The 112,957-nt window shown below is 67.9% G+C and carries 100 protein-coding genes and 8 pseudogenes (2 of these 108 cut by a window edge); 36 read left to right on the top strand and 72 right to left on the bottom strand.

The features are described from left to right. A protein-coding gene (locus Bsp3421_RS10855) for a calcium:proton antiporter (protein ID WP_273995952.1) crosses the window boundary here: on the top strand, nt 1–1,054 show its 3' portion. The gene continues 32 nt to the left of window position 1, outside the view; the window shows 1,054 of its 1,086 coding nt (coding positions 33–1,086); its start codon lies off the left edge, out of view; it ends in the stop codon at nt 1,052–1,054. Nucleotides 1,055–1,288: 234 nt separating this feature from the next. Here the strand turns inward: Bsp3421_RS10855 and Bsp3421_RS10850 are convergent, their stop codons facing one another. Further along, the gene (locus tag Bsp3421_RS10850) at nt 1,289–2,227 is read right to left on the bottom strand and encodes an alpha/beta hydrolase (RefSeq protein ID WP_273995950.1); all 939 of its coding nucleotides are present in this window, start codon (nt 2,225–2,227) and stop codon (nt 1,289–1,291) included. Nucleotides 2,228–2,508: 281 nt separating this feature from the next. Between Bsp3421_RS10850 and Bsp3421_RS10845 the strand changes: the two genes are divergently transcribed. Then, the gene (locus tag Bsp3421_RS10845; RefSeq protein ID WP_273995948.1) at nt 2,509–3,693 is read left to right on the top strand and encodes a helix-turn-helix transcriptional regulator; all 1,185 of its coding nucleotides are present in this window, start codon (nt 2,509–2,511) and stop codon (nt 3,691–3,693) included. A 355-nt stretch (nt 3,694–4,048) separates the two neighbouring features. On the opposite strand, the gene Bsp3421_RS10840 is transcribed toward Bsp3421_RS10845, so the two are convergent. Together Bsp3421_RS10840 and Bsp3421_RS10835 are read right to left on the bottom strand one after the other, a co-directional pair. Beyond that, entirely contained in the window at nt 4,049–4,267 is a 219-nt protein-coding gene (locus Bsp3421_RS10840; RefSeq protein ID WP_273995946.1) for a hypothetical protein, read from the bottom strand. 196 nt (nt 4,268–4,463) lie between these two features. Beyond that, on the bottom strand, nt 4,464–5,024 hold the full coding sequence (locus Bsp3421_RS10835; protein ID WP_273995944.1) for a hypothetical protein: 561 nt from the start codon (nt 5,022–5,024) through the stop codon (nt 4,464–4,466). Between the two features lie 53 nt (nt 5,025–5,077). Between Bsp3421_RS10835 and Bsp3421_RS34320 the strand changes: the two genes are divergently transcribed. From Bsp3421_RS34320 to Bsp3421_RS10815, 4 genes are all read left to right on the top strand, one after another. Further along, complete coding sequence (locus Bsp3421_RS34320; RefSeq protein WP_443111427.1) at nt 5,078–5,293, top strand: nuclear transport factor 2 family protein; 216 nt, start codon at nt 5,078–5,080, stop codon at nt 5,291–5,293. 213 nt (nt 5,294–5,506) lie between these two features. Then, nucleotides 5,507–5,905, top strand: a complete 399-nt coding sequence (locus Bsp3421_RS10825) for an SDR family oxidoreductase (protein ID WP_273995943.1) — start codon at nt 5,507–5,509, stop codon at nt 5,903–5,905. 69 nt (nt 5,906–5,974) lie between these two features. After that, on the top strand, nt 5,975–6,733 hold the full coding sequence (locus Bsp3421_RS10820) for an SDR family oxidoreductase (RefSeq protein ID WP_273995941.1): 759 nt from the start codon (nt 5,975–5,977) through the stop codon (nt 6,731–6,733). Nucleotides 6,734–6,970: 237 nt separating this feature from the next. Next, the gene (locus Bsp3421_RS10815) at nt 6,971–7,879 is read left to right on the top strand and encodes an NAD-dependent epimerase/dehydratase family protein (RefSeq protein WP_273995940.1); all 909 of its coding nucleotides are present in this window, start codon (nt 6,971–6,973) and stop codon (nt 7,877–7,879) included. Nucleotides 7,880–8,106: 227 nt separating this feature from the next. Here the strand turns inward: Bsp3421_RS10815 and Bsp3421_RS10810 are convergent, their stop codons facing one another. The 4 genes from Bsp3421_RS10810 to Bsp3421_RS10795 all read right to left on the bottom strand — a co-directional run bounded on the left by Bsp3421_RS10810 (nt 8,107) and on the right by Bsp3421_RS10795 (nt 11,819). Next, complete coding sequence (locus Bsp3421_RS10810; RefSeq protein ID WP_273995939.1) at nt 8,107–8,886, bottom strand: SDR family NAD(P)-dependent oxidoreductase; 780 nt, start codon at nt 8,884–8,886, stop codon at nt 8,107–8,109. Between the two features lie 327 nt (nt 8,887–9,213). Then, nucleotides 9,214–10,080, bottom strand: coding sequence for an SDR family NAD(P)-dependent oxidoreductase (locus Bsp3421_RS10805; RefSeq protein ID WP_273995937.1), 867 nt, complete (start codon nt 10,078–10,080; stop codon nt 9,214–9,216). Between the two features lie 53 nt (nt 10,081–10,133). Then, nucleotides 10,134–10,922 carry an SDR family NAD(P)-dependent oxidoreductase gene (locus tag Bsp3421_RS10800; protein WP_273995935.1) on the bottom strand — a complete coding sequence of 263 codons (789 nt, stop codon included), beginning with the start codon at nt 10,920–10,922 and terminating at the stop codon, nt 10,134–10,136. Nucleotides 10,923–10,982: 60 nt separating this feature from the next. After that, a complete protein-coding gene (locus Bsp3421_RS10795) occupies nt 10,983–11,819 on the bottom strand; it encodes an alpha/beta fold hydrolase (protein WP_273995933.1) in 837 nt (278 codons plus the stop codon). A 139-nt stretch (nt 11,820–11,958) separates the two neighbouring features. Here Bsp3421_RS10795 and Bsp3421_RS10790 point away from each other — a divergent pair, with 139 nt between their 5' ends. The 6 genes from Bsp3421_RS10790 (at nt 11,959) to dmpG (ending at nt 18,685) form a co-directional block, all read left to right on the top strand. Further along, nucleotides 11,959–12,780, top strand: a complete 822-nt coding sequence (locus tag Bsp3421_RS10790; protein WP_273995932.1) for an SDR family oxidoreductase — start codon at nt 11,959–11,961, stop codon at nt 12,778–12,780. 108 nt (nt 12,781–12,888) lie between these two features. Continuing rightward, entirely contained in the window at nt 12,889–14,451 is a 1,563-nt protein-coding gene (locus Bsp3421_RS10785) for a DUF1302 domain-containing protein (protein WP_273995930.1), read from the top strand. A gap of 40 nt (nt 14,452–14,491) precedes the next feature. Further along, the gene (locus Bsp3421_RS10780; protein WP_273995929.1) at nt 14,492–15,874 is read left to right on the top strand and encodes a DUF1329 domain-containing protein; all 1,383 of its coding nucleotides are present in this window, start codon (nt 14,492–14,494) and stop codon (nt 15,872–15,874) included. 81 nt (nt 15,875–15,955) lie between these two features. Then, nucleotides 15,956–16,738 (top strand): 2-oxopent-4-enoate hydratase, encoded by a 783-nt coding sequence (gene dmpE, locus Bsp3421_RS10775; protein WP_273995927.1) that lies wholly within the window; start codon nt 15,956–15,958, stop codon nt 16,736–16,738. Between the two features lie 11 nt (nt 16,739–16,749). Continuing rightward, a complete protein-coding gene (locus Bsp3421_RS10770; protein ID WP_273995926.1) occupies nt 16,750–17,649 on the top strand; it encodes an acetaldehyde dehydrogenase (acetylating) in 900 nt (299 codons plus the stop codon). 10 nt (nt 17,650–17,659) lie between these two features. Further along, nucleotides 17,660–18,685 (top strand): 4-hydroxy-2-oxovalerate aldolase, encoded by a 1,026-nt coding sequence (dmpG, locus tag Bsp3421_RS10765; protein WP_273995924.1) that lies wholly within the window; start codon nt 17,660–17,662, stop codon nt 18,683–18,685. Between the two features lie 227 nt (nt 18,686–18,912). Here dmpG and Bsp3421_RS10760 read toward each other — a convergent pair whose 3' ends face one another. The 27 genes and pseudogenes from Bsp3421_RS10760 to Bsp3421_RS10630 all read right to left on the bottom strand — a co-directional run bounded on the left by Bsp3421_RS10760 (nt 18,913) and on the right by Bsp3421_RS10630 (nt 47,435). Next, complete coding sequence (locus Bsp3421_RS10760; protein WP_273995923.1) at nt 18,913–19,989, bottom strand: Rieske 2Fe-2S domain-containing protein; 1,077 nt, start codon at nt 19,987–19,989, stop codon at nt 18,913–18,915. A 66-nt stretch (nt 19,990–20,055) separates the two neighbouring features. Further along, nucleotides 20,056–22,503 (bottom strand): efflux RND transporter permease subunit, encoded by a 2,448-nt coding sequence (locus tag Bsp3421_RS10755; RefSeq protein ID WP_273995922.1) that lies wholly within the window; start codon nt 22,501–22,503, stop codon nt 20,056–20,058. 86 nt (nt 22,504–22,589) lie between these two features. After that, entirely contained in the window at nt 22,590–23,549 is a 960-nt protein-coding gene (locus tag Bsp3421_RS10750; protein WP_273995920.1) for a WD40/YVTN/BNR-like repeat-containing protein, read from the bottom strand. 151 nt (nt 23,550–23,700) lie between these two features. Then, on the bottom strand, nt 23,701–24,921 hold the full coding sequence (locus tag Bsp3421_RS10745) for an acetyl-CoA C-acyltransferase (RefSeq protein WP_273995918.1): 1,221 nt from the start codon (nt 24,919–24,921) through the stop codon (nt 23,701–23,703). Continuing rightward, the gene (locus Bsp3421_RS10740; protein ID WP_273995917.1) at nt 24,918–25,421 is read right to left on the bottom strand and encodes a MaoC family dehydratase; all 504 of its coding nucleotides are present in this window, start codon (nt 25,419–25,421) and stop codon (nt 24,918–24,920) included. The genes Bsp3421_RS10745 and Bsp3421_RS10740 overlap by 4 nt, the downstream gene beginning before the upstream one ends. Beyond that, nucleotides 25,418–26,221, bottom strand: coding sequence for an SDR family oxidoreductase (locus Bsp3421_RS10735; protein ID WP_273995916.1), 804 nt, complete (start codon nt 26,219–26,221; stop codon nt 25,418–25,420). Before Bsp3421_RS10735 ends, Bsp3421_RS10740 begins: the two co-directional genes overlap by 4 nt. After that, nucleotides 26,218–27,411 carry an acyl-CoA dehydrogenase family protein gene (locus Bsp3421_RS10730; RefSeq protein ID WP_273995915.1) on the bottom strand — a complete coding sequence of 398 codons (1,194 nt, stop codon included), beginning with the start codon at nt 27,409–27,411 and terminating at the stop codon, nt 26,218–26,220. Before Bsp3421_RS10730 ends, Bsp3421_RS10735 begins: the two co-directional genes overlap by 4 nt. Next, complete coding sequence (locus Bsp3421_RS10725; RefSeq protein ID WP_273995913.1) at nt 27,408–28,652, bottom strand: acyl-CoA dehydrogenase family protein; 1,245 nt, start codon at nt 28,650–28,652, stop codon at nt 27,408–27,410. Before Bsp3421_RS10725 ends, Bsp3421_RS10730 begins: the two co-directional genes overlap by 4 nt. Nucleotides 28,653–28,655: 3 nt before the next feature. After that, nucleotides 28,656–29,534 (bottom strand): SDR family oxidoreductase, encoded by an 879-nt coding sequence (locus Bsp3421_RS10720; protein ID WP_273995912.1) that lies wholly within the window; start codon nt 29,532–29,534, stop codon nt 28,656–28,658. Nucleotides 29,535–29,560: 26 nt separating this feature from the next. After that, the gene (locus Bsp3421_RS10715; protein ID WP_273995910.1) at nt 29,561–30,712 is read right to left on the bottom strand and encodes an acetyl-CoA C-acetyltransferase; all 1,152 of its coding nucleotides are present in this window, start codon (nt 30,710–30,712) and stop codon (nt 29,561–29,563) included. Next, nucleotides 30,709–31,776, bottom strand: coding sequence for an acyl-CoA dehydrogenase family protein (locus Bsp3421_RS10710; RefSeq protein WP_273995908.1), 1,068 nt, complete (start codon nt 31,774–31,776; stop codon nt 30,709–30,711). The genes Bsp3421_RS10715 and Bsp3421_RS10710 overlap by 4 nt, the downstream gene beginning before the upstream one ends. 33 nt (nt 31,777–31,809) lie before the next feature. Further along, nucleotides 31,810–32,979 (bottom strand): acyl-CoA dehydrogenase family protein, encoded by a 1,170-nt coding sequence (locus Bsp3421_RS10705; RefSeq protein WP_273995907.1) that lies wholly within the window; start codon nt 32,977–32,979, stop codon nt 31,810–31,812. Continuing rightward, the gene (locus Bsp3421_RS10700; RefSeq protein WP_273995906.1) at nt 32,976–33,791 is read right to left on the bottom strand and encodes an enoyl-CoA hydratase family protein; all 816 of its coding nucleotides are present in this window, start codon (nt 33,789–33,791) and stop codon (nt 32,976–32,978) included. Before Bsp3421_RS10700 ends, Bsp3421_RS10705 begins: the two co-directional genes overlap by 4 nt. Nucleotides 33,792–33,816: 25 nt before the next feature. Then, nucleotides 33,817–34,905: an NAD(P)H-dependent flavin oxidoreductase gene (locus Bsp3421_RS10695; protein ID WP_273995905.1), complete on the bottom strand. Its 1,089-nt coding sequence runs from the start codon at nt 34,903–34,905 to the stop codon at nt 33,817–33,819. After that, nucleotides 34,902–35,822, bottom strand: coding sequence for an enoyl-CoA hydratase (locus Bsp3421_RS10690; protein ID WP_273995903.1), 921 nt, complete (start codon nt 35,820–35,822; stop codon nt 34,902–34,904). Before Bsp3421_RS10690 ends, Bsp3421_RS10695 begins: the two co-directional genes overlap by 4 nt. A gap of 8 nt (nt 35,823–35,830) precedes the next feature. Next, on the bottom strand, nt 35,831–36,628 hold the full coding sequence (locus Bsp3421_RS10685) for a CoA-transferase subunit beta (RefSeq protein ID WP_273995901.1): 798 nt from the start codon (nt 36,626–36,628) through the stop codon (nt 35,831–35,833). 10 nt (nt 36,629–36,638) lie between these two features. Continuing rightward, nucleotides 36,639–37,529 carry a CoA transferase subunit A gene (locus Bsp3421_RS10680; RefSeq protein WP_273995899.1) on the bottom strand — a complete coding sequence of 297 codons (891 nt, stop codon included), beginning with the start codon at nt 37,527–37,529 and terminating at the stop codon, nt 36,639–36,641. Nucleotides 37,530–37,534: 5 nt separating this feature from the next. Then, nucleotides 37,535–38,431, bottom strand: a complete 897-nt coding sequence (locus Bsp3421_RS10675) for a VOC family protein (protein WP_273995898.1) — start codon at nt 38,429–38,431, stop codon at nt 37,535–37,537. 225 nt (nt 38,432–38,656) lie between these two features. After that, entirely contained in the window at nt 38,657–39,010 is a 354-nt protein-coding gene (locus tag Bsp3421_RS10670; protein WP_273995897.1) for a type II toxin-antitoxin system VapC family toxin, read from the bottom strand. 56 nt (nt 39,011–39,066) lie between these two features. Next, nucleotides 39,067–39,297: pseudogene (locus tag Bsp3421_RS10665) on the bottom strand (FitA-like ribbon-helix-helix domain-containing protein); the annotation flags it as partial. A 408-nt stretch (nt 39,298–39,705) separates the two neighbouring features. Then, nucleotides 39,706–39,933 carry a hypothetical protein gene (locus Bsp3421_RS10660; RefSeq protein WP_273995895.1) on the bottom strand — a complete coding sequence of 76 codons (228 nt, stop codon included), beginning with the start codon at nt 39,931–39,933 and terminating at the stop codon, nt 39,706–39,708. A 72-nt stretch (nt 39,934–40,005) separates the two neighbouring features. Beyond that, complete coding sequence (locus Bsp3421_RS10655) at nt 40,006–41,634, bottom strand: FadD3 family acyl-CoA ligase (RefSeq protein ID WP_273995893.1); 1,629 nt, start codon at nt 41,632–41,634, stop codon at nt 40,006–40,008. Between the two features lie 52 nt (nt 41,635–41,686). Next, nucleotides 41,687–42,726: pseudogene (locus Bsp3421_RS10650) on the bottom strand (2Fe-2S iron-sulfur cluster-binding protein). A 17-nt stretch (nt 42,727–42,743) separates the two neighbouring features. Continuing rightward, nucleotides 42,744–43,264 (bottom strand): annotated as a pseudogene (locus tag Bsp3421_RS10645) (flavin reductase family protein). Then, nucleotides 43,261–45,021: an FAD-dependent oxidoreductase gene (locus tag Bsp3421_RS10640; protein WP_273995892.1), complete on the bottom strand. Its 1,761-nt coding sequence runs from the start codon at nt 45,019–45,021 to the stop codon at nt 43,261–43,263. Before Bsp3421_RS10640 ends, Bsp3421_RS10645 begins: the two are co-directional and overlap by 4 nt. 10 nt (nt 45,022–45,031) lie before the next feature. Next, complete coding sequence (locus Bsp3421_RS10635; protein ID WP_273995891.1) at nt 45,032–46,225, bottom strand: acyl-CoA dehydrogenase family protein; 1,194 nt, start codon at nt 46,223–46,225, stop codon at nt 45,032–45,034. A gap of 70 nt (nt 46,226–46,295) precedes the next feature. Further along, the gene (locus tag Bsp3421_RS10630; RefSeq protein ID WP_273995890.1) at nt 46,296–47,435 is read right to left on the bottom strand and encodes an LLM class flavin-dependent oxidoreductase; all 1,140 of its coding nucleotides are present in this window, start codon (nt 47,433–47,435) and stop codon (nt 46,296–46,298) included. Nucleotides 47,436–47,693: 258 nt separating this feature from the next. Between Bsp3421_RS10630 and Bsp3421_RS10625 the strand changes: the two genes are divergently transcribed. Next, nucleotides 47,694–48,044, top strand: a complete 351-nt coding sequence (locus tag Bsp3421_RS10625) for a VOC family protein (protein WP_273995888.1) — start codon at nt 47,694–47,696, stop codon at nt 48,042–48,044. A 258-nt stretch (nt 48,045–48,302) separates the two neighbouring features. Here the strand turns inward: Bsp3421_RS10625 and Bsp3421_RS10620 are convergent, their stop codons facing one another. Continuing rightward, complete coding sequence (locus Bsp3421_RS10620; RefSeq protein ID WP_273995886.1) at nt 48,303–49,238, bottom strand: LysR family transcriptional regulator; 936 nt, start codon at nt 49,236–49,238, stop codon at nt 48,303–48,305. 347 nt (nt 49,239–49,585) lie between these two features. Here Bsp3421_RS10620 and Bsp3421_RS10615 point away from each other — a divergent pair, with 347 nt between their 5' ends. After that, on the top strand, nt 49,586–50,728 hold the full coding sequence (locus Bsp3421_RS10615) for an HPP family protein (RefSeq protein ID WP_273995885.1): 1,143 nt from the start codon (nt 49,586–49,588) through the stop codon (nt 50,726–50,728). 90 nt (nt 50,729–50,818) lie between these two features. On the opposite strand, the gene Bsp3421_RS10610 is transcribed toward Bsp3421_RS10615, so the two are convergent. From Bsp3421_RS10610 to Bsp3421_RS10585, 6 genes are all read right to left on the bottom strand, one after another. Beyond that, nucleotides 50,819–51,829: a succinylglutamate desuccinylase/aspartoacylase domain-containing protein gene (locus Bsp3421_RS10610; protein WP_273995884.1), complete on the bottom strand. Its 1,011-nt coding sequence runs from the start codon at nt 51,827–51,829 to the stop codon at nt 50,819–50,821. A gap of 32 nt (nt 51,830–51,861) precedes the next feature. Further along, on the bottom strand, nt 51,862–53,049 hold the full coding sequence (locus Bsp3421_RS10605; protein WP_273995883.1) for a pyridoxal phosphate-dependent aminotransferase: 1,188 nt from the start codon (nt 53,047–53,049) through the stop codon (nt 51,862–51,864). Nucleotides 53,050–53,110: 61 nt separating this feature from the next. Then, nucleotides 53,111–53,806 (bottom strand): ABC transporter permease, encoded by a 696-nt coding sequence (locus Bsp3421_RS10600; RefSeq protein WP_273995882.1) that lies wholly within the window; start codon nt 53,804–53,806, stop codon nt 53,111–53,113. A gap of 37 nt (nt 53,807–53,843) precedes the next feature. After that, nucleotides 53,844–54,560, bottom strand: a complete 717-nt coding sequence (locus Bsp3421_RS10595; protein ID WP_273995881.1) for an ABC transporter permease — start codon at nt 54,558–54,560, stop codon at nt 53,844–53,846. A 31-nt stretch (nt 54,561–54,591) separates the two neighbouring features. Next, nucleotides 54,592–55,389 (bottom strand): transporter substrate-binding domain-containing protein, encoded by a 798-nt coding sequence (locus tag Bsp3421_RS10590; protein WP_273995880.1) that lies wholly within the window; start codon nt 55,387–55,389, stop codon nt 54,592–54,594. Nucleotides 55,390–55,454: 65 nt separating this feature from the next. Next, nucleotides 55,455–56,240, bottom strand: a complete 786-nt coding sequence (locus Bsp3421_RS10585; protein ID WP_443111506.1) for an ABC transporter ATP-binding protein — start codon at nt 56,238–56,240, stop codon at nt 55,455–55,457. Nucleotides 56,241–56,499: 259 nt separating this feature from the next. Between Bsp3421_RS10585 and Bsp3421_RS10580 the strand changes: the two genes are divergently transcribed. Continuing rightward, on the top strand, nt 56,500–57,156 hold the full coding sequence (locus Bsp3421_RS10580) for a TetR family transcriptional regulator C-terminal domain-containing protein (protein ID WP_273995876.1): 657 nt from the start codon (nt 56,500–56,502) through the stop codon (nt 57,154–57,156). A gap of 74 nt (nt 57,157–57,230) precedes the next feature. Here the strand turns inward: Bsp3421_RS10580 and Bsp3421_RS10575 are convergent, their stop codons facing one another. The 7 genes from Bsp3421_RS10575 to Bsp3421_RS10545 all read right to left on the bottom strand — a co-directional run bounded on the left by Bsp3421_RS10575 (nt 57,231) and on the right by Bsp3421_RS10545 (nt 64,440). After that, nucleotides 57,231–58,838 carry a 5-guanidino-2-oxopentanoate decarboxylase gene (locus Bsp3421_RS10575; RefSeq protein ID WP_273995874.1) on the bottom strand — a complete coding sequence of 536 codons (1,608 nt, stop codon included), beginning with the start codon at nt 58,836–58,838 and terminating at the stop codon, nt 57,231–57,233. 52 nt (nt 58,839–58,890) lie between these two features. Continuing rightward, a complete protein-coding gene (locus Bsp3421_RS10570; protein WP_273995873.1) occupies nt 58,891–59,529 on the bottom strand; it encodes a MarC family protein in 639 nt (212 codons plus the stop codon). A gap of 45 nt (nt 59,530–59,574) precedes the next feature. Beyond that, on the bottom strand, nt 59,575–60,294 hold the full coding sequence (locus Bsp3421_RS10565; RefSeq protein WP_273995872.1) for an NAD(P)H-dependent oxidoreductase: 720 nt from the start codon (nt 60,292–60,294) through the stop codon (nt 59,575–59,577). Nucleotides 60,295–60,340: 46 nt separating this feature from the next. Continuing rightward, a complete protein-coding gene (locus Bsp3421_RS10560; RefSeq protein WP_273995871.1) occupies nt 60,341–61,135 on the bottom strand; it encodes an ABC transporter permease in 795 nt (264 codons plus the stop codon). 20 nt (nt 61,136–61,155) lie between these two features. Next, on the bottom strand, nt 61,156–62,034 hold the full coding sequence (locus Bsp3421_RS10555; RefSeq protein WP_273995870.1) for an ABC transporter permease: 879 nt from the start codon (nt 62,032–62,034) through the stop codon (nt 61,156–61,158). 25 nt (nt 62,035–62,059) lie between these two features. Continuing rightward, the gene (locus Bsp3421_RS10550) at nt 62,060–63,169 is read right to left on the bottom strand and encodes an ABC transporter substrate-binding protein (RefSeq protein WP_273995869.1); all 1,110 of its coding nucleotides are present in this window, start codon (nt 63,167–63,169) and stop codon (nt 62,060–62,062) included. A gap of 101 nt (nt 63,170–63,270) precedes the next feature. Further along, on the bottom strand, nt 63,271–64,440 hold the full coding sequence (locus tag Bsp3421_RS10545) for an ABC transporter ATP-binding protein (RefSeq protein ID WP_273995867.1): 1,170 nt from the start codon (nt 64,438–64,440) through the stop codon (nt 63,271–63,273). Between the two features lie 145 nt (nt 64,441–64,585). Between Bsp3421_RS10545 and Bsp3421_RS10540 the strand changes: the two genes are divergently transcribed. From Bsp3421_RS10540 to Bsp3421_RS10530, 3 genes are read left to right on the top strand one after another with little or no spacing between them, the layout of a single operon-like run. Next, the gene (locus tag Bsp3421_RS10540) at nt 64,586–65,374 is read left to right on the top strand and encodes an enoyl-CoA hydratase/isomerase family protein (RefSeq protein ID WP_273995866.1); all 789 of its coding nucleotides are present in this window, start codon (nt 64,586–64,588) and stop codon (nt 65,372–65,374) included. 3 nt (nt 65,375–65,377) lie between these two features. Continuing rightward, a complete protein-coding gene (locus tag Bsp3421_RS10535; RefSeq protein WP_273995865.1) occupies nt 65,378–66,535 on the top strand; it encodes an acyl-CoA dehydrogenase family protein in 1,158 nt (385 codons plus the stop codon). Between the two features lie 51 nt (nt 66,536–66,586). Next, entirely contained in the window at nt 66,587–68,719 is a 2,133-nt protein-coding gene (locus Bsp3421_RS10530; RefSeq protein WP_273995864.1) for an acetate--CoA ligase family protein, read from the top strand. Between the two features lie 54 nt (nt 68,720–68,773). Here Bsp3421_RS10530 and Bsp3421_RS10525 read toward each other — a convergent pair whose 3' ends face one another. Then, entirely contained in the window at nt 68,774–70,174 is a 1,401-nt protein-coding gene (locus Bsp3421_RS10525) for an FAD-binding oxidoreductase (RefSeq protein WP_273995863.1), read from the bottom strand. Nucleotides 70,175–70,220: 46 nt separating this feature from the next. Continuing rightward, on the bottom strand, nt 70,221–71,351 hold the full coding sequence (locus tag Bsp3421_RS10520; RefSeq protein ID WP_273995862.1) for a porin: 1,131 nt from the start codon (nt 71,349–71,351) through the stop codon (nt 70,221–70,223). 306 nt (nt 71,352–71,657) lie between these two features. Between Bsp3421_RS10520 and Bsp3421_RS10515 the strand changes: the two genes are divergently transcribed. From Bsp3421_RS10515 to Bsp3421_RS10500, 4 genes are all read left to right on the top strand, one after another. Then, nucleotides 71,658–72,230 (top strand): thioesterase family protein, encoded by a 573-nt coding sequence (locus Bsp3421_RS10515; RefSeq protein ID WP_273995861.1) that lies wholly within the window; start codon nt 71,658–71,660, stop codon nt 72,228–72,230. A gap of 18 nt (nt 72,231–72,248) precedes the next feature. Continuing rightward, complete coding sequence (locus Bsp3421_RS10510) at nt 72,249–73,736, top strand: aldehyde dehydrogenase (protein WP_273995860.1); 1,488 nt, start codon at nt 72,249–72,251, stop codon at nt 73,734–73,736. Between the two features lie 347 nt (nt 73,737–74,083). After that, the gene (locus Bsp3421_RS10505; protein ID WP_273995859.1) at nt 74,084–74,503 is read left to right on the top strand and encodes a MarR family winged helix-turn-helix transcriptional regulator; all 420 of its coding nucleotides are present in this window, start codon (nt 74,084–74,086) and stop codon (nt 74,501–74,503) included. Nucleotides 74,504–74,510: 7 nt separating this feature from the next. After that, entirely contained in the window at nt 74,511–76,310 is a 1,800-nt protein-coding gene (locus tag Bsp3421_RS10500) for a chloride channel protein (RefSeq protein ID WP_273995858.1), read from the top strand. A gap of 80 nt (nt 76,311–76,390) precedes the next feature. Here the strand turns inward: Bsp3421_RS10500 and Bsp3421_RS10495 are convergent, their stop codons facing one another. Further along, nucleotides 76,391–76,540 carry a hypothetical protein gene (locus Bsp3421_RS10495; RefSeq protein ID WP_273995857.1) on the bottom strand — a complete coding sequence of 50 codons (150 nt, stop codon included), beginning with the start codon at nt 76,538–76,540 and terminating at the stop codon, nt 76,391–76,393. An 899-nt stretch (nt 76,541–77,439) separates the two neighbouring features. Here Bsp3421_RS10495 and Bsp3421_RS10490 point away from each other — a divergent pair. Next, complete coding sequence (locus Bsp3421_RS10490; RefSeq protein ID WP_273995856.1) at nt 77,440–77,784, top strand: hypothetical protein; 345 nt, start codon at nt 77,440–77,442, stop codon at nt 77,782–77,784. Nucleotides 77,785–77,913: 129 nt separating this feature from the next. On the opposite strand, the gene Bsp3421_RS10485 is transcribed toward Bsp3421_RS10490, so the two are convergent. Both Bsp3421_RS10485 and pepE read right to left on the bottom strand, forming a co-directional pair. Continuing rightward, nucleotides 77,914–78,207: a DUF4148 domain-containing protein gene (locus Bsp3421_RS10485; RefSeq protein ID WP_273995855.1), complete on the bottom strand. Its 294-nt coding sequence runs from the start codon at nt 78,205–78,207 to the stop codon at nt 77,914–77,916. A 134-nt stretch (nt 78,208–78,341) separates the two neighbouring features. Further along, on the bottom strand, nt 78,342–79,073 hold the full coding sequence (gene pepE, locus Bsp3421_RS10480) for a dipeptidase PepE (protein ID WP_273995853.1): 732 nt from the start codon (nt 79,071–79,073) through the stop codon (nt 78,342–78,344). A gap of 217 nt (nt 79,074–79,290) precedes the next feature. Here pepE and Bsp3421_RS10475 point away from each other — a divergent pair, with 217 nt between their 5' ends. From Bsp3421_RS10475 to Bsp3421_RS10460, 4 genes are all read left to right on the top strand, one after another. Further along, nucleotides 79,291–81,297, top strand: coding sequence for a LamG-like jellyroll fold domain-containing protein (locus Bsp3421_RS10475; RefSeq protein ID WP_273995852.1), 2,007 nt, complete (start codon nt 79,291–79,293; stop codon nt 81,295–81,297). A gap of 50 nt (nt 81,298–81,347) precedes the next feature. Beyond that, nucleotides 81,348–81,545 carry a hypothetical protein gene (locus Bsp3421_RS10470; protein WP_273995851.1) on the top strand — a complete coding sequence of 66 codons (198 nt, stop codon included), beginning with the start codon at nt 81,348–81,350 and terminating at the stop codon, nt 81,543–81,545. 33 nt (nt 81,546–81,578) lie between these two features. Continuing rightward, the gene (locus Bsp3421_RS10465) at nt 81,579–83,708 is read left to right on the top strand and encodes a phosphocholine-specific phospholipase C (RefSeq protein WP_273995850.1); all 2,130 of its coding nucleotides are present in this window, start codon (nt 81,579–81,581) and stop codon (nt 83,706–83,708) included. A gap of 79 nt (nt 83,709–83,787) precedes the next feature. Next, nucleotides 83,788–84,732: a LysR substrate-binding domain-containing protein gene (locus Bsp3421_RS10460; protein WP_273995849.1), complete on the top strand. Its 945-nt coding sequence runs from the start codon at nt 83,788–83,790 to the stop codon at nt 84,730–84,732. Here Bsp3421_RS10460 and Bsp3421_RS10455 read toward each other — a convergent pair. Further along, nucleotides 84,665–85,567: a LysR substrate-binding domain-containing protein gene (locus Bsp3421_RS10455; protein ID WP_273995848.1), complete on the bottom strand. Its 903-nt coding sequence runs from the start codon at nt 85,565–85,567 to the stop codon at nt 84,665–84,667. The two genes, Bsp3421_RS10460 and Bsp3421_RS10455, sit on opposite strands and share 68 nt — an antisense overlap. 164 nt (nt 85,568–85,731) lie before the next feature. Between Bsp3421_RS10455 and Bsp3421_RS10450 the strand changes: the two genes are divergently transcribed. Both Bsp3421_RS10450 and Bsp3421_RS10445 read left to right on the top strand, forming a co-directional pair. After that, the gene (locus tag Bsp3421_RS10450) at nt 85,732–86,910 is read left to right on the top strand and encodes a M20 aminoacylase family protein (RefSeq protein ID WP_273995847.1); all 1,179 of its coding nucleotides are present in this window, start codon (nt 85,732–85,734) and stop codon (nt 86,908–86,910) included. A gap of 142 nt (nt 86,911–87,052) precedes the next feature. Further along, entirely contained in the window at nt 87,053–88,366 is a 1,314-nt protein-coding gene (locus tag Bsp3421_RS10445; RefSeq protein WP_273995846.1) for an MFS transporter, read from the top strand. 212 nt (nt 88,367–88,578) lie between these two features. Here Bsp3421_RS10445 and Bsp3421_RS10440 read toward each other — a convergent pair whose 3' ends face one another. Next, on the bottom strand, nt 88,579–89,583 hold the full coding sequence (locus Bsp3421_RS10440) for a FecR family protein (protein ID WP_273995845.1): 1,005 nt from the start codon (nt 89,581–89,583) through the stop codon (nt 88,579–88,581). Beyond that, complete coding sequence (locus Bsp3421_RS10435) at nt 89,583–90,068, bottom strand: RNA polymerase sigma factor (RefSeq protein WP_273995844.1); 486 nt, start codon at nt 90,066–90,068, stop codon at nt 89,583–89,585. Before Bsp3421_RS10435 ends, Bsp3421_RS10440 begins: the two co-directional genes overlap by 1 nt. Before the next feature lie 586 nt (nt 90,069–90,654). On the opposite strand from Bsp3421_RS10435, the gene Bsp3421_RS10430 reads away from it, so the two are divergent. Together Bsp3421_RS10430 and Bsp3421_RS10425 are read left to right on the top strand one after the other, a co-directional pair. Next, on the top strand, nt 90,655–90,984 hold the full coding sequence (locus Bsp3421_RS10430) for an STN domain-containing protein (protein ID WP_273995843.1): 330 nt from the start codon (nt 90,655–90,657) through the stop codon (nt 90,982–90,984). Beyond that, nucleotides 90,985–91,419, top strand: a complete 435-nt coding sequence (locus tag Bsp3421_RS10425) for a Fis family transcriptional regulator (RefSeq protein WP_273995842.1) — start codon at nt 90,985–90,987, stop codon at nt 91,417–91,419. On the opposite strand, the pseudogene Bsp3421_RS10420 reads toward Bsp3421_RS10425, so the two are convergent. Continuing rightward, nucleotides 91,402–91,618: pseudogene (locus Bsp3421_RS10420) on the bottom strand (transposase domain-containing protein); the annotation flags it as partial. The gene Bsp3421_RS10425 and the pseudogene Bsp3421_RS10420 sit on opposite strands and share 18 nt — an antisense overlap. Before the next feature lie 83 nt (nt 91,619–91,701). Then, nucleotides 91,702–92,682, bottom strand: a complete 981-nt coding sequence (locus Bsp3421_RS10415; RefSeq protein WP_273995841.1) for a FecR family protein — start codon at nt 92,680–92,682, stop codon at nt 91,702–91,704. Between the two features lie 387 nt (nt 92,683–93,069). Between Bsp3421_RS10415 and Bsp3421_RS10410 the strand changes: the two genes are divergently transcribed. Together Bsp3421_RS10410 and Bsp3421_RS10405 are read left to right on the top strand one after the other, a co-directional pair. Next, a complete protein-coding gene (locus tag Bsp3421_RS10410; protein WP_273995840.1) occupies nt 93,070–93,279 on the top strand; it encodes a hypothetical protein in 210 nt (69 codons plus the stop codon). 105 nt (nt 93,280–93,384) lie between these two features. Beyond that, nucleotides 93,385–94,686, top strand: coding sequence for a UDP-N-acetylglucosamine 1-carboxyvinyltransferase (locus Bsp3421_RS10405; protein WP_273995839.1), 1,302 nt, complete (start codon nt 93,385–93,387; stop codon nt 94,684–94,686). 47 nt (nt 94,687–94,733) lie between these two features. On the opposite strand, the gene pmbA is transcribed toward Bsp3421_RS10405, so the two are convergent. From pmbA to Bsp3421_RS10375, 6 genes and pseudogenes are all read right to left on the bottom strand, one after another. After that, nucleotides 94,734–96,065, bottom strand: a complete 1,332-nt coding sequence (gene pmbA, locus Bsp3421_RS10400) for a metalloprotease PmbA (RefSeq protein ID WP_273995837.1) — start codon at nt 96,063–96,065, stop codon at nt 94,734–94,736. Between the two features lie 80 nt (nt 96,066–96,145). Beyond that, nucleotides 96,146–97,789 carry an ABC transporter ATP-binding protein/permease gene (locus tag Bsp3421_RS10395; protein ID WP_273995835.1) on the bottom strand — a complete coding sequence of 548 codons (1,644 nt, stop codon included), beginning with the start codon at nt 97,787–97,789 and terminating at the stop codon, nt 96,146–96,148. Between the two features lie 145 nt (nt 97,790–97,934). Next, a complete protein-coding gene (gene tldD, locus Bsp3421_RS10390; protein ID WP_273995833.1) occupies nt 97,935–99,401 on the bottom strand; it encodes a metalloprotease TldD in 1,467 nt (488 codons plus the stop codon). Nucleotides 99,402–99,425: 24 nt separating this feature from the next. Beyond that, the gene (locus tag Bsp3421_RS10385) at nt 99,426–100,694 is read right to left on the bottom strand and encodes a thioredoxin family protein (protein WP_273995831.1); all 1,269 of its coding nucleotides are present in this window, start codon (nt 100,692–100,694) and stop codon (nt 99,426–99,428) included. Nucleotides 100,695–100,934: 240 nt separating this feature from the next. Then, on the bottom strand, nt 100,935–103,223 hold the full coding sequence (locus Bsp3421_RS10380; protein WP_273995830.1) for a TonB-dependent siderophore receptor: 2,289 nt from the start codon (nt 103,221–103,223) through the stop codon (nt 100,935–100,937). 348 nt (nt 103,224–103,571) lie between these two features. Next, nucleotides 103,572–103,712 (bottom strand): annotated as a pseudogene (locus Bsp3421_RS10375) (IS110-like element ISCARN26 family transposase); the annotation flags it as partial. Between the two features lie 46 nt (nt 103,713–103,758). Between Bsp3421_RS10375 and Bsp3421_RS10370 the strand changes: the two are divergent. Beyond that, nucleotides 103,759–103,896 (top strand): annotated as a pseudogene (locus tag Bsp3421_RS10370) (IS6 family transposase); the annotation flags it as partial. Between the two features lie 86 nt (nt 103,897–103,982). Next, nucleotides 103,983–104,669: pseudogene (locus tag Bsp3421_RS10365) on the top strand (IS3 family transposase); the annotation flags it as partial. On the opposite strand, the pseudogene Bsp3421_RS10360 reads toward Bsp3421_RS10365, so the two are convergent. The 8 genes and pseudogenes from Bsp3421_RS10360 to Bsp3421_RS10325 form a co-directional block, all read right to left on the bottom strand. After that, nucleotides 104,664–105,401, bottom strand: a pseudogene (locus Bsp3421_RS10360) (PmbA/TldA family metallopeptidase); the annotation flags it as partial. The pseudogenes Bsp3421_RS10365 and Bsp3421_RS10360 overlap by 6 nt on opposite strands. Before the next feature lie 24 nt (nt 105,402–105,425). After that, entirely contained in the window at nt 105,426–106,691 is a 1,266-nt protein-coding gene (locus tag Bsp3421_RS10355) for a thioredoxin family protein (RefSeq protein WP_273995829.1), read from the bottom strand. A gap of 16 nt (nt 106,692–106,707) precedes the next feature. Further along, nucleotides 106,708–107,118, bottom strand: coding sequence for an ExbD/TolR family protein (locus Bsp3421_RS10350; RefSeq protein ID WP_273995828.1), 411 nt, complete (start codon nt 107,116–107,118; stop codon nt 106,708–106,710). Between the two features lies 1 nt (nt 107,119). Next, complete coding sequence (locus Bsp3421_RS10345; RefSeq protein WP_273995827.1) at nt 107,120–107,851, bottom strand: MotA/TolQ/ExbB proton channel family protein; 732 nt, start codon at nt 107,849–107,851, stop codon at nt 107,120–107,122. A 30-nt stretch (nt 107,852–107,881) separates the two neighbouring features. Continuing rightward, nucleotides 107,882–108,598, bottom strand: a complete 717-nt coding sequence (locus Bsp3421_RS10340) for an energy transducer TonB (protein WP_273995825.1) — start codon at nt 108,596–108,598, stop codon at nt 107,882–107,884. Nucleotides 108,599–108,606: 8 nt separating this feature from the next. Continuing rightward, nucleotides 108,607–109,242 carry a TonB-dependent receptor domain-containing protein gene (locus tag Bsp3421_RS10335; protein WP_273995824.1) on the bottom strand — a complete coding sequence of 212 codons (636 nt, stop codon included), beginning with the start codon at nt 109,240–109,242 and terminating at the stop codon, nt 108,607–108,609. 852 nt (nt 109,243–110,094) lie between these two features. Then, entirely contained in the window at nt 110,095–111,582 is a 1,488-nt protein-coding gene (locus tag Bsp3421_RS10330) for a sensor histidine kinase (protein ID WP_273995822.1), read from the bottom strand. Next, the gene (locus Bsp3421_RS10325; protein ID WP_273995820.1) at nt 111,582–112,307 is read right to left on the bottom strand and encodes a response regulator transcription factor; all 726 of its coding nucleotides are present in this window, start codon (nt 112,305–112,307) and stop codon (nt 111,582–111,584) included. Before Bsp3421_RS10325 ends, Bsp3421_RS10330 begins: the two co-directional genes overlap by 1 nt. A gap of 183 nt (nt 112,308–112,490) precedes the next feature. On the opposite strand from Bsp3421_RS10325, the gene msrB reads away from it, so the two are divergent. Next, a protein-coding gene (gene msrB, locus Bsp3421_RS10320; protein WP_273995819.1) for a peptide-methionine (R)-S-oxide reductase MsrB crosses the window boundary here: on the top strand, nt 112,491–112,957 show its 5' portion. It continues 40 nt past the right edge of the window; 467 of the gene's 507 nt are visible here — the first part of the coding sequence; it begins with the start codon at nt 112,491–112,493; the stop codon falls past the right edge of the window.

The following is a 112,957-nucleotide window of genomic DNA, read 5'->3' as shown; positions in this document are numbered from 1 at the left end:
GACGCTCTGGGCCCCGCTTGCCGCGTGGCTGGTGCTCGCGCTGTCGCGCGTCGCGCCGGCCGAAGGCTTCATCATTGCGTTGTTCGGCGTCGCCCTCGCCGGCGCCGTGTTCGCGGCCGTGCACCACGCGGAAGTGGTCGCGCACCGCGTCGGCGAACCGTTCGGCACGCTCGTGCTCGCGATTGCCGTGACCGTCATCGAAGTCGCGCTGATCGTCTCCGTCATGCTGTCGGCCGGCCCCGAGAAATCCGGCCTCGCGCGCGACACCGTCTACGCAGCCGTCATGATCGTCTGCAACGGGATCGTGGGGATGTGCCTGCTCGTCGGCGGCTGGAAACACGGTGAACAGGACTTTCAGGGGCGCGGCGCGAACAAGGCGCTCGCCGTGCTCGCTTCGCTGTCGGTGCTGTCGCTGGTGATGCCGAATTACCTGAGCGCCGTGCCCGGCCCGCAACTGTCGACGTCGCAACTCGCGTTCGCCGGCGTCTCCTCGCTCGTGCTGTACGGCGTATTCGTGTTCGTCCAGACGGTACGCCATCGCGATTACTTCCTGGTCGGCGCGAGCCCCGACGAGAATGTGCATGCCGTGCCGCCGAGCGTACGGGTCGCGCTCACGAGCCTCGTGCTGCTGTTCGTGTGCCTCATCGCGGTGGTGCTGCTCGCGAAGCTGCTGTCGCCAGCGGTCGAGCGCTCGATGATGAGCCTCGGCGCGCCGGAAGCCGCGGTCGGCATCGTGATCGCCGCGCTGGTGCTGCTCCCCGAAGGGCTCGCCGCGGTGGGCGCGGCACGCGCGAACCGGTTGCAGACCAGCATGAATCTCGCGCTCGGCTCCGCGCTCGCGAGCATCGGCCTCACGATCCCGACCGTGGCCGTGGTGTTCATCTGGACCGGCCGACCCCTCACGCTCGGCATCGGCGGCATGGAAACCGTGCTGCTCGCGCTGACGCTGCTCGTCAGCACGCTGACGCTGAGCACCGGGCGCACGACGGTCCTGCAAGGCACGGTGCACCTGTCGCTGTTCGCCGCCTACCTGTTCCTGTCGATTACTCATTGAGGCGCATCGCCCGCCGCTGCTCGCGCGGTCCGGCGAGAAGCGCGGCGGCGGCAATGCAACAACGGCGCGCGCGCTCCGCGCGCCGCCGACGGCCATTCGACGGCCGCTCGCCGGCTCGCCGAATCGGTTGGACGGCGCACCGCCGCACCTGTGCCTCGCCGGTCCGGCGGCCGGCTGACACACCGCCCGCTCTCCAATCGTGAATTCGGCGGACCTGGCCCGCGCCGCCGGGCGTCAACGGATCGCCGTCCGATCGAATGCATGGCGCAGCGCATCGGCGCTGAACGTGAGCACGCGGTCGGCCGCATCGAGCACGCCGAGCATGCTGGCGAAACCGTGGATCTGCCCCGGCCAGCGCACCTGCGTAACCGGCGTGCCCGCTCGGGCAAGCCGCGCGGCATACGCTTCGGCTTCGTCGCGCAGCGGGTCGAATTCGGCGCTGACGATCGTCGCCGGGGCGACGCCCTCGACATCCGGCGCGGCAAGCGGGCTCGCGAGCGGCGATGCGCGATCGGCGTCCTCGCCGAAATACTGGCGCTTGAACCAGCGCATCAGATCGGCCGTCAGGAAATACCCTTCGTCGAGCGAGGCATAAGACGGATGTTCGATCGCACAATCGACAACCGGATACAGCAACAGCTGATGCGCGATCGCAATGCCCGAGCCACGCAACCGCAGCGCCGCGACCGCGGCAAGATTGCCGCCCGCGCTGTCGCCCGCCACCGCGATCGCGCCACTGCGCGCGCCGAGATCCCGGGTGTTGGAAGCCGCCCAGCGCACGGCGTCGCACGCGTCGTGCGCGGCCGCCGGAAAACGCGCCTCGGGCGCGAGCCGGTAATCGACCGACAGCACGAGCGCGCCCGCGCGCCTGGCGAGGCTGCGGCACAGGTTCGCGTGCGAATCGAGACCGCAGGACACGAAGCCGCCGCCGTGGAAGAACACCGTCAGCGGCAACGGCCCGCCGCCCGCGGGCCGGTACAGGCGCGCGGGCAACGCACGGCCGGCCAAGGGGATGGCCCAATCCAGTTCCTCGGCGATCGCGTCGCCGGGCGCGAAGACGCCCCCCGCGGAAAGGCTTGCGCGGAAGGCCTGAACGGTCAGTTGATCGCAGTCGATCGGGGACGCCTGGGCGAACGTCGCGAGCAGCGCCTCCGCTTGAGGGTCGAGCGGCATGGAAACTCCTGTCAGGAATGGATTTGGTCCGAATCAGGAAAACCCGCATCGCGATTTCCCCTAAGCACGTGCTGAATACGTGTGGGCACGGCCTGGCAGGCATTCCAGCGCAGACGCGCGGGCGCGCCATCATCCGATCGGACGATGGTTCGCCGGTCCGGATGACCAAAGCTCCAGATGCAGGACCTCTCCCGGTAACGGCGGTGTCAGAGCGGGGATTAATCTGAGCGGCGCGGCTGGATCGAACCCGGCGCGGGCTGCATGGAGGATGGAACGTGCTGATGGAGACGAAACGGGCTCCGCAAGAGAGCCAGCCAATCGATGACCAAGCCGGCATCGGCATCGCGGATTTCAGCGAACTGATGACGCGGATCTACCAGGGGCCGTTGGAAACCACGCCGTGGGCCGGTGCGCTCGAGCTGATCCGCGGCTGGCTGCAGGCCAACTACGTGACGCTGATCCTGCGCGCGGCCGCGTGCGACCGGCGCGCGCCGCTGTCGGTGCATGCCTCGGAACTCGGGCCCATCGTGCCCGGCGAAGCGTCCTACAACAGCTATTATTATTCGCTCGATCCGTTCGTCGGCCTGCCCGCCGATCGTGTGGTCACGGTCGACGACGTATTCGGCGACACCGGCTGGCTGTCGAGCGAACTCTACAAGCAGTTCCTGAAACCGCAGGACGTCCGCTACATCCTCGGCGCCGATCTGCGCACACCGTCGGGCGTCGAGTGCCGGTTCCGCGTGTGCCGCAATCATGCGTCGAAGCAGTTCTCGGCGCGCGACAAGGCGATCTGCGCGCTGCTGCTGCCGCATCTCAAGCGCGCGGTCGAACTGCATTCCCGGCTCGATACGGTCGAGGTCGAGCGGTCGATCTATGCGAACGCCATCAACCGGATGCAGATCGGCACGATCACGCTCGACGAAAACGGCGCGATCATCGACATGAACAGCGTCGCCCACGAGATCGTCAAGCAGCACAACGGCCTGACGCTGGCGCGCGGCACGATCGAGGCGACCGACGCGCAGGAAAATCGCACGCTGCAACGGCTGATCCGTCACGCGGTGCTGGGGCATCACGGCACGGCCGCGGCCATCGTCGAGGCGATGCCGATCACGCGCAGCTTCGACAAACCGCGGCTCGGGCTGCTGGTGCGTACGGTGCTGCTGTCGGAGTGGTCGGAAGACAACAAGCGGCAGGTGGCCGTCACGCTTTTCCTGCGCGACCCCGACCGCAAGCCGCAGGGCGTGCAGGAAATCATCCGCAAGCTGTTCGACCTGACGCCGGCCGAGACGTCGCTCGCGTTGCTGCTGACCAACGGGCTCACGCTCGAGGAAGCGGCCGACGCATCGGGCATCAGCAAGAACACGGCGCGTACGCATCTGCGCGCGATCTTCTCGAAGACCGGCGTGACGCGTCAGGCGACGCTGGTGCGGATCCTGCTCGGGAGCGTGGTGCCGCTGGGGTGATGGCCGATGCGGACGCAAGGGCTCACGGCGCGCTTCGCGGCAGTGCGGTCCGCCCGCCGGTGCATCGCTGTCGTCCGTCGGACGCTATCCGCCGCCGATGCGGGGCGCGCGTGAAGCGCCGCGCGCGCCTCGACTCGCCAGCCTCGGCCATCGTCCTTCCGCGTCCCACGGTCATTGCATGCGAGCGCGCCGCGCGCCGCGCGACGCCGATGCCGATGCCGATGCCGATGCCGGCGCCCGTGTCTCAATCGCGGTCGCATGCGCGCCCGCCTGACGGAGGATAGGAAGACGCCCCGTGCGGTATGCCCTTGGAATCTCGTCGCTTGTTCTCTCTCTCGATAGCGAGACTGCGCAGCTACGCGGCGCGATACGCTGCGCGCCGCATGGCCGGCCGCTGCGCGGGCGTGCCGCCGCTGCCGCCGAGATAGATCAGCGCGCTCGTCCCGCCATAGCACGTCGCGCATTCGACGCTCAGCGTAGCGGCGCCCGCGCGCGCCGCTTCGATCGCCGCGCCGAAGCCGACGATCAGGACGTCGTGTTCGGCATCCCAACGGCCGACTTCGCGAGCATTCACGGGGCGGTTTGGAGAAATCCCGGATGACATGGGAAAGGAATCGGCAGAACGAACGATCCGACGGGCAACGACCAACCGGGCCGACGGCACAGTCGGCCGGGCTCGAGAACGCACGATGACGAAGCATCGACGCACGGATTGGCGCGCAACCGGACGGTGGCGCGCGCCGCGCGCCACCCTTCGCGATGCGGCGCCGTCACATGCCGCGCAACGCGGCGAACCCGAAGCGCGACAAGTCGATCGACACACACCCGGCCGGCAGGCCGTTCACGTCGACCGAGCGGCATTGCAGCATGCCCGGCGAATACGGCGGCGAGGGCATCCATTCGAGGCCGTAACGCGCCATCGCCACAAGGGCGAGCGTGCCTGCCGCCAATACGCTGATCTTGCGAGTCGCCAATCCCATGATCGTTGCCCCCTCCGGTAGCGCCGCCTGATGCGGTTCGTACCCGATGCGCGAGAAGCCGCACCGGATGACTGCACGGTAGCCGCACGCAGAACGCGGGCCATCATCCATTCCGACTAGGGACAAACGCCGAACGGGCGGCGCGCCGGGCGATCCGCCCCTGACCTGCCCGAATGCGAACGCCGCGGCGGCGCGCATGGTCGATGCGACGGATTGCCCTGGCCGGGTCGCCCGGGCGTCCTGCCGGACGCCGCCTTGCGCGATTCGGGTGCCGGGCCCGCGTCCGCCCTGCTCCATATGGACGATGACCCGCGCCCGCCCCGATGCAAACCTGCGGGTCGATGTCGTCATGCGGCCGTGTTCGCGCCGCCCTTTTTGGTTTCACTCATTCATGGGAGTCCGGCATGACCGAATCCAACCCCCGCCAAGCCTTGTACGACCTCGCGTGCCGGTATGCGCAGACGGTCGACCGGCGCGACTGGCCGCAGTTGTCGGCCCTCTTCACCACCGACGCCCGGCTGACCGGCCCCGGCTTTCAGCTCGATGGCCGCGACGCGATCGTCGCCGGGATGCAGATGATCGAGCGCTACGAGACGACCCAGCCTCACGTGCACAACTAGCTCGTCGCGCTCGACGGCAACGAGGCCGCGGTCGAGACGTACGGCATCGCGTGCCACGCGCACGTGCGCGACGGCGTGAGGCGCAAGCTCGACCGGGGGCTGCGCGATCGCGACCGCTGCGTGCGCGAAGCCGCCGACGGCGGCACGTGGCGTTTCGCCGCGCGCACGCTGTAAGTGGACTGGGTTCAAGACCTGCCGCTGGAGGGTTGAGCGATGCCCGCCTCTCGTCCTCTCGAAGGCCGGACCGTGCTCGTGACGGGCGGCGCCGGCGGCATCGGCGCGGCCTGCGCGCATGCGCTCGACGCGGACGGCGCAACCGTCGTCCTGATGAGTCGCCGCCGCGTCGCGCTCGAACACGCGCTGCGCCAGCTGACGAACGCCGTGCCGGGCGGCCGCGTCGAGATCCAGCCCGGCGGCGCCTGTCTCGAACAGATTCCACTCGGCACGGCCGGCGACGACCCGGCCGCGATCGCGCAAGCGGTGCGTTATCTGGCCGGCCCCGAATCGGGCTGGGTGACGGGTCAGCGTTTCGCCGTCGACGGCGGCCACGAGTTGCGCACGAACCCGCGCCTCGACGCGACGCTCGCGCATCGACCGTGCTGGACGCCGTAACCGTAGGCCGCGTACCAGGCGCCGCGTGAACGCGCCCGCCTTCCAGACCTCAGAGGAGCCTGACCAACCATGAACCGAGTCGCCAACAAAGTTGCGCTGATCACGGGCGCCGCGAACGGCGTCGGCCGCGCGGACGCGCTGCTGTTCGCCGCCGAAGGCGCGCGCGTCGTGCTGACCGACATCAACGAAGACACGGGCCGCGCGCTCGCTGACGAGATCGGCGAGGCCGCGTTGTTCGTGCATCACGACATCGCCGACGAGCACGGCTGGCAGCGCGCGATCGCCGCCACGCTCGACCGCTTCGGCCGGCTCGACGTGCTCGTCAACAACGCCGCCGTCGGCCCGGCCGGCACGATCGAGGAAACCAGCCTCGATGGCTGGCGAAGCGTGATGCGCACCAACGCCGATGGCTATTTCCTGGGCTGCAAGCATGCGATCGGCGCGATGAAAGGCAACGGTGCGCCGTCGTCGATCGTGATGATGTCGTCGGTCGCCGCGCTCGCCGGGCTGCCGATGATGTGCGCGTACACGGCCTCGAAAGGCGCGGTGACGGCGCTCACGCGCAGCGTCGCCGTGCATTGCAAGCGCAACGGCTATCCGATCCGCTGCAACTCGGTTCATCCGGACGGAATCTGGACGCCCATGACGCAGGCCTTGATGCCCGATATCGATCCGGCCACGCCCGGCGTCGGCCACGACCTGATGGCGCGCATCTGCGACCCGCGGGACGTCGCGAATCTCGTGCTGTTCCTCGCCTCGGACGAGTCGCGCTTCGTGAATGGCGCCGAACTTCGGATCGACAACGCGCAACTCGTCTCGTCGTTGTGAGGCGTAGCCCGGTTCCGTCGTCCGCGTGAGTCCCGCAAAGCGCGTCGTCCCCGAGGCACCCATGCCGAGCGCCGGCCAGCCGCGCGCGCGGCGCGGCGTACGGCTCGATCCGGACCGGCTCCGCCCCCATCCACCCGCCGACGCCAGCTGCGGGCTTCCCTTCCCGAACCGAGGCGCCCGAGCGCGCCTCGTGAACGTTCATTCATGCGGCGCGCAAGCGCCGCCAGAGGACCCATCATGAACATCCTGATCATCGGCGGCACGGGCCTGATCGGCGGTCACGCGGCGCTGCACCTGAAAGCGCAGGGCAACGACGTCACGCTCGCCGCGCGCAAGCCGCCGGCAACCGCCTGCGCACTCGCGAAATTCGACCTGCTGCGCGGCGATTATGTCGCCGACGACTTCGCGCGCGACGATCTGGCGCGCTTCGATGCGCTCGTGTTCGCGGCCGGCAACGACATTCGTCACCTCCCGCCCGGCGTGGACGAAGCCGCGCACTGGCAACGCGCGAACATCGACGCGGTGCCGCGCTTCTTCTCGCTGGCGCGCGACGCGGGCGTGAAACGCGCCGTGCTGGTCGGCAGCTTCTATCCGCGGGTCGCGCCCGCGCTCGTCGAAACGGTCCCGTACGTGCGCTCGCGCCATCTCGCCGATGAACGCGTGCGGGCACTCGCGACGACTTCGTTCGAGGTATGCAGCGTCAACGCGCCGTTTGTCGTCGGTTCCGTGCCAGGGCTGCGCAGCGACATGTTCGCCGCGTACACGCGCTATGCCCAGGGCAGGCTCATTGGCCTGCCCGTATTCGGGCCGGTCGGCGGCAGCAATTTCATGTCGACGCAATCACTGTCGGAAGCGATCTGGGGTGCGCTGCGACGCGGCGAAGCCGGCCGGGCCTATCTCGTCGGCGACGAAAACCTCAGCTTCGCCGACTATTTCGCCGCCTTCTTCCGCGCGGCCGGCAATCCGCAACCGGTGCCGTCGCTCGACCAGGCCCATCCGTTGTTGCCGGATATCGCGATCTACACGGGACGCGGCAACATCATTGCCTACGAGCCGGACTCGGGCGACCTCGCGCGACTGCGCTACCGGCGCGGCGACGTGCAGCGCGCGATCGACGAGGTCGTCGATGCGCATTCCCGCGCGTAAGCACATCGGGTCCCGCCCCGCCGCACGTCACGCGCAGGCGGGACAACAGCGGCGCGCGTTTACCTCGCAGAAATAGGGTCTCGGCCGACGACCATCCGGAGCAGTCGGGCCTCCGCGCGCCACCTCCGGCGGGCGGCAAGATCGGTGTGCCGACCTTGTCGCCCGCGCGGGAAACGACTTCGCGAGCCAGGCCCCCCTTGAGCACACGGAGGGCGGGGCCGGCCCGCTCAGCGCGGCGCGCCCGGCAACCCCGGGTAATACGCGCCCGCGACCATCCCGCCGTCGACGGCCAGTTCCGCGCCGTTGCAATACGACGCCTCGTCGCTCGCGAGAAAGAGCGTCGCGCGCGCAATCTCGTCGGGCAAGCCCACGCGCTGCAGCGGCACGTTCGCATAATGCGGGTTGATCGCTTCCAGCGGCGCGCCGGTCGGATTCGACATCACCGTGTCCACGCCGCCCGGGTGGATCGAGTTGACGCGCACGCCGTGATGGCCGAATTCGAGCGCGGCGACTTTCGTGAGACCGCGCACGCCCCATTTGCTCGATGCGTAGGCCGCCAGCGCATTGACGCCGCGCAGGCCGTCGACCGACGAGATGTTGACGATCGAGCCGCGCTTCCGCGCGATCATGTACGGCGCCACGGTGCGGAGGCCGACGAACGTACCCACGAGATTGACCGACAATTCGCGCTCGAAATCGCGTGTCGACAGTTCGGTGATGCCGCAGAACGTGAGCACGGCCGCGTTGTTGACGAGCACGTCGATACCGCCGAACCGGCTGGCCGCCGCATCGGCGACGCGGCTCCAGTTCGCTTCGTCGGCGACGTCGAGCCGCATGAAGCAGGCCGCATCGCCCAGCTCGCGCGCGAGCGCGCCGCCCTCACCATCGAGTACGTCCGCGATCACGACGGCGCGCGCCCCCGCCTCGACGAACCGCCGGCACGTCGCCGCGCCTATCCCGCGAGCGCCGCCCGTGATGATCGCCACCTTCCCTTCCAGTCGATTCATGATGTGCTCCTTTCAATGTCGATTCAGGCATGCCGCGCGGCTCGCGCCGTCGGCCGCCCTCCCTGCTCCTGCCCACGAATCGCAACGTCCCCGTCGCCGGATACGCGACGCGTGCGGCTGGGCGGTATCGGCCATGGGGCCACGCGGCGCACCACGGATTCACGTCGATTCCACGGCGCGCATGCGCGCGGATGCCGCCTGGACGTCGCTCGCGCGCGGCCGGTCGCCCGCCTTGACGCCGACACCACCGACTTGAACGCACCGCGCGGACGGCCGCCTGTAGCGGACGAGTGCGTTTTCCCGCGGCACGACGCCCACCCGCGCCCCTCAGGCAACGATTGCCGGATGAGCCGGCACGGGCCCGCCGAGCAATTCGCGATACGACGGCGGCTGTTTGCCGTCGAGATCGACGATGCCGTAGTCGAGCGCGATCTCCGCGCCGATCAGCACCTGCCCGGACAGCGTCATGCGCCTCGGGTCGTCGTGGATCGCGCGAATCACGCGGCCCGTGAACTCCGGGCTTTCCGCGGCGAGCGAGAATTCCCTGTGGAGATCGGGGTGCGCGTCCCACACGCGCGTCGTGCGCTCCGTGCGCAACACCCCCATCCAGATCGACACCGCCGCGACGTCGAACGGCTTGAGATCGACGGCCATATCCTTCGCGAACTTGTCGATACCGGCCTTCTGCGCGCCATAGGCGGCCCCGTGCATGTAGCAACCCGCGCCGAACGAGGACGTGAACGCGATCAAGCCGGTCCGCCGCTTCGTCATCAACCGCGCCGCATGCCAACTGGCCACATAGGCCGAGCGCAGCCCGACGTCGAGGATGTTCACGAGATCGAGCGACTTCTCCCAGAACGGGCCCGGCAGGATCAACTGATCGTGCAGGCTGGTCGCGTTGTTGACGAGGAGGTCGAGGCGCCCACTGTCGCGTTCGACGCGCTCGAACAGCGCCTTCACCTGTGCGTCGTCCGCGTGGTCGCACGGCACGGCGAACCCGCGCCCGCCGAGCGCATCGATCTCGCGTGCGCTGGCGTGGATCGTGCCGGGCAGCGGGCCGTCGTCTTCGTTCAGCGAGCGGCCCGTCACATAGACGATCATGCCGGCCGCGCCGAGCGCGCGCGCGATGCCCTTGCCCGCGCCGCGCGACGCGCCGGTCACGACGGCAACCGGCGTGTCGTGGTTTCGTGTCATGCTCGTCGTCTCCTGTCCATGCCGCGCGTCGGGCAAGCGGCGGCGCTGGTTTCTCAGCGCGCCGTGTACCCGCCATCGATCACGAGTTCCGCGCCCGTCATGTAGCGGCCGGCCGGCGACACGAGATACAGGATGCCGGCCGCGATATCGCGCGGGCTGCCGAGCCGGCCGAGCGGCACGTTGGCCTGCAGGTATTCGAACGCGCGGTCCGGATCCTGCCCTGCCTGCCGAAACGCTTCCTCCAGCATCGGCGTGCGGATATAGCCGGGATGCACCGAATTGGCGCGAATGTTCTTCGCCGCGTACAACATGGCGTCGACCTTCGCCATCATCCGCACCGCGGCCTTCGACGCGTGATACGCGGGCACGTCGGGCCCACCGACGATCCCGTACATCGACGACAGGTTCACGACCGAGCCGCCGCCCGCCGCCTCGATATGCGGAATCGCCGCGCGCGTGCACAGGAACACGCCGTCGACGTTCACGTCCTGCACGCGCCGCCATTGCGCGAGCGTGAGTTCGTGCGTCGGCGCGTTGTGTCCTTCGATGCCGGCGTTGTTGACGAGCACATCGAGCCGGCCGAAGCGCGCGGCGATCTCCCCGAACACGCGCGAGACGTCGGCCTCGCTCGTCACGTCGAGCCGCCAGTACGCGGCCTGGCCGCCCTGCGCGCGAATCTCCTCGACGAGCGCCTCGCCCGGCTGCGACAGCACGTCGAGGATCGCGACGGTCGCGCCAGCCGCGGCCAGCGTGCGAGCCGTCTCCGCGCCGATGCCGCGCGCCGAGCCGGTGATCGCGGCGACCTTGCCGCGCAGGTCGAACAGATCGTTGAGATATTTCATGCTGTCTCCCTATCCATCAGGTTGAGGGCGCCCGGAACTCGCCCGGACGACCGCCTCGCGTTATCGCGTCTGCAGCGTCGCGAGAAATTCAAGGCATTCCCGATTGAAGTAATCGGCGTGTTCCACCATCACCCAATGACCGCACCGGTTCATCAGAACGAAGCGCGCATTGCGGCAATGTTCCAGGAAGGTCATCGCGCCGCCGACCGGATTGAACCGGTCGTTCGTCCCCCAGAAGCCCAGCACCGGACAGCGCACGTCGCCGAGCGCGCCGGTCAGGTTCGGCACGCGCATCGTCGACAGCACCTCGACCGGCTGCTCGACGCATACCGCCATCCGCTCGTCGATGAGCGCATCGGTGACGAACCCGGGATCGTGCACGAGCAGCGTCAGCAGCTCGCGCATCGTGTCCCGATTCATCAGGCGATCTGTGAATAGCTGCACCATCCGCCGAATCCCTTCCATCCGGAAATAAGTCTCGCGCTCCTCGACGCCTCCCGGCGCCATCATGATCAACGCGTCGACGTCGTCGGGATGATCGAGCGCATATTTCAGCGCGATCGCGCCGCCGAGCGAGTTGCCGAGCAGCACGGCCGGCCCGACGCCGAGCGCATCGAGCTGCGCGTGCAGCGCACCGACGAAGAAGTCAAGCGCATACGTGATATCGGACGGCTTCGACGACTGCCCGTAGCCGGGCAGATCGACGACGATCGCGCGGTGGCCCGCGGCCGCGAACGCCGGATAGTTATGCTTGAAGTTGCTGAAGCCGCTCGCGCCGGGCCCGCTGCCGTGGATGAACACCACGGGCCGGCCCTCGCCCGCCTCGAAATGATGGAGGCGCAAACCGCCCGGCGTGGTGGTGAAGAGGCCGTCCGGCGGCGTCGTGGGAGTCGTCATCTCGGTTCGTATCCTTCGTCGCTCGATGGGTGCGTCGCCCGATGATTGCGCGCCCCGCGCGGCCACGCATCGTCCTTTCGGACTACGAATACCCGCTCGGATCTTCCTATCATCGGCTCCAACCCGGGAGGAAGCACACATGACGACATTCGATTACAGCGGCAGGACCGTGCTCGTGACGGGAGGCACCCGGGGCATCGGGCGGCGCATCGCCGAGCGGTTCCTGGCGGCGGGCGCGCGCGTGTTCGTCTGCGCGCGCCGCGCCCCCGATACGCCGCCCACGGGCGGCGGCCGCACGGCGCGCTTCGTCGCCGCCGATCTGCGCGACATCGAGCAGGTCGACATGCTGCTCGGCGCGATCCGCGACGCGACGGGCAGCCTCGACGTGCTCGTCAACAACGCGGGCGGCTCGCCGTTCGCGCTCGCGGCCGACGCGTCGCCGCGCTTCACCGAATCGATCGTGCGCCTGAACCTGATCGCGCCGCTGCAACTCGCACAACGCGTCAACGCGCTCATGCAGCCGCAGCCCGACGGCGGCGTCATGCTGTTCGTCGCGAGCGTCAGCGCGTCGCGGCCCTCGCCGGGCACGGCGGCCTATGGCGCGGCGAAAGCGGGCCTCGTCAGCGCGGTGACCTCGCTCGCGGTCGAATGGGCGCCGCGCGTGCGCGTGTGCGCTGTCAGCCCGGGCCTTGTGCAAACCGAGGCGGGCGCCGACGGCCATTACGGCGACAGCGACGCGCTCGCGGCAATCCGCGCGACGATTCCCGCCGGGCGCCTCGCGACGCCCGACGATATCGCGTCCGCCTGCCTGTTCCTCGCCTCGCCCGAGGCGGCCTACGCGTCGGGCGCGAACCTGCGGCTGGACGGCGGCGGAGAACGACCCGCGTTCCTCGCCGCCGTCCCGCCGCCGCGCGTTGACGCCGGGCCCGCGGCGATGCGGAGCGGCGAGCGCTTGTCCTAGGGAAGGCATCTAGTTCATTTCGACGATCCCTTGCCACCGCGATCTCCCTACTCTGCCTCTCACGCACCCCACCGCGTCGACGATCGTCGACACCCCCGAGGAGACGACATGCATCAACGGGACTCGCTCCGTGCCGGTCGACGGGCCGCCACCACCCTGCCGACCCTGACCGCCGCGCTGTTGTCGTGCGCGCCCGCCGCCCAGGCGGGCAGCACGATCGACCTGGGCCCCGACACGACGCTGGACTACACGTTCACGCTCCGTTACGGGATCGGCATGCGCACGCGCGCGCCGAGCGGCAGTCTGCTCACACCCGCGAACATCAACGGTGACGACGGCGACCGGAACTTCGCGAAGAACAAGCTGATCCAGAACCAGGTCAGCCTGCTCGGCGAAGTGAACCTGAAGCACGACGACTGGGGGGTGTTCGTCCGCGCGGACGCCTTCTACGATCAGGTCTACCACCACTCGAACTACAACGATGCGCCCGGCACGGTGAACCACGCCGGCGCGTACAACGGCTTCACGGGCGGCGCGCGCTACTGGTCGGGCGGACACGCGACGCTGCTCGCCGCCTATGCATACCATACGTTCAAGATCGGCGAGACGAGCCTGAACGTGAAGGTCGGCGACCAGGTCGTCGCGTGGGGCGAAAGCCTGTTCTTCGCCAACATCGCGGGCGCGCAAGGCCCGTCGGATGCGACCAAGTCATATGTCGCGGGCGCCGAGGTGAAGGACATCCTGCTGCCCGTGCCGCAGATCTCGACGCAGTGGCAGATCACGCCGCGCCTGAGCCTGATGGGCTACTACCAGTTCTCGTTCCAGGAGAACCGCCTGACCGCGCCGGGCTCCTACTGGAGCTATTCGGACGTGACGGGGCCGGGTGCGCAGTACCTCATCGGCCCGGGCGGGATGCAGATTCCGCGTGGCCCGGACGACAAGCCCAGCGCGCGCTACCAGTGGGGAGTCGGCGCGCGGCTGCGCGTGTTGGGCGACACCGAACTCGGCTTCTACTATCTCCACTACAACGACATGAGCCCGAGCGTCGTCACGTCGTACTACCCGACGCCGCAGTACCAGCAGACGTATTTCAGCAATATCAAGCTCACCGGCGCGAGCTTCTCGACCCGGATCGGCCCCGTGAACGTCGCGGGCGAAGCGTCGTACCGGCAAGGCGCGGCCGTGCTCGTCAGTACGCCGGCGGGGCCGCAGGCGACGCGCGCGAACGTCGTGCAGACCAACCTGTCCGGCATCTACCCGATCGGGCCGAGCGCGCTCGCCGCGTCGCAACAGCTGGTCGGTGAAATCACCTACGTCCACGCGAGCGGCCTCTCGGCCGTCGACGGATCGACGACGCTCGTGAACTCGCGCAATGCGCTCGCGCTGGAGCTGGCGTGGACGCTCAGCTACAAGAACGTGTTCAACGGCTGGGACCTGAACGTTCCGCTGACCTACATGCTCGACCTGGTGGGCACCTCGCCCCGGGCCGGCGCGCTCGGCGCGTTGACCGGCCAGGGGGACAACCGGGTGACGGCCGGGGTGACCTTCACGCGGCTCAGCAACCTGTCGTTGTCGCTCGTCTACGCGAAGTTCCTCGGTTCGCCGAATCCCGCCACGCGGCCGCTCGCCGATCGCGACTACGTGCTGGCCTCGGCGACCTACCACTTCTGAGCGGCCCGACCGCTCGCCACTCCGCCTGAAGAGGATGCCTATGAAGCGAATTCGCCTCCCCCTTCCGCACGCGTCGGTGCTGATCGTGTGCGCGCTCGCCGCGACCGCGTCGTTCCCGAAAGTCACGCCGGAAGACCTGAAGGCGCTCGACGGCCCGCTGACGCCGATGGGCGCCGTGCGCGCCGCCAGCCAGGACGGCGGCGTGCCCGAATGGACCGGCAAGTGGCTCGGCGCGCCGCCGGACCTGCCGTACAAGCGCGGCGACCGCTACCCGGATCCGTACGCGAGCGAGAAGCCGATCGCCACGATCACCGCGGAGAACATGGCGCAGTACGCCGAACATCTGACCGACGGCCAGAAAGCCCTGTTCAAGCGCTATCCCGCCACCTTCAAGATGCTCGTCTATCCAAGCCATCGCGATTTCCGTTTCGCCGATGCGGTGTACAAGGACATCCGCACCTATGCGCCCGACTCGACGATGACGTCCGACACGAACGGCCTCACGAACGGGCCGCCGCAAGTGCCCTATCCGATTCCGAAGAGCGCCGCCGAACTGCTGTGGAACCAGCGCTTCTCGTCGGGCGTCGGTTCCGAACAAGCCACCTACGACCAGGCGGTCGTCTACTCGGACGGCAACATCGCGTGGGGCAAGGTCCGCTACGACATCTACTCGCCGCGCCACCTCGGCAAGTACGACGTGACGAACGACCTGAACAACCGGACGTACTACCGCAACGCGATCGAGCTGCCGCTGTCGGACCGCGGCTCGTTGATCGTCGGCTTCACGAACTGGGACAAGGTCGGCGCGACCAACGCGTCGCGCACCTGGACCTACAACCCCGGCACACGGCGCGTACGCCAGTCGCCGGAATTCGGCTACGACCAGCCGCAGGGCCCGGGCGGATTCCGCACGGTGGACGACGACCGTCTCTACAACGGCCCCGGCGACCGCTACGACTGGAAGATGCTCGGCAAGCGCGAGATCTACCTTCCCTACAACAACTACAAGGTGATGGACAGATCGATCAAGTACGGCGACCTGCTGGCCAAGGGCCATGAGAATCCCGCGTATATCCGCTACGAGCTGCATCGCGTGTGGGTGATGCAGGCCACGCTGAAGAACGGCTATCGCCACCAGTACGCGAAGCGCGTGCTGTACCTCGACGAGGATACGTGGACGACGCCGCTCGCCGACAACTACGATGCGCGCGGTCAGCTCTGGCGCACCAATGTCGCGACGTCGCTCTATGCGTTCGACGCGAAGCTGTTCTACGTGAGCGCCGTGTTCTTCCATGACCTGATTTCCGGCGCGTACATGGCCGACCGCCTGTCGAACGAAGGGCCGATGCCCAAGCTCAACAACAGCCCGCAGTTCAACGAGGCCTATTTCTCGCCGGACGCGATCCGCAGCTCAGGCAACTGACGTCGAACGAACCCGTCACTCATGCGCCGGCGCGCGACGCCGCCCGTGACGGCGACCTTTTCCACTGCGAGGGCTCCTTCCATGTGTTCCTGCCTGCATACGGCGCTCGGCGACGAACTCTACACCGCCTGGCGCGCCCGCGCGCCGGTTACCCCGCTCTCGGGCCGCCCTCGGCGGCTGTCGCCGGACGACGCCTACCGGATCCAGCAGCGTTTCGTCGAGCGGCGCGTCGCGCAGGGCGAGACAGTCGTCGGCAAGAAGATCGGGGCCACGAGCCGGGCCGTGCAGGACCTGCTCGACGTGCGCCAGCCCGATTTCGGCGTGCTGCTGTCGGGCATGCATCACGCAGCGGGCGCGGCGATTCCGCGCGACTCGCTGATCGCGCCGCGCGCCGAGGGCGAAATCGCGTTTCTCCTCGCGCGGGATCTGCGCGGGCCCGGGATCGATCGCCATGCCGTGATCGCCGCGACGGCCGCGGTCGCACCGTGCTTCGAGATCGTCGATTCGCGGATCCGCGACTGGGCGATCCGGATCGAGGACACCATCGCGGACAACGCCTCGTGCGGCGTCTACGTCCTTGGCGAAGCCCGCGCCGATCCGCGCGCGCTCGATCTCGCCGCGTGCGAGATGACGATCGAGAAAAACGGCGGGCCCGTCGCGCACGGGCGCGGCGACGCGGCGCTCGGCCACCCGGCCGACGCGGTCGCGTGGCTCGCGAACGCGCTCGCCGACTACGACGTGCCGCTGCTGGCGGGCGAGATCGTGCTGTCCGGCTCGCTCGCCGCGCTGATCCCGGTCGCGGCCGGCGACTGGTTATCGATGCGGATCGCCGGCATCGGCGGCTGCGATGTCCGTTTCATCTAAAGGAGCGTCCCATGAAGAAAATCCGATGCGCGCTGATCGGTCCGGGCAACATCGGCACCGATCTGTTGTACAAGCTGCGCCGCTCGCCCGTGCTCGAACCGGTGTGGATGGTCGGCGTCGACCCGGCCTCCGACGGCCTCGCGCGCGCGCGCGAATTCGGCCTGAAGACGACCGACCAGGGCGTCGACGGGTTGCTGCCGCACGTCGAACGCGACGCTGTCCGCATCGCATTCGATGCAACCTCCGCCGCCGCGCACCGCGCGCATTCCGACGCGCTCACCGCGCTCGGCGTGCGCATGATCGACCTGACGCCCGCCGCGATCGGGCCGTACTGCGTGCCGCCCGTCAACCTCGACGCGCTTCTGGACAGCGCGCAGATGAACGTCAACCTGGTGACCTGCGGCGGACAGGCGACGATCCCGATGGTCCACGCGGTATCGCGCGTGCAGCCGGTCGTCTACGGCGAGATCGTCGCGACCGTGTCGTCGCGCTCGGTCGGCCCCGGCACGCGCCGCAACATCGACGAATTCACGCGCACCACCGCCGGCGCGATCGAGCGGATCGGCGGCGCGCGCACGGGCAAGGCGATCATCGTGATCAACCCGGCCGAACCGCCGCTCATCATGCGCGACACGATCCACTGCCTGACCGATGGGCCGCCCGACGTCGCCGCGATCACGGCGTCCGTGCGCGCGATGCTCGATGCCGTGCAACGCTACGTGCCCGGCTATACGCTGAAGAACGGCCCGGTGTTCGACGGCAATCGCGTGTCGATGTTCATGGAGGTCGAGGGGCTCGGCGACTACCTGCCGAAATACGCGGGCAACCTCGACATCATGACCGCCGCCGCGACCGCCACGGCCGAGCGCTTCGCCGAACAGATGCTGGCCGCGACGGCCGCCACCGCCTGAGGAGCACGCCATGACACTTGCAGGCAGGAAGATCACCGTCCACGACATGTCGCTGCGCGACGGCATGCACCCGAAGCGCCACCAGATCACGCTCGACCAGATGCGCGGCATCGCCCGCGGGCTCGACGCGGCCGGGGTGCCGCTGATCGAGGTCACGCACGGCGACGGGCTCGGTGGCGCCTCCGTCAACTACGGCTTTCCCGCGCATACCGACGAAGCGTACCTGGGCGCCGTGATGCCGGAACTGAAGCGGGCGAAGGTGTCGGCGCTGCTGCTGCCCGGCATCGGCACCGTCGAGCATCTGCGGATGGCGCATGCGCTCGGCGTCGCCACGATCCGCGTCGCGACGCACTGTACCGAGGCCGACGTGTCCGAGCAGCACATCGACCTCGCGCGCACGCTGGGGCTCGATGCGGTCGGCTTCCTGATGATGGCGCACATGGCGTCGCCCGGGCAGCTCGTCGCGCAGGCCGGGCTGATGGAAGCGTACGGCGCGAACTGCATTTACATCACCGATTCGGCCGGCCACATGCTGCCCGACGACGTGACCGCGCGAATCGCCCAGGTCCGCGACGCGCTGAAGCCGGAGACCGAGCTGGGCTTTCACGGGCATCACAACCTCGCGATGGGCGTCGCCAATTCGGTCGCGGCGGTCGCCGCGGGCGCGAACCGGATCGATGCGGCCGCGGCCGGGCTCGGCGCGGGCGCGGGCAACACGCCGATGGAGGTGTTCGTCGCCGTATGCGACCGGATGGGCATCGAGACCGGCGTCGACGTATTCGCAATCTCGGACGTCGCCGAGGATCTCGTCGTGCCGATCATGGACGCGCCGATCCGGATCGACCGCGATGCGCTGACGCTGGGCTATGCCGGCGTCTATTCGTCGTTCCTGCTGTTCGCGAAGCGCGCGGAAGCAAAATACAAGGTGCCGGCGCGCGACATCCTCGTCGAACTGGGCCGGCAGCGGCTGGTCGGCGGCCAGGAGGACATGATCGAGGACGCCGCGCTGACGATGGCGCGCGAAAGGATGGCGTAAGCGGGTTCGGGCAGCGTCCGGCGGTGCGCTATGGAACGGGGCGCGAGCCCTGTCGCTGCCGGCGGACGTCGACGCGCGCCGTCACTCGGCCGATGGCCGGCGCCGCGTCGCATGCGTTGGGATATCTTCGGTGCCGATCTCGTGCTCGCGGGACATCGCCCGCCTGCGGTCGCCGTGGCGCGCATCGTGCCTGAAGACGCCCGGTGGCGCTCACCGGGCGTCGCCCCTCACTGCTCGAACACGTGATGCAGCGCCGGCGTCTCGCCTTCTCCGCGAATGCGCATTTCGAATGCCTTGCGCGCGACGCTGGACGGGCGCACGTCGGCGACGTCGCGATAAAACTGCGAATACCAATCGCGCATCTGATACAGCGGCCCGTCGCCCTCGCACAGCAGCGGGTTGTCGATCCGCGTCTTGCTGTGCCAGATGTCGACATCCTCGTAGAACGCGCGTTGCGCCTCCTTCACATACGCGGCCGCGATCTCCATGTTCCGCGCGTCGCTCAAGCCCGGCACCTTCTTCACGATCACGCCATAACGCTGCTCGAAGCTGTTCATGTCGATCGGCACGTGACAGTTCAGCAGCACCGAATGGATCGGCTGACCGCCGCTTTCGCCCGTCATCCGCGTGATATGCACGGCCGGCCCGAAATACGTCGACAGCGCGGTCAGGCTGTCGCCGCCAAGCCGATCGCTGCGGCCGACCAGCAGCTGGGTCGCCTTGTGCCCCTCGAACAGGTTCGCGAAATAATCGACCGGCGCGTGGTGGACGGTCGCGAAGTGCGCGACATCCGAGATGTTGTCGACGAGTTCGCGGCAGTTCGCCTGGATCAGCATCGTATCGACGATCCAGTCCGACCATGCGTCGGAGAAGCAGGCATCGAGGCGTGGAATCGCAACCTCGGGCGGCGGCGGGCTGCCTTCGGGATCGTTCCACACGAACAGCAGCCGATTCTCCTCGCAGGTCGGCCATGCGCCGATCCGCGCCTTCGGCGGAACGCGCTTGCAGTAGGGAATCGACGCGCACCGCCCCTCGCCGTTCCAGGCCCAGCCGTGGAACGGACAGACGAGGTTGTCGCCCTGGACCGTGCCGAGACTCAGGTCCGCGCCCATGTGCGGGCAGTACGCGTCGACCACGTTCGCCTTGCCCGTCGAATCGACGAACACGGCGAGCTTGCGGCCGAACGCGTGCAATGTGTGCGGCTTGCCGTCCTTGTAGTCGCGGACGGGCCCGAGGCAATGCCAGCCGCGCGCATAGCGCGGAACGAGCGGCTGGGCTTCGATCTGATAGGGGCGTGCGGACATGGGAGCGTCTCCTTTTAGGGGCGCGCGGCAGCCTGCCGCGCGTCTGGGGGAATCGGAAGCGTGGGTTCAGCGCAGCGGCTGGCCGGATTCGACCGCGCGCGCCGGGCTCGACGTCGCGTCCGGCGCGGCGCGCGGTGCGCGGCGTTCGGCGCGCTCGACGCCGAGCCACACCGCCAGCGCGGGCAACAGGAAGACCGCGCCGAACAGATTCACGAGAAACATGAACGCGAGCAGCACGCCCATGTCGACCTGGAATTTCAGCGCGGAGAAGGCCCAGGTGCCCACGCCGATGAACATCGTGACGGCGGTGAACAACGCGGCGGTGCCGCGTTGGCGCATCGCGACGGCGAATGCGTCCGGCAGCGTTGCGCCATGCCGAAGCGCGTGCTGCAGCCGTTCGTACAGGTAGATGCCGTAGTCGACGCCGACCCCGACGCCGAGCGTGATCACGGGCAGCGTCGCGACTTTCAGCCCGATTCCGAGCTGCGCCATCAGCGCGTTGCACAGGATCGACACGAGCGTGAGCGGCACGACGATGCACAGCACCGCGCGCCACGATCGGAACGTCACCGCGCACAGCAGCGCGATCGCGCCGAAGATCGACATCAGCATGGCCACCTCCGCTTCGCCGACCGCTTCGTTGGTCGCGGCCATCACGCCGACGTTGCCGCCCGCGAGCCGGAACGCGACGTTCGGCGTCGGATTCTCGGCGGCGAAACGCTTGATTTCGTCGACGATGTGCGCGAGCGTCGCGCCTTCGTGGTTCCGCGTGTAGATCAGCACCTGGATCGCCTTGCAGTTCGCGGTGTTCATGCCGTTGTCGGGATCGAACGCCTTCGACCCCTGCGTCAGGCCGTCGCTCGAACGAGGCAGCGCCGCCCAGCGCGGATTGCCCTCGTTGAACGCGGCGATGAGCACCTTGCCCTGCGATGCCACGCTCGTCACCGACTGCACGCCCGCGACGCCGCGCATGCGCATCTCGAACGTCTCTATCGCGCTCATCACGGGGTAATGCAGGCAGGCGTCGTCGAAACCGGTCGTCTCGACGATCACCGACAACACGTCGACGCCGATGTCGTACTGGTGCGTGATCGCCGCGTTGTCGAGGTTGTAGCGCGAGTTCGCGCGCAGCTCGGGCGCGCCCGTGCCGACGTCGCCGATCTCGAGCCGGCGCGATTCGAGCGTGCCGTAGGCGAGCAGCGCAAGCGCGACCGCAAATACGCCGAGCGCGGGCAGCGGCCGCGCGAATACCGCGAAGGCCGCCCACGTCCGGCCGCCGCCCGCGCTCGCCGAACGCCGCGCGCGGGCCAGCGCGCCGCGTTCGAGGCGCGTATACGACAGCAGGATCGGCAGGAACACCTTGTTCGTGACGATCATCAGCAGCACGCCGAGGCAGGCGGTGATGCCAAGCTCGCGCACGATGTCGATCTCGATCCGCATGATCACCATGAAGCCGAGCGCGTTGGTCAGCAGCGCGACGGTGCCCGGCACGAACAGCTTGCGGAACGCATCGCGCGCGGCATCGATCGACGACTCGCCGCGCACGAGCGCCTGTTTCCACGCATTCGTCATCTGCACCGCATGCGACACGCCGATCGAGAAGATCAGGAACGGCACGAGAATCGACATCGGGTCGATCCCGAGTCCGAGCAGCGGCAGCGCGCCGAGCAGCCATACGACCGGCAGCAGCGCCACCAGCAGCGCGAGTGCGCTGGTCCTCGGCGAACGCGTATAGGCCAGCAGCAGCGCGGCCGTGATCAGGAACGCGAGCGCGAAGAACGCCATCACGCCCGCGATGCCTGCCTCGACATCGCCGACGAGCTTCGCGAAGCCGATGATGTTCACCTCGACGCCCTGCCCCGCGTAGCGGGCGCGAATCTCCTCCAGTTGGCGCGCGACCGCGCCGTAGTCGAGCCGCTTGCCGGTTATCGGATCGGTCTCGCGCAGCTCGGCGCGGATCAGCGCCGACTTCAGATCGTTGCCGACGAGCCGGCCGATCTGCCCCGAACGCGCGACATTGCGGCGCACCTTGGCGAGATCGTCGGGATCCGCGCTCGAGAACCGGCCCGGCACGACCACGTCGCCGCGAAAGCCCGCCTCGGTCACCTCGGTGTAATGGACGTTCGGCGTGAACAGCGAGAACACGCGCGAGCGGTTCACGCCGGGGATGAAGAATACGTCGTCGGTCGCATGGCGCAGCGCGTCCATGAAGAGCGGGTTGTAGATGTCGCCCGGGCCCTTCCAGCGCAGGCTCACGAGGATCGTGTTCGCGCCCGGGAACGCGCCCGCATAGCGTTCGAACATCTGCATGTACGGGTGCTGCATCGGGATCATCTTGTTGAAACCCGGATCGAGCCTGAGCCGCGTCGCCGACCAGCCGAGCGCAAGCGTGAGCGCGACGCCAAGCAGCATCAGCGCACGGCGCCGGAACATGATCGCCGCGGCGCACCGCTCGACGAACGCGGCGAGGCGGGATGCGGGAACGGAGCCGGTGGGGGGTGACGCGTCGTACATGGCATTCTCGTGTCGAAACGGGCGGGCGGAGCGGGAGCAGGCGGCGAATCGGGTTGCCGAGCGGCGAGCCGGCGGGCGCGCCCCGGTCAGGACGGCGAGGCGGCAAGCCGCGTGATGCCGGCCTCGCCGCCGAGCAACAGCGCGCCATGCCCCATGTCGAGCACGGCCGCGAGACTCTGCACGCCGCCCTGCTTGCGCACGTCGAAGCTCAGCCCGTTGTCGCGCGATGCGACGATCGCGCCGCCCTGGCCGACCAGCACCAGTTCTCCGCTCGCCCGTTGCGCCGCGCCGAAATACGACGCGGGCACGCGGCTGTCCACGTGCGCCCAGGTTTCCCCGCGATCGGTGCTGCGCAGCACGTTGCCGCGCATTCCGTAGGCGATCCAGTCGCCGTTCGCGAGCATCAGCGCGCCGAACAGCGAACCGGCATACGGCGAAGGCCGCGTGTCCCAGGTCGCGCCGTCGTCGGTCGAGCGCAGCAGCAAGCCGCTCTCGCCCACGATCAGCACATTGCCGCGCCCGTCGCCGACGACCGCGTTCAGATGACGATCCCCGGCAGGTATCGTCACGGTCCGCCAGGTCGCGCCGGCATCGCCCGAGTGCAGCAGCACGCCGAAGCTGCCGGCCGCGAACAGCGAGCCGCGCGCGCTGCCCCAGACGGACAGCAGCGGATCGGAATGCACGTGATCGACGCGCACCTCGCGCCAGTGCGCGCCCGCGTCCTCGCTGCGGAGAATCCGGCCGTCGTGGCCGACCGCGATGCCGAGCGTCGGCGAGATGAAATCCACCTGCGTCAGCGTCGCCGGACGGTCGGGCGTGATGGCCGGCTGCCGCCAGTTCCAGCCGCCGTCGTCGCTCAGCAGGATCACGCCGCGCTCGCCGACCGCGACGAGGCGCGCGCCGGCCCTTGCCAGACCGTTGATTTGCAGGCGATCCGCCTGGATCGAGGTCGCGGGAAACGCCGGCAGCGGGCGCGGCGCAAACGCGAACAGCGCGGCACCGAGGACGAGCGCCGACATCGCCAGTCCGGGCAAGGTTCGTTTCATTGCTTGTCTCCTGTCCAGCGCCTCAGCGCTCATGTCGTCCGGCGTGGGCGCTCAGGCGCGCTGCGGCACCGCGCTCCGCCGTGGATACCGTGCGCCGGTCCGGGCCGACGGTCGACGTCAGGGTTCCGGATGGCCCGGGATCGCCACCGTGTCATCCCGGCCGCGGCGATGCGCCCACCTCGAACAGCGCGGCGGCGCCCATTCCACCACCGACGCACATCGTGACGACCACGTATCGCACGCCGCGCCGCGCGCCTTCGAGCAGCGCATGCATCGTCATCCGCGCGCCGGACATCCCGAACGGGTGGCCGAGCGCGATCGCGCCGCCGTCGACGTTCAGCCGTTCGTCGGGAATGCCGAGCCGGTCGCGGCAATACAGCACCTGGCACGCGAATGCCTCGTTCAGTTCCCACAGCCCGACGTCGCGCACGGCAAGCCCGAAGCGCCCGAGCAGCGCCGGGATCGCGAACACCGGGCCGATCCCCATTTCGTCCGGTTCGCAGCCGACGACCACGATCCCGCGAAACGCGCCGAGCGGCGCGAGGCCGCGGCGCGTCGCCTCGGCGCGCGACATCACGACCACGGCGGCCGCCCCGTCCGACAGCTGGGACGCATTGCCGGCCGTGACGAACGCGCCCTGCGCGACCGTATCGCCGCCGCGCCACGACGGGCTCAGCGCCGCGAGCCGCTCGGCCGTCGTGTCCGCGCGCACGCCTTCGTCGCGCGCCGCCCGCACGTCTTCGTGCCCGGCCGGCTTGCCGTCCTTGTCGAACAGCGCGCGCCGCACGTCGAGCCCCGCGATCTCCGCCTCGAAGCGTCCCGCCGCCTGCGCCTCGGCGGTGCGCCGATGGCTGCGCAGCGCGAATTCGTCCTGGGCGGCGCGCGAGATGCCGTAGCGGCGCGACACGATCTCGGCTGTCTCCATCATCGCGATGTAGGCGGACGGCTGATGCGCGAGCACGGCCTGCGAACGGGCGCGATAGGCGTTCTTGTGCCGGTTCTGCGTGAGCGAGATCGACTCGACGCCGCCCGCGACGACGATCCGCGCATCGCCCGCGGCGACGCTGCGCGCGGCGACCGCGATCGACACCAGTCCCGACGAGCACATCCGGTCGATCGCCATGCCGGGCACCGAGGCGGGCAGGCCCGCCGCGGCAGCCGACAGCCGGCCGATGTTGTAGCCTTGCGTCCCCTGCTGGGCGGCGCACCCCATCAGCACGTCGTCGGCCTCGTGCGGCGCGACGCCGGCGCGCGCCAGCGCGGCGCGCACCACGTGACCGCCGAGCGCGGGCGCCTCGGTGTCGTTGAAGATCCCGCGAAACGCCTTGCCGATCGGCGTGCGCGCGACGGAAACAATCACGGCGTCAGTCATCTGTCCGGTGCTCCAAGGTAGTAGCGGCTGATCGTGTCGGCAACGCAGCCGGGCTTGTCGCCATCTTCGATCTCGACCGTCACGCGGATCCATGCCTGCACGCCGTCGTCGAACGGCTCGACGCGCAGCAGCTCGCCGATGCCGCGCACGCGCGCGCCGACCTTCACGGCCGCCGGAAAGCGGATCCGGTCGCAGCCGTAGTTGACGCCGAAGCGCGCGCCGTCGATGCGTACGATCTGCGGCAGGAAGGCGTTGACGAGCGCGAGCGTCAGGTAGCCGTGCGCGATGCAGGCGCCGAACGGGCCGGCTTTCGCGCGCGCGGGATCGACATGCACCCACTGGTGGTCGCCCGTCACCTCGGCAAAGCCGTCGATGCGGATTTGGTCGATCGCGAGCCATGCGCTCGCGCCGAGCGTTTCGCCCACGGCCGCCGCCAGCTCGCCGGGATGCGCGAACACGCGAGGCCGCGCGCGCGCGAAGTGGGAAATGGCGCTCGTCATGCGCGCTGGCTGCTGACCGACAGCACTTCGCCCGTCAGATACGAGGCGTAGTCACTTGCAAGAAACACCATCACGTTGGCGACCTCCCAGACTTCGGCGGCGCGCCCGAACGCCTCGCGCGCCGCCAGTTGATTCAGCAAGTCGGCCGGCGCCGACTTCTTCAGAAATTCGTGCATCGCGAGGCTCGGCGCGACCGCGTTGATGCGCACGCCATACGGCGCGGCTTCGAGCGCCGCGCAGCGCGTGAGCGCCATCACGCCGGCCTTCGCCGCCGCGTAGTGCGCCTGCTCCGCCTGCGCGCGCCAGCCGAGCACCGAGGCGTTGTTGACGATCACGCCGCGGCCGCGGGCCTGCATGTGCGGCAGCATCGCGCGCATCATCCGGAACGTCCCGGTCAGGCTAATGTCGATCACGCGCGACCATTCGGCATCGTCCATTTCGACGATCCGCCGGGTTCCCCCCAGCCCCGCGTTGTTGATCAGGACGTCGACGCCGTCGAGCTGCGCCTCGGCGGCCGCGACGAGCGCCCGCACGTCGTCCTCCACCGCGACGTTGCCGAGCCGCCCGTGGATGCGCCGCAGCCCCGTTTCGGCGCGCAGCGTGTCGACGGCCTGTTCGAGGCGCTTCTCGTGGAGGTCGGAGATGAACAGCGCGCGACAGCCCTCCTCCGCGCAGCGGCGTGCGGCGGCGTAGCCGATGCCGGCGCCCGCGGCGGCGGTGACGAGCACCGCCTTCCCGGCGAGCAGCCGGTGGCCGGGCACGTAGGGGGGCGCTTCGTTGATGCGGTCGGGTTCAGTCATGCTTGGCCTCGCGGTTCCCTCGGCATGCCGAGCCCGCGCTCGGCCATGATGTTGAGCTGGATCTCATTGGTGCCGGCGTAGATCGTGTCCGCGCGGGAGAACAGGAACAGGCGCTGCAGGCGGGTGAGCAGCTCGTCGGACGGATCGATCACGTTCGCGCGCGCGCCGAGCGCGTCCATCGCGAGCTGACCCAGGTCGCGGTGCCAGTTCGACCACTGGTACTTGTAGATCAGCGCCTCGCGGCGCAGCGGCGCGCCCGCTGCGCCGTCCGCGCCCGACAGCATGCGCAGCGCGTTGTAGCGCATCACGCGCAGCCCGGCCCAGGCGCGGCCGATCCGCTGGCGCAGCACGGGCTCGCGGTCCGCGCCCGACGCGCGCGCGGCATCGATCACCCATTCAAGCTCGCGCACGAACTGCATCTGCTGGCCGAGCGTCGACACGCCGCGCTCGAAGCCGAGCAGCGTCATCGCGATCCGCCAGCCCTCGCCCGGCGCGCCAACGAGATCGCACGCCCCGGCGCGCGCGCCGTCGAAGAACACCTCGTTGAATTCGGCGCCGCCGTTGATCTGCCGGATCGGCCGGATCTCGATGCCGGGCTGGTCGAGCGGCATCAGCAGAAACGACAGTCCCTGGCTGCCGCGCGATCCGGCGTCGCTGCGCGCGAGCACGAAGATCCAGTCGGCGTCGCGCGCGAGCGACGTCCAGGCTTTCTGGCCGCTCACCCGCCACGAGCCGTCCGCCTCCTGCGCGGCGCGCGTGCGCAGGTTCGCGAGATCGGAACCCGCGCCCGGTTCCGAATAGCCCTGGCACCAGAACTGCGTGCCGGCCAGGATGGCGGGCAGGAAGCGCGCACGCTGGTCGTCGGTGCCGCACGCCACGAGCGTGGGCCCGAGCAGCCCTTCGCCGATATGCCCCATGCGTCCCGGCCCACCCGCGCGCGCATAGGCTTCGTGGAAGATCACCTGCTCGGCCACCGTGAAGCCGCGCCCGCCCGCCTCGGCCGGCCAGCCGAGGCCGGTCCAGCCGCCGCGCGCCAGCTCCCGCTCCCAGGCCTTGCGCAGTTCGGGCCACGCCTCCTCGTCGCCCGGGCCGCCGCGGTGCCTCAGGCAGGCGAACTCGCCCGTGAGGTGCGACGCCACCCAGTCGGCGACTTCATGACTCAATTGCCGTTCCCGCGATGCGCCGTTCATGGCCGCGCTCCTGCTCGGTGCGCGGACGGGCGCGCGCGTGTCGCGACGGATGCGGCGGTCGCGCCCTCTCGCGCCGGCGCGCCGCCGTCGATCGCATGGCGCGCGATCCATTCGAGCAGTTGCGGCGTGGCGCCGAACTGCGCGCCCGAAGCCTGTGCGCGCTTGAAAAAGAGATGCGGGTCGTATTCCCACGTGAAGCCGGCGCCGCCGTGAAGCTGGATCGCTTCCTGCGCGCCGAATGCGCAAGCCTCGTTCGCGGCGACCTTCGCGGCCGCGATGTCCGCGCACAGCGCGGCGCCCGGCGTCGCGCCCGCCGCCGCATCCCACGCGCGCGCGGCGCCGAACACGGCCGAGCGCGCCGACTCGATCAGCACCATCATCTGCGCGCAGCGATGCTTGACGACCTGGAACGACGCAATCGCACGGCCGAACTGCACGCGCTGGCTCGTGTAGGCCAGCGTCAGGTCGAGGCACTGCTGCGCGCCGCCGACCTGCTCGGCCGCCAGCGCGAGCGCGGCGAACCATGCGCCGCGTTCGAGCACGCGCGCGGCATCGCGGCCGGCGGCAAGCCGCGCGTCGCGACGCACCCGGGTCGCGTCGAGCACGATACGGGCTATGGGCCGGGTCGCGTCGAGCGTGTCGAGCGGCGCGGCGGCCAGGCCCGATGCCGCAGCGGCGTCGACGGCGAACAGCGAGATCGACTGCCCTTCGCTCCCGATCCGCGACGGCACGAGCAGCAGATCGGCGCGCGCGCCGTCGATGACGTACGGAATCGTGCCGGACAACGCATAGCCGCCGCCCACGGCCGTGGCGGAGACGGGCAGCGGCCATGCGCCCACCGCGCGACCGAACGGGGGTTCGAGCGGCAACGCGAGCGTCGCGCTGCACGCGCCTTCGGCAAGCTTCGAAAGCCATGCGCTCGCCACGGGCGTGGCGCACTGCGCGAGCGCGGTCGCCGCCAGGCACGTCGTCGGAAAATACGGCACGCAAGCGAGGCGCGCGCCGAGCTGCTCCATGAGCAGCATCTGCTCGACCGCGCCGAGCCCCGTCCCGCCCACCGCCTCCGGCAGCGCGAGCGCATTCCAGCCGAGTTCGCCCGCGAGCGTCGTCCACAGCGCATCGTCGCGGCCGGCGGAGCGTGCGAGCGCGCGGCGCACCTCGGCCGACGCGCTGCGTTCGGCCAGCACGTCGGCCGCCGCGGCGCGGATCATCGTCTGTTCGTCGGTGAGCGCGAGATCCATCGCTCAGCTCCCGTAGACAGGCTGCGCCGGCCGCGCATCGCCCAGCAGCCGCGCGACGGCCGAACCGACGTCGCGCGGCGCCCAACGCGCGCCGCGATCGACGCGCGGGCCCGTGCGCCAGCCTTCCGCCAGCGCGATCACGCCACCCTCGACCTCGAACACCTGCCCCGTCACGTCGCCCGACAGCGTGCTGCCGAGCCACACGACGAGCGGCGCGACGTTGGCGGGATCGAAGTAGTCGAAGCTGCCGTCGTCAGGCTTGCGCATCCGCTCCGCGAACGCGCCTTCGGTCATCGAGGTGCGCGCGGCCGGCGCGAGCGCATTCACGCACACGCCGTAGCGCCGCAGTTCGGCCGACTGCATCAGCGTCAGCGCCGCGATGCCGGCCTTCGCCGCGCCGTAGTTCGACTGGCCGATGGAGCCTTGCAGGCCGGCGCCTGAAGTCGTGTTGACGATCCGCGCGTCGACGCGATTGCCGGCTTTCGCCGCATCGCGCCACGCGCGCGCCAGCAGGCTCGACAGGCAGAAATGACCGCGCAGATGCACCCGCATCACCTCGTCCCAGTCCTGCTCGGTCAGGCTCGTGAACATCCTGTCGCGGCAGATGCCTGCGTTGTTGACGAGCACCTGCACCTCGCCGAATGCATCGCGCGCGGCATCGAGGATACGCTGCGCGGTGGCGACGTTCGTGATGTCGTCCGAGTTCGCGAGCGCGCGTCCGCCGCGCCGCGCGATCTCGTCGCACACGGCCTGCGCGGCGTCGCGCCGGAGGTCGTTGATGACGACCGATGCGCCTTCGGCGGCGAACGCGAACGCGTATTCGCGCCCCAGCCCGCCGCCGGCACCCGTGATGACGACCGTGCGTCCGTTACAGATTCCCATGCGGTGCTCCGTTGAAGATGACGCGCTCACTGGCGCTCGATGAGCGTGACGTTCGCGAGGCCGCCGCCCTCGCACATCGCCTGCATGCCGTAGCGGCCGCCCGTGCGCTCCAGCTCGTGCAGCAGCGTCGTCATCAGCCGCGCGCCGGTCGCGCCGAGCGGATGGCCGAGCGCGATCCCGCCGCCGTTCGGATTGGTTTTCTCGTGCGGGAAGCGCGTCTCGGCCAGCCACGCCAACGCCACCGATGCGAACGCCTCGTTCATTTCGACGCTATCGATCCGCGACCACTCGAGGCCGCTCTTGCGGAGCGCCCTCTGCGTCGCCTCGATCGGGGCCGTGAGCATCCACAGCGGATCGTCGCCGTACACGCCCAGGTGATGAATGCGCGCGCGCGGCGTGAGGCCGTAGCGCTTCAGCGCCGCCTCGGACACGATCAGGAGCGCCGCGGCCGCGTCGCCGGTCTGGCTCGCGACGGCGGCCGTGAGCGAACCGCCCGGCGTCAGCGGTTCGAGCGCCGCCATCTTCGCGAGCGTCGTGTCGGGGCGTGGCGTCTCGTCGTGCGTCACGCCTTCGAGCGGCACGATCTCGCGCGCGAAATGGCCGGACTCGATCGCCGCCGTCGCGCGGCGGTGGCTTTCGAGCGCATAGCGCTCCATCGCGTCGCGCGACAGGTTCCAGCGATCGGCGATCCGCTGGGCGGCGACGAACTGCGACACGGGCGCATCGCCGAAACGCGCGCGCCAGCCCACGCTGCCGGAAAACGGGTCGGCGAAGCCGAGCGGCGCCGCGCAGGTCATCGCCGACGAGATCGGAATCTGCGTCATCGTCTGGACGCCGCCCGCGACGACGACGTCCTGCACACCGCTCATCACCGCCTGCGCGGCAAAATGCACGGCCTGCTGGGACGAGCCGCATTGACGATCGACGGTCACGCCCGGCACCTGCAGCGGCAGACCGGCCGCGAGCCAGCAGGTGCGCGCGATGTTGCCCGCCAGCGGGCCGATCGTGTCGACGCAGCCGAAGATCACGTCGTCGTAGTCGTCGGCGGGAATCGCGTTGCGCTCGACGAGCGTCTTCAGCACGAAACCGCCGAGGTCGGCCGCATGCACGTGCGCGAGCCCGCCCCCGCGGCGGCCGGTGGGCGTGCGCAGCGCATCGACGATATAGGCTTGGGTCATGCTTGCTCCTCGAAGTCGAAGGTCTGCGCGGGGCCGATCGGCAGCGCGTCGCCGACGATCGCGTCGGCCACGCGGGCCTTGTGGAAGGCGCTGTCGCCCCAGCTGCCGGCGAACGCCCAGATGCGCTTCATGAAGATCTGCAGATCGAGATCCCACGTGTAGCCGATCGCGCCGTGCACCTGCATCGCGTGGCGCGCGGCCAGCTGTGCCGCGGCCGTCGCGGCGAGCTTCGCATGCGACACCAGCATCGCGCGCTGCGGGTGGTCGGCGGCGATCGCCTGCGCGGCGCGCGCGACCACCGGTCGCGCGAACTCGTGGCGGATCGCGACGTCCGCAAGCAGATGCTTGACCGCCTGGTACGCGCCGATCGCCCTGTCGAACTGCTTGCGCTGCGCGCTGTAGTCGATCGCGACGTCGAGTACGCGCTGCGTGAGGCCGAGCAGCTGCGCGGCGGTCGCGAATGCGCCGTGATCGAGCGCCCGCGCCAGCAGCGGCGCGGCGGTGTCGGCGCGGGCGACGCGGGTGTCGGCCGACGGCGTCCAGTCGAGCGTGAACAGACGCCGCGACGGGTCGATGCTCTCGACCGCGCGCCATTCGCAGCGCGCCGGATCGATGCGATGCAACTCGCCGCGGTGCTCGCACAGCAGCGTATCCGCCACGTGCACGTCCTCCGCGTAGGGGTTCACGGGATGCACCAGCGCGACGCGCGCCCGCCCTGCCGCGAGCTTGCGCAGCAGCGCGTCCCGCCAGTCGCTCACGGGCAGCCCGCCCAGCACGCCGGCCGCGACGAGCCCGGTTTCGAGCAGCGGCTCCGGGCCGGCGAAATAGCCGTAGGTCTGGGCGAACAGCGCCCATTCGACTTCGCCCAGGCCGAGCCCGCCGTATGCCTCGGGCACCGACACGGCCGTCAGCCCCTGCGACACGAGCAACGACCACAGGGCCTCGGAGCGTCCTGTCGGCGTCGTCCACAGTTCGCGGATCAGTTCGGGCGTCATCTCGATCATCAACAGGCGCTTCACGCTTTGCGCGAGCGCTTCCTGGTCGGCATCGAATACGAAGTCCATGCGCGTTCCGTTCTATAGGATGGTGGGGCGCGGCTACGCGCGCGGCATGCCGAGCATCCGTTCGGCGATGATGTTGCGCTGGATCTCGTTGGTGCCCGCGTAGATCGGGCCGGCCTGCGCGAACAGGAAGCCGTCGAGCCAGTGGCCGAGCACCGCGTGCTGCGCGGCCGTCCGCGGGACGATCCCGCCGTGCGCGCCGAGGATGTCGAGCGCGGCCTGGTGCATGCGCAGGTCCAGTTCCGACCAGAACACCTTGTTGGTGCTCGACTCCGCGCCGATATGGCCACCCTTGCGCAGCCGGCTCGCGGTGGCGTAGGTCGACAGCGCATAGGCCTGCGCATCCATCCAGGCGGCGGCGACGCGCTCGCGCAGCGCCGGGTCGCGATCGGCGCTGCCGCGGTGCGCGAGATACAGGTCGCGCAGCGCCTGTGCGGTGCGCTGGAAGCGCGCGGGCGAGCGCAGCATCAGCCCGCGCTCGAAGCCGGCCGTCGCCATCGCGACCTGCCAGCCCGCGCCTTCCGCCGCGAGACGATGGTCGACCGGCACGCGCACGTCGTCGAAAAAGATCTCCGCGAAGCCCGTCTGTCCGTTGAGCTGGCGGATCGGCCGCACCGTGATGCCCGGCGCGGACAACGGCACCATCAGGAAACTCAGGCCGCGATGGCGCGACGAGCCGGGATCGCTGCGGAACAGCCCGAACAGCCAGTCGGCCCACACCGCGCGGGTCGACCAGATCTTCTGGCCGTTCAGCACATATTCGTCGCCGCTGCGCAGCGCCGTGGCGCGGATCGCGGCCATGTCCGAACCCGCGTTCGGCTCCGACCACCCCTGCGCCCACACGTGCTCGCCCGCCGCCATCGCGGGCAGAAAACGCGCCTTCTGCTCCGCCGTGCCGACCTCCATCAGCGTCGGGCCGAGCAGGAACAGGCCGTTCTGGTTCACGCGCATCGGCGCGTCCGCGCGCCAGTACTCCTCCTCGAAGATCAGCCACTCGATCAGGTCGCAGCCGCGCCCGCCCAGCTCGCGCGGCCAGGTGACCATGCTCCAGCGGCCCGCGTGCAGCGTGCGCTCCCAGGCGCGGTGCGCGGCGAAGCCGGCCTCGGTATCGAAGCTCGGCAGCCGTTCGCGCGGCGCGTGGGCCGCGAGCCAGTCGCGGATCTCCGCGCGCAGCGCGCGCTGCCCGGCGGTATAGGTCAGGTTCATGTACGCGCCTCCGCCACCGGTGTCGACGCCGGCTCGCCGAAGCGCGCATCGCGCTTCTCGACGAATGCCGCGCGCGCTTCGGCCGAGTCCTGCGTCAGGTACGCCTGCAACGTGAAGCCCTGCTCCCAGCGGTACTTGTCTTCGAGATCGCCGTCCTCGACGCCGTTCAACGCCTCCTTCGCGAGCCGCAACATCGCGGGGCTCTTCGCGCCGATCCTGCGGGCGAGCGCGAGCGCCGCGTCGCGCAGCGCGTCGCGCGCCACGACCTGCTCGATCGCGCCGAGCCGATACGCTTCGGCCGCATCGATCATGCCGCCCGTGAAATACAGGGCCCGCGTCTTCTGGATGCCGAACAGGCGCTGCAGGTGGGCGCCGCCGCCCATCGCGCCGCGGTCGATCTCCGGGACGCCGAAGCGCGCGCAGTCCGCCGCGACGATGATGTCGGCCGCGCCGCAGATGCCGATCCCGCCGCCGAGCACGAAGCCGTGGACGGCCGCTATCACCGGCTTCGGATTGCGGTGCAGCGCGCGGAAGGTCCGGTGGTTGCCCGCGTTGACCGCCACGATCCGGCCCGGATGCGCGGCCAGCTCCTTGATATCGACTCCCGCGCAAAACCCTCGCCCCTCGGCCCGCACGACGATCACATGCACCTCGTCGTCGGCGCCGAGCGCGTCGAGCGCCTGCGCGAGCGCGTGCCAGCCCTGCGCGTCGAGCGCGTTGACGGGCGGATGCGCGATCACGAGCTCGGCGATGCCGTCGGCGCGGTCGATCCGGAACGGCTTGGCGCCGGCCGCGTGCTTGGACTCCGTCATCTGTTCCGTCTCCCGGTCAGGTCGTTCAAGTGTCCTGTGTCGCCGCCGAACCGCGCAGCACGGCCAGCGCATCGAGCCGTGCGGCAGCGTCCGCGACGATCCTCGCGATCAGCGCATCGCACGATTCGAGCGCGCCGATCATCGCCGCCGCCTGGCCGCTCGGCAGCACGCCTTCGTCGGGCACGCCCTCGACGATGGCGCGCCGGATCAGGAACGGCGCATTCGCCGCCATCAGCGTCTGGCTCACCGTATAGTCGTGCTCGCGCAGCGCCTTGAGCGCCAGGCCGAGCATCTGGCCTGCACCCAGACCGCTCTGCCGCCTCCATGCCTGCGCCGTCCGCAGCGCGTACAGCGCGCGGCGCAGCGGGCCGAAGCGTTCGAGCGTCGACAGGCACGGGTTGTCGATCATGCGTTGCGGCAGGCCGTCGAGCGCGTCGGACACGCGGATGCGCGCCGGATCGCCGACCGCGAGGTAGCGCTCGAGCGTCGCGCGCGGCACCGGCGAATCCGCGCTCATCAGGAAACGCGTGCCCATCGCGATGCCGGCCGCACCGTACGCGAGCGCCGCCGCGAGCCCGCGCCCGTCGAAGAAGCCGCCGGCCGCGACGACGGGCACCTGCACGGCGTCGAGCACCGTCGGCAGCAGCAGCGTGGTCGGCACCGGGCCGGTGTGGCCGCCGCCTTCCGCGCCCTGCACGGTCACGATGTCCGCGCCGAGTTCGACCGCCTTCGCCGCGTGCTTCGGCGCGCCGACGGTCGGCATGCAGACGATGCCCGCGCGCTTGAAGCGGCGGATCGTGTTCGCGTCCGGGCCCCGGCCATAGCTCACCGCGCGCAGCCGGTGCTTGATCGCCAGATCGACGAGCTGCTCCGCGTTCTTCTGGAACAGGTGGAAGTTGATGCCGAACGGCTGCTCGGTCAGTGACTTGACCTTCAGGATCTCGGCCTCGACATGTTCGGGTTCGAGCGTCGCGCCGGCCAGGAAGCCGAAGCCGCCCGCGTTGCTCGTGGCCGCGACGAGCCGTGCGTCGGCAACCCAGCCCATCGCCGTCTGCACGACCGGATGGCGGCAGCCGAGCAGGTCGCAGAGCGGCGTGTGGAGCGTCAGGCTCATACGGCGGCCGGCCCGATCGCGGCCGGCGCGCGCGCCTCGCCCTCGGACGCGCCGTCCGGTTCGCGCTGCGAGCGGGCCATGCTGCGCGCGTCGTGGCCGCCGAGGCGATCGCCGCTGACCAGCTCGTTGTGCGCGTGGGCGAAGTGATGCCAGGCGAACGCGGCATCCATCGCCGCGCGCTTGCCCTGCAGTTCCTCGACGTGGTTCAACGCCTGCTTCGTCAGCGCGAGCCCGAGGCGCGGCATCGTCGCGATCCGCGCCGCAATCGCATGGGTCGCGTCGCGCAGACGCTCGCGCGGCACCACGCGATTGACCATCCCCATCTGGTAGGCGCGCTCGGCCGGCATCCGCTCGCCGAGGAACAGGAATTCCTTCGCGATGCGCGGATTCAACTCATAGGCGTGCGCGAAATACTCGACGCCCGGAATCCCCATCCGCACGACGGGATCGGCAAAGAATGCGTCTTCCGACGCGACGATCAGGTCGCACACCCACGCCAGCATCAGTCCGCCCGCGATGCATGCGCCCTGGACCATCGCGATGGTCGGCTTCGGCAGATCGCGCCAGCGGCGGCACATGCCGAGGTAGACCTCCTGTTCGCGCGCATAGAGGAACTCGCCGCCCTCCTTGCCGACGTGGTCGTACCACAGCGACGTGCGTTCGAACGATTCGTCGATGTCGCGGCCGGGCGTGCCGATGTCGTGGCCGGCCGAGAAATGCTTGCCCGCGCCCGCGAGCACGATCGCCTTCACCGCGTCGTCGTGCGCGGCGCGCCGGAACGCGGCGTCGAGCGCATAGGTCATCTTCGCGTTCTGCGCGTTGTGATACTCGGGGCGGTTCATCGTGATCGTCGCGATGCCCTCCTCGAGCGCGTAGCCGACCACACCGTCGGCGAACCGGGATTGCGCGCCTTCCATGTCGGACCTCATCCCCGGCGCGGCGCCGGATTGCCGCGCACGATCGCCGCGCGCAGGTTGTGCGGATCGAGCGCGCGGACGATGCGCAGATCCTCCGCATCCGGCGCGGCCGTCGCGCCCAGTTCCGGATGCGCGGCGAGTTCGAAGCCCGTCGCGTCCTGCACCTCGTCGAAGCTCACGCCCGGATGCAGCGAGCACACGCGGATCGCGTGGTCGGGGCCGCCGAAATCCATCACGCACAGATCGGTGACGATGCCGCGCAGGTCGACGAAGGTCCTCATGCCGGGCAGGCGGCGCGCCGGGTTGTAGCCGATCGTGCAGACCATGTCGACCTCCCCCGCCACGAACGTGCGCTTGCCATGACCGCTGACGAAGAACGAATTCGCATGGCTCGTCGAATTGCCGGGGAAGCCGCGTGCGCCGAGCAGTTGGGTGGCCGGGCGGGCGGGGTCGCCGCCGAGCCGCGAGATGTTCGCCTGGCCGAAGCGGTCGATCTGCGTCGGCATCACGAGCGCATGGCGGCGCCCGTGCCACAGGCAGTCGAACACGCGCTCGTAGGGCATCCAGCCGCTCGCCTGTACGCGGTAGCCGTCCGGGCGCGGGCCGAGCGGCACGGGAGCCTCGACCAGATACGCCTCGCCGTCGGTCAGCATCAGGCCGCCGTTGTACGCGAGGCGCGCGAGGCCGGCCGCCAGCCGGGGCCCCGTGCCGATCCCCGTCGCCAGTACTTCGCCGTCGCCGCGCCAGAGCCGCGCGGCGGCGACGATCATCAGTTCCGCGAGGGAAAGGTCGAGAGAATCGCTCACAGACGCTCCTTTACAGAATCGGCAACGGCAGCGCCGTCACGTGCGACAAGCCGCCTACACCGTCCAGGTACGCTCGTTCGTCCCGGCCCACCACGTCGCGCACATAAGCGGCGGCCCGCGCGTCGTCCTCCGCGCTCGCGCAGTACGCGCGCAGGTGCGGCAGATCCCAGCCGTAGGCCGGCCCGCACGACGTCGGATGCGCGCCGCCCGGCGCGTGAACCACGCCCGAGACGAGCGAGCGCTCGAACGGGCTGCGGCGCGCGCCGTCGAGATCGTCGCTCGCGAGCGACGCGTCGAGCACCTCGGTCGAGACGTAGCAGCGCGTCGCGGCGCGCGCCATCCAGGCATCGAAGAACGGATCGGGGCCGTCGATGCGCGTGTTGCCCATCCGGTCGGCCGCGTTCACGTGCAGCAGCGCGACGTCGAGTTCGATGGCCGGCATCGCGATGAGCGTCTCGCCGTCGTCATAGGGCGACCGTATCGTGCGCAGCCGCGGCGCGTGATCGAGCAGCGCGGTGCCAAGCCCCACGCGCGTCGGCAGGAACGGCAACCGCGCCGCCGCCGCGCGCAGGCCGAGTTGCAGCATGCCCTCGTCGAGTTCGAACACGTCGATGCGACCCTGCTCGCGGGCGCGGCGGAAATGCGGTTCGAGCGGGATCGCGTCGAGCGACACGAAGCCGAATACGACCTTGCGGATCTTGTCCGCCGCGCACAGCAGGCCGACGTCGGGCCCGCCGTAGGCAACGATCGTCAGCGCCTTCAGCCCCGAGCGCGCGATCTCGCGCACCAGCGCCATCGGCTTGCGCCGCGGCCCCCATCCGCCGATGCCGATCGTCATGCCGTCGGCAAGCTGCGCGACCACGTCGCGCGCGGACATCGTCTTGTCGAGAGGTTTCATCATGCGCGTCACCGGTATCCGATGCTGAAGTCGTGGCCCCACTGGCTCACCTTGGTCGCTTCGAACACCGAATGCCGAGGCCAGTCGACCGTCAGGCCGCCGAAGCCGTACTCGAGATCGAAGCCGCCGGGCGTCTTCATGTAGAACGAGATCATCTGGTCGTTGCAGTGCCGCCCGAGCGTCGCGGACAGCTTCACCGCGTGCGCGGCCACCCGGTCGAGCGCGCGACCGACCTCGTCCACCGAATCGACTTCTGCCATCACGTGCACGCAGCCGGACGGCACGGCCATCTCGAACAGCCCGAGGCTGTGGTGGCGTGCGTTGCGGCAGTGCATGAAATGGATGCGTTTCTCCGGTTCGGCCGGATCGGTGGTGAATTTCACACGATAGAGGTCGGACAATTCGAAGCCGAGCACGCCGCGCACGAACGCGTCGGTCGCGTCGAACTGCGGCGCGGGCAGCACCGCGTGGCCGAGCCCCATGTCGCCCGTGACGAAGCGCGACACGCCGAGCGGCGATGCGAAGCGGCGGAAATCGCAGCGCGCGCCCCAGTACAGCTCATGACGATTGCCGGACGGATCCGCGCACCACGCCATCGCCTGCACGCGGCGCAGCGCGGCTTCTGCGCGGGACGCGCGCCCGACCTCGACGCCCGCTCGCTGCAACGCCGCGCAGGCGGCGTCGAAGGCGGCGCCGTCGGGCAGTTCCCAGCCCGACGCCTGGTAGCGGTCGACCGGGCCCGGCACGATCAGATAGCGGAAATCGCGTTCGTCCATCTTCAGGTACAGCGCGCCGTCGGGTGCGTCGAGCGCCTGCATGCCCAGCACGTCTTCCGCGTAGCGCCGCCACGCGTCGACGCGCGTCGCCTCGACGACGACATAGCCGAGCGCTCGGACATCGATCATGTCTACCTCCTCCTCGTTCGGAATCCGGTGTTCGTGAAAGGATTCTGGCCGGTCGGGGAAGGCGTCACATCGTCTGTTGGGACGAGGCGCGGAGGGGGGAGCGGGACGAACCGCGTGCGTGATCCGGAAGAGCCGGGACACGGTGGGGCGAGCGGCCGGACGCCCTGGGCGGGCATGGCGCGGCATGCGCACGGCGGCGCGCCGGACAGGCGCGCCGTCGCAACGCTACGCGAACGGATTCAGCAGCCTGACGCCGGTCGCCTCGAAATCGGCGGTGTCGCGCGTGACGACGGTGAGATCGTTGATCAACGCCGTGGCGGCAATCAGCTTGTCGAGTGCGTTCTCCGGATGCCGCGAGCGCAGTTTCCCCCACAGCTGGGCAACCTCCGAATCGACCGGCAGGATGTTCGACGCGTAGTCGGCCAGCATCGCCGTCAGCCAGGTCTCGAGCGTCGAAGCCTGCCGGTGATCGCCGCGATGGCGGATCATGTCGACACCGCGCCGCAACTCGGACACCGTCACGACCGAAAGATAAAGGGCGCTCGCATCACGCTCGGCTTCCCGGAAGAATGCCCGCACGCCCGGATCGCTTCGCTTGCCCTTTCTGATTTCGCTGATGATGTTCGTGTCAAGTAAAAAACATGCCCGCCCTCGCCCGAATCCTGCACGCGCGCGAAATCCGCGTCCTCGCCAACCTTGGGCATGCTCGCCAGCACTTGCGCGAACGTCCTCCGCTTCGGCCCGCGAAGCGCATCCGCGAGAATGGCCCGATGTTCGGCTTCCGCGCTCCGGCCATTCGCCGCCGCCTGCTCACGCAGGCTCTGAACAATATCGTCGTCCACATTACGCACCAGTAGATTTGCCATAAGCCCTCCCAGCCAGATTGATATCAATGATATCGATGTGCCGATGAAATGCAAGCATTGATATCATCGGTGTCGTAACAACGCACGCGTCGGTCGGCGCACGCATCACGGCATGTCACATGCAGCGGCTGGAACCCTTCACCCCGGACACATCAGGTTGCTGTCCAATCACGAAGGTAAGCTTCGGCCACGGCCCAGGAAAGACTGCCGATCGGCCAACGCCGAGCGCAGCGCGCGGATCGGTCCCGCGCACCGGGATCGCCGACGATGAAGTCGAAACCCGACGGATGCCATGCGCGCCGCATCATGCGGCAAGTCCCGCCTTCGATGGGTGGCGCGTTCAGAAATGGCCGATGTGCAAGGGACGGCCTCGCGCCCGGGAAAGCCGCAAGCATGGGCACATCGCGATCAGGCGCGCTGCAACCCACGCCCGCCCGGCACATTCAACCGCTGCCCGCTGATGCGGGCGGCCCATGCGAGCGCATGGGCGCGGTCATGCGCCCCGATCACAGCCGCAAGCGCGGCACCAACCTGCGCGGGATCGCCCACCTCGAGGCCATGCGTGGTGACCTCGACACCTTCGCCGCGAATCCCACGGCGCCCCGGCCCCGGGTGATGACCGAGCGCGACCGTCAAGCCCGCGCCGCTGCCGCCCAAGGCCCATGCCGCGCCCGGCGCGAAGCCACCGCCGTCCGCCCGCTCCTACCCTCATCCCGTTCGATCGCGCGCCCGCGCCGCGTCTTCCGCCGGATCGCCGTCCGCCGCCGCGCCGTCCAGCGCGCGCAGCCGGTACTTGAGCACCTTCCCCGCCGCGCTCGTCGGCAGCCGCTCGACGAACGTGAAGCGGCGCGGCACCTTGTAGTTCGCCATGTTGCGCCGCGCCCAGCCGGTCAATTCGTCCGCGCTCGCCGACGAACCCGGCCGCAGCACGACGTACGCATGCCCGACCTCGCCCAGCCGCGCGTCCGGCGCGCCGACCAGCGCGACCTGCGCGATCGCCGGATGCGCGGCCAGCAGCCGCTCGATCTCCGCCGGGTAGCAGTTGAAGCCGCCGACGATGAACATGTCCTTGATCCGGTCGGTGATCTTCAGATTGCCGTTCGGATCGACGCAGCCCAGATCGCCCGTGTGCAGCCAGCCGTCGGCGTCGATCGTCTCGCGCGTGGCGGCCGGCTGGTTCTCGTAGCCGCGCATCACGTTGTAGCCGCGCAGCCAGATCTCCCCCGTCTCGCCTGCCGCGCGCACGACCCCGCCCGGCCCCGCGATGCGCAGCTCGACGCCCGGCATCGGCCGGCCCGACGTGGCGGCAACCGTCTGCACGTCGTCGTCGCGCCGGCACAGCGTCGCGAAACCGCACGATTCGGTCAGGCCGTAGCCCGTCAGCACCGTCTCGAAACCGAGTTCCGTGCGCATCCGCTCGATCAGGCTCGGCGCGATCGCCGCCGCCCCCGTCACCGCGATCCGCAGCGACGACAGATCGTGCGCATCGCGCTCGGGCGCGTCGAGCAGCGCGTAGTACAGCGTCGGCGGCCCGGGCAGCACCGATACGCGCGCCTCGGCGATCCGGCGCAGCACCTCGCCGGGCTGGAACGCGGGGTGCGGCAGCACCGTCGCGCCGCTCGCCAGCGCGGCCAGCCAGCCGGCCTTGTAGCCGAACGTGTGGAAGAACGGATTGACGATCAGGTAGCGGTCCTCGCGGCGCAGGCCCGCGATCCGCGCCCAGGCCTGCACGGCGCGCAGATTCTGGCCGTGCGCGGTCACCACGCCCTTCGGACGGCCCGTCGTGCCCGACGTGAAAATCAGGTCCATCTCGGTGTCGGGGGTCACCCTCGCTTCGCGTGCATGCACCGCCTCGGGCGGCGTGTCCGCGGCGCGCGCGATGAACGCGTCCCAGGTTTCGTCGAGCGCACCGGCCGGCGGGGCATGGTCGAACACGACGATGCGTTCGAGCGCCGCGGGCCGATACGGTTCCAGCATCTCCGGATACGATTCGCCGAGGAACATGCCGCAGCAAAACAGCAGCCGCGCGCCGCTGTCGCCCAGGATGCCGCCGACTTCCCGCCCCCTCAGCCGCGTATTGACCGGCACGAGGGTCGCGCCGACCGTATGGACAGCCAGCGCGGCGACGATCCAGCGCGGCAGATTCGGCGCCCAGATCGCGATCCGGTCGCCCGCCTCGATGCCGTGTGCGATCAGCGCGCGCGCCGCCTCGCGGCGAGCCGCGTCGAGCGCCGCGTAAGTCAGCCGGCCGTGCTCCGATTCGATCGCCGGATGCGCGCCGTGGCGCGCGGCGGCCCGCGCAATCAGCGCGGGCGTCGTCAGGATGTCGTTGTCCATCGTCTCGTGCGTCGCCGCAGGAATGCCGCGCGCGCCCTCGGCGCGCCGCGGCTCAATCGGGAAACACCACGCGCAGCACATCGCTTGCGGGCCGCGCGCAGCAGGCCAGCGTCCAGCCGCCCGCCAGCTCGTCTTCGTCGAGCACCTGATTGCCGTCGAGCGCGACCGCGCCGCGCTCGACCCGGCACATGCACGCGCCGCACTGCCCCTGGCGGCACGAATGGGGCGCCGGCACCCCCTCGCGCAACATCGCCTCGAGCAGCGTTTCGCCAGGCGCGCAGCCGAACGCGAACGACTCGCCGTCGAGCAGCGCCTCGACCGCCGCGCCCGCGCCGTCGCGCGGCGCGGCCGTCGCGCCGGTATCGGCCCGGGCCGGCGCATCGGGCAGCGACGCGAAGCGCTCGACGTGCACGCGCGCCCGCGGCAGCCCGTGTCCGAGCATCGCGGCCAGCGCGCTCTCCATGAACAGCGGGGGCCCGCAGATGAACGTCTCCTGCAGGCTGAACGGACGAACCAGCTCCTCGAGATGCCGCTGCTGCGGCACGCCCTGCACGCTGTCGAGCCAGTGGATCACGCGCAGCCGGCCCGGATGACGCTGGGCAAGCCGCTGCAGTGCGTCGCGGAAGATCACCGAGCGCTCGTCGCGGTTCGCGTAGATCAGCGTCAGCATCCCGCGCCCGTGCACGAGCGCCGCCTTCAGAATCGACAGCACGGGCGTGATGCCGCTGCCGGCCGCCAGCAGCAGCAGATCGCCGTCGAGCGCGCGCGGCGTGAACACCCCCCCGCCGGCGGCAGGACGTCGAGCCCGTCGCCCGCGCGCACGCGATCGCACAGCCAGTTCGACGCGCGCCCGCCCCGCACGCGCTTGACCGTGATCTTCAGCGCCGCGTCGACGCCCGGTGCGCTCGACAGCGAATAGCAGCGCGCGACGCCCGGCTCGCCGCACGGCACGTTCAGCGTCAGGAACTGGCCCGGCCGATAAGCGAACGCGTCGCGCGACGCGGCGGGCACCTCGAACACGAACGACCGCGCATCGTCGCTCTCGACGATCACCTCCGCGACGGTCAACCGGTGAAAACGGACCTCGCTCATGGACGGCTCGCCGCCCTTCACGCGGCCGCGCGGCTGACGGGCCCGCCGGGGGCCGTATACACACACCGTCGAGATAAACGAGCGGATCGACGTCGCCACTCATTCGCACCTCGCGGATCCGCCCGATGAACACCGTATGCGTGCCGTACACGAAGCGGCCGTCCTGCTCGCAGACGAGGCTCGCCTGCGCATCGCGCAGATACGGCACGCCATGCGACGACACCTGCCAGTCGCCGCTGCTGAAACGCGCCTCGCCCTTCAAGCGCCCGCCGCAATCGATCGCGAGGTCTTCATGGCGCGCGGACAGCACGTTCACGCAGAATGCCGCGCCCGCGTCGAGCGGCGGGTGCAGCGACGCGTCGCGATTGACGCAGATCAGCAGCGACGGCGGATCGGTCGACAGCGAATCGACCGCCGTCGCGGACATCGAGTAGCGCCGGCCGTCGTGCGCGCTGCTGATGACCGTGACGGAACGCGCGACGCGCCGCATCGCGAGCAGCATGTCCGCTCGCAGGGGATGGCTGGTGAGATCGGTCATGATCGTGCTCCGTCGAGTTCCGTTGCGGCCGGCCGCTCCGAGCGGCCGCCGGTGTCGGCCGCCTGCGCGGCCAGGTGATCGGCGGCGATCATGCCGAAGGTCATCGCCGGGCCGAGCGTCGAGCCCGCGCCGGGATAGCTCGCGCCCATCACCGATGCGCTCGTGTTGCCGATCGCGTAGAGGCCGTCGATCGGCATGCCGTCGTCGCGCAGCACGCGGGCCTGGGCGTCGGTGACGAGCCCGCCCTTCGTGCCGATGTCGCCCGCGTCGAGCCGCACCGCATAGAACGGCGCTTCATCGAGCGGCGCGAGGCACGGATTCGGCTTGACCCGCGGGTCGCCGTAATACGTGTCGAACAGGTTGTCGCCCTTGCCGAAGGCTTCGTCGATGCCGGTCGCGGCAAAGCGGGCCATGTCGCGCAGCGTCTCGCGCAAGCCGGCGGCATCGACGCCGATCCGCTCGGCGAGCGCATCGATCGTGTCGGCCTTCACGAGCACGTCGCGAAACGCATCGGGAATCCGCGCATCGGGCATCATCGAGGCCGGCATGATCGGCCCGCACGGGTACTTGCGGCGAAAGCGCGCGTCGAACACCATCCACGCGGGCACGCTCGCGCCCGTCCTCGCGTGGTCGCGATACATCGCCGGCACCAGCTCGGAATACGGCGCCGCCTCGTTGACGAAGCGCCTGCCGCGCCCGTTGACGATCACGCAGCCCGGCAGATTGCGCTCGACGAACAGCGCGCGCGGGTTTTCCTCGCCCGCGACGCCGAGCGTCGGCGCGCCCCATACATGCTCCATCAGCGCGAGCGCCCCGCCGAGCCGATGGCCCTCGGCGATCGCGTCGCCCGTGTTGGCGGGCGGCGTCGCGCTCCAATGCACGCGGGTCGGCTGCGGCAGGTAGCGCTCGCGCATCGGCTGGCTGCGCTCGAAGCCGCCCGCGGCCAGGATCACGCCGCGCCGCGCGACGATCGTCACCGGCCGGCCCGCCCGCTCGACGCGCACGCCCGTCACGCGGCCGTCGGCGTCGAGCAGGTCGCGCATCGGCGTGTCGAGCCAGATCGGCACGCGGCGGTCGAGCAGCGCGCGGCGCAGCCCGCCGATCAGCGCGTTGCCAAGCGTCAGGCGTCGATCGCGCCGCGAGCGGCGTCGCGCCCCGAGGTCGAGCCAGTAGCGGCCGAACTGGCCCAGCGCGAGCGTCATGAACCCCGAGCCGCGCGAGAACAGCACATGCGCTTCCTTCGCCGTCACCGCGACCCGTCCGCCGATCAGCGTGCCGGGCGACGGCGGCCGCAGCCGCTCGAATTCGTCGCCGAGCAGCGCGCCGTCGAACGGCAGCGGATCGAGCGAGCGGTAGCCCGGCATCGCGCCCGGCAGCTTCTGGTAATAGTCCGCATACTTCGGCATCGACTGGTAGCGGACCGGCGTTTCCGCCTCGAGGTAGCGCAGCATCTCGGGCGCGCGGTCGAGGTAGGCGTCGAGCTTGGCGGCGGGCGTCGCGCCGGTCGTGCAGGCGTCGAGATAGCGGCGCGCGGCCGCCCGCGAGTCGGTCGCGCCGAGTTCGTCGATATGGTGGTTGCACGGGATCCACACGCCGCCGCCCGATACCGCCGAGGTGCCGCCGTACAGCCCCGTCTTCTCGATCACGACGACCGAGAGGCCGCGATCGGCCGCGCGGCAGGCCGCGAGCAGCGCCCCCGCGCCGGAGCCGACGATCACGACGTCGAACAGGTTGGGTTGCGCTTGCGCATCGTTCATCGCGGCCTCGTCAGATGAAGAAATCCACGTTCTCGCGGCCGAGCGTCACCGCGCCGAGATTCTGGCCGAAGCGGTCGACGTTGTTCGCGTAGTGCGCGCGGGCCGCGTGCAGGTCGAGGAAGCGGCGCGCCAGCGGATGACGGTGATAGATGCCGTTGCCGCCTGCATAGCGCAGCAGCGCGTTGGCGGCCTGCGCGCAGCGCTCGGCGACCTGCGCGGCCTGATAGCGAAAATGCACGCGACGTTCGATCGAGACCGCCGGACCGCCGCTGACCGACGCCATCAGCTCGGCGAAGTTGCGCTGCAACAGCACCTGCATCTCGTCGATCGCGACGGCGGCATTCGCGCACGCATGCTGCGCGCCCGGATCGTCGGCCGTCTTCGCGCCGCTGTTCGCCGAGACGCGCGTCGCCGCATCGGCGACGAACGCGTCGAGCGCCCCCTGCAACGCGCCGATGCACGACGTGCCCACCGCCCGCACGAAAATCTGCGCGAACGGCAGCCGGTAAAGCGGCGCGTCGTTGACGGCGAGGCCCGGGCTCGTCGCCATCATCCCGTCGATCGCCTTGTGCGTGCGGTAGGCCGGCACGAATACATCCTCGACCACGATGTCGTGGCTGCCCGTCGCGCGCAAGCCGAGCACGTCCCAGTTCCGCTCGATCCGGTAGTCGGCCTTCGGCAGCAGGAAGGTCCGGTATTCGGGCGGCCCGCCCTCCTTCTCGGACGGCGTCAGCGCGCCGAGAAACACCCATTCGCACCACTCGCTGCCGCTCGAGAACTTCCAGTGGCCGGACAGCCTGAACCCGCCGTCAACGGGCGTCACGCGGCCGACCGGCATGTAGGTCGACGCGATCAGCGTGGCCGGAGCGTCGCCCCAGACCTCCTGTTGCGCGCGCGGATCGAACAGCGCGAGCTGCCAGTTGTGCACGCCGACGACGCCGTACACCCACGCCGTCGACATGCAGCCGCGCGCGAGCCGCATCTGGATGTCGAAGAAGACCTGCGGATCGAGTTCATGGCCGCCGTAGCGCTTCGGTTGCAGCACCTTGAAGAAGCCGGCGGCCTGCAGGTCGGCGATCGTCTCGGCGGATAAGCGCCCCTGTGCTTCGGCCTGCGCGGCGCGGCCGGCCAGCACTGGCGCGAGCACATCGGCGCGCGCGGTCAGCACGGCGGTCAGCGCGTTCGAATCGTTGTCGCGATGCACGGATGTCTCCTGTTGCGGTTGGATCGACGGTCGAGGTTCGACGCCGCCCCGCTCGGGGCGACCCGGCGCGTCACGCGTACGCGCGCTGTTCCTTGCCGGCGAAGAACGGAATCACGTGCGCGCCGATATTGCGGATCGTCTCCATCTGCGCTTCGTGCGGCACCGTGCCCATCTGGCACAGGAACAGCACCTCGTCGACGCCGGCTTCCTGGAGGCGGCCGACGTAGCCGATGCAGTCGTCCACCGTGCCGTAGGCGTGATTCGGGTTCATCAACGCGAGCGCGGGATCGGCGAAGTTCACCACCACCTCCTCCGATGCGAAGCGCGAGCGGATCACCATCTCGCCCGTGTCGGCCCGCACCAGGTCGTCACCCCAGGTCGCCGGATCGGGGCGCTCGCCGCCCGTGTACCAGTACGCGAGCGACTCCATGAAATAGCGCTGGCCGCGAATGCCGATCTTGCGCGCCTGCTGGCCGTCCGTGAGCACGATGGTCGGGCACAGCGCGGCGAGGTGCCGGGTCGGGCGGAAGCCGACCTGATCTTCCGGGCGGCGGCTCGCCCACGCTTCGCGATAGACCGCGTTCTTCTTCGCGACCTCGTCGGGGCCGCCGAAGCCGAGCACGAGCGCGCCCATGCCGCGCTGGCCCGCGCGCCGCAGCGTGTCCGTGTTGGTGCAGGCGAGATACATCGGCGGATGCGGATCCTGGAACGGCTTCGGGTGGATCGGGCGCTTCGGGATCTTGATGTACGCGCCGTCGTGTTCGATCTCGTCCTGCACGAACATCTTCGGCACGAGGTACATCGATTCGTCGATCATCGGCTGCAGTTGATCCAGCGCGTAGCCGAACGCGCCGGCCTCCTGCTGGCTGCCGCCCTTGCCGACGCCGAAATGCACGCGGCCGCCCGACAGGATGTCGAGCATCGCGACCCGCTCGGCCACCTTGATCGGATGATTCATCGCGGGCGGCAGACACACGACGCCGTGACCGAGACCGATGCGCGTCGTCCGCCCGGCCAGGTACGCGAGGAAGGTTTCCGGCGCGCTCATGTGCGCATAGTGGGTCAACGACGTGTGCTCGACGCACCAGATCGTGTCGAAGCCGACCTGCTCGGCGAGCAGCGCCTGTTCGACCGTCTCCTTGAATACACGATGGTCGCCTTCGCGCGAGGCGTCGGTCGTCTGGGCTTCGTAGATGAGGGAAAACTTCATTGCGTGCGTCTCCAGATAGGATGGGCGGGGCGCGCGGGCCGCCCGCTCGATGCGGACGAATGGGACATTCCACGGATGGGAGTGTCGGCGCGCGGCCCCGGAGCGGCATCGTCTGTTTGGAGTAAGGACGCGCATGCGGAGACAGAGGGCTTTTCCCCTCGTCCGCCTGGATCGTGCGATGGAGCGGACGGTGCGCCAGCATCGATCGGCGGCGTCCGGCGGTCCGCGTCGGACGCGTCGCGGCAATGGAGGCAACGGATGAGGATTTCGATGCTGCTGTACCCGGTCGACGACATCGACACGGCGCTTCCCCTGTTCGTCGACGGGCTGGGCCTGAGCGTGAGGCTTCGCGACGGCGGCCGCTATTGCGCGCTCGACGGCGGCCCGCTCACGATCGCGCTGGTGGCCGGCGCGGAGCGCATCGTCGAGCGCGCGGCCCTGGTGCTGCGCGTCGACGACGGAGACGATCTCGGGCTGGCCGTCGCGCGGATCGTCGAGGCCGGCGCATCGGTGCGCGTGCCCGTGCAGGCAGGGCCGCACGAAACCCGTGCGGTGCTGGAGGATCGCAATGGCGCGCTGCTCGTGATTGCGCAGAAACGCAGCGCTTGAGTGCGGAGGCGCGGCCGCCCGCGCGTCATGCCGGACTGCCTGAGACGTGCGAAGGCCGCGCAGGCGCGCCGGACGAGCGAGCCGCGCGGCCGCCCGCGCGACGCATTCGAAGCCCGGCCGCGCCGGCAAGCCCGCGCGCAAGGTTCACGGCCGCCGGCCGCGGCTCACCGCGATCGCATCGATGTGACGCCGGCGAACGCGGTTGCCGGACCGGCCCGGCCATCCCGGAAGCCGCCTCGCCACGCGTGCGGCGATGGCCTACTTGAGCCGCTCGAGTTCGCGCAGGTCGGTCTCGAGCGCGGGCGTCAAGGTCGTACGCAGGTGATCGAGGAACGTCCGGATCTTCGCATCCAGATAACGGCGCGTCGCGTACACCGCGTAGACGCTCAGCGTATGCAGCCGGTAGTTGGGCAGCACGCGGATCAGGCGACCCGCGCGAATGTCGTCGATCGCGCTGTACAACGCGATCGAACCGATGCCGCGCCCGGCGCGCACCGCGACGGCCAGCGCGTCCGGCACGTTCACCTGGAACGGCCCGTTCGGCAGCTCGTACAGCATTTCCTCGCCGTCGCTGCGTTCGAGCCGCCATTCGCCGCCCGGCGAAGCCGGCGTATCGAGACGCAGGCACACGTGCTTCGGCAGATCCTCGGGCGAGGTCGGCGTGCCGTGGCGCGCCAGATACTCGCGCGAGGCGACCAGCACGCTGCAGCTGGTGCCGCAGGTCTGCGCGACGTAGCCGGAGTCGGGCAGCTGCGACGCCGACACGATCGAGACGTCGTAGCCCTCCTCGATCAGGTTCGGCATCCGCTGCGCGAGCGTCAGCTCGACCGAGACATCGGGATTGTCTTCCTGGTAGCGCACGATCGCCGACACCACGTGGCTTTGCCCGAGCCCCGTCATCGCATGGATGCGCAGCTTCCCGCTCGGCCGCAGCAGCGCGTTGCGCGCCTCGGCATTCGCGTAGTCGATCTCGGCCAGGATCGACTTGGCCCGCTCGAAGTAGCGCTGGCCGCTCTCGGTCAAGCCGAGGTGGCGCGTGGTCCGATGCAGCAGGCGGGTCTGCACATGCGCTTCGAGGTTCGAGACCGCGCGCGACACCTGGGCGGTGGTCGCATCGATCTCCTTCGCCACCGCGGTGAAACTGCCGGCTTCGACGACGCGCACGAACAGGCGCATGTTTTCGAGCATGTCCATGAATTAAGCTGAGGAATCAAGTGGGGAAAGCGGCGCGCGCGGCGCGGCAGAGGGATGGAATCGCCGAGCGGATGCCGGGGCCGGGGCGCGGACACGGGCGGAGAATAGGCATCGGGGGCGGCAATTCATCAATTTGTAAAAATCGGTAGGCCGGAATTGTACGCCGATGCGGGCCGGAACGCTCACCGTCAGGCCCCCTCGGCCCGTTTCCTCGCACCGCTTCGGCGCCCGAACAGTGCGCGCTTGAAGGTCGACTCGAACCCGGACGCGGCGAGGTATATCACAATCGCATATAATTCGCGCTTCCTGCGGCTCGTCCGCGCTTCGTCGTCAGCCGACCGTCAGCCTTGTCTCGCTCCCCGTTCGCTCCGCATCGCCTCCCACCCTGGCTCCGCGGCTTCGCGCCGACACCGGTCACCCTCAGCGGGCGCGAACGCCTGCGCTCGTGTGTCGGCGCGTTCGCCGGCATCGCCTGTGTCGGCCTCCTGATGCGCTGGCTGCCCGGCATCCCGAGCAGCGTGCCCCTGCTCGTCGCCCCGATGGGCGCCTCCGCGGTGCTGCTGTTCGCCGTTCCCGCCAGCCCGCTCGCGCAACCCTGGTCGATCATCGGCGGCAACCTGGTCGCGGCGCTGGTGGGCGTCGCTTGCGCGCGCTGGATCGGCGATCCTGTCGCGGCGGCGGCGCTTGCGGTCGCCGTCGCGATCGGCGCGATGTTCGCATTGCGCTGCGTGCATCCGCCGTCCGGCGCGGTCGCGCTGACCGCCGTCCTGGGCGGCCCCGCGGTGCACGCGCTCGGCTTTCGCTTCGTGCTCGAACCGATCGCGTTGCAGTCGGCCGTGCTGCTGTGCGCGGCGCTCCTCTATCACGCGCTCACCGGCCATCGCTATCCTCATGCTGCGGCGGCATCCCGCCCCGCCCCGGCAGGCGCCGCGTTCACCCGGGCCGACCTCCATGCGGTCCTGCAACGCCGCACCGAGTGGATCGACGCCGCCCCAGACGATTTGGAGGCGCTGCTGCGGGACGTCGAACTGCAGGCGTATGCCCGCACGTTCAGCCAACTGTCGTGCGCCGACATCATGTCGCGCCCCGCGCTCGGCATCGCCGCCGACACGTCCGCGGCCGCCGCGCTGAAGCTGTTGAACCGGCATCGCATCAAGGCGCTGCCGGTGCTCGATGCCGCTCGCCGGGTAATCGGGATCGTGACGCGCGCCGATCTGTCGAGGTCCGCTGCGTTCGGCGCATCCGGCACGCCGCCGGGTCGGCCCCGCGCGGACAAACGGGCCGCGCCGGCCGCTCGCGACGTCATGAGCCGTCCCGTGCGAACCATGCCGCTCACCACGCCGATCGCCGAACTCGTGCCGCTGTTCGCGGATCAGGGCCACCATCACATTCCGATCGTGGACACCGAGCAGCGCCTCGCGGGCATCGTGACCCCGGCCGATCTGATTACCGGCCTGTACCGCCAGGCGCAGCTCAGGCCCGCCGCCTGAAACGCGGGCACGAAAGCGCTCGGCTGCCGGTTGGTATTTTTAATTTCCCACCGGGTATCCGGACCAACCACCGCGCTGTGATTGCGCCGCTCAGGGATCCAGCACACCGCCCGACCACCCTGCCGACACGCGTGCGCCCGTCAGCTTCGCCACGACGTCGCCCTGCGCGACCAGCCGTTCCCGGCTACGCGTGACGATGCGCCCTGCCTGAGGCGCGATCAGCACGTGCTCGCTGCCGGGCACGCCCGGATGCGCGACGATGCGCGCGATGCGCTCGCCGGCATCGACTGTCGCGCCCAGCGCGCGTTCATGGACGAGCACGCCCGAGGCGGGCGCGAGCACGGTCTCCATGTGCGCGATCGGCACTGCCTCGCCCCGCCAGTCGCCGGCGTCGGACAGCCCGGCGATCACGCCGCGCCCGCGCAGGAACGCCAGAAGGCCGTCGGCATCGCGCTCCGCGAGCGCGTCGGACACGTCGGACTGGCCGCGCAGTTCGACCGTGGCGACGAGCCGGTCGCGCATCCCGCCCTCGCGCGCCCAGTGCGCGGCGACCGCTCCTTCGAACGCGCCGTCGTCGTCCCGGTCCCACAGGATCGCGATCTCAGCCCCGAGCGACGCCGCGAGATCGCGGCCGGCCGGCCACAGGCTGCGATGCAGGTAGACGTAGGGCAACGCTTCCGAATCGGTATGGAGGTCGAGCACGATGTCTGCGTCGCACGCCGCGCCGAGCAGCACGCGCTGCCACGCGGCGAATGTCGTTGCCGGCCGCCGCGACGCGGCCGATTCGTGGAAATGCCGGTTGAAGTTGCGATGCGTCGCGTCGTGGAAGCGGCCGAGCAGGCGCCCCTGCCGGAACTGCGCGAGCCCGAGCGGGTTGGCCTGCGGCACCACCGTCACCGTACCGCGCAGCACGCCGCGATCGTGCGCCGCCCTCAGCTGCGGCAGCAGCCGGTGCAGCACGAGCATCCCCGCGATCTCATCCGCATGCACGCCGGCCTGCAAATGCACGCGCGGCCCGTCGCCGCCCCTCAGGCGCCATGCGCGGATCGCGAGCGGCTGCCCCGCATCGCCTGGCACCTGCCACGTCAACGTTTCGACCATCGTGCTTCGCGCGTCCAGTCCGGCGCCGCCGCTCAGCGCCGCGCGCGGACGTCGAGGCTCGCGACGAATGCCGCGACGCGATCGCACGCGTCGGCCAATTGCGCCTCGTCGACGACGAAACCGAACCGGACGAAGCCCGAGGCCGCTTCGCCGAACGCGCTCGCGTCGAGCAGCGCGACCTGCTTCGCGCGGAACAACTGCCACGTGAACGCGTGCGCGTCGAGCCCCGTGCCGCGCACGTCGACCATCGCGAACATCCCCGCCTCCGGCACCAGGCAGCGCAGGCCGGGCACATCGCCCAGGCGGCCGCATACGAGGTCGCGGCGGCGGCGATAGCACGCCCGCATGTCCGCGACGATCGCGGCCTTGTTGTCGAGCGCCGTGATCGCCGCCTGCTGGATGAAGCCCGGCAGCCCGTACAGCATGCACAACGCGAGCCGCTCCGCGTGATCGATCAGTTCGGTCGGCCCGATCGCCCAGCCGACCCGCCAGCCCGGCATCGCATGCGACTTCGACAGGCTGCCGATCGTCACCGTGCGCGCGGCCATGCCGGGCAGCGATGCGATGCTGATCATCTCGCGCTCGAACGTCAGCTCGCCGTACACTTCGTCCGAGACGACCCATAGATCGTGCTCGCACGCGATGCGCGCGATCCGCTGCAGGTCGTCGCGCGTCATCACGACGCCGGTCGGATTGCACGGCGTCGCGAAGAAAATCGCCTTCGTGCGCGGCGTCACGGCGGCTTCCAGCGCATCACCGTCGAGCCTGAAGCCGGCCGACGCGTCGACCGGCACCGGCACGAGCGTCGCGCCCGATGCGCGCACGCTCGCCTCGTAGGTCAGATACATCGGCTCGGGCACGATCACCTCGTCGCCGGCCTCGCACAGGCACATCGACATGGCGAACAGCGCGTTCTGCGCGCCGGCCGTCACGATCACCTGCTCCGGGCCGACCGTCTGGCCCGCCGCCTTCGCGTGCTCGCGCGCGATCGCCGCGCGCAGTTCGGCGCGGCCGCGCACTTCGCTGTAGTGCGTATCGCCGCCGCGCAGCGCGGCCACCGCGCGCTCGACGATCACGTCGGGCGTCGGGAAATCCGGGTCGCCGACGCTCAGCACGATCGCCGGCTCGCCGGCCGCCAGCGCCTTCTGCGCCGCGTAGTGGATGTCCCAGGCCGTCGTGCGCCTGCCCTGCAGGCGGTCGACCCGCTCCGAATAGTTCATGCGTCCTCCTTCGAGCGGGGCCGCCCGGCCGCCGCCTGGTTCATGTCTTCGCGTCCTTGCCTCAGCGCGGCATGCGCGCGGGCACGCGCCGCTCGAGCCGCCCGAACGCACGCTCGATCACGAATGCGAGCGCCACGTAGATCACCGCGATCGTGAGCAGCGGCTCGTAGGTCCGCAAGGTTTGCGCGCGGATGTAGTTCGCGGCGCCGAGTACGTCCATCACCGCGACGGTCGACGCGAGCGCCGTCGATTTCAGCAGCATCACGGTCTCGCCGGCCAGCGTCGGCAGCAGGATCTGGATCGCGCGCGGCAGCCACACGCGCCGCGCGATCATCGATGGCCGCATCCCCATCGCGCGCGCGGCCTCGATCTCGCCCTTCGGCACGCCGCGCAAACCCGCGCGCAGCACTTCGCCGACATACGCGCCGACGCTGATCACGAGCGCGGCCGCGACATACCAGAAGCCGTCCCGCAGGAACGGCCACAGCACGCTGTCGCGCAGCGCGGGCCAGCCCGCGAACAACGAACCGAGCCCGTAGTAGATCAGGTAGATCTGCACGAGCAGCGGCGTCCCGCGAATCAGCTCGGTGAAGCCCTTGCTGAGCCGCGCGACGACGGGATTCGGCGACAGCCGCGCGAACGCGACCGCAATCGCGAGCCCGAAGCCGAACACGGCCGAGATGACGAGCAGCTCGACGGTGGTCAGCACGCCGAGCAACAGCAGCGACGCATACGATGACACTACGCTCAGATCCATGATCTTGGCCCGAATCGATGAAGGGAAGCGGCGCGGCTCAGGACGCGGGCATCCAGCGGCCGAAGCGGCGCTCGATTTCGCGAAACAGCACGCCGGACAGCGATGTGATCACGAAGTACACGGCCGCGACCACCAGGTAGTAGTGCAGATACTCGCGCGTCGATCCGGCCGCCTGCTTCGCTGTGTAAAGCAGCTCGTTGTAGCCGACCACGCTGACCAGCGCGCTGTCCTTCACGAGGATCAGCCACAGGTTCGCGAAGCCCGCGAGCGCGTACGGCGCCATCGCCGGCAGCGTCACGCGCCGGAACACGAGGGCCGGCGGCGCGCCGAACGCGCGGCCGGCCTCGATCTGGCCGCACGGGATCGCGAGGATCGCGCCGCGGATGATCTCCGCCGCATACGCGCCCTGCACGATGCCCAGCACGATCACGGCGGCCGCGAAGCCGTTGACCGAGACGGAGCCGCCGCCGAGCGCCGTCAGCGCGAGATTGATCGCGTCGGTCCCCGCGTAATAGAGCAGCAGGATCAGCAGCAGCTCGGGCACCGCGCGGCACAGCGTCGTGTAGCCCTGCGCAATCCGTTCGAGCGCGCGCACGCCGGACAGCTTCGCCGCCGCGCCCAGCAGCCCGAGCACGATGCCGACGATGAATGCGCCGACTGAAATCTGCAGCGTCACGCCTGCGCCCCGCAACAGCGCGACGCCCCAGCCGTCCGGGTCCATGCCGAGATCGCTCACCCATCCCCAACCGTCCATGCCGCCTCCTCGTTCGTGCGCCGCGTGCGCGTCAGTGCGGCCAGAGATCGATCGGGAAGTACTTCTTCGAGATCTGCGCGTACTTCCCCGACGCATGCAACTGGTCGAGCGCCTGATCCATCTGCCGCTTGAGCGGCGCATCGGCCTTGCGCAGGCCCGCGCCCACGCCGCTGCCGAAGATCGCGGGATCCATCTTCACGCTGCCGGGGCCCTTCAGCTCGAACGCCGAGCCGTCCTTCGTCTTGAGGAAATCGAGGATGCCGAGCTGGTCGAGATACGTCGCGTCGATCCGGCCCGCCACGAGATCCGCGTTGCAGTCGTCCTGCGTGTTGTAGAGCCGCACCGCCGCGGCATTGCCGTACGCCTGCTTGATGAATTCGGCGTTCGCGGTCGAGCCCTGCACGCCGATCACCTTGCCTTTCAGGCCGTCGGGCGTCAGCGTGAGCTTCGTGCCCTTCTGCGCGACGAAGGTGCCCGGCGTCTCGTAATACGGCCGCGAGAACGCAATCACCTTCTCGCGCTCGGGCGTGATCGACATCGAGTTGAAGATCACATCGATCTTGTCGCTGAGCAGCGCCGGGATGATGCCGTCCCACGCCACCTCCTTGATCTCGCATTTGGCCTTCATCTGGTCGCACAACGCGCGGATCAGGTCGGCCTCGAAGCCGCTCCACTGACCGGTCGGGCTTTTCATCAGGAACGGCGGATAAGGTTCGGCGGCGACGCCGAAGCGCAACACGCCGGATGCCGCGTGGGCGGAACCGAGCGGGGTCAATGTCGCGAGGGCGAAACCGGCGAGGCACAGCAAACTGCGGACGACACGTTTCATGGTCGAACTCCTTCGGGGGAACAGTACGGATCGATCAGGTCGGCTGTGCGGGCCACACCCGTGGCTCAGTGGCGTTGCCGGTGCGCGTTGACGAACTGGCGACAACGTTCGCTCTGCGGCGTGTCGAAGATCTCGGCCGGCGTGCCGCTCTCCTCGACCCGGCCGTCGTGCAGAAACAGCACCTTGCTCGATACGTCGCGTGCGAACGCCATCTCATGCGTGACGAGGATCATCGTGCGACCTTCGCAGGCAAGATCGCGGATCACCTTCAGCACTTCGCCGACGCGCTCCGGATCGAGCGCGGACGTCGGTTCGTCGAACAACATGACGGTCGGGCGCATCGCGAGCGCGCGCGCGATCGCGACGCGCTGCTGCTGTCCGCCGGACAGGAAGGCCGGATAGACGTTGCGCTTGTCGGCGAGGCCGACGCGTTCGAGCAGTTGCTCGGCACGCGCGACGGCATCGGCGCGCGCTTCGCGCAGCACATGCACGGGCATCTCGATCACGTTTTCGAGCACCGTGCGGTGCGCCCACAGATTGAAGCTCTGGAAGACCATGCCGAGCCGCGTGCGGACCCGCTCGACCTGGCGGGGATCCGCGGGCGTCATGCGCCCCTTGCGATCGAGCTTCAACCCGATCTCCTCGCCGTCGACGACGATCCGCCCTTGCGTCGGCGTTTCAAGGAGGTTGATGCAGCGGAGCAGCGTGCTTTTGCCCGATCCGCTTGCGCCGATCAGCGAGATCACCTCGCCCTCCCGCGCGCTCAACGACACGCCCTTCAATATTTCCAGCTCGCCGAACCGCTTGTGCAGGCCGCTCACCTGCACGCGCGCCTCGACGGTCGACTTCACACTCTCCACCCGCGCCAACATGCTGTCTCCTGTGTCGAACTCTCGCGCCCGTTCCATATGAAATTGCGGCGTTTCATTGAATGGCCGACCAACCTCATGCGGGTTCGAGCATAGGCCCTGTTGAACAGATTTTCAACAGTTTTCAAAAAACCCGGAACGAGGGTTTTCGCGGGTCTGCCATGGGCCGACCCATTGCAATTGAACAAACGTCCGACACTCCCCTATAATCTGTGCCAGGACGATTTCGTAAGGTCACTCCATGAGAAAAACACCTGACACGGTGCCGGTTCCGACCCACAGCCGCGGCATCCGGGAAACGCCCGCGGTGCGCCAGCAGTCGATCATCGATGCAACGATGCGCTGCATCGCGCGCTACAGCTATTCCGAAACCACGATCGACCGCATCTGCGCGGAAGCGAAGGTGTCGCGCGGGCTGATCAACCATCATTTCCAGTCGAAAGACGAACTGATGGCGCAGACCTACAAGCGGCTGGCAGCCGACCTGCTCGACGTGTCCCGCGCGGCCGCCGCGAACGCGGCCGGCCCAGAGGAAAAGCTCGACGCGATCATCCGCGTATGCTTTGCCGCGCCCGTGTTCGCGCCGAAGAACGTGAAGGTCTGGCTCGGCTTCTGGAGCGTCGCGCATAGCGACCCCGTGATCCGCAAGGCGCACAAGGAGTTGTACAGCAGCTACCGGCAAGCGCTGAAGAAGCTGTTCGAGCAGATCGCCGAAGGCCGCGGCGGCAGCGTCGACAGCGATCTCGCGGCGCTGACGCTCACCGCCGTGATCGACGGCTTCTGGCTGGAACTCGCGCGCGACCCGACGTCGTTTTCCGCCGACGAAGCGCTGACGAGCTGCCTGCGCGTCGTCGATACGTTCCTGCCGCCGCCGAAAACGGCGCGCAAGCGCGCGTGACGCGCCGCGGGCGCCGGTAACGCCCGACGGCGTCACCCCGCGCATGCCCGCGCGAAGCGAGAATGTTCGCGCCATCAGGCCGCGCGGATCTCGATCAGGTACGGCGCGCCGTGACCGGCTGCTTCGCGCAGCGCATCCGCCAGCGGCGCGCCCTCGTCGATCCGTTGCGCGCCCCAGCCATACGCCCGCGCGATCGCGACGAAATCCGGCGTGTGCAGATCGACGCCGACCGGCTCGACGCCGCCGTCGACCATCGCCCGCTTGATTTCCCCATACCCGCCGTTGTTCAGCAGCACGACGATCACGCGCGCACCATGCTGCACCGCCGTACCGAGTTCCGCCAGCGTGTACTGGAAGCCGCCGTCGCCGGCCATGCAGACCACGGGCCGCGACAGGTCGCCGAGGCTCGCGCCGACGGCGGCCGGCAGCCCGTAGCCGAGCGAGCCGAACCCCACCGATGCATTGAACCAGCTGCGCGGCCGCGGCGCCGCGAAGCCGACGTTGCCCGCATAGACGATGCGGGTCGAATCGCCGACGATCGCCGCGTCGGGCAGCGCATCGCGCACGCTGTCGAGCAACACGAGGTCGCGCAGCATCTCGTCGTTCAGTTCGCGGCATGCCGCCGCGCGGCACATCGCGGCGCGCGCGGCGCCGTCTTGGAGCTCGCCGCGCGGCTGCCCGGCATCGGCCGGCCACACGCGCCGCAGCGCGCGCAGCGTCTCGCCGACATCGCCGAGCAGCGGCAGCGCCGATGTTGCGCCGCGGCACAGTTGCTGCGGATCGATGTCGATCCGAACCAGCGGCGCGGGCATCCTGAAGCTGCGCGTCGCATACAGGTCGTAATCGGTCGGCCCTAGCTCGGTGCCCAGCGCGACGATCAGATCGCTGTCGCCCATCAGCGCGCGCACGGCATCGCTCGACGCCGACCATGCAATCCCGAGCGGATGCGCGTGCGGCAATACTCCCCGGCCATTGATCGTCATCACGACCGGCGCCGCGAGCGTCTCGGCGAGCCAGCGCACGTCGGCGGCGGCATCGAGCGCGCCGCCTCCCGCAAGGATCAGCGGCGCGCGCGCCGCGACCGCGCGCGCGCGCAAGGCATCGATGCCGTCGGCCGATGCGGGGCCCGCCGCGATGCGAGGCGGCACGGCCGGTCGCGGCGGCAGCGCTTCGGCCGACGCGGCGAGCACGTCGAGCGGGATCGCGATGTGCACGGGCCGAGGCCGCCCCCCGGAAAACACCGCGAATGCGCGCGCGATCGCCTGCGGCAGCGCATCGGCGCGCGGCACCGTGTAGCTGAACGCCGCGACGTTGCCCGCGAATGCTTGCTGGTCGGGCAGCTCGTGCAGGTGGCCGTTGCCGGAACCGATGTCGCCCGATGCGTTGACGCTCGAGATCACCAGCATCGGGATCGAGTCGGCGTAGGCCTGCGCCATCGACGTCGCGATGTTCGTCATGCCCGGCCCGGTAACCACAAAGCACACGCCGGGCTTGCCGGTCGCGCGCGCGTAGCCGTCCGCCATGAAACCGAGGCCCTGCTCGTGGCGCGCGCTCACGTGACGCAGCGCGCTGCCGGCGAGGCCGCGGTACAGCTCGATCGTATGCACGCCGGGAATGCCGAACACGGTGTCGACGCCATAGGCGGCCAACAGCTCGACGAGATACATGCCTACCGTTTTCATGGGTGTCGTTCCTTCCATCAGAAAAAGTTGCCTGCGCGCCACGGCGCAGACGTCAGTGCGCGAGTCCCGGCAGCAGTTCGCGGATCCCCTGCGCGAGCATCTGGAATGCGATCGCGGTCAGCACGATGCCCGACAGCCGCTCGACGAGCGCCCTGCCGATCTCGCCGAGCCGGCGGCACCACGACGCCGAGCACGCATACGTGAGGCCGATCACGCCCGCATGCAGCACGCACGCGGCGCTCAGCACGCACAGATCGGCCAGCGTATGAAAGCGCGTCGCGGTCGTGATCACGAGCGAGATCGCCGCGCTGCCGATCGACAGCGGAAAGATCAGCGGCACCGCGACGAAGTTGCGCCATTGCGCGTATTCGAGCTTGCCCGCGCCGCCGCTGCGCTCGTCGTTGGCCGTGCCGCGCATCATCGGGATCGACCACAGGCACAGCACGAGGCCGCCCGTCAGCGTCAGCGCGCCGAGCGTCAGGCCGAGCATGCGCAGCAGGAACGGGCCGCCCCACACGGCGCCGACCATCGACACGGCGATCCACGCGAACAGCCGACGCGCGATCTGCCGCTGCGTCGCGTCCGGGAAATGTCCCGTCACCGCCGCGTACATCGGGATCGCGACGGGCGGACAGAACAGCGTCAACAGGCCCGTCAGGAACAGCAACACGTCGCTCGACGTCAAGGTCATCGCACGCACTCACATGCGGAGAGGGTCGGGAAACAGCCCGGTCGTTCATTCCTGCGCGGCGGCCTGCGCGCGCGGCCGCATGTCACCGTCGAAATCGTCGAGCGTCGGAAACGGCATCGGCGCGAGTCCGTCGAGCCCCGCCAGATAGTCGCCGTACCGCGCCAGCACGGCCGCGCGGTCGGCGTCGCCGATGTACGGCACGTGATAGCCGACGAACGACGGCAGCACGTCGAAGCCCGCGTACCCGAGCGTGCCGCGCAGGACGTGGCGCAGCATCAGATCCATTTCGCCGTGCACGCCGTCCGCGCCGAACATATGGTCGCGCCCGCCGCAGGTGTACGCGAGCAGCGCGCGCTTGCCGCGCATCCCGCCGCGATCGTAGAAACGCGCGCCGCCGTACACCTTCCCCGATACGAGCACGCGATCCATCCAGCCTTTCATGATCGCGGGCACCGAGCACCAGAACAGCGGAAAGCTCAGGATCAGCAGGTCGCACGCGACCAGTTTGTCGAGCTCCGCCGCGATGTCGGGCGCGATCGTGCGCGCCGCGACGTTCTCACGCTGCTCCAGCGCATAGACAAGGTAGTTGGGATTCCTCCGCACGTCGAAATCGGCCGCGCTCGCGACCGGGTTCCACTGCATCGCGTACAGATCGGACACCGTGACGGCGTGGCCCTGCGCTTCGAGCGTCTGCACCGCGCGGCGCAACATCGACGTCGTGAACGACTGCGGTTCGGGATGGGCGTGAACGATCAGGACATTCATGGTGCGCTTCGTCTCCACTATGAGGCATAACTGACATCGAATTGAATCAGACAGATCCGGCCGCGCGCTTGCGCAACAGCGACACACCGATCGCGGCGCAGGTCGCCGCGAGCAACAGCGTGGACACCGACGCGATCGCCGGATCGACGTTTTCACGCATCCCGTCCCACATGCGGCGCGGCATCGTGTATACGCTCCGGCTCGAAATGAACAGCGTGACGACAAGCTCGTCCCACGACAGGATGAACGCGAACACGGCGGCCGACATCACGCCCGGCCGGATCGACGGCAGGATCACGTAGCGCAGCGTCTGCGCGAGGCTCGCGCCGAGGCTGCGCGACGCCTGTTCGATCCGCAGGCCGAGCATCGCGAGCGACGCCGATACCGCGACGACCACGTAAGGCACCGACAGCACGACGTGCGACAGAATCACGGCCGGATAGCTGTCGAGCATCCCGAACTCGCCCCACAGCCGGTAGAACGCGAGCGCCGACACGATCGGCGGCACGATCAGCGGAAACAGGATGACGCCGCGCACGAGTTCGCCGCGCCGCGACGCGATCTTCCACAGACCGATCGCGCACAGCGTGCCGAGCGTCACCGAGAGCGCGGACGACACCAGCGCGATCATGCCGCTCTGCAGGAAGCTCGACGCCCAGGCGGCGTCGTCGAACAGCACGCGGTAGTGCCGGAGCGACAGCGCGCCGTCCGGCATCGACAGGTAGTCGTTCGGCGTCAGCGACACGGGCACCGACACGAGCAGCGGCAGCAGCAGGAACAGGATCACGCTCCACGCGAGCCCGATCACCAGCGCGCGCCCGGCCGTCAGTCTGGTCTTCATCCTTGTTTCCTCCATCGGGTTCAGCGCGCGCCGAACAGCTCGCGCAGGTCGACGAAACGCGCCAGCAGCGCGAGCGCGGCCAGGATCGACGCCAGCAGCAGCGATGCAAGCGCCGCCCCGCTGCCCCAGTTCATGAGTTGCAGGATCTGCGTGCTGATGTACTCGGCGATCATCACGGTGCGGCCGCCGCCGAGGATCACCGGCGTCACGTAGAAACCAAGCGAGAAGATGAACACGAGGATCGCCGCGCCGACGATGCCCGGGCGGGTCTGCGGGAAATACACCTTGCGGAACGTGACGAACGCGCCCGCGCCAAGCCCCTGCGACGCCCGCACGAGTTGCGGATCGAGGCCCTTCATGTTCGCGTACAGCGGCAGCACCGCATACGGGATCATGAAATGGATCATCCCGATCACGACGCCGACCTCGTTGCGCATCAGCGGCAGCGGCGAATCGATCAGCCCGATGCGCATCAGCAGCGTGTTGACGAGCCCCTGCTCGCCGAGCAGGAACAGCCACGAGAACGCACGCACCAGCACCGACGCCCAGAACGGCACGAGCAGCCCGAACAGCAGCGCGGTGCGCTGGCGCGGGCCGACGTGCGCCATCGCATAGGCGAGCGCATAGCCGAACCCGACCGCGCACACGGTCGTGATCGCGCAAACGCGCAGCGTGGTCCACAGCACGCGGTGCACGCCACGGTTTTCGAGCAGCCGCGCATAGTTGTGCAGCCCGGCTTCGGGCACGGCGATGCCGAGCCACAGCACGCGTACCAGCGGGTAGACATACAGCACGATCAACACCGCGAGCAGCGGTGCGACGAGCAGCCAGTAGCGGTCGGCTTTCGCTCGACCGAGCGGGAGGACGGCGCCCGCGTCGGGAGAAGTCAGGGTAGTCATGGCGTCATGCTCGCAAAGGGGCCGTTCAGGACGACATCAGGTCGGTGTACTGCGCGAGCGTCGCCTCGTAGTGCTGCGCCCACCATGCCGGATCCACCTTGCACTGCTTCGCCCAGTTCCCGGGCGTGCCGGGATTGTCGGCGCGCAGCGCCGCCGGCACCGCGGCCGTCGCGGCAGGCGTCACGGGCCCGTTGCCGAGCATCGACAGCAGGCTCACCTGCGGTTCGACGCCCTGCGCAAACTTGATGAACCGCCACACGGCATCGCCCGACGGGTTGTTCTTCGGCACGCCCCACACGTCGCACGACGCGAGCCCCTGCTCCCACGTATAACGGAACCGCCCGCCCGTTTCGCGCTGGATCACGTTCGCGCGCGTATGCCAGATGCACGCCATGCTCACTTCGCCGCTGCGCAGCAGCTGCAGGCTGTCCGCGCCCGAATCCCACAGCAGCACGTTCGAGCGCAACGCCTTCAACTGCTTCATCGCGCGCGGCACGTCGAGCGGATAAACCTTGTCCTTGTCGACGCCATCGGCCATCAGCGCGGCTTCGAGCGCGCCGCCCATCCACTTCCACAGCCCTCGCTTGCCCGGAAACCTGCCGACGTTCCAGAAGTCGGCCCAGTTCTTCGGCGGATTCGCGCCGAATTTGCGCGCGTCGTACGCGAGCACATAGCTCAGCAGGTAGGCCGGCGCGCCGAAATCCGACGCGAGCCCCGGCAGCGCGTCGCGGCCGACCACCGAATAATCGATCGGCCGCAGGAAACCCTGCCGGCCGAGCTTGATCGCCTCGAATGCGTCGAGATCCATCACGTCCCAGATCACGTTCCTGTTCTCGACCATCGCCTTGATCCTGCCGTCCTCCGGCGACGAGTCGTAACCCATCTTGATCCCGCTCGCCTTCGAGAACGGGTCCATGAACGCCGAACGGAACGCCATGCGCGCTTCCCCGCCCCACGCGCTCAGCACGATTTCCTTCGGGGCGGCCGCGTGCGCATCCTTCGCACCGAGCGACAGCAGGGTCGGCGCGATGCCCGCGGCCGCGCACAGCCGCAGGAACTCGCGGCGGCGCCGCGACGCGACGGGGCCCAGGTCGCGCGCTTGATCGATCAGGTCTTGCAGGTATCCGTTTGTCATGGTGTCTCCTCCTGGCTGGGCGGCGCCCGCATGCGTCTCATTGTTTCCGGGCGCCCGTGAATCGGCCGGCGACGACGGCGCGGGCCGCGTCGTTCAGCGCGTCAGTCGCGCGCGATCCTGCACGTCGCGTCGCGCTCCCACCGCACGAACACGTCCATCCCTGTATGCGGCGACGCGAGCCCGCGCCACGCGGGCACGTCGGCCGTCACGCAGCCGAGCGCCGCGGTGTCGATCTCAAAGCGGTACGACGAACCGAAGTAGCTCCAATGACGGATGCGGCCGGCCACTTCGTTGTGCACGCCGCCGCGCGACGTGGCGGATACCTCGACCTTCTCCGGCCGCAGCGCGAACAGCAGCGTCTCATCCGCGCGCGCGCCACATGCCGGCGCGACGAAGCGCGCGGCGCCGACGCGATAGTGCGTGGCATCCGCGTCGCCGCCGAGCGCCACGCCTTCGATGAAGTTGCTCTTGCCGAGGAAATCGGCGACGAAACGGTTCGCCGGTTGCTCATAGAGCGTGCCGGGCGAGCCGATCTGTTCGAGCCGCCCGTCGCGCATGATCGCGATCCGGTCGGACATCGACAGCGCCTCCTCCTGATCGTGCGTGACGAACAGGAAGGTTGCGCCGAGCCGTTCGTGCAGCGCCTTCAGTTCGACCTGCACTTCGCCGCGCAGCTTCCGGTCGAGCGCGCCGAGCGGCTCGTCGAGCAGCACCAGATCGGGATCGAACACCAGCGCGCGGGCGATCGCGACGCGCTGCTGCTGGCCGCCCGACAGCTGGCGCGGCAGCCGGTCGGCGAGATGACCGAGCCGCACCAGATCGAGCGCGGCCTTCACTCGCCGCACCGCGTCGGGCCCTTTCTGCCTGCGCACCATCAGCGGATACGCGACGTTCTGCTCGACCGTCATGTGGGGGAACAGCGCGTAGCCCTGGAACACCATCCCGAAATTGCGTTTCTCGGGCGGCAGCGCCACGATGCTGCGGCCGCCGACGCGCAGGTCGCCGGTGGTCGGATGCTCGAAGCCCGCGACGATCGTCAGCAGCGTCGTCTTGCCCGACCCCGACGGACCGAGGATCGTCAGGAACTCGCCGCGCGGGACGTCGATCGTGGTTTCCCCGAGCGCCTGCACGCTGCCGTAGCGCTTCGATACGCGTTCGATCTGCAACCCCGCGCCGCTTGCCGCGCGCCCCGCCGCTTGCGCGCGAAGCGCCTGCGCGCCGGGCCGTCGTTCCTGCAAACCGGCAGACGTCGCCTCAATCACCGTGGTCATCGCGTGTCTCCTGGCCGACTCATAATTGGGTTGAACGTTCATTTAACAAAACTTATACTATGCCGAAATACGGTCCGCAAGTAGCGACGACCCTGCCGGCTCCGCTTCACCCCCGACACAAAACATCCAGGAGACAGTGACCAGCATGAACGTTGAGGACATCCAAATCGAACGGCACGGCGGCGTCGTGACCCTTCGCCTGAACCGGGCCGCGAAGCGCAATTCGCTCGCCCGTCCGCATCTCGACTTCCTGCGCGAGACGCTCGGCGCGCTCGCGGCCGATCCGGCCGTGCGCTGCCTCGTGCTGACCGGCTCCGGCAGCGCGTTCTGCGCGGGCGCCGACGTCGACGAGTGGGCCGAAGCCGAGCGCAACGGCGAGCTCGACACCTACGGGTGGACCGAGCGCGCGCACCGCTTCGTGCAGGTGCTGGCCGCGTTCCCGCGCCCCACCGTCGCGGCGCTGAACGGTTCGACGGTCGGCGCGGGCGCCGACATCGGCTTCGCGTGCGACTTCCGCATCGCGAGCACGGCCGCCGCGCTGCGCTGCGGGTATACCGGCATGGGCTACAGCCCCGACATGGGCGGAAGCTGGTTCCTGCCGCGCATCGCACGGCCCGACGTCGTGCGCCGCTTCATCTTCCTGAACGAACGCTGGGCCGCACATGATGCGCTGGCGGCGGGGCTCGTATCCGAAGTCGTCGACGACGCGCATTTCGCGCAACATGTCGCCGCCTTCGCCGAGCGCCTCGCGCAAGGGCCGAGCGTCGCGTTCGAACAGACGAAGGCACTGCTCGCGCGGTCGCTCATGCAGCCGCTTGCCGAGCAGCTGCGCGCCGAACTCGCCGCCGGCGTCGCCTGCGGGCACAGCGAAGACGGACAGGAAGCCCTGCGCGCGTCGGTCGAGGGCCGCGCACCCCATTTTTCAGGGAGATGATTCATGGATTTTTCGCTGACCCAAGAGCAGGAAATGCTGGTGTCGACGCTGCGTCAGTTCGTCGAAAAGGAACTGCAGCCCCATGAATTCGCGGTCGACCGCGCGGACGACGTACCGCCCGAGCTGGCCGATTCGATCCGCCGCAAGGCGATCGAACTCGGCTTCTACGCGTTCAACATGCCCGAGAGCGTCGGCGGCGCGGGCCTCGACTACGTGACGCAGGCGCTCGTCGAGCGCGAGCTCGGCCGCACGAGCTGGGCGCTGCATGTGTTCGTCGCGCGGCCGAGCAAGATCCTGATGGCCTGCCGGGGCGAACAGATCGAGCGTTACCTGAAGCCGAGCGTGCGCGGCGAGCGCGTCGACTGCTTCGCGCTGACCGAGCCCGGCGCCGGCTCCGACGCGATGGGCATCCGCACGCGCGCTGTGCGCGACGGCGACGACTACGTGATCAACGGCAGCAAGCACTTCATCAGCCACGCGGACACGGCCGATTTCGTGATCCTGTTCGCCGTCACCGGCACGGAGGAAGTGCGCGGCCACCCGCGCAAGCGCGTGACCTGCTTCCTGATCGACAAGGACACGCCGGGCATGACCGTGCGGCGCGGCCCGCATTGCACGAGCCTGCGCGGCTACCACCAGTCGGAGATCTTCTTCACCGACTGCCGCGTCAGCGCCGCACAGATCCTCGGTGACGAGCATCGCGGCTTCGAGCTTGCAAACGAATGGCTGACGGCCGGCCGCGTGATGGTGGCCGCGAACAACGTCGGGCGCGCGCAGCGCGCGTTCGAGATGGCCGCCGAATGGGCCGCGACGCGCCAGCAGTTCGGCAAGCGCATCGGCGAATTCCAGGGCACGTCGTTCAAGCTCGCGGACATGCAGGCCGAGATCCGCGCGGCCGAGCTCGTCACGCTCTACACCGCGCAAAAGCTCGACCAGGGCACGATGACCGACGGCGACGCCGCGCTCGCGAAGCTGCTGGCAACCGAGACGCTCGGCCGCGTGACCGATCACGCGGTGCAGATCTACGGCGGCATGGGGCTGATGGACGAGCTGCCGATCGAGCGCTTCTGGCGCGATGCGCGCATCGAGCGCATCTGGGAAGGCACGTCCGAGATCCAGCGGCACATCCTGTCCAAGGAAATCCTCCGACGCTACAGCTGACGCGGAACGTCGCGCCCGCCGCCGGCCCGCGCGCGTTCCGAAAGGACCAACATGACCTCCACTCCCGCACTCCGGGACCGCCGCGCCGCCGCGGCCAACCTGCGCCGCCTGCTCGAACCGGCCAGCCTCGCGTTCATCGGCGGGCGCGGCATCGCGGGCGCCGTGAAGCGCTGCCGCGACTTCGGCTATGCCGGCGACATCTGGCTCGTCAACCCGCATCACGCCGACATCGACGGCGTGCCCTGCCATGCAAGCGTCGCCGGCCTGCCCGCGCCGCCCGACGCGGCGTTCGTCGCGGTGCCCGCACGACCGGCGCTCGACGTCGTGCGCGCGCTCGCCGAGCGCGGCGCGGGCGGCGCGATCGTCTATGCGTCGGGTTTCTCCGAATCGGGCGACGCCGGCGCCACGCTGCAACAGGCGCTCGTCGACGCGGCCGGCGACATGGCCGTGCTCGGCCCGAACTGCTACGGGCTGATCAACGGCCTGAACGGCAGCGCGCTGTGGCCCGTCGCGCACGGCGCGCCCCGCGTCGCATCGGGCGTCGCCGTGATCACCCAAAGCGGCAATCTCGCGTACAACCTGTCGATGAGCGCGCGATCGGTGCCGTTCGCGTATCTGGCGAGCGTCGGCAACCAGGCGTCGGTCGACATCGCGCGCCTCGTCGACGCGTTCGTCGACGATCCGCGCATCCGCGCGATCGGCGTGCATCTCGAAGGGCTGAAGGACGTGCGCGCATTCAGCGAGGCCGCGACGCGCGCGCTCGCGCGCGGCGTGCCGATCGTTGCGCTGAAGAGCGGCGCGTCGACGCTCGGCGCGCAACTCGCGCTCAGTCATACGAGTTCGCTCGCCGGTTCGGACGCGCTGTACGACGCACTGTTCCGCCGGCTTGGCGTGATCCGCGTGAAGGACCCGGTCGGCCTCGTCGAGACGCTGAAGCTGCTCGCCATCGCCGGCGTGCCCGAGCGGCGCACGCTCGCCGCGCTTGCCACCTCGGGCGGCGACGCGGGGCTCGTCGCCGATCTCGGCGAGGCGCGGGACATCGCCTTTCCGCCCGTCGCCGCGGCGGGCCGCGACCTGCTCGGCACGGTGCTGCCGCCATACGCGACGATCGCGAATCCGCTCGACTTCACGACGACGCCCTGGGGCGATCCCGGCAAGATGCGCGCGTGCTGCGACGCACTGCTCGCCGGGCGTCCGGGCGCCGCCGCGCTGATCCTCGACTATCCGCAGGAAGCGACCGGCGAACGGCCGCTGTGCGATATCGCGGCGAACGCCTTCGCGGCCTCGGCGCGTCAGCACGGCGTCGTCGGCGCGGTGATCTCGGTGTTTCCCGAACTGACGCCGCCCGACCATGCGGCGCGTCTGGCCGCGGCCGGCATCGCGCCACTGCAGGGCCTGGCCGACGGTATCGACGCGCTCGCCGCGGCGATGCGCTACGGCGACACGCGCCGCCGCGTGCTCGATGCCGACGGGCTGAACGCGCTGCCCGTGCTGCGGGCCGGCAACGGGCCCCGAGTTGGCGGCGCCGCGCGTCTGCACGACGAATGGGCGAGCAAACGGATGCTGGCCGCGCACGGGCTCGCGGTGCCGGCCGCCGAGTGCGTCGCGCCCGCCGATGCGCCGGCCGCCGCGCGGCGGCTCGGTTTTCCCGTCTGCGCGAAGGTCGTCAGCGATCAATTGCCGCACAAGACCGAGGCCGGCGCTGTCACGCTGAAGCTCACCTCGCCCGAAGCCGTCGCCGACGCCGTCGAGCGCATGATCGCGCAGGTTGCGCGCCATGCGCCGCAGGTGAGCGTCGAGCGCATCCTCGTCGAACGGATGGCCGATGCGCCGCTGCTCGAACTGATCGTCGGCGTGCGGCGCGAACCGAATTTCGGGCTCGCGCTCGTGCTCGGCGCGGGCGGCGTACTGGTCGAGTTGATCCGCGACACGGCCACGCTGCTGCTGCCGGTACGTGAAAGCGAGGTGCGCGACGCACTGCTCGGCCTGCAGCTCGGGCCGCTGCTGAACGGCTATCGCGGCCGCGCGAAGGCTGATCTCGATGCCGTCGTCGCGAACGTGATGGCGATCGCGCGGTTCGCCGAAGCGCATGCGGACACGCTCATCGAGCTCGACGTCAACCCGCTGCTGGCGATGGAGCGCGGCGCGGTAGCCGTCGACGCGCTGGTGCGGCTCGACGCCTGACGCGCCAAGGTCCGTGCGGCATGCCGCACGGACCACCGCTACAACCCGGACCGCTCAGATCACCTTGCCGGGATTGAGCAGTCCGAGCGGATCGAATGCCTGCTTGAGCCGGCGCATCGCGGCGATCTCGGCGTCGCTGCGCGAGCAGCCGAGCCAGTCGCGCTTGTAGCGACCGATCCCGTGCTCGGCCGACACGGAGCCGCCCGCGTCGCGGACGAGCGGATAGAGGATCGCATCGACGTCGTGCGCACCCTCGCCCGCGGCATAGGGCGCCGATACGCACACGTGCAGGTTGCTGTCGCCGAGATGGCCGAAGAAGAACACCTGCGCGCCCGGCCAGCGTGTTGTCAGCGCGCCGTGACACGCGTCGATGAAGGCCGCCGTCTCGCGCGGCGGAATGCCGACGTCGAAATTCACGAGGCCCGGCAGCGCGTCGATCGCCAGCCCTTCGCGCAGGGTCCAGAACGCCCGCGCGTCGGCCGCGCTCTGCGCGAGCGCGGCATCGTCGATCAGCCCGCGTTCGAGCCAGTCGCCCAGCAAGCCCTCGAAACGCCCCGCTGCTTGCCCGCTGCATGCCGGGGCGGCGCCCGCGCATTCGATCAGCACCTTGACACCGCCGTCGACCGGCAGCGGCGCGCCGACACCCGGCGTATGCGCGGACACGAAGCCGTAGAACGCCGGCCACATCGCCTCGAAGCTCAGCAGATCCGCGCATGCGGCGCGCGCCTCGCGCAGCAGCACGAGCGCGGCGGCCGTGTCGCGCACCGCGCACAGCGCGGTGGACGCCTCGGCAAGCCGCGGATGCAGCCTCAGCACGACGCGCGTGACGACGCCGAGCGTCCCTTCGCTGCCGACGAAGATCTGCCGCAGGTCGTAGCCCGCATTGTTCTTCAGCATCTTGTTCAGCGCGCTCAACACGGTGCCGTCCGCCAGCACGACTTCGAGGCCGAGCACCTGCTCGCGCGTCGTGCCGTAGCGGATCACGCGATTGCCGCCCGCGTTGGTCGCGACGTTGCCGCCGATCTGGCACGAGCCGCGCGCACCGAGGTCGATGCCGAGCGTGAAGCCCGCGTCGTCCGCGGCCTGCTGCAGGTCCTGCAGCGTCGTGCCGGCCCAGGCGGTGAGGGTCGCCGCGTCGGCGTCGATCTCGACGACGCCCGCCAGTCGTTCGAGCGACAGCACCATCTCGCGCGCGCCCGGCGCCGCGCCGGCCGCGAGCCCCGTCATCCCGCCCTGCGGCACGATCGTCTGCCGGTACGCGGTGCAGATCGCGAGCGCCCGGCTCACGCCGTCGACGCCGCGCGGACGCAGCACCGCACGCGGCCGCTCGCCCGGCGCTTCGCCGTAGTTCGTGAAATAGCGTTCGGCGATCGCCTCGCCCTCGCTCACGCAATCGGCGCCCAACGCGGCGCGCAGCGCGACGAGGACGTCGCCGTTGGAGGACAGATCGGACATGATCGGCGGGGCCGGCCGGACCCGGCCCGTGAGAAAGAAAAATGGATCAGAAATTATGGCGCATGCCGACGCGCGCCGCAGCCTGCGTACGGCTCGCCGATGGCGTGAAACTGTAGCCGATCACCGCGTCGACGCCGTTCGACGCCCGCATCCAGTCGACGGCGGCATAGACGTTGGTGCGCTTCGACAACGTGTAATGCGTGCCCAGCGCGACCTCGTGCCAGTGATGGCCCTCGAATGTCGTGTACTGGTAGCCCGCGACGAGCGACAGCGGCGCGCTTGCCTGGTACACGCCGCCCGCCTCGTACACGCGCATTGTCGACGACTGGCCGTAGCCCTTGAATATCGTGTTGCTGAAGTCGGCGCTCATCGTCAGCTTGCCGAACACGTATGACGCGCCGATCCCGAAGATCGACTGCGAATCGATCGAGAACGGCGTCGAAGCATGCAGATCGGTGACGGCGCCCGTCGCCGGATCGACCGTGGCGACCGTCCGGCCCAGCATCGTCGTCACGCCGATCTGCGCATAGGGGTCGAGCCCGGCGAGCCCGCGCGGCGCATTGAGCCGCGTGTAGTTGCCGCCCGCCGAAAAATCGCCGTGCGTGTAGGTCGCGCCGACGCTCCAGGCGCTGCCGTCGTGGAAGCTGCCTGCGTCGTTGCTGAACGAGTACAGGCCGCCGACCACGAGCCCGTGATAACTGTTGCTGACGAATTTCACCGCGTTCGCGAGGCGGTCCCCGCTCTGCCGGTCGACATCGCCAAGGTGCACGCCGTAGCCGCTCCCGAACGCGCTGACGTTGAACGCAGCCGTGAAATCGAACGCGAAGTCGTACTGGTTGCCGAAGGTCAGCGTCCCCCAGTCATTGCCGAGGCCGACGTAGGCCTGGCGGCCGAACAGCGCACCGCCCTGGTTCAGCTTGCCCGTGCCGAGCCGGAAGCCGTTCTCGAGCTTGAACACCGCCTTGTTGCCGCCGCCGAGGTCCTCGGTGCCCATCAAGCCGAGCCGGTTGCCGTACGACACGCCGTCGTCGAACAGGTAGGCACGCGCCCCGCCCGCGTTGTTCACGTAGGTGATGCCGCCGTCGATGATCCCGTACAGCGTCACGCTGCCCTGCGCGTGCGCGGAAACATAGCCCATCACCGACATCATGCCGGCCAGCAGGAAGCGTTTCTTCATTCCGGTGTCTCCAGGCCCCGCGGGGCGGATCGATTTCGTCGTTCGGGAAATGCCGCCCGCCTGCTTCGCATCCCCATTCGCATCCAGATCGGAAACGGCATCGCGGCGCTGGCGAGTATAGATTTTGTTGAATGAATGTTCAATCCGATGGATCGTGAATCGGCACAGGTGTTTACCTGCATGGGTCACGTCTTTATTGAAAAAACGTTCAACCCGTAATACCATCATCCGGCAACCCGCGAACCGCCTATTTCGTGCGCAGCGTACGAACGATGCGCGGGCGCCCCGAACTTCGGAGTGCACTGGATGACGAACCCACTCAGCCCCGACGCCGAGCCGCGCCTGCGCTCGGCTTACGAAGGACAAAAGGCGCGCCCGTACGACCCGGACGCGCCGATCGCGACGCCGCTCGAACTGCACCGCTGCGTCGTGCAGCCCGAATGGGTCGACTACAACGGCCACATGAGCGAATCCTGCTACCTGCTCGTGTTCGGCGACAACAGCGATGCGTTCTTCCGCTACTTCGGCGTCGACGACGACTATCGCGAGGCCGGCTGCTCGATCTATTCGGCGGAAACGCATCTCCGGCATCTCGGCGAGGCGATGCTCGGCGCGCCGCTCAGGCTCACGCTGCAGCTGCTGGACCTCGACGACCGGCGCCTGCACGTGTTCCATTCGATGCATCACGCAACGACGGGCGCGCTGCTCGCGACCGGCGAACAGTTGCTGACGCACGTCGATCGGCGCGCGAAGCGGTCGACGCCGTTTCCCGAGCCGCTTCGCCGCCATCTCGCCGCCATTCATGCCGAGCATGCGCGCACGCCGCGCGAACCTCACGCGGGTCGCGCGATCGCGATCCGCCGCACCGCATCCCGCTGATCGCTCCCGGAGCCCGCCATGCAGACCCACGACGCCTGGCGCATCCGCGCCGACTATCTCGAGATCGAATCCCGCGCGTTCATCGACGGCGCGTTCCGCGATGCCCACGACGGCGCGACCTTCGCGAGCGTGAGCCCGGTCGACGGCCGGACGCTCGCGCAAGTCGCACGCTGTCGGCAAGCCGACGCCGACGTCGCGGTGCACGCTGCTCGGCGCGCGTTCGACGCCGGCGCGTGGCGCTGCGCAACGCCGCGCGAGCGCAAGCGTGTGCTGCTGCGCTGGGCCGCACTCGTGCGCGAGCATGCGGGCGACCTCGCGCTGCTCGAAACGCTCGACACCGGCAAGCCGATCGGCGACACGACCGCGGTCGACATCCCCGCCAGCGCGTATTGCATCGAATGGTTCGCGGAGGCGATCGACAAGATCGGCGGCGAAGTCGCGCCAACCGACCCGCATCTCGTCGGCCTCGTCACGCGCGAGCCGGTCGGCGTGGTCGCGGCGATCGTGCCGTGGAATTTCCCGGCGATGATCGCGATGTGGAAATGCGCGCCCGCGCTCGCGGCCGGCAACAGCGTCGTGCTGAAGCCGTCGGAGAAATCGCCGCTGAGTGCGCTGCGGCTCGCCGCGCTCGCGGCGCAAGCCGGCCTGCCGGCCGGCGTGCTCAATGTGCTGCCGGGCTTCGGCGACGCGGGCGAGGCGCTCGCGCGCCATCCCGATGTCGACTGCATCGCGTTTACCGGATCAACCGCGGTCGGCCGCCAGGTCGCGCGCTGCGCGGCCGATTCAAACCTGAAGCGCGCGTGGCTCGAGCTCGGCGGCAAGTCGCCGCAGATCGTGCTGCCCGACTGCGCCGATCTCGAACGCGCGGCGCGCACCGTCGCGCACGCGGTGTTCTACAACACCGGGCAGATGTGCACCGCCGGCTCCCGGCTGCTCGTCCATCGCGCGATCCGCGACGCCTTCCTCGCGCGCGTGCTCGCGATCGCGCCCGAGTACGCGCCCGGCGATCCGCTCTCGCCCATGACGCGGATGGGCAGCCTGATCGACGCCGCACAAGTCGACCGCGTCCTCGAATACATCGATGCGGGGCGCGGCGAGGCAACGTTGCTCGCGGGCGGCGAACGCGTGCGCACGGCGAGCGGCGGGCTGTATATCGAACCGACCGTGTTCGATTGTCCGCGCGCCGACGCGCGCATCGTGCGCGAGGAGATTTTCGGCCCCGTGCTCGCGGTGACGGCATTCGACGATCTCGACGAGGCCGTCACGCTTGCGAACGATACGTGCTACGGGCTCGCGGCGTCGGTATGGACGGCCGACCTCGCGACCGCGCATGAAACCGCGCGCCGGCTGCGGGCCGGTACGGTATGGGTGAACGGCTACGAGGAAACCGACGACATGAATTTCCCGTTCGGCGGCTTCAAGGAATCGGGCAACGGCCGCGACAATTCCCTGCATGCGCTCGAGAAGTACACGGAGTTGAAGTCGACGATCATCCGGCTGCGATAAGGCATGCGTTCCGCGAACGCGAGGGCGCGGGCCTTGCATCACCGACCGTCATGCGGGCTTCGGCCAAGGCGGCATCGCGGGGCTTTTCCGGGCGATGGCGTCGTGTTCGCCGCGCGGTGCCGGCCCGACGCGCCCGGGATCGGTCCGCCGATCACGCATCACCGCCCCGACGATCCGGTCGTGAACGACGACGAACGCCTGGCGGGTATCGCGACCGACCTGTATCGCCGCATCTCGACGCATCCGCCCACACCGGACGCCCAGCGGCACGCCGCGCAACCCGCCTGAGTCAATATATCAAATCATGATATATTCGCGGTTTCCGGTTCAGGACAGGTTGCGCCATCATGACGTCTCCCCCCTCCGCGCGTGAGCTTCGCAAGACGGATTTCGAGCAGTTGTCGGAATTCCGCTACCAGATGCGCCGCTTCGAGCGCTTCTCCGAGCGCGCCGCGCAAAGCGAAGGCGTGACGCCGCTGCAATACCTGCTGCTGCTGCACATCAAGGGCTATCCGGAGCGGGAGTGGGCCACCGTCGGCGAACTGGCCGAGCGCCTGCAGGCGCAGCATCACGGCGTGGTCGCGCTGGTCTCGCGCTGCGAGGCGCTGGGGCTCGTGCGCCGCCGGCCGAGCGAGACCGACCGCCGGCAGGTCGAGGTCCACCTGCAAAAAGCCGGCGAGAAGCTCCTCGCCCGCCTGGCCGAACTGCATCGCGCGGAGCTGAAGTCGCTGCGCGGCGCATTCCAGGTTCCCCAGATCGATTTCTGATGCGTCCATGAACCCCGCTCATTCCCATCGGCGCGATTACGCCACCAACGCCGCGCTGCCGCGCGTCGCCCTGCTCGCCGCCGGCATCGGCCTGCTCAGCACCGCCGCGGCCATCGTGCTGCTCAACCTGATCCGCCTGTTCACGAACCTGTTCTTCTTCCAGCAATGGTCGTTCGCCGAGCGCTCGCCCGCCGGCCACACCCTCGGCGCGTGGGTGATCGTCGTGCCGGTGCTGGGCGGCCTCGTGGTCGGCCTGATCGCGCGTTTCGGCTCGGACAGGATCCGCGGCCACGGCATTCCCGAAGCGATCGAGGCGATCCTGTTCGGCAAGAGCCGGATGTCGCCCAAGGTCGCGATCCTGAAGCCGCTGGCGTCCGGCATCGCGATCGGCAGCGGCGGGCCGTTCGGCGCGGAAGGCCCGATCATCATGACGGGCGGCGCGCTCGGCTCGCTGAGCGCGCAGTTCTTCTCCGTCACCGCGGCCGAACGCAAGACGCTGCTCGTCGCCGGCGCGACGGCCGGCATGACCGCCGTGTTCGGCACCCCGGTGGCGGCGGTGCTGCTCGCCGTCGAGCTGCTGCTGTTCGAATGGCGGCCGCGCAGTTTCCTGCCCGTCGCACTCGCGTGCGCCGTCGCCGGCTTCGCTCGCACGCTCTATTTCGGCGCCGGTCCGCTGTTCCCGCTCGAAACCGCGCCGCCCACCGCGCTCGCGCTCGGCTCATGCCTGATCGCGGGCGTGCTGTCGGGCGCGCTCGCGAGCGGGCTGTCCGCCGCGCTGTACCGGATCGAGGACGGCTTCGCCAAACTGCCCGTGCATTGGATGTGGTGGCCCGCGCTGGGCGGCCTCGTGGTCGGCGTCGGCGGATGGATCGCGCCGCGCGCGCTCGGCGTCGGCTACGACGTGATCGGCGACCTGCTGCATCAGCACCTCGCCTTGCGGATCGCGCTCGCGATCCTCGTCGTCAAGGCGGTGATCTGGGTCTTCGCGCTGGGCTCGGGCACCTCGGGCGGCGTGCTCGCGCCGCTGCTGATGCTCGGCGCCGGGCTCGGCGCCCTGCTCGCCCCGTGGCTGCCAGGCGGCGATCCCGCGCTGTGGCCGCTCGTGTGCATGGCGGCGACGCTGGGCGCCACGCTCGGCGCGCCGCTGACCGCGATCGTGTTCGCCTTCGGCCTCACGCACGACACCCAGGCGCTGCTGCCGCTGCTGACGGCCACGCTGGCCGCCCACGGTTTCGCGACCGCCGTGATGAAGCGCTCGATCATGACCGAGAAGATCGCGCGGCGCGGCCATCACATCTATCGGGAATATGGCGTCGATCCGCTCGAACGCCATGACGTCGCCGAAGTGATGTCGCACGCGATCACCGCGATCGACGCGGATCTGCCGGTGAACGACGCGCGCGAGCGCTTCTTCGGCGCGGACCAGATGCATCGCGCCTATCCGGTGCAACGCGACGGCGTGCTGCTCGGCATGCTGGCGCGCGACGGCCTGATGCGCGCCTGCGCGACGCTCGCGCCGGACGCCCGCGTCAGCGAGGCGCTGATCGGGACCGCGCCCGCTTTCGCCCTGCCGGCCGAGAGTTGCCGGCTCGTCGCGACGCGGCTGGCGGTGGATGGCCTCGAACGCCTGCCGGTGGTCGCCGATGCGACCTCGATGCGGCTCGTCGGCATGGTGTCGCGCAGCGACCTCGTCAAGCCCGCGCGCCTGCATTTCGACGACGAACTGAAGCGCGAGCGGCTGCGCGCGTTCACGCCCGGCCTCATGAGACGACGCGCGACGACGCCATCGGACCCGGGCCGCGGCTGAACGCGGCGCGCCGCGACCAAAGGCAAACGGCCCGCCGGCGGCAACACCGGCGGGCCCGGGTCAATCAGCGTACTGCGGGATCAGTGGAACAGCGCCTTGAGCGCGTCGCGGCATGCCGCGAACAGGCTCCGGCGCCGCGGCGCGCCGCCGTCGAGCGACAGCAGGGAATCGTAGTAGGCACGCGATTCGGCGACGTGCGGCAGATCGGAAACGAGAAGAGCGAAGTGCATCGTAGACCTCCGTGATTCGAACGGATGGATCGCGCGGCCGGCAACCCGGCGGGATCACGACACACATCGCCAGGCAGGCTGGACAGATGACGGGCGGAAACCGTGGGGCGCCGTTACGCGCGCAAGGGGTTCAAGCGGCGTAAGGGATAAGGGTCACTGTCACTACCGGGCATGGCGGCTCCTTCCAGGTTGTATGGTCCGATCGGATCGACTGTCCACGCTCGGCGGCGCGGCAGGCGGGCGCAGCTCGCCGCGCAAGGATCGGGCTTGCGCGACAACGCGCCGGATGCGCGAGCGCATGTCCGGCGTCTGGCGATACTCGGGTGCAAAAACGGGAAGTTCGAACTTCGGCGCGCACCGTCTGCCTGCTGGCGGAACGGCGGCGATAGGCGGGCGTTCTGCCGGTCAGGCGGGGAAACTGTTCGGAAATCGACGACTGCTGCTGTCCAAGGCAAATGCCCCTAATTCGTAATAGTCCGAGTTTAAGTTCGGATTCGCTACCGCGTCAAACAATCTATGACAATGTGCGGGCAGTATTTAAACCTGCTTAACAGTCAGGCGCGTTATTTTTTGCCATGATGGATTCTGACAACGCGACGGGGCCACCGTTCAGCACGCTCCCTACGCCAAGCGGCCATAGAGTCCACATGGCGTAGGCTGACGGTTCCAACCCGTTTCGTCGCATCCGTCACATCAATCGACACGGCCGTTGCACACGGCACGATCGTCCACCATGCCACGTCGCCGGACCAGCGATCAGGGCACACAGGTCTTCTTGCCTGGCAAGCGCGCTAACAACTTGTTTCCGATTGTCCGGAACATCGTTTGTCGTTCGCGATCAGACCATATCGCAGCACCGATTGAATCCCACTCACGAACCACAACCCTAGGGAGATAACGTGAAATATCTACCGCTTATCGCATTGACTGTGGCGCTTTCCGCATGCGCCGCGCAGCCGCCCGCAGACGTTCAGAGCGTGGGACAAAGCCAAAAGCCCGCCAAGGACGTGGCTGCCTGCATCGCGAAGTCGTGGGCCGACAAGTCCCAGCAGCAGGTGATCTCGCAGGAAGTCCTGGCCAACGATCTCGCCAAGGACGTCTACGTGCCGGGCCAGCAGCCGCCTAACGGCTCGGCCGCGCTGGTGCGCCCCGCCCGCTCGGGCAATGCCGCGACCTGGGTCGGCTTCCGCGCCACGGGCGGCGGCGCAGGCGGCGCGACGAGCGACATCAACGCCTGTCTGTAAGCCGCCTCGCCGGTGGCGGACGGGTCTCGACACGCCCTCCGCCCCGCCCCGACGGGCTCCGCATCGCGGGGCCCGTTTCGTTTCCGGCAACGATTCCCCAACGGGTTTTGCGCACCGCATCAACACGCATCACTTCGACGCGTTCAATTCCTGGCCGGTCGGCTCCTTGATCAGTTGTCCGTCATGTTTCGCGATCGCGTGGTTGCGGCGGTTCTGCTGAATCGTGTCCGCGCTCGGCGGATAGTCGGTCTTCTTGGCGGGAATCACGCCGTGGTGCTGCGCGTCGACGAGTTCGGCGCGTACCTGCGCGCGGGTCTTCGAGCCGTTCGGGCCCGGCTGCGCGGAAGGCGGAAGCTCGGCGAACGCCGCGGCGGACAGCATGAGCGAAGCGGCGAGCGCGATCAGTTTTGCCGATTTTTGCATGGCGATTTCTCCTGGTGGGTTCCTCGCTTCGTTGTGCGAGTGAGGCCATTCTGGCTGGCGATCGACACGGTCCGATGAGCCCACGATGACAAATTTGCAATGATCGGCGCCCCCCCGGCGCGCGCCGGGCACCTTCAGCGCGCGGCCGGGCCGACGATGTCCGCCAGGTCGAAGCTGTGATGCTCGGCCAGCGCCGCCGGCGGCGTCGCGCGCCGGAAATGCAGCGCGCCGCGCGCGCCCAGCACCGTGCCGCGCACCCCGTCGCTCAGCAGCGCCGAGCCTTCGGGCAACGCGAGCACCGCCTCGGGCGCATTGATCTCGAGAAACTCGCCCAGCCGCTCCTCGCGGCTCTCCCCATGATGGCCGGCCGGCTTGCCGCTGATGAAATGCGGATTGATCTGGAACGGCACGAGGCCCAGCGCGTCCAGCGTCGGCGGCGCGACGATCGGCATGTCGTTGGTGGTGCGGATCGTCGGGCACGCGACATTGCTGCCCGCGCTCCAGCCGATGTAGGGCGTGCCCGCGCGGACCTTCGCGCGCATCGCCTCGACCAGCCCCGCGTCGTACAGGCGCTTGAGCAGCGCGAACGTGTTGCCGCCGCCCACGGCGATCGCCTCGGCCCGTTCGAGCGCGGCCAGCGGATCCGCCGCGTGGTGAATCGACGTGACGCGATAGCCGAACGCCGCCAGCGCCTCCCGCACCTTCGCCTCGTAGGCATCGAAATCGAGCGCGACGTCCGCGTACGGCACGAACAGCACCTCGCGCGCTTCGTGCCGCAGCACCGCATGCAGCGGCTCGGCCGCGTGTTCGAGATACCCCCGCGCATCGGTACGGGAACTGCTCATCAACACCACTCGCTGCGACATGTCTGTCTCCACAAAGTAACGGCCCGCATCATCGCATCGAATCACCCCGTGCTTGCGCGCGCCGGCGCCTTTGCCGGGCTCGCGCGTAAAAAATTCCGACCCATCCATCGATTTCTTTCTGCTTCCTGTCATTTTCATGACGCTCCGCATGCTTATCCTCGCTGCTCTGTAAGCCGGGCGATCTCCGTCCGGCCGCGGATTCCAACAGGATGGGGACATGGCCCGGATACGATGGATGGGGCTCGCAGGCTGCCTCGCGATGAGCGTGCTCGTCGCGGCGTGCGGCAGCGGCGACGACGGCGTGACAAGCGGCGCGCGCACCGACGCGCAGCCGCCCGTCTCCACGCCGCCGCGCGCGAAAGTGTTGCTGGTCGGCGTCGACGGCGCGACCTACACGGCAGTGCAGCGCGCGTTGGTGCAGCGCACGCTGCCGAACCTCGCCACGCTGTCGCTGACGCCCAGCGCGACGGGCGGCGCGCCCGGCACGCCGACCGAGCAGGCGCCCGTCGACGGGCCGAGCTGGGCGAGCGTGCTGAGCGGAACCTGGCAGGATCGGCACGGCGTCGCCGACGATGCGTCGGCGGGCTCGCTCGCCGCGCCGACCCTGTTCCATGCATTGCGCACGGCCGACGGCGGCGCGACGCGCCGGCTGGGCGCCGTGACGAGCACCGCGACGCTGGCCGCGCTGCTGCAAGCCGATGCGCGGCGCGGCGACCTGAGCACGCAGGTCGATTGCGCGCAGGCCGAAGCCTGCGTGACGCAAAACGCAACGAAGCTGATCCGCGGCGGCTACGACCTCGTGTTCGCGCACTACGCGGCGCCCGCCGTCGCGGCGGCCGCCGCCGGGTTCCAGGACGGCCGCTATGCGCTCGCGCTGCAACGCGTCGACACGGCGCTCGGCGACCTGCTCGCGGAGGTGGCCGCACGCCGCGCCGCGACGCCCGGCGAAGCCTGGCTCGTGGTGGTCACCACCGCGCACGGGCTCGACGCGACCGGCTCGGCCACGCCGATCGCCTCGGTCGACAACCGCACCGCCTTCATCGCGCTCGGCACCGCCTTCAATCCGCTCGCCTCGCCCGGCGCGCCCGCGCCCGTGACCGAGGCGGCGCTGAGCGCACTGCCGAGCGAAACCGACATCACCCCCACCGTGCTCGCGCACTTCGGCATCGCGGCGGACCCGGCGCAAGCGCGCTTCGCCGGCGCGCCGCTGATCGGCGCGGCGCTCGGCGCGCGCGGCTTCGCCAGCACCGTCAGCCGCTACCGCGACACGCTCGACCTGAGCTGGCGCAATCCCGCCGCCACGAACACGCCGATGACGCTGTGGCGCGACGGCAAGCGGCTCGCCACGCTCGATCCCGCGACCACCCGCTACACGGACGGCCACTTCGGCATCGAGGACGGCCCTCACAGCTTCGACTACGTGCTGGTGCGCGACGGCGTGCCGGTCGCCTACCAGGCGCGCATCGACTATGTCGCCCCCGTGCCGCTCGCGCCGACGCTGCGCGACGCGCTCGCGCTCTACTACAGCTTCGACGCGTGGCCGCCGGCCGACCTGCGCCGGGCATCGACGCTCGGCCCCTGGAGCGCGGCGTCCGACGGCGGCAGCGCCGGCGCGGACAATTTCGCGGGCCAGTCCTTGCGCGTCGATTCGCGCATCGACTCGTACAAGCTCACGCATACCGGCCCGGATCTCGCGCAGCAGCCGCAATTCACGCTCGGTTTCTGGTTCCGCTCGGACTGCACGCAGGGCAACGGCAGCGGCGAACCCGTCATCGCGAACAAGAACTACACGTCCGGCGCGAACGCGGGCATCGCGATCGGCCTGTTCGGCGCGTGCGAGCTGCGCTTCAACCTCGGCAGCGGCGGCCGGCGCGACGACATCAACGGCCTGAAGTTCAGCGCGAACCAATGGGTCTACGTCGCGCTGTCGATCGACGCGCGGGCCCGGCTGTTCAGCGCCTACGTGCTCGATCCGGTGCTCGGCGCACAGAAGGTCGAGAACCGCGCGATCGCGAACACCGACGTCACGAAGCTCGCGGGGCTCGGCACCGGCACCTGGGGCATCAACGACGACGCCACTCACAACTACTACGGCAACAACCCCGACGCACTGCGCGGCGTGATGGAACTGAACGATCTCGCGATGTGGACGCGCCGCCTGTCGCTCGCCGAGCTGACGTCGATCAATGCGTCGCGCCAGCCGCTGTCGTCGCTGAACCCGTGACACCCGCCATGACTTCCGCCCTCCGACTTCATCGAGAAAGGTCCCGACCGATGCCTTCCCTGCTTTCCCTGACGCCGCGCGGCACGCGCTGGTACGCGGCGGCGCTCGTCTGCGCGGCGCTGGCCGCCTGCGGCGGCGACGACGACACCGCGCCGCCCGGCAAGCCGAACGGCGATGCGTCCCCGCAGCAGCCCACCGCCCCCGGCGAAACGCCCGCGAGCACGCCGAACCTGCGCTGCGCGCCCTGATCGCGCCGTCCCGAACCGCACCGAGACTCCGACATGAACAGCCGACGCAATTTCCTCAAGCTGGCGGGCACGAGCGCCGCCGCCACGGCGGCGCTCGCCGCGTTCCCCGATTCGATCCGCCGCGCGCTCGCGATCCCCGCGAACAACGCGACCGGCAGCATCCGCGACGTCGAGCACGTGGTGATCCTGATGCAGGAGAACCGTTCGTTCGACCATTACTTCGGCACGCTCAACGGCGTGCGCGGCTTCGGCGACCGTTTCCCGATCCCGCTCGCGGGCGGCCGCGACGTATGGCAGCAGACCTATACCGACAGCAAGGGCGCGAGCCGCGTCGTGCTGCCCTACTACCTCGACAGCAACATCGGCAACGCACAACGGGTCAGCGGCACGCCGCACAGCTACCCGGATGCGCAGAGCGCGTGGGATCTTGGCCGGATGAACCAGTGGCCGACCTACAAGCAGCCGCAGTCGATGGGCCATTACACCAAAACGGAACTCGACTTCCAGTTCGCGCTCGCCGACGCGTTCACGCTCTGCGACGCCTATCACTGCTCGTTCCACGGCGGCACCAACACCAACCGGCTGTTCCACTGGACCGGCACCAACGACCCGGGCGGCGCGCGCGGCGGGCCGTCGATCGACAACATCGGCGAATCGCTGGACGGCAAGGCCAACTACACCTGGACCACCTATCCCGAACGCCTGCAGGCCAAGGGGATCGGCTGGAAGGTGTACCAGAACATGCCGGACAACTACACCGACAATCCGCTCGCCGGCTTCCAGGCCTACCGCGACGCGAACCGCCGGCGCGGCAACCAGGCCAACGGTTCGCCGTATCCGCCGTACACGCCGAACGACGAGACCGTCAGCCCGCTGCTCAAGGGCGTGTCGAATACCATGCCGGACGGCGGCTTCCTGCAGGCGCTGAAGGACGACATCGCGTCGGGCCTGCTGCCGCAGGTATCGTGGATCGTTGCACCCGCAACCTATTCCGAGCATCCCGGGCCGTCGAGCCCGGTGCAGGGCGCGTGGTACACGCAGGAAGTATTGAACGCGCTGACCGCGAACCCGACGGTGTGGAGCAAGACCGTGCTGCTCGTCAACTTCGACGAGAACGACGGCTTCTTCGATCACGCGCCGCCGCCCTGCGCGCCCGCCTACGACGGCGATACGCTCGCCGGCAAATCGACCGTCGACACGCGCGGCGAGTATCACGTCGACCGCCGCCCGTACGGCCCCGGCCCGCGCGTGCCGATGTACGTGGTGTCGCCGTGGAGCCGCGGCGGCTGGGTCAACTCGCAGGTGTTCGACCACACCTCGGTGCTGCGCTTCCTCGAAAAGCGCTTCGACGTCGCCGAGACCAACATCAGCGCGTATCGCCGCGCGATCTGCGGCGACCTGATGTCCGCCTTCAATTTCGTGACGCCGAACGAGGGCCTCGCGACGCTGCCGAACCGCCCGCGCAAGGCGGCCGACGACATCCGCAAGAGCCAGGAGGCGAAAAACCCGGTGCCGCTGCCGTCGACCGCCGCGCAACGCCTGCCCGCGCAGAACGACGGCCAGCGCCCGTCGCGCGCGCTGCCCTACGAGCTGCACGTGAGCAGCCGCGAGGATGCGCCGGGCCGCGCGCTGTGGCTGATCTTCCGCAACACCGGGCAGGCGGCCGCCGTGTTCCACGTGTACGACCGCCTGCACCTGGACCGGGTGCCGCGCCGCTACGCGGTCGAGCCGGGCAAGGAACTGGCCGATCGCTGGGAGGCGTTCGCGAGCGATCGCGGCCGCTACGACCTGTGGGTGCTGGGGCCGAACGGCTTCCATCGCGCGTTTCGCGGCGACCTGTCGGCCAGCTCGGCGGCGGGTGCGAGCGGGCCGGAAATCCGCGTCTGCTACGACATCGCGAACGCGCACCTGTACCTGACGATGCTCAACACCGGCGCCGCGGACGCCGCCTTCACGGTCACGCCGAACGCGTACCGCAAGGACGGCCCGTGGCGCTTCACGGTGCCGGCCGGGCGGCAGCTCGACCAACATTGGCCGCTGGCCGGCCAGGACAACTGGTACGACTTCACCGTCACGGCGCCGCAGGGCGGCTTCTCGCGGCGCTTCGCCGGTCGCCTGGAAACCGGCAAGGACGGCCGCTCCGATCCGGCGCTCGGCAGCTGAGGACGCGGCCGGTCGCGATCGGCTGTCACAAACGGGCGTCACACTGGCGGTTTATCCACGCGAGAGGCCGTGATCGCCCATGCTCGGCGACCTGTTGATCACCTTCTTCGCGGTGGCGCGCCAGGGCAGCGTGACCACCGCCGCGCGCCAGCTGAAGCTCAGCCAGCCGACCGTCACCGGCCGGATCCGCCAGCTCGAGGAAAGCTACGGCGTCGAACTGTTCCATCGGCGCGGCAGCCGGCTCGAGCTGAGCGACGTCGGCGTCGCGCTGATGCCGCACGCCGAGCGCTTCGCGCAGCAAGGCAGCGACGTCGACTTCCTGCTGCGCAACGCGGGCAGCCTGCAAAGCGGCAACCTGCGGATCGGCGCGACCGGCCCCTACTACATCCTGCGCAGCATCGCCGCGTTCCGCGAGCGCTTCCCGGCCGTCGAGCTGAGCCTCGAGATCGGCAATTCGCAGCAGATCCTGCAGGCGCTGTTCGAATACCGGATCGATCTCGCGGTGTCGTCGCGGCTCGAAGAGGACCCGCGCGTGACGCGCCGGCTCGTGGCCTCGGATCCGCTCGTCGCGGTGATGCACCCGGATCATGCGCTCGCGCGTCATGCGCAGGTCGATCTCGCGCAACTGGTCGGCTGCGCGCTGCTGCTGCGCGAGTCCGGCTCGATGACGCGGCACGTGTTCGAGACCGCGCTCGCGCGCGTCGGCCTCGAACTGCCGCCGCACACCGTGATCGGCAGCCGCGAGGCGATCTACGAGGCGATCCGCCTGAATCTCGGCGTCAGCGTGCTGCCGCGCGGCGAGGTGCCCGGCGATCCGGCCTTGCGCGCCGTGCCGCTCGCGCCGCCGGCGCCGATGCTGCACGAGTATCTGTACTGCCTCGACGCGCGCCGCGCCGCCCGGCTCATCGACACGTTCCTCGCCTGCGTGCCCAGCGCGAATGCGCCGCGCGCGCCGTTCACGCCAAGCCGTGCCGGCGCGCCGCGTCGCGCAGACAGTCGAGCAGCATCGCCGCGGCCGGCGTGAGCGGGCTGTCGCGCCGCGTCACCACCTGCACCGACAAGGGCGGGATCGCTTCCCGGATCGGCATGACCGCGAGCTGCCCGCGCGCCCACTCGATCGACAGCAATTGCTCCGGCACCGCCGCGATCAGATCGGAGCCGAGCAGCAGGCTGTGCGCGACCGCGAAGCTCGGGCACTCCACCACCCGATGCGGCGGCCGCAGCCCGTGCTGTTCGAAGCATTGGCACAGCATCTGCGAGGAGCTTTCGGGCGACGGATTGAGCAGCCAGTCGGCGTCGACGAGATCGGCAAGCGAGGTGCAGCGCGCGAGCGGATGCGCGCGCCGCGCGACGATGCGCAGCCGGCTCGCGTACAGCTGCGCATGGTCGAACTCGGCGGCGAGCCGCTCCGGCATCACCACGGCGACCGCGAAATCGAGCGTGCCGTCGTGCAGGCGCGGCAGCGCGACGCCCGGAAAACCTTCGAAGAAACTGACCTGTGTCAGCGGGAAGCGGCGGCGGAACGCCTGATAGGCGTCGGGCAGGATCGAGACGGCGGCGGCCGGCGTGATCGCCGCCGCGACCGCGCCCGTCGCCGCGCCCTGCGCCTGCTCGATGTCGTCGCGCGCACGCTGCATCTCGGCGACGATCAGACGCGCGCGCACCTGCAGCTGCTGCCCGAACGCGGTCAGCTGCACGCCGCGCGCGGTGCGCACCACGAGCGACACGCCGAGCGCCTGCTCCAGCTCCTTGATCGCCTTGGTCAGCGCGGCCGGCGACAGATTGAGCGCGCGCGCGGCGGCGCGGATGCTGCCTTCCTCGGCAACCGTCACGAAAGCCTTGAGCTGGTGGTATTTCATCGGACGAATCGCGGTGGCGAACGCCGCGCGCGGCGTTCATGGGGAGGCAACCCAGGGTTGGCACCATCGGAATTTATCAGCTTATGGTGCGCGACAGAACTTTATATGCTTCGTCGACACGTGCGTCGGATTTCAACCGCGCCGATACAACGAAGGAGACAAGCATGCTGTCCGTCAACCCCGTGATTCCCGGCATCGCCGACATCGCCCCCGAGCTGATCGAGGTGCGCCGCCGCATCCACGCGCATCCCGAACTGGCGTTCGAGGAGACCCGCACCAGCGAACTCGTCGCCGGCCTGCTCCACGGCTGGGGCTACGAGGTGCATCGCGGGCTCGGCAAGACCGGCCTGGTCGGGGTTCTGCGGGCCGGCGCGGGCGCGCGCACGCTCGGGCTGCGCGCCGACATGGACGCCCTGCCGATCAGCGAGGCCACCGGCCTGCCGTATGCGAGCCAGGTGCCGCGCCGCATGCATGCATGCGGCCATGACGGTCACACCGCGATGCTGCTCGCGGCCGCGCGCCACCTCGCCGCGACCCGTGCGTTCTCGGGCACGCTCAACCTGATCTTCCAGCCGGCCGAGGAGAATTTCGGCGGCGCGAAGGCGATGATGGACGACGGCCTGTTCGAGCGCTTTCCCTGCGACGCGATCTTCGCGATGCACAACATGCCCGGCCGCGCCGCGGGCGACATGGCGTTCCGCACCGGCGCGTCGATGGCCTCGTCGGACCGCGTGACGATCACGCTGCGCGGCGTCGGCGGACACGGCGCGATGCCGCACGCGGCGCGCGATCCGATGTCGGCGGCGGGCAGCATCATGATCGGCCTGCAAACCATCGTCGCGCGCGAGGTGAACGCGCAGCAGGCGGCCGTGATCACGGTCGGCAGCGTGCAGGCGGGCGAAACCTTCAACGTGATCCCCGACACCGTGGTGATGAAGCTGTCGGTGCGCGCGCTCGATCCCGACGTGCGCGCGCTGCTCGCGGCCCGCATCGACGCGTTCGCGCGCGCGCAGGCCGAGAGCTTCGGCGTGCGCGCCGAGGTCGACTACGACTACGGCTATCCGGTGCTTGTCAATCATCCCGAGCCGACCGCGTTCGCGCGCGACATCGCGCGGCAGATGCTCGGCGCCGAGCGGGTCGAGGCGGAAGCCGAGCCGCTCATGGGCAGCGAGGACTTCGCCTACATGCTCGAAGCCCGGCCCGGCTGCTATGCGCTGATCGGCAACGGCACGGGCAGCCGCGGCGGCTGCATGGTGCACAACCCCGGCTACGACTTCAACGACGAGATCCTCGCGATCGGCGCGAGCTACTGGGTGCGGCTCACCGAAGCCTGGCTCGCCTGAGCCTGCCTCCGGCAGCCGCCGCGCCCGCCGCCCGGCCCCCGGGTCGCGCGGCCCGCACCCGCATCGTAGTCGTTTTAGCGTCATGTCCGCGCGCCCGCATCGGGCTGCGCGGGCCCGTCCCCTGCCCGCCCCGCGAGGAATCATGGACACCACCGCCTGCACGCCCGCCGCGCCCGCCGCCTCGTCCGCCGCCCGCCGGCGCCGCCTGATCGCCGCCGCCGCCGTCGGCAATGCGCTCGAGTTCTACGACTTCACCGTCTACAGCTTCTTCGCGATCCTGATCGGCAAGCTGTTCTTTCCCGTGCATTCGCCGTTCGGCCAGCTGATGCTCGCGGTCGCGAGCTTCGGCGTCGGCTTCGTCACGCGCCCGCTCGGCGGCATCGTGATCGGCATGTACGCGGACCGCGTGGGCCGCAAGCGCGCGATGATCGTCACGCTGCTGCTGATGGCGCTCGGCACCGCGCTGATCGCCGTCGCGCCCACTTACGCGCAGGTCGGCCTCGCCGCGCCGGTGCTGCTCGTCGTCGCGCGGCTGCTGCAGGGCTTCGCGTCGGGCGGCGAGGTCGGCGCCTCGACCACGCTGCTGCTCGAACAGGCGCCGCAGCACCGGCGCGGCCTGTATGCGTCGTTCCAGTATTCGAGCCAGGGCTTCGCCGCGCTCGCGGGCGCGCTGACCGCCGTCGCGCTGACCACGCTGCTGAGCAACGCGCAGCTCGAAAGCTGGGGCTGGCGCGTGCCGTTCGTGATCGGCACGCTGTTCGTGCCGATCGGCTACTGGCTGCGCCGCACCGTCGAGGAAGTGCCCGCCGCCCCGATCCCGGGCGCGGCGACGCCCGACGCCGCGCCGCTGCCGCTCGTCGACGTGCTGCGCGGCCATCGGCGCGCGGTGCTGGTCGGCCTCGGGATCACGATCGGCGGCACCTCGATCCACTACATCATCGTGTTCTACATGGCGCTGTACGGCGTGCAGGTGCTGCACCTGCCCGTCTGGCTGTCGATGACGGCCGGTTGCGTCGCGGGCGCGGTGCTCACGTTCGCGACGCCGCTCGGCGGCTACCTGTCCGACCTCCACGGCCGCAACCGGATCGTCTGGTGGACGCGGATCGTGCTGATGATCGCGATCTACCCGGCCTTCGTGGCGCTCAACCGCTGGCCGGGCGCGGGCTCGCTGCTGTCGATCGTCGCGGCGCTCGCGCTCGTCCATGCGATCAACATCGGCGCCTGCGGCGCGATCCTCGGCGAATTGTTTCCGCGCCGGGTGCGCGCGACGGGCGGCGCGCTCGTATACAGCCTCGGGGTCGCGATCTTCGGCGGCTTCGCGCAGTTCTTCGTCACCTGGCTGATCGCCGCGACCGGCAATCCGAACGCGCCCGCGTGGTATGCGATCGGCTGCGGGGTGCTGACGCTCGTCGCGCTGCATGGGCTGAAGGAGTATGCGGGGCGCGCGCTGGATTGAGCGGCGCCCGAGTGATGCCCGGCTCGACGCCTGCCTCGTACTCGGCGGCAGGCGTCCTGATAGCGGAGTGGCCTGATTCGAATCGCATCTGACGGCCCATCGAGCACGGATGGAGACGATCGCCGTGATCCGCCGTCGGCAGGCCCACGAACACCGGCGCGCGCATTGAAGTCGAGAGGCCTCCACCCATGCAGGACGCTCGCCGGAACGCGCTAACGCGAAGCAATCCTCGCCGTGCCATTCGCATCAAAGCTTACTTTGACGGGGGCGACGAATGGTATGGTCTTCAGCAACCTGTCCGGGTCGGCACTCGAAAATCCCCCACTGATCAATGCTTCGCCTGCACGTGCGTCCGCAAGAACAATCGGCGTCGTTCTGTATCGCTGCAGTTCCCGGACCACCTCGGAAAGCGGTGTGTGGTTGAAATCCAGGCGTCGATCCTTCCACTCGACCAGCGCGCCGACGCGCGGACGCTGAAGTACGCGTACGCCATCCGTGCGAACGGCCTGGCCGGCGAGCACTTGAATCAAAGCGCCCTGCCCCGGAAGCTTGACCGCGACCTCTCCTTCGAGCACGGCGACATCGATTGCCGGATCGACCAGGCGAACGCTGAATTGAGTCCCGATGTCGTGGATCTCCGCGCTTCCCGCGCGAAGTTGAAACGGCCTCAGCGCGCGGTGAGCGACGGTGAAAAGTGCTTCACCACGCACGAGCTTCGCTTCGCGCGAGCGCAGCCGGTTCGAAAACTGAATCGCCGTACCCGTGTTGAGCAGAACCTGGCTTCCATCATCAAGCACCAACCGCGTTTGCTGCCCGACTTGGGCGACGCTGTCCTGTTGCGACAGAACGGGATTGATCATCCATATCGCCGCGGCCGCGCCGAGCGCAAGGTTGCCGAACACGGCGCCGACGCGCAACCGCCGCTTGCCGGGAAAAGTCCGGCGTCGGCGATCGGGTGAAATGTGGGTGCGCCGATCATAGAGACGGCGTAGCGCGTCCAGGCTTCCATCGATCATCGTATCCGCCGCCTGCTGCTCGGCAATGTAGGTCTGATGTGCGTCACTCGCCTCGCGAAACGCCTGAAGAGACGCTCGCGCCTGAGTTTTCTGCCGCGCATCGCCGTGCACGACCGACGCGAGCAAATTATCGATCTCGTTTCTGTCTTCGTCGCTTAACGGAACGATATCCTGCATTGCGCGTGTGAGTGAGTTCGACATTACGCATCCGACTGTAATAGTCGCTGACGACAGGCCCGCATCGCCTCGACCAGGTACTGCTGTATGACCCCAGGACGGATGCCCATTTCTGCCGCGGCCTCATCGTAGGTCATACCGTTCAATTTACACAGAACGAACGCCTCCCGTTGACGGGGAGGCAGCCTATCGAGCACTTCGCACAGCTTCGTCAATGTCTGCCGCCCTTCATATTCGCGTTCGGGTGTCACGTTGCAGCTCGGTCCTTCCTCGTCCTCGACCTCGGATAAGGAGGCCATCACTTGCCATTTTCGTCTGCCACGATCGATCCGTAAGTTATTCGCAATCTTGAACAACAGACCACCGGGCGACTCAACCGTGTGCGCTTGACAGTAACGCAGTGCCACCTCGAACGATTCTTGCGCGAGGTCGGCAGCATCGTCCGAACCGAGTTCTCGCGTGAGCAATCGACGCAGTCGCAGATAGCCTTGCACCAGATCCTCGACCATTCCCCCTCCTAAATCCATTTTTGTCGTGCCGTACATATCGCGCCAAGCATCCTGATCTCGCCGAAGCTCGGAAGACGGATATAAGCCGACGTTGACATACCTGGTCAATCGGGATCCCCCCCGACGCGGCGCTATCGCCGGTCACGACGATAAGCAGCCGGACAAGCTTACCCGACCAGAATATGGCCAGCACGACTACGTGTGCGCGTTCGACATTCCGCTCTGCACGATCGATGCAAGCGCTTCCACGGTGCCGACGATGAGAAATCAATCGCGCCGATGCCGATCAGTTGGCCGTTCAGATTTGCGCGCAACGCTGCGCTCCATTCCTCTCCCTGTTCGTCGAGGAAATTGCGCTTCGTCCCGGACGGGGTGCCTGTCTACCGAATAGTTTTACACGATGGCTAAATCGACTCGATAGAAATAATTCGGAAACTTGCCCCTACGCTTTGCCCACGTCGTTCGCCTTTAACACCAAACGAGCAAAACAAGCCCGTTGAAGGCGTAGCACTTAGAAACTTCGAAGACACACGAGAAGACAAACACGATGAGACAGAGGGGTTGGGCAAGTAGATCCGCACATGCAATGGTTGCGGTTCTCGGCGCAGCAAGCATCGCGGCGCATGCCCAGACGGCATCAATCGATTTGCCGGCGCAGACGTTGGCCAAGGCGCTGGCGGCGCTGGCAAGCACGAGCGGCGCGAACATCCTGGCGTCGGATGCGTTGGTGGCCAATCGCACGTCCCCGGCGCTGACCGGCCAGTTGACCGTGCATAAAGCACTGGAGCAACTGCTGCGCGGAACCGGGTTGCAGGTTCAACAGATCGATGCGCACACGTACGTGATTGTCGCGCCGCCTGAGCGCGGCATGTCACCTGCGACCTCAGATGACACAAAACACAGGAGTGTTGAATAGATGAAAAACTGGCCAACTCGCCTGAGAAAGGCAAGTGCCAACCAGACGGCAATGAAAACTGAATTGCTGCCGCTGCCACAGCCAATCCAGGATGTCCTGTCGCTTGAATATCACCTGCATCTGGAGGCGCTACGGGCCGGAACCGGCTCCCTGATGGCCTTGCAGGCGTTGATGCGAGTGGCGGTGGCAAGCAGGATGCTCGAAGAGCTCGGCTATGGAAACAGTGTCGTGCGACCGGTCGACGATTATGAGAATACCGCGCGCGACGCATTGTCCGCCGGTACTGAAGGTCGTTATGGCTTCAACGCGCTGGCAGTAAAAGAGTTCGCCGCACTAGTCACCGAGCACGACGCGCAACTGCAGATGACGCCCGTCAGGGTCATTGATCAGGTTGCGAAACGTCTGGAGCGTAAACGGTCAGCGGCCCGGTCTTGACGGGCCAGGTCGGGCGGTCGCGGGTTTCGGTTGCCGGCGATGCGGCGACAACGCGGCCGTGTCGCCGGCCCCGTGCGTGAGCAGGCGCGTGAGGATGTCCTTGAGATACGCGTGCGGGTCGCGCCCGTCGAGTTGCGCCGGGCGGATCAGGCCTGATCGCAGCGCCATGCTGCCCCGCCCGCAGCGAGCCCGCGAACATGTCGGCGCCGACGGAATTCCGAGCCGGGGTGGAGACCGGCATGGTAATCACTGCATCCAGCCATGCAACGCGCTCGCTGAACGTCACCGCGAAGCAATCCTGGCAGTGCCATCCGCGTCGAAGCTGACTGAAACCGCGATCACCAAAGGCAACGTCCTCAGCAGCTGATCCGGATCGGCGCTCGAAAACCCTCCGCTGATACGAGCCTCGCCAGCATGCTGGTCCGCAAGAACGATCGGCGTCGCCCTGTATCGCTGCAGTTCCCGGACCACCTCGGAGAGCGGTGTATGGTCGAAGTCCAGGCGCTGATCCTTCCACGCGATGAGCGCGTCGGTACGCGGCAGTTGAACCACACGCACGCCATCCGAGCGGATGGCCTGACCTGCGACCAATTGAATGAACTTCCCCTGCCCCCGGAACTTGACCCCGACCTCGCCCTCCAGCACGGCGACATCGATTCCCGGATCACGTAAGCGAACGCTGAATCGTGTGCCTACGTCATGAACCGCGGCACTTCCCGCGCGAAGCTCGAACGGCCGCAGTCCGCTGTGCGCGACGGCAAACAGCGCTTCGCCGCGCACGAGCGTCGCCTCCCGCGAGCGCAGCCGGTTCGAAAATTGAATCGTAGTGCCGGTATTGAGCAGAACCTGACTGCCGTCATCAAGCGTCAATCGGGCTTGTTGCCCAATTGGCGCGCGCCCTTCCTGTTGAGAAAGGACCGGGTTAATCATCCAGATAGTTGCAGCGGCGCCGAGCGCGAGCGCGCCGAGAACGGCGCCAAACCGAAGCCAGCTCTTTTTCAAGGCGGGTTGGGGCTGGCGATGATGCGCCTCGGGGAAACGCCGGTCATACCGGCGGCGCAACGCATCCAGGCTGCCGTCGATCATCGCATCTGCCGCCTGTTGCTCCTCGATGTACGTTCGATGCGCGTCACTCGCCTCGCGCAGCTTCAGCAGGGATGCGCGCGCAACAGCCTTCTGCCGCGCATCGCCATGCTCGACGGACGCGAGCAGATTGTCGATCTCGTTTCTGACTTCTTCGCTCAACGGCATGGATTCTTGCATGGCGCGCGTCGATTAGTCCGGCTTTACGGGGCCCGATTGTAGCAGTCGCTGGCGACAGGCCCGCATCGCTTCAACAGGGTACCGCCGCGCCACTCCCGGGCGGACGCCCATTTCCGTGGCGGCTTCGTCGTAGGTCACGCCGTTCAGCTTACACGAACGCGCACCGCTCTCCGTCGGGGTGGCAAGCCGTCGGGCACTTCGCACCAGCACATCCCCGATTCGGACGTCGAGCAAGTCACTACGCCGCCGTCGATCCCGCATTCCGGGTCGGCCTGATCTACGCAGCTGCCGTGCCGGCACCGCGCCGCGCAGACCATCCCCCCGTTCCTCCCCGCCTTGGATACATCACCGAGACCGTCGACCAACCCAGCCATTCGAGCGGAGCCCGTGCCTGGGTTTCCCGGCCCGGCCCGCGCCTGCTCGCCTCCGGTACGAAGCGTCGACGACGCGGGCGGCGATCCCGGCAGCGGCCTGTGCGCGGTCGGTTTCGAGACGCGCGACGAAGCCAGGTCGATCCCCACGCGCGCGGGCCTGTTCGAACGCGGGACGATCACCTGTCGGCGCAAGGTCCCCGCCACGGGTGAATGCCATCTGTAATGTGCGCCGACCGGACAAATCGCGGCCGATGCGACCAGAAACTGCGGACATCGCGCAAGGAATGGCATCATATCGACCTTGCGCCACCCCAACACCGGCTCCACCATGTCAAACCTGATCGTCCACGGCGGTTCCCCGCTGCGCGGTGAAATCACCCCGTCCGCCAACAAGAACGCCGTCCTGCCCATCCTGTGCGCGACGCTGCTGACCGACCAGCCGCTGCGCCTCGTCGGCGTGCCGGACATCACCGATGTCCGCAAGATCCTCGATATCTTCCGCATGCTCGGCAGCGACGTCGCGATCGATTTCTCGACCGGCGTGCTCGACCTGCACCACCGCGCCACCACGTTCGACCCGGCCGTGCACCGGCTGCCCGAGGAAATGCGCTCGTCGATCATGCTGGTGCCGCCGCTCGTCGCCCGCTTCGGCGTGGCGCGGCTCGAAAACGACGTCAAGGGCTGCACGCTCGGCGTGCGCGAGATCGATCCGCACGTCGAAGTGTTCGAGCGCTTCGGCGCACGCATCGAGCGCACCCCCGATTCGCTGATCGTGCGTACCGACGGCCCCCTCACGCCGAACCAGCACTGGCTCGACTACGCGTCCGTCACCACCACCGAGAACTTCGTGCTGTGCGCGGCCGCCGCGGGCGGCGTCTCGACGCTCGTCAACGCGGCCTCAGAGCCGCACGTGCAGGAGTTCTGCCGTTTCCTCGCCATGCTCGGCGTGGAAATCGAGGGCATCGGCACCTCGCACCTGACGGTGCGCGGCGGCCAGCGGCTCGCGGGCGGCGAATACCGTTTCAGCGAGGATTTCCACGAAATCGCGACCTTCCTCGCACTCGGCGCGATCACGGGCGGCGACATCGTGGTGCGCAATTCCGCGCCCGAGCAGTTTCCGCTGATCGACCGGACCTTCGCGAAATTCGGCATCGAGATCGTGCACGAGCAAGGCTGGTCGCGCGCGCTGCGCGACGGCCCGCTCAAGGTGCGCCGGCCGTTCACGCAGAACATTCTCACCAAGATCGAGGCGGCGCCGTGGCCCTACCTGCCCGTCGACCTGCTGCCGATCTTCGTCGCGCTCGGCGTGCGCGCCGAGGGCAGCGCGATGTTCTGGAACAAGGTGTACGACGGCGCGATGGGCTGGACGGGCGAGCTGTCGAAGTTCGGCGCGCACGTGTTCCAGTCCGATCCGCACCGCCTGATCACGTTCGGCGGGCTGCCGCTCAGCCCCGCGCGGGTCGAGAGCCCGTACATCATCCGCGTCGCGATCGCGCTGCTGATGGTGGCCGCGAGCATCGACGGCCGCTCCGAGATCCTCAACGCACTGCCGATCCGGCGCGCCCATCCGCGTTTCGTCGAGAACCTGCGTTCGGTCGGCGCGAACGTGGAGTGGACGAGTGGCGAGTGACGCGCGACGCAGGCGGATGAGTCGAATCTGACCGTACCCCGCGGGTACTATCCTGCCACGGTCATCTGAGCGATCAGTACCGAGCCCGATTCCATCGGGCCCTGCTCGATCGAATCCGCGCCGATCGCGACGATATGCCGGAACATCTCCTGCAGCGTGCTCGCGACAGTGATCTCCTCGACCGGATACTGGATCACGCCGTTCTCGACCCAGAAGCCCGCCGCGCCGCGTGAATAGTCGCCAGTTACATAGTTCACGCCCTCTCCCATCAGCTCGGTCAACAGGAGGCCCGTGCCGAGCTTCTTCAGCATCGCGTCGAAATCGTCGCCGGGTTGGGTGTTGCTGCTGCACAGCGCGAGTTTGTGCGAGCCGCCCGCGTTACCGGTCGTCTGCGTGCCAAGCTTGCGTGCCGAATAGGTCGACAGGAAGTAGCCCTCGACGACGCCGTCCTTGACGACGCTGCGTGCGCGTGTACGCACGCCCTCCACGTCGAACGGCGCGCTGCCCAACGCGCGCGGCACATGCGGATCCTCGACGACCTGGATATGCGGCGCGAACACCGGCTCGCCGAGGCTGTCAACGAGGAACGACATGTCCCGGTACAGCATTTCGCCGCTTACCGCCTGCGTGAACATGCCGAGCAGGCCGGCCGCTAGCCGCGCCTCGAACAGCACCGGTACCTTGCGGGTATCGAGGCGGCGCGCGCCCATCCGCGCGAGTGCACGTTCGGCCGCATAGCGCCCCACAGCTTCCGGCGCTGCGAGATCGGCCGCACTGCGCTTCGACGAATACCAGGAATTTCGCTGCATGTGGCGGCCGCTGCCCGAGATCGGCGCGCAAGCGATGTTGTGGCGCGAGACCGGATAGCCGGCGAGGAAACCGCGCGACGTCGCGAGCACAAACTGCGAATGCCGTGCCGACACGCTTGCACCTTCCGAATTACAGATCTGCGGGCTGACCGCGAACGCGGCGTCTTCCGCGCGGCGGGCGAGCTCGACGGCCTCGTCGGTCGTCAGCGCCCACGGGTGGTACAGATCGAGATCGCGCGGGTCGGTTTCGAGCAGCTCGGCCTCGGCGAGGCCGGCGGCCTCGTCCTCGGCCGTGAAGCGCGCGATGTTGTAGGCGGCGGCAACGGTATCCTTGATCGCGTCCGGCGAGAAATCCGACGTGCTCGCGTTGCCGCGCTTCTTGCCGATGAACACGGTCACGTCGACCATCTTGCCGCGGTTGTGCTCGATCGTTTCGACTTCGCCGCGGCGCACCGACACCGACAGGTCGTCGCCCTCGGAGATATTGGTCGCGGCGTCCGTCGCGCCGATAGCCTTTGCGTGGCGAAGGATCTCCGTGGCAATTTCTTTGAGTTCGTACTGAGTATTCAAAAGGTGACTATCTTGATCGAATTTTACGTTTTTCATTTGTTTGGAATGCCAATAGGAATAGTTCGGATTTTCGCGGCCGTTCACAATGCGCGTTCATCGTTCAGACGATCGGTTTCGTCACGTGCCCGCTCGACACTAATCACGCGCGATTCGCCGTCACATCTCAGTTCAAGTACGCGCGTGTGATAGTCAAGAAGCGATGCCCGATGCCCGACGCTGATGAACGTCACGCCGTTCGCGGCCAGCGCCCGATACAGCCGCGCTTCGGTAGCGACATCTACTGCACTCGTCGCCTCGTCCAAAAACACGTATCGTGCGCGCGCTGCAAGCGCACGCGCAAATCCGATCCGCTGCTGCTCTCCAAGCGACAATACGCGCGACCAGTCGATCACCGTTTCGAATCCGCCGTGGCGTTCCGCAAGATCCGGCAAGTTGACCTCTTCGAGCAGCGCCTGAAGCGCCGCGTCGCTAAGAGCGCTCTCCACCGCGGGATAGAGGATCTGCTCTCGCAAGCTGCCGAGCAGCATATACGGCCGCTGTGGCAAAAACAGCGTCTCGTCCGGTCCTGGCATCGTGATTGTTCCGTGACCCTCCCGCCACAGCCCTGCCATCACACGCAGCAGCGAACTCTTTCCGACTCCCGTCTGCCCCATGATCAGCAGATGTTCGCCCGGTGGAAGATCGAGGCACACGTCATTTAAGAGCGTGCGTTCCCGGCCCGGGGTTTGGAGCATGAGGTGATCGATCCGGACCGCCGGCCCGCGCCGGAGCGCTACCGTACGCGCTCTATTCGCGTCGTCGTCCTCCACTGCCTTCGCCTTCTCGTAAATCTGCGCGAGCCGTACGACATGCGGCGCAGCCGACGCAAAGATTGGGATGAAATTAGTCAGTTGACTAATCCCGCCCAGCAGCAAACCCGCCGATGCCGTTCCCTGTGCGATCGCACCGAAACTGATCTTTCCGGTGAAGTACAACGGTGTCAGTACCAGCACCGGCATCAGCGTCCATATCAGCCCTAAGCCAGTCCCGGTCACGTTCATCACGAGGGTATACCGCAAGATCGCCAGCGCAATTCGCACCGCGCGCGTCAGGCGATTGTCAACACTGGCCGCCTCCGCCAGTTCACCCCGATATAGTGCGACTGTTTCGGCATGGTTACGTACGTGCAGGATCCCAAAACGCAGATCCGCCTCCGCCACGGTCGAATCGAAGCTCAAGCGGATAAGAGGTCGGTAAAGCCACCACGTGGCCACCGTAGTTCCGAGGCCATAAACGAGAACGCCGTAAAATAGCGACGGCGCGATCGATTGCAAGATCCAGCCCTGTACACCCAGGCTCGATATGGATGCCAGCAATACTTTGGGCAGCATAGCGACCATCTCACAAAATGGCATGGTCTCTTGCTGGATACGCTGGTCAACGTTGTCGACATCGCCATCATGCTCGATTCTGAAATAGGTCCGACCGCCAAGGTAATGCTGCATCATGTCGCGTGTCATCCAGGCACGCCAGTGCAGAGTCAGCCAACTGTAGGCGAATATGAAAACCTGGCTCAACACCCCACCATTGATTACAAGCCCGATCAGCGTGATCAGTGTGAACAGGTGCCAGTAATCCACTTCGTGACGGGATACGAGCGCATCGGTCATTTGTTTCGTGAGGAACGACAGCTTCGCACCTAATGCAGCATCGATCAGCCCAAACCCCACGACAATCCCGAACACGAGCCACGAACGCCAAGCGCGCGGTCGCGTCCAGTATGGTCGTGCCAGCTCAAGCATGCGTCTGAAAAATCGACCGTTAATACTGTAATCCTTCGGATTCCGAATTGACTCTTGCGGAAACATGAGTAACCTTTTCGCATTCTCTTCAGATGGTTCCGCCGACCGTCATCCTGTCGATCCGCAGAGTCGGCTGGCCGACGCCCACCGGCACGCTCTGGCCTTCCTTGCCGCAGACTCCGACGCCGCTGTCGAGGCGCATGTCGTTGCCGATCATGCTCACGTACTTGAGCGATTCCGGGCCGCTGCCGATCAGCGTCGCGCCCTTGACGGGGTAGGTGATCTTGCCGTCCTCGATCATGTAGGCCTCGGACGCCGAGAACACGAACTTGCCGTTCGTGATGTCGACCTGGCCGCCGCCGAAGTTCACCGCGTACAGCCCGTGCTTGACCGATTCGATGATCTCGCGCGGATCCTTGTCGCCGTTCAGCATGTAGGTGTTGGTCATGCGCGGCATCGGCAGCGCCGCGTACGATTCGCGGCGCGCGTTGCCGGTGACGGGCATTTTCATCAGGCGCGCGTTCAGCGTGTCCTGGATGTAGCCCTTCAACACGCCGTCCTCGATCAGCGTCGTGCACTGGGTCGGGTTGCCTTCGTCGTCGATGTTGAGCGAGCCGCGGCGGTTCGGCAGCGTGCCGTCGTCGACCACCGTCACGCCCTTGGCCGCGACCCGCTCGCCGATCCGCCCGGCGAACGCCGACGAACCCTTGCGGTTGAAGTCGCCCTCGAGCCCGTGGCCGATCGCCTCGTGCAGCAGCACGCCCGGCCAGCCCGAGCCGAGCACGACGGTCATCGCGCCCGCCGGCGCGGGGCGCGCGTCGAGGTTGACGAGCGCCGCGTGCACCGCGTCGTCGACATAGCGCGCGAGCACTTCGTCGGTGAAGTAGCCGTAGTCGAAGCGGCCGCCGCCGCCGCCCGAGCCGATCTCGCGGCGGCCGTTCTGCTCGGCGATCACCGTGACGGACACGCGCACGAGCGGGCGGATGTCGGCCGCGAGCGCGCCGTCGCTGCGCGCGACCAGCACGACGTCGTATTCGCCCGCGAGGCCCGCCATCACCTGCGTGATGCGCGGATCGCGGCCGCGCGCCATCTGCTCGACGCGTTCGAGCAGCTTGACCTTGGCGGTCGCGTCGAGCGATGCGAGCGGATCGGCGGGCAGGTACAGGTCGCGGCCCGAGATGCCCTTCAGCGTCGAGGCGACCTGCACCTTGTGCTTGCCGCCGCCCGCGCGGGCGATCGCCTTGGTCGCGGCCGCGGCCTGCGCGATCGCTTCCGGCGACAGGTCATCGGAGTACGCGAACGCGGTGCGTTCGCCCGCCACGGCGCGCACGCCGACGCCCTGGTCGATGCTGAAGCTGCCCGACTTGACGATGCCTTCCTCGAGGCTCCAGGCTTCGCTGCGGGTGGCCTGGAAATACAGGTCGGCGTAGTCGACCCGGTGCGTGAAGATATCGGCGAGCGTGCGCGTCAGCACCGCCTCGTCGAGGCCGTAGGGCGTGAGGAGCAGATCCTTCGCGGTCGCGAGGTTGCGGATACTGGGTTCGATGATGTTCATAGAAGGTAGTGATCGACGATTGGCTTATCGTGCTGCCAGAAGTAGGCGGCCACGCAGAATGGCTGCGGTATGGACGCTGATAGCAGACCGGATTGACTGTTCAATTTTCATCCACGCGTCATATCGCATCCACAGGTCCGGTTGCTCTGCGCGGCGCTCGCTCTCATAGGTCTGTGAACGTTCGAAATATTTCCTCGCCAACACCTCGCGCGTGGATTCTTCCATTCGCATATCGCCAAGTTCTTCGCCAATCCGGTCCTCAATCTCCCGGCGAATTGTTTCGATCTGGGTTTCCTCTGCTTTGCTCCAGTCCGAACGCCGACGGCGATCAGATATCGCACACCTGAACACCACGCCATTTGCCGCGCACGATTCGTCGATCAATGAGCTTGCCAATTCTTCGAAGTCCATACTGCCACTCGATTTTTTATCGGACTCGGAAAACAAGATCGCCTCACGCTGCACATTCTCCCACTCGGTTGCCGTGATACGTTCACCCTTATGTTCACGCTGATGCAGCATCTTGATCCGCCTGATGAGATCGGACGCATGACCGGTGAAATACTGCGTGATCTCCCACGGCGACGTATAAAGCAAATCGAACAGTGAGTCGGCCACGACCGTGCCGAGGTCCGCCCCAACCGGGATGGCCTCAGCGAGCTCAACGGCTTGTGCACGCACGACATGGTCCGCTTGTTCGTCGGATTCGGACTGAGTTATGTACAGCGAGTCAAGAAACTCTCCGAGCTCGGCAGGAGCGCCGACGGCTACCTCGAAGGTTTGATTTCCGGCGAGATGGACCGATGGTCTGTATTCCTTATCTTCAGCATGATCACGAAGGCGTGTTAGCGCCGCTTCCTTGGCGGCAGCCTCGTTACCAAAACTGATCCACTTCCGTCGGGCGATCATTGGAGTTGATTCGTCGTCACGCTGAACGGCCTCGCTATTGAAATCAGGTATGGCAAGCCCCAGTTCCTGAAACCATTTTTGGATCATCATCTGCAGTCGCATTGCCGACATTGAACCGGTCAGCCGACTGTGTTCTTTGCCACCGGAGTAAAGCACCAGCGTCGGAATCCCACGCATACCTAATTTCTTCCATACGTCCGGCGACTCCTCGATATTCAACTTCAACACCTTCAGGCGCCCTGCAAAACCGGCCGCAAGACGCTCCAGATGCGGATCCAGCACTTTGCATGGCCCGCACCACGGCGCCCAGAAGTCCACGAGTACCGGGATATCGCCCTGCACATCTTGGTCGAACGCCACCTGCGTCGTCTCGACGATCATCATAGTGTTCTCACTTTGGTTGAGATTGCGTCACAAAATTAATCTTCGTCTAGTCCGTGCGGAGGGCCGCGGATAATAGGTCGACCATTGCCTCATAGCGCACGGACCGGTCTACAGACAGCTTTACCTCCGGCCGTAGTTGCCTGGCCCCGATCAAACGCTGGAGTCCGCAACCGTTGCGAGCCGGCCGACCCACCGGCATCGGCAGATCAGAGGGAAACGCTGATGACATGGTCCGAGATCCTAGAAGTTATATCGGCCCGTCAGATAAACCAGACGACCTGGCTCCAGACCCACGACCCCTCCATAGGCCGAGTTCTGGTACAACTGCCTATCGAAGAGGTTCTTGATCGCCAGCGTCGTGGACCAGCGTTTGGTTCGGTAGTAAATACTCAGATCGGTTTGCATCTGGCCAGGCAGTCTGTAGACCACACCGGCATTGGTGAATTGATAGCCGCTCCTTGCCTGTATGCCCCCCCCCACGCCCCATCCCTGCCAACGCTCTCCCTGCAGGTCATACGTCATCCAGAGACTGCCACTATGACGCGGGATGTTGCTGGCACCCATAGGCACCTTTAATTGGTTGTTATATGTATAGCTGGCGATGATATTCAAACCCGGCAATAGACGGCCGGTTGCATTGAGTTCCACGCCTCGTGCAATCATGTCGCCTATCAAGCGGGGAAAGAGTTCCCCGGGTACATATTGCAATACATCCGTATTTTCCGTACGGAATACGGCCGCTGTCCCACTCAGTCGATCATCGAGAAAATTGAATTTAAACCCCGCCTCGACAGATCGGCCTTTGTTGGGCGGTGCCGTCCCGCCCCCCATAAGAAGCGCGCCACCTTGAGGAACAAAACTGCGGAGTGCATTTGCATACACTGCGACACTATCAGTTAACTGATACAATACGCCAATGTTCGGCGACCAGGCTGCTTCAGAGTTATCCCCTTGCTGCCAGGTTGTGCCATGTGCAATACCAGCTAACACATGGAAATTTCCCCAAGTAAGTTGATCCTGGAGATAAAAATTCTTGAAATAATTTTTTACACCTTCGTAAAAATATCTAGGATTTGTAATCGCTGGCAACGATGGGGCTGGAAATGGAGCCTGCATATTCATATCGGACATATTTCGATCGGCCCACGACAAAGAATAATTAAATCCCGCCAATAATTCTTGCTTGACTGATCCAATCGAAAATCTGGCTCGGATATAATTGTCAGTGCTGAAACCCCAGCTACGTTGAAGACCGGAATTTCCAGTAAAGGAAGTTGCGTCAAGTGTGTCGCCTGAATACAGGGAATACAAATGGTCGGTTTTCATGCTGGACGCCTCATATAGCGTCTTGCTCTCGAACTGTAAATACTTGCCGAGTTGCTGTTTAAAGTTCGCGTATAGCTTGTCGGACTGTACCAACGTGTTACCTAGTGGCGTCGGTCGCACGCCATTCAGCGCGATCGGGCCGGATGATTCAACCAACGTCTCTGGGACAGCGGGGAGATCCCGACTCAGATGCTGGTAGCCGATTACGATCTCCGTTCCACCTGCTGTCCAACCCAACGATGGGGCCACGTACAGAGTTTTACCGCCGTCGTAACCGCCGAAAGTCTGTCCCACCCGTTCCGTCGATAGCACGAATCGGTAGGTCAAGCGCCTGTCCTGCGTCAGTGGCCCACCCAGATCGACTGCACCGAGCCAGTCACCATACGATCCAGCCTGAATAGTGAGTTCATGGGTGGGTATCGCCGTCGGTTGTTTACTCACTATGTTTACGATTCCGCCGGGAAACATTGCGCCCGCTAGGATGGAGTCCGCGCCCTTGAGAACCTCGATGCGCTCCAAGCCCGCCATCGGAGTAGCCAACGTTGCTGAGTTCTTCGCGGAAATGTCGCCCACACCGTTACTCATTGTCGACACCTGATATCCGCGAATGAGGACGTTCGGAATGCCCCCCCCCTGGTCCGCTACCTGCACCCCCCCTATATACGCCAGCGCGTCGGTCACTGACCGAACCGACGCACTCTTGAGCGCATCCTGATTGATCACCTGGATCGATTGCGGGATCTGGCCAATTGGCGTATCTGTGCGCGTGGCGGTACTGGTCGAATGTGCGACGAAGCCTGTATCGCGTGACAAAGCACGGTCGCGGACCACAATGGTCGGCAGCACGGCCGGCGCGCCGCCAGTGGTAGGTGCTACCGGCTTTCGCGGGAGTGTCGCGACAATTACCCAGGTACCGTTCAGTTCCTGTTCAGCTTTCAGCCCTGTCCCATTGAGCATGCGATCCAGTGCTTCGCGAATGGTTAGCTCTCCCGAAATCGCCGATGCCTTCTGGTTCGCCACAAGTGCATCCGGGGCCAAAATATTCACTTTCCCCTGGTGCGACAGGGCCACGAGCGCCGTTGATAAGGACTGCGCCGGCACATTGACGACAACTGTCTGGGCGATCGCCAGACCGCAACCCCCCAGCAGCCAACCCGCAGTGATGGAAAAAGCGATTTTTTTGTCCCACCTCGTATTTCGCATGTTGTTTCTCGATCAGATATGTTGGGGCCGCGGCCCGCTGTAGGCCGTGCACACTGCTGATAAAGGCGAACGACGAGGGCAATCGATAGGGTCGAAGGCAGAAATGTTTATTGATCGACTTCGACCAGTGATTGAGCGAAGCTATTAGTCACTCGTGTGGCCGTTTCTGCTCGAGCACCGGATCCTGCTAACGCAGCGCGATCGCCGCCGCGCCGTCCGCTTCAAATCGGATACCCACCGATGCAACCATCGGCAATGCCGCGAGCAGCGCGCGAGGAACGGTACTCGAGGTGACCTGAGCAACCGTGTGGAATGCCAACCAGTCAGGAGTTGATTTTGGGCATTCAGGTGAGCACGGGCGATGGCATTGAGGTGAGTGATGAGCTTGCGCATGCATGCGATCACAGCCACTTTCCTGAGTTTGCCAGCGGTCAACAAGCGTTCGTAGACGGCGCGGACGGCCAGATTGAATCGAGTCGCGGTAAGCGTCGGGTACTGTCAGGTTGTTCCGGAAGTCCGCGAGTGTATTCGCGGCATGGAGAAAGCGTCTATCGCCGTTCTGCTGCCAGCTGAGGCGCCGGCTTCGTTCAAAGGCTACCGGCTTCCGCCTGACGTTATCTGGTTGTACTACCGTTTTCCGTTGAGCCTCCGCGTGGTTGAGGAGATGCTGGCAGAGGTGGCCGCGCAAATCAGGACAGCCGGAAAAGTGGTTTGGCCGGGGCCTGACCCAGCGATAATGCTGGCAAAGAAACCGAGGAAATGACGAAGAGAACCCGACGGACGCACTCAGCGGCGTTCAAAGCGAAGGTGGCGCTGGCAGCGGTCAAAGACGAGCGGACGTTGGCCGAACTGGCGCAGCAGTTCGATGTGCATCCAAACCAGATCACGGAATGGAAGCGGCAGATGCAGGCGCGCACGGCAGACATGTTTGGCGCAGCAGGCGCGCCGTCAAGTGAGCCTCCGATGGATGTGAAAACGCTGCATGCGAAGATCGGCCAGTTGACACTGGAGAATGATTTTTAAGCGGCGCGCTCACCAAGTCGGGATTGCTGAGCGCAAAGCGATGATTGACCGTACGCATGCGCTCCCGGTTGCGTAACAGACTCGACTGGTCGGCATCGCGAGATCGAGCGCGTATTACTGAGCGCAGCCGGTCAGCGAGGCCGACCAGCTGCTGATGCGCCGAATCGACGAACTGCACATGGAGTTTCCGTTTGCTGGAGCACGGATGCTGGCACGCCTGCTGCGCCGGGAAGGCCATGAAGTGGGCCGCCGTCGCGCGCACACGCTGATGAAACGCATGGGCATGGGAGCGCGTACTGCAAGCCGAACACAAGCCGCCTCAACGCGCAGCACAAGGTCTGGCCGTACCTGCTGCGCGGCATGAAAATCGAGCGTGCCAATCAGGTGTTCGCTCTCGACACGACGTACATTCCGATGGCGCGCGTCGAGGTTGACGAGCGCCGCGTGCACCGCGTCGTCGACATAGCGCGCGAGCACCTCGTCGGTGAAATAGCCGTAGTCGAAGCGGCCGCCGCCCGAGCCGATCTCGCGGCGGCCGTTCTGCTCGGCGATCACCGTGACGGACACGCGCACGAGCGGGCGGATGTCGGCCGCGAGCGCGCCGTCGCTGCGCGCGACCAGCACGACGTCGTATTCGCCCGCGAGGCCCGCCATCACCTGCGTGATGCGCGGATCGCGGCCGCGCGCCATCTGCTCGACGCGTTTGAGCAGCTTGACCTTGGCGGTCGCGTCGAGCGAGGCGAGCGGATCGGCGGCCAGGTACAGGTCGCGGCCCGAGATGCCCTTCAGCGTCGAGGCGACCTGCACCTTGTGCTTGCCGCCGCCCGCGCGGGCGATCGCCTTGGTCGCGGCCGCGGCCTGCGCGATCGCTTCCGGCGACAGGTCATCGGAGTACGCGAACGCGGTGCGTTCGCCCGCCACGGCGCGCACGCCGACGCCCTGGTCGATGCTGAAGCTGCCCGACTTGACGATGCCTTCCTCGAGGCTCCAGGCTTCGCTGCGGGTGGCCTGGAAATACAGGTCGGCGTAGTCGACCCGGTGCGTGAAGATATCGGCGAGCGTGCGCGTCAGCACCGCCTCGTCGAGGCCGTAGGGCGTGAGGAGCAGATCCTTCGCGGTCGCGAGATTGCGGATGCCGGGTTCAATGATATTCATGGCCGTTAACAAATGGCAATTGGATTATCTGGCTGCTGAAAGCACATGGGAACGGAGAACCGCCGACATGTGCATGGCGATTTCGTGCCTGGTTTTCTCTAAATACATTGCCCACGCGTCATGGCGCGACCACAACTCCGGTTCCTCTGAACACCGCTCAAGATGGCGCGCCTTCATACGTTCGCTATACGCCGTCATCCACGCGGCGTCCTGGAAGTTCGGTACGCCTCCCAACGCTCGTACGATCTGGGCGTGGTCTTCGCTCATAATTTCCCCGGTCTTACGCTTGTCGCTCTCACTCCAGTCCGGAAATCGACTAGAGTCGTTCTGGGCAAGCGAGAAGACGAGCCGGATAATCATTTGAACGGAACCATTGCAAAGCGGCTCCGACAGGACTTCGATAGTCCTACTCGTTTCATCGTCGAATTCCGCGCCGGCGCTCAGGATGACCTCACGTCGCAAAAGCTCCCAATCGGCGGATGCGACTGCCTCACGCGCGCGTTCGCGCTCGTGCAGCGTGCGAATCCGTGCGATCAAGTCTCCTTTTACGCCGCCGGCAAAATACGGCGCCACGGCCCAGGGAGATTCGTGGATCAACTCGTACAGGGTATCGCTTGTGACCATACCCAGGTCAACGCCGACCGGCATGGCTTCGACAAGATCGAACAGCCATGCATGCGCATCGGCCGTTGCCTCCCCTTTGTTGTCGCCCAGCCCTGCAAACAACATATCTATTAACTCGCCCAGTGCGGCCGGTGCCCCGACGGTCGTTTCGAACGTCTGCTGTTCACCCGCGATACGCACCGATGGTTGATACCGCTCTTCCTGGACATCCTGGTGCAGCCGTTCGATGGCGGCGGCCTTGACAGTTTTGTCGCCGTCGAAACTGCACCACGTTTTCAAAAGAATGCCCTCCGCTCGGGTACTCACGATTTCCGTCGGCGTGGGAACCGGCAACGCCAACCCGAGGCCTTCGAACCATTTCTCCATCATGACTCTCAACCGGTTCGTCGAGGGGCCGCTCAGCCGATCGTATTCCTTGCCATTCGCGTAAAGGACCAGCGTCGGGATGGCGCGCACGCCATATTTCGTCCAACCGTCCGTCGTCTCATCGATGTTCAACTTCAGTACCTTCAACTGCCCCGCAAAATCTTCCGCGAGGCGCTCCAGATGCGGGGTCAGCATTTTGCATGGCGCGCACCACGGCGCCCAGAAATCCACCAGCACTGGAATGTCGTCACGCACGTCCATATCGAACGTTGCTTCAGTCGTCTCGATCAGCTTCGTCATGTGTTTTTCTTATTTCCTATTTCGGTTGCGGCTGCGTCACGAAATCGATCTTTGTCAAACCAGCGCGCTGTGCGGCCGACAGAAGGTCGGCGACCGCTTCGTAGCGCGCCGCGCGATCCGCATAGAGCTGAACTTCGGGTTGAGGTTGCTGGTTCGCTGCCTGCTCGATCCTGTCCTGCAACGCGACCGGGTCGACCACCTGTTCGTCCCATCGAACAGCGCCGGAGGCTTCGATCGACACCGTCACGTGAGCAGGCTTGACGTCGTTCAACGCACTGCTCGCGGTCGGCAAATCGAGCTTGACGGAATGCGTCACCACGGGGAGCGTCACCATGAAGACGATCAGCAGCACGAGCATCACGTCGATGAGCGGCGTCATGTTGATGTCGCTCATCGCGTCATCGTGACTATTTTCGAAGAAGGCCATTTCACCGTCCTCCCTCGGGCATCATCAGGTTCGTCATCTGTGCGCGCCTCTCCCGGCTGGAAACCAAGGCCCGCCGTTCGCCGCTCATCAGGTACGCATGAAGTTCATGGCGGAAGCGAGCGAGTTTGTTCAATACGCCGCGATTGCCGCGAGACACGGCGTTGTAGCCGAGCACCGCCGGAATGGCGACAAAGAGGCCCAGTGCGGTCATGACGAGTGACTCGCCGACCGGGCCTGCCACCTGGGACAGGCTCGACTGGCCGGCGGCACTAATGCTCATGAGCGCGTGATAGATACCCCACACCGTTCCGAACAGGCCAACGAACGGCGCTGTGCTGCCGACCGACGCCAGCACACCAAGGCCTGCCGTCAAGCGACCCGCTTGTTCCTCTAGCGCGACGCTCAGGCAGCGTTGCAGCCACTCATCGGGTGAAAGTGCTTCCTTCAGCCGGGCGTTGTCGTGCCGCTCCGTTGCCTCTCGTGCCGTCTCGGCGAGACTCTGGTACGGGTTCCCGGCGTCGAGTCGCCCCAGCACCGCGATACCTTCGACGAGCGAATCCTCCTGCCAGAAACAGTTCTGGGCTACCACGCTGTGTCTCGAGATACGGACAAGCTGAGCAACCTTGTAAAGCAGCACCGACCAGGATGCGACGGACATCGCGATCAGAATGACTGCAATCGCATGACTGATGACATCGCCGCGTTGCCAGATATCAAAAATGCCTACGTTCATGACCTTACCTCGTTCAATCAAAGAGTTCGCTCAGTTATCGAGATTAAATGTGAGCGGTTGCATGGCGTGAACCGTCATGGCTATGCCGGAGTCCACGTAGGGTTTGCAATGACCGGCAAGCATCGTTTGCCGGGCCGCCGCGTCCAGTTCTTCGAATCCGCTGCTCTTCGCGATGTCGGCCTGGATAATTCGCCCTGTCGGATCGATCGTGACTTGCAACATGACGCTTCCCTCGTGTCCCAATCGCTTCGCGCTCGCTGGATAGGGCGGCTGGGCAATGTCACACGACACCGACGCAACCGTCCTGATGGCCTGTGCGCCCGGCAGGTTGAGCGCATTTGCGACGGGCGCGGGGGGCGGTGCCGCGGGCTCAGCCGCTGGTGCGGGACTGGGCATGGCGGCCGGCGCCGCGGGTTGTCGTTCCGGCGGCTTCGGCAAGGGTGCCGCGACCGTGCGCGTACTCGGTCGATGACTTGTCACTATCGGAGCCTGCACCGGCGGCATGGGTTCGATCGGACGGAATAGCGGTGACGGTTGAACCGGGCGCGGCGCAGACACGAGCGTGACACGTAGCCCACCACCCGCGGCGCTGGCCTGGCGCAGGGTGAGTGGTGCATTGATATGCATGAGCGCAAATACTCCGAGCGCATGGATCAGCGCGACAACCACGACCGAAAGCTCGGGTTCACGGCTGGTCGCACGCGGCGGCCTGCCGGTCTTCATCGCCGGGAAAAACAGAGTTTCCATTGCCGGTCCTAAAAGTTGTAGTAACTTGTGAGGAACACCAAACGGCCAGCTTGCAATGGAAGCGCAATGCTCGATTGGGATTCGTAGAGCGTTCTATTGAAGATGTTTTTGACGCCAAGCGTGGCGGACCATTGCTTTGCGTGGTAATAGACGCTCAGGTCTGTCTTCATTTGTCCAGGAATCCTGCATATAAAGTCGGAATAGAATTGATATCCGCTACGTGCTTCGATGCCAACGCCAGCCCCCCATCCGTGCCATCGTTCACCCTGCAGGTCGTATATCATCCACATATTTCCGCTGTGGCGGGGTACCTCGCTGGCGCCGTCATGGACTACCACTTGGTTGCTGTACGTATAATTTGCACTGGTATTCAGACCGGGAAACAGCCGCCCATTCACGCTCAGTTCTACGCCACGCGTCACTAAGCTACCCGCCAGGACCTGGAAGCCGGTCCCGGGAATATCGGTGGCCACATTTGTCAGCGCGGCTCGATAGACATCAGCGGTCACACTCAGCCGGTCATCGAAAAAATTGAACTTGAAACCGGCTTGCACCAAGCGTCCAGTTTTTGGCGGCGCGAAACCACCGACCAGCAGCAGCCCTCTCGGTGGCATGAAGCTGCGCAGGACGTTGCCGCAAATCACCGCGCTATTGGTTCAATTGGTACAGCGCGCCGATATTTTGCGTCCATGCCGACTGTGACGTGCCGGCGGCGGTCGATGACGTCCCGAGCGCGATGCCTGCCGGCACGTGGGGACATCCCCGGGTAATCTGATTCTGCAGATCTCTGTCTCATCGTATTTGTCTTCTCATGTGTCTTTCGAGGTACCACCTCTTCACCGAGCTTGTTTTGCTCGTTTGATGTTAAAGGCGAACGACGCGGGCAAAGCGTAGGGGTAAGAATTCAAAAAATTTTTATCGAGCCTATTTCATCATCGCGAAAAACTATTCAGCAGACAGGCACCCTGCTCGGGACGAAGTGCAATGTCCTGGGCGAACAAGGAGAGGCATGGAGGACTGCGTTGGGCGCAAGAATCTGAACGGCCCGCCGATCGGTATCGGTGCGACTAATTTTTCACCTTCGGCACTGTGGACGCGCTGACATTGATCGTGCTGAGCGGAATGTCGAACGCGCACAAGTAGTAGTCCTGGTCACATTTTGGCGGGAGCAACCTTGCCTGACCGCATATCGTCGCTACTGGCGATAGCACCGCATGGGGGCGATCCCGGTTGACCAAGCATGCCGACTTCCGCTTATATCCGTCTTCCCAACGTTGGCGAAACCAGGATGCTTGGCGCGATATGTATGAACGATGAAAAATGAATTGAGGAGGGGGAATGGTCGAGGAGTTGGTGCAAGGCTACCTGCGACTGCGTCGATTGCTGACACGAGAGCTTGGCACGGATGATGCAGCCGATTGACCTGAGGTGGAATTTTGTGACCAATCAGGCAGTGAGTCTCGCATCGATATTATCGGAGCCTCGACCGCCGGCAATCAGGCCCCCAAGCTTCCACCGCCCGCCGCCGGCAGCCCGAAACGAAACACCGCCCCGCGCCCCGCCACGTCGATCAGCCGGATCTCGCTGTGGTTCAAGCCCAGCATCCGGTACACGATCAGGAGCCCCAGCCCGCCCCCGCCGCGCGGCGCGCCGTCCACGCTGAACGAACGCTGGAACAAGCCGTCGCGCTGCGCGACCGGAATGCCCGGGCCGGTGTCGGCGATCGTCACCTCCACCGCGCCGTCGCGCGCCGCCAGCATCACGTCGATCGTGCCGTCTTCCGGCGTATGGCGCAGCGCATTGTCGAGCAGGTTGGTCAGCACCCGCTCGATCATGCCCAGGTCCGCGCGCACCCCGGGCAGCCGCGGCGGGATCTCGGCGCGCAGCGCGATCCGGCGCGCCTTGGCCGTCAGCTCGAACTTCTGGAACACGTCCTGCACCAGGTCCACCAGCGAGAAATCCTCGGGCTCCGCCCGCACCAGGCCCGACTCCAGCCGCGCCAGTTCGAACAGCGCCTGCGCGAGCCGCCCGACCTTCGCGCTCTGCGCCAGCGCGATCGCGAGATAGCGCCGCCGCTCCGCATCGTCGAGCGTGTCCGCCTTCAGCGCGAGCGTCTCCAGATAACCATGCAGCGACGTCAGCGGCGTGCGCAAGTCATGCGAGATGTTCGCCACCAGTTCGCGGCGCTGCTGGTCCTGGTGCGTCAGCGCGCGCCATTGGTCGCCGAGGCGGTCGGCCATCTGCGCGAATGTCGTCTCCAGCACCGCGATCTCGTCGCGACCGCCGGCCGCCGCCGAACGCGGCACCCGCGGCTGCGTGTCCGGCTCGCCGTCCGCATCGAAGCGGCGCATCGCACCGGTCAGCCGCCGCAGCGGGCGCGTGATCAGGCCGAACGCCATCAGGCCCGCGAGCAGCCCCAGCAGCGCGACCAGCGCCATCGACCACAGCGTCGTGCGCAGCACCGAGCTGGCGGCCACCCGCGCGGCCAGCGCGTCATGCGCCTCGCCGAGCAGCACCACGTAGATATAGCCGGACGGCGCCCGCCCCGGCAGTTGCAGCGGGGCCGCGCTGAACACCTTGCGCGCATCGGCGCTGCGCGGATCGTCGCCGAGGATCGGCAGCGGCTCGCCGGCGATGAAGCGCCGCACCGGGCCGAGATCCACCTGCGCGCGCTTCACGTGCCCGGCCGGCGCGTCGTCGCCCTTCACGCGCCCTTCGTTGTCGAGCAGGTACACCTCCACGCTCGGGTTCACGCCCATCAGCTGCCCGAACAGCCGGCGCACCGCGTCGGGCCGCAGGCCGTTCTCGTCCATCAGCGGCGCGCTGTGCGCGATGTGCTCGGCCAGGCCGCGCGACAAGCCCTGCACGACTTCCTTCTCGTGCATGTCGCTGGAGCGGATCTGCAGCCACGCCGACGCGCCGCAGCACGCGAGCAGCAGCGCGGAGAACACGAGCGACAGGCGCTGGCTGAGTGTCAGTCCCATCACGGCTCCCGCGTCTCGGCGTCCGGCGCCGCGAGCTTGTAGCCGTGCCCCCAGACGGTCAGGATGCGCGCCGGCTGGGCCGGATCGGGCTCGATCTTCGCGCGCAGCCGGTTGATATGGGTGTTGACGGTGTGCTCGTAGCCCTCGTGCTGATAGCCCCACACCGCGTTCAGCAGGTCCATGCGCGAATACACCTTGCCCGGGTGCTGCGCGAAAAAATACAGCAGGTCGAACTCGCGCGGCGTCAGCTCGATGCGCGCGCCGTCCACCGTCACCTCGCGCATCACCGGGTCGATCGACAGCCCGCCCAGCTCCAGGCGGCCCGCGTCGAGCCGCGAGTTGCGCTCCAGCGCGTCGACGCGCCGCAGCAGCGCCTTGACCCGCGCCACCAGTTCCAGCACCGAGAACGGCTTCGCGAGGTAATCATCCGCGCCGAGTTCGAGCCCGAGGATCCGGTGCACCTCGCTCGAACGCGCGCTCGTGATGATGATCGGCGTGTAGCGCGTCATCGCGCGCGCGCGCCGGCAGATCTCGAGCCCGTCGACGCCGGGCAGCATCAGGTCGAGGATCAGCGCGTCCCAGCCGCCCTGCTCCAGCAGCCGCAGCCCCGCATCGCCGTCCGCGCAGTGCACCACCTCATAGCGCTCGTCGCGCAGGTGCAGGCTCAGGACGTTGGCGATGTCGTTGTCGTCCTCGACGATCAGTACGCGTTTCGGTCGATCCATGACAGTCCGCGCGCCATCGCGCGCAAATGAAAATAAGGGGCGAATGATCCGCCGGTCCGTCATTGTGCAGATTTTCCGGCTCGGGAGTTATCACATTTAATTTAACTTTCCGTGAGGACTTCGACACCACGGTATTTCTACGATAGGCGCATGTTCCATCGTACCCGTCGCAAGGAGTCCATCATGGCCAATCGCAGACGTTTTCTCTCCCTCGGCGGCGCGGCGCTCGCCGCGCTCGCCGCCGCGAGCCGCTGGCCGGCCCGCGCGGCCGGGCCCGCCGCGCCGGCGCCGGGCGGCTTCGAGGTCAGCCATACCGAGGCGCAGTGGCGGCAACGCCTGACCCCGGCCCAGTTCGCGGTGCTGCGCGAGGAAGGCACCGAGCCGCCCTACAGCAGCCCGCTCAACGACGAGCATCGCAGCGGCCGGTTCGCCTGCGCCGGCTGCGCGCTCGACCTGTTCTCGTCGCGCACGAAATTCGACAGCCATACCGGCTGGCCGAGCTTCTGGACGCCGCTCGAGCACGCGGTCGCGACCCGCGAGGACGGCTCGTTCGGCATGCAGCGCACCGAGGTGCACTGCCGCCGCTGCGGCGGTCATCTCGGCCACGTGTTCGACGACGGCCCCGCGCCGACCGGCCTGCGCTACTGCAT

It is taken from the genome of Burkholderia sp. FERM BP-3421 (genome assembly GCF_028657905.1).
Taxonomy (GTDB): Bacteria; Pseudomonadota; Gammaproteobacteria; order Burkholderiales; family Burkholderiaceae; genus Burkholderia.
This window is presented reverse-complemented; position numbering and strand designations above follow the sequence as displayed.

What these genes read in the sequence shown, in the direction of transcription:
- Bsp3421_RS10545 (WP_273995867.1), bottom strand. Translation starts at nt 64,440, where the DNA reads ATGACCACGGTGATTGAGGCGACGTCTGCCGGTTTGCAGGAACGACGG.
- Bsp3421_RS10625 (WP_273995888.1), top strand. Translation starts at nt 47,694, where the DNA reads ATGAGGATTTCGATGCTGCTGTACCCGGTCGACGACATCGACACGGCG.
- Bsp3421_RS10455 (WP_273995848.1), bottom strand. Translation starts at nt 85,567, where the DNA reads ATGAAATACCACCAGCTCAAGGCTTTCGTGACGGTTGCCGAGGAAGGC.
- Bsp3421_RS10850 (WP_273995950.1), bottom strand. Translation starts at nt 2,227, where the DNA reads ATGCCGCTCGACCCTCAAGCGGAGGCGCTGCTCGCGACGTTCGCCCAG.
- Bsp3421_RS10760 (WP_273995923.1), bottom strand. Translation starts at nt 19,989, where the DNA reads ATGTCCGCACGCCCCTATCAGATCGAAGCCCAGCCGCTCGTTCCGCGC.
- Bsp3421_RS10605 (WP_273995883.1), bottom strand. Translation starts at nt 53,049, where the DNA reads ATGAACTATTCGGAGCGGGTCGACCGCCTGCAGGGCAGGCGCACGACG.
- Bsp3421_RS10680 (WP_273995899.1), bottom strand. Translation starts at nt 37,529, where the DNA reads ATGATGAAACCTCTCGACAAGACGATGTCCGCGCGCGACGTGGTCGCG.
- Bsp3421_RS10590 (WP_273995880.1), bottom strand. Translation starts at nt 55,389, where the DNA reads ATGAAACGTGTCGTCCGCAGTTTGCTGTGCCTCGCCGGTTTCGCCCTC.
- Bsp3421_RS10560 (WP_273995871.1), bottom strand. Translation starts at nt 61,135, where the DNA reads ATGAAGACCAGACTGACGGCCGGGCGCGCGCTGGTGATCGGGCTCGCG.
- Bsp3421_RS10805 (WP_273995937.1), bottom strand. Translation starts at nt 10,080, where the DNA reads ATGACACGAAACCACGACACGCCGGTTGCCGTCGTGACCGGCGCGTCG.
- Bsp3421_RS10570 (WP_273995873.1), bottom strand. Translation starts at nt 59,529, where the DNA reads ATGACCTTGACGTCGAGCGACGTGTTGCTGTTCCTGACGGGCCTGTTG.
- Bsp3421_RS10465 (WP_273995850.1), top strand. Translation starts at nt 81,579, where the DNA reads ATGAACAGCCGACGCAATTTCCTCAAGCTGGCGGGCACGAGCGCCGCC.
- Bsp3421_RS10750 (WP_273995920.1), bottom strand. Translation starts at nt 23,549, where the DNA reads ATGAAACGAACCTTGCCCGGACTGGCGATGTCGGCGCTCGTCCTCGGT.
- Bsp3421_RS10755 (WP_273995922.1), bottom strand. Translation starts at nt 22,503, where the DNA reads ATGTACGACGCGTCACCCCCCACCGGCTCCGTTCCCGCATCCCGCCTC.
- Bsp3421_RS10655 (WP_273995893.1), bottom strand. Translation starts at nt 41,634, where the DNA reads ATGGACAACGACATCCTGACGACGCCCGCGCTGATTGCGCGGGCCGCC.
- Bsp3421_RS10600 (WP_273995882.1), bottom strand. Translation starts at nt 53,806, where the DNA reads ATGGATCTGAGCGTAGTGTCATCGTATGCGTCGCTGCTGTTGCTCGGC.
- Bsp3421_RS10695 (WP_273995905.1), bottom strand. Translation starts at nt 34,905, where the DNA reads ATGAGCCTGACGCTCCACACGCCGCTCTGCGACCTGCTCGGCTGCCGC.
- dmpE (WP_273995927.1), top strand. Translation starts at nt 15,956, where the DNA reads ATGTGTTCCTGCCTGCATACGGCGCTCGGCGACGAACTCTACACCGCC.
- Bsp3421_RS10730 (WP_273995915.1), bottom strand. Translation starts at nt 27,411, where the DNA reads ATGAACGGCGCATCGCGGGAACGGCAATTGAGTCATGAAGTCGCCGAC.
- Bsp3421_RS10825 (WP_273995943.1), top strand. Translation starts at nt 5,507, where the DNA reads ATGCCCGCCTCTCGTCCTCTCGAAGGCCGGACCGTGCTCGTGACGGGC.
- Bsp3421_RS10405 (WP_273995839.1), top strand. Translation starts at nt 93,385, where the DNA reads ATGTCAAACCTGATCGTCCACGGCGGTTCCCCGCTGCGCGGTGAAATC.
- Bsp3421_RS10355 (WP_273995829.1), bottom strand. Translation starts at nt 106,691, where the DNA reads ATGACGAAGCTGATCGAGACGACTGAAGCAACGTTCGATATGGACGTG.
- Bsp3421_RS10445 (WP_273995846.1), top strand. Translation starts at nt 87,053, where the DNA reads ATGGACACCACCGCCTGCACGCCCGCCGCGCCCGCCGCCTCGTCCGCC.
- Bsp3421_RS10735 (WP_273995916.1), bottom strand. Translation starts at nt 26,221, where the DNA reads ATGACTGAACCCGACCGCATCAACGAAGCGCCCCCCTACGTGCCCGGC.
- Bsp3421_RS10835 (WP_273995944.1), bottom strand. Translation starts at nt 5,024, where the DNA reads ATGACGACATCGACCCGCAGGTTTGCATCGGGGCGGGCGCGGGTCATC.
- Bsp3421_RS10350 (WP_273995828.1), bottom strand. Translation starts at nt 107,118, where the DNA reads ATGGCCTTCTTCGAAAATAGTCACGATGACGCGATGAGCGACATCAAC.
- Bsp3421_RS10815 (WP_273995940.1), top strand. Translation starts at nt 6,971, where the DNA reads ATGAACATCCTGATCATCGGCGGCACGGGCCTGATCGGCGGTCACGCG.
- Bsp3421_RS10415 (WP_273995841.1), bottom strand. Translation starts at nt 92,682, where the DNA reads ATGCAAGAATCCATGCCGTTGAGCGAAGAAGTCAGAAACGAGATCGAC.
- Bsp3421_RS10525 (WP_273995863.1), bottom strand. Translation starts at nt 70,174, where the DNA reads ATGTCCGATCTGTCCTCCAACGGCGACGTCCTCGTCGCGCTGCGCGCC.
- Bsp3421_RS10450 (WP_273995847.1), top strand. Translation starts at nt 85,732, where the DNA reads ATGCTGTCCGTCAACCCCGTGATTCCCGGCATCGCCGACATCGCCCCC.
- Bsp3421_RS10710 (WP_273995908.1), bottom strand. Translation starts at nt 31,776, where the DNA reads ATGGACTTCGTATTCGATGCCGACCAGGAAGCGCTCGCGCAAAGCGTG.
- Bsp3421_RS10640 (WP_273995892.1), bottom strand. Translation starts at nt 45,021, where the DNA reads ATGAACGATGCGCAAGCGCAACCCAACCTGTTCGACGTCGTGATCGTC.
- Bsp3421_RS10630 (WP_273995890.1), bottom strand. Translation starts at nt 47,435, where the DNA reads ATGAAGTTTTCCCTCATCTACGAAGCCCAGACGACCGACGCCTCGCGC.
- Bsp3421_RS10790 (WP_273995932.1), top strand. Translation starts at nt 11,959, where the DNA reads ATGACGACATTCGATTACAGCGGCAGGACCGTGCTCGTGACGGGAGGC.
- Bsp3421_RS10440 (WP_273995845.1), bottom strand. Translation starts at nt 89,583, where the DNA reads ATGTCGAACTCACTCACACGCGCAATGCAGGATATCGTTCCGTTAAGC.
- Bsp3421_RS34320 (WP_443111427.1), top strand. Translation starts at nt 5,078, where the DNA reads ATGACCGAATCCAACCCCCGCCAAGCCTTGTACGACCTCGCGTGCCGG.
- Bsp3421_RS10580 (WP_273995876.1), top strand. Translation starts at nt 56,500, where the DNA reads ATGAGAAAAACACCTGACACGGTGCCGGTTCCGACCCACAGCCGCGGC.
- Bsp3421_RS10505 (WP_273995859.1), top strand. Translation starts at nt 74,084, where the DNA reads ATGACGTCTCCCCCCTCCGCGCGTGAGCTTCGCAAGACGGATTTCGAG.
- pepE (WP_273995853.1), bottom strand. Translation starts at nt 79,073, where the DNA reads ATGTCGCAGCGAGTGGTGTTGATGAGCAGTTCCCGTACCGATGCGCGG.
- Bsp3421_RS10515 (WP_273995861.1), top strand. Translation starts at nt 71,658, where the DNA reads ATGACGAACCCACTCAGCCCCGACGCCGAGCCGCGCCTGCGCTCGGCT.
- Bsp3421_RS10380 (WP_273995830.1), bottom strand. Translation starts at nt 103,223, where the DNA reads ATGCGAAATACGAGGTGGGACAAAAAAATCGCTTTTTCCATCACTGCG.
- Bsp3421_RS10475 (WP_273995852.1), top strand. Translation starts at nt 79,291, where the DNA reads ATGGCCCGGATACGATGGATGGGGCTCGCAGGCTGCCTCGCGATGAGC.
- Bsp3421_RS10530 (WP_273995864.1), top strand. Translation starts at nt 66,587, where the DNA reads ATGACCTCCACTCCCGCACTCCGGGACCGCCGCGCCGCCGCGGCCAAC.
- Bsp3421_RS10785 (WP_273995930.1), top strand. Translation starts at nt 12,889, where the DNA reads ATGCATCAACGGGACTCGCTCCGTGCCGGTCGACGGGCCGCCACCACC.
- Bsp3421_RS10610 (WP_273995884.1), bottom strand. Translation starts at nt 51,829, where the DNA reads ATGGTCGAAACGTTGACGTGGCAGGTGCCAGGCGATGCGGGGCAGCCG.
- Bsp3421_RS10725 (WP_273995913.1), bottom strand. Translation starts at nt 28,652, where the DNA reads ATGGATCTCGCGCTCACCGACGAACAGACGATGATCCGCGCCGCGGCG.
- Bsp3421_RS10770 (WP_273995926.1), top strand. Translation starts at nt 16,750, where the DNA reads ATGAAGAAAATCCGATGCGCGCTGATCGGTCCGGGCAACATCGGCACC.
- Bsp3421_RS10820 (WP_273995941.1), top strand. Translation starts at nt 5,975, where the DNA reads ATGAACCGAGTCGCCAACAAAGTTGCGCTGATCACGGGCGCCGCGAAC.
- tldD (WP_273995833.1), bottom strand. Translation starts at nt 99,401, where the DNA reads ATGAACATCATCGAACCCAGTATCCGCAACCTCGCGACCGCGAAGGAT.
- Bsp3421_RS10470 (WP_273995851.1), top strand. Translation starts at nt 81,348, where the DNA reads ATGCCTTCCCTGCTTTCCCTGACGCCGCGCGGCACGCGCTGGTACGCG.
- Bsp3421_RS10595 (WP_273995881.1), bottom strand. Translation starts at nt 54,560, where the DNA reads ATGGACGGTTGGGGATGGGTGAGCGATCTCGGCATGGACCCGGACGGC.
- Bsp3421_RS10510 (WP_273995860.1), top strand. Translation starts at nt 72,249, where the DNA reads ATGCAGACCCACGACGCCTGGCGCATCCGCGCCGACTATCTCGAGATC.
- Bsp3421_RS10740 (WP_273995917.1), bottom strand. Translation starts at nt 25,421, where the DNA reads ATGACGAGCGCCATTTCCCACTTCGCGCGCGCGCGGCCTCGCGTGTTC.
- Bsp3421_RS10675 (WP_273995898.1), bottom strand. Translation starts at nt 38,431, where the DNA reads ATGATCGATGTCCGAGCGCTCGGCTATGTCGTCGTCGAGGCGACGCGC.
- Bsp3421_RS10520 (WP_273995862.1), bottom strand. Translation starts at nt 71,351, where the DNA reads ATGAAGAAACGCTTCCTGCTGGCCGGCATGATGTCGGTGATGGGCTAT.
- Bsp3421_RS10795 (WP_273995933.1), bottom strand. Translation starts at nt 11,819, where the DNA reads ATGACGACTCCCACGACGCCGCCGGACGGCCTCTTCACCACCACGCCG.
- Bsp3421_RS10540 (WP_273995866.1), top strand. Translation starts at nt 64,586, where the DNA reads ATGAACGTTGAGGACATCCAAATCGAACGGCACGGCGGCGTCGTGACC.
- Bsp3421_RS10485 (WP_273995855.1), bottom strand. Translation starts at nt 78,207, where the DNA reads ATGCAAAAATCGGCAAAACTGATCGCGCTCGCCGCTTCGCTCATGCTG.
- Bsp3421_RS10565 (WP_273995872.1), bottom strand. Translation starts at nt 60,294, where the DNA reads ATGAATGTCCTGATCGTTCACGCCCATCCCGAACCGCAGTCGTTCACG.
- Bsp3421_RS10780 (WP_273995929.1), top strand. Translation starts at nt 14,492, where the DNA reads ATGAAGCGAATTCGCCTCCCCCTTCCGCACGCGTCGGTGCTGATCGTG.
- Bsp3421_RS10535 (WP_273995865.1), top strand. Translation starts at nt 65,378, where the DNA reads ATGGATTTTTCGCTGACCCAAGAGCAGGAAATGCTGGTGTCGACGCTG.
- Bsp3421_RS10430 (WP_273995843.1), top strand. Translation starts at nt 90,655, where the DNA reads ATGGTTGCGGTTCTCGGCGCAGCAAGCATCGCGGCGCATGCCCAGACG.
- Bsp3421_RS10425 (WP_273995842.1), top strand. Translation starts at nt 90,985, where the DNA reads ATGAAAAACTGGCCAACTCGCCTGAGAAAGGCAAGTGCCAACCAGACG.
- Bsp3421_RS10435 (WP_273995844.1), bottom strand. Translation starts at nt 90,068, where the DNA reads ATGGTCGAGGATCTGGTGCAAGGCTATCTGCGACTGCGTCGATTGCTC.
- Bsp3421_RS10690 (WP_273995903.1), bottom strand. Translation starts at nt 35,822, where the DNA reads ATGGAAGGCGCGCAATCCCGGTTCGCCGACGGTGTGGTCGGCTACGCG.
- Bsp3421_RS10460 (WP_273995849.1), top strand. Translation starts at nt 83,788, where the DNA reads ATGCTCGGCGACCTGTTGATCACCTTCTTCGCGGTGGCGCGCCAGGGC.
- Bsp3421_RS10810 (WP_273995939.1), bottom strand. Translation starts at nt 8,886, where the DNA reads ATGAATCGACTGGAAGGGAAGGTGGCGATCATCACGGGCGGCGCTCGC.
- Bsp3421_RS10550 (WP_273995869.1), bottom strand. Translation starts at nt 63,169, where the DNA reads ATGACAAACGGATACCTGCAAGACCTGATCGATCAAGCGCGCGACCTG.
- Bsp3421_RS10745 (WP_273995918.1), bottom strand. Translation starts at nt 24,921, where the DNA reads ATGACTGACGCCGTGATTGTTTCCGTCGCGCGCACGCCGATCGGCAAG.
- Bsp3421_RS10700 (WP_273995906.1), bottom strand. Translation starts at nt 33,791, where the DNA reads ATGACGGAGTCCAAGCACGCGGCCGGCGCCAAGCCGTTCCGGATCGAC.
- Bsp3421_RS10845 (WP_273995948.1), top strand. Translation starts at nt 2,509, where the DNA reads ATGGAGACGAAACGGGCTCCGCAAGAGAGCCAGCCAATCGATGACCAA.
- Bsp3421_RS10555 (WP_273995870.1), bottom strand. Translation starts at nt 62,034, where the DNA reads ATGACTACCCTGACTTCTCCCGACGCGGGCGCCGTCCTCCCGCTCGGT.
- Bsp3421_RS10330 (WP_273995822.1), bottom strand. Translation starts at nt 111,582, where the DNA reads ATGGGACTGACACTCAGCCAGCGCCTGTCGCTCGTGTTCTCCGCGCTG.
- Bsp3421_RS10345 (WP_273995827.1), bottom strand. Translation starts at nt 107,851, where the DNA reads ATGAACGTAGGCATTTTTGATATCTGGCAACGCGGCGATGTCATCAGT.
- Bsp3421_RS10325 (WP_273995820.1), bottom strand. Translation starts at nt 112,307, where the DNA reads ATGGATCGACCGAAACGCGTACTGATCGTCGAGGACGACAACGACATC.
- Bsp3421_RS10620 (WP_273995886.1), bottom strand. Translation starts at nt 49,238, where the DNA reads ATGGACATGCTCGAAAACATGCGCCTGTTCGTGCGCGTCGTCGAAGCC.
- Bsp3421_RS10575 (WP_273995874.1), bottom strand. Translation starts at nt 58,838, where the DNA reads ATGAAAACGGTAGGCATGTATCTCGTCGAGCTGTTGGCCGCCTATGGC.
- Bsp3421_RS10715 (WP_273995910.1), bottom strand. Translation starts at nt 30,712, where the DNA reads ATGACCCAAGCCTATATCGTCGATGCGCTGCGCACGCCCACCGGCCGC.
- Bsp3421_RS10800 (WP_273995935.1), bottom strand. Translation starts at nt 10,922, where the DNA reads ATGAAATATCTCAACGATCTGTTCGACCTGCGCGGCAAGGTCGCCGCG.
- Bsp3421_RS10705 (WP_273995907.1), bottom strand. Translation starts at nt 32,979, where the DNA reads ATGAACCTGACCTATACCGCCGGGCAGCGCGCGCTGCGCGCGGAGATC.
- Bsp3421_RS10340 (WP_273995825.1), bottom strand. Translation starts at nt 108,598, where the DNA reads ATGGAAACTCTGTTTTTCCCGGCGATGAAGACCGGCAGGCCGCCGCGT.
- Bsp3421_RS10495 (WP_273995857.1), bottom strand. Translation starts at nt 76,540, where the DNA reads ATGCACTTCGCTCTTCTCGTTTCCGATCTGCCGCACGTCGCCGAATCG.
- Bsp3421_RS10720 (WP_273995912.1), bottom strand. Translation starts at nt 29,534, where the DNA reads ATGGGAATCTGTAACGGACGCACGGTCGTCATCACGGGTGCCGGCGGC.
- Bsp3421_RS10385 (WP_273995831.1), bottom strand. Translation starts at nt 100,694, where the DNA reads ATGATGATCGTCGAGACGACGCAGGTGGCGTTCGACCAAGATGTGCAG.
- Bsp3421_RS10500 (WP_273995858.1), top strand. Translation starts at nt 74,511, where the DNA reads ATGAACCCCGCTCATTCCCATCGGCGCGATTACGCCACCAACGCCGCG.
- dmpG (WP_273995924.1), top strand. Translation starts at nt 17,660, where the DNA reads ATGACACTTGCAGGCAGGAAGATCACCGTCCACGACATGTCGCTGCGC.